This is a genomic window from Rhodospirillales bacterium, assembly GCA_020638175.1.
Taxonomy (GTDB): domain Bacteria; phylum Pseudomonadota; class Alphaproteobacteria; order Micavibrionales; family Micavibrionaceae; genus JACKJA01.
This window is the reverse complement of the sequence record JACKJA010000002.1, coordinates 1,664,538-1,777,531: the sequence shown is the minus strand read 5'-3', so window position 1 is coordinate 1,777,531 and position 112,994 is coordinate 1,664,538. Positions and strand designations below refer to the sequence as shown.

The following is a 112,994-nucleotide window of genomic DNA, read 5'->3' as shown; positions in this document are numbered from 1 at the left end:
GGACAGTCTGTACAGCATTTCCCGGACCTTTAATGTGAGTGTGACGGAAGTTGCCCGCCAGAACCATCTGCAATCACCCTATACCATTCAAACCGGTCAGGTTTTGCGGATGCCGTCGCTGGCGGCCCGGCAAGCGGCTGCGCCGCGGCCTTCCGGACCGGCCAGTCGGCCGGGGGCTGTAACGCGGGAGGCGCTGGACGATCAGGGCAAGTCTGTGGTGACGCCCGCGGCAAAGCCGTCCGTGGTGACGCCGCAAACCAAAAAGACCGTGTTGAAGGCGGTAAAAACCAGCGCACCACCCCGGAGCAGCAGCAAGTTTGAATGGCCGATCAAGGGGCCGATTTTGTCGTCCTATGGGCCGAAAAAGGACGGGCTGCACAATGACGGGATCAATATCAAGGCTCCGAAAGGTGCGCCGGTGCGGGCGGCGGAAAACGGTGTGGTCGTCTATGCCGGGCGGGAGCTGGAAGGCTATGGGAACCTGGTGCTGGTGCGCCATGCCGATCGCTGGATGACGGCCTATGCGCATATGGACCGGGTGCTGATCAAGCGTGGGCAGGAAGTCAAACGCGGCCAGAGCATCGGCACAGTCGGGTCGAGCGGGAATGTCGATGCGCCGCAGCTTCATTTCGAAGTCCGGCGCGGGACGGAAGCGCTGAACCCGCGGTTATATCTGGAGAAATAGGGGGCAAGATGTCATCCTGAGCGAAGCGAAGGATCTTGGGAAACGAGCAAAAGATTCTTCGCTGGCGCTCAGAATGACAAACGGGGGAGATTTTTATTATGTTCGATGCGGTTTTCGGGATGGTCAGTGCTTATAATGCGGTGGCGATGCTGTTCATCGGGTTTGTGTTTTTCCTGTTTGGCGGGTTGATGATCGGCTATGCCGTTTATACCCGGACGACATGGCGGCGGGTGCGCGGGAAAATCGTGGCTGTGCGCACGTATGAGAGTGATAAAAGTACGATGTACCGGTCGGTTTATGAATTTGTCGATGCTGACGGGAAACTGGTTCGGGTGCCGGATAATTCCAGCAGTAGTATCCTGAAGGGGCGGCTGCCGGGGACGGCGGTTCGTTTGCTGGTCAATCCGTCTAATCCCGAAGATGTTCGGCAACCCGGTGTTTTCCTGTTTATTTTTGGTGCTATTTTTGCCGGGCCGGGGATGTTTTTGCTGGCCGCTGGCGGCCACCAGTTTGATTTTGGCATTTATTCCGTGCTTCTGGTTTTGGCGATTCTGGGAGGGATCATTTACAAGATCAGCAAAATTATCAAACCCCGGAGTGAGTGGGAAACCAAGGAAGAATTCCGGGAACGGATGGCGCAAAAGCGGGTAGAGAAATATGCGAAGGAGCGTGATGTTTCCGAACAGGAAATTCGCGACAAGCTCGATAAATACAGCCGGACGGTAATGGCATGGACACCGGTGACTTTGTTGCTGGCGTTCGGGCTGATTGCCGGGGGCGTTTATTTCTGGAAGGACACGCAGGCATTTTTGGAGGTGGCCGTTCCGGCACAGGGGGAGGTTGTCAGGATGATAAGCGAGTATGACTCTTCCGATGGCGGGGGGTATACCTATTACCCGGTGGCCGGGTTTGAAACGCTTGAAGGTCGGCATTTTGAATTTAAAGACAAGGTCGGCAGTAATCCGCCTTCGTTCAAGACAGGGGATGCCGTTACAGTTCTTTACGACCCGATGAATCCGCAAAAAGCATGGATCGACCGGGGGCTTATGAACTGGTTCCTGCCGGGGATTTTATATGCGCTGGGCGCGGTGATTTTCGTTATGACGCTCCGGAATATATCCGTTCATCGCCGCCGCCAGCAATACCGGAACTAGCCGAACGTTACGCTGTCGCTGCCCCACAGGTTGCGCGGATGGTCGGAGAGCTGGACGAAGACGCGGTTCGGGTGAATGTGCAGTGATTGTTCCAGCAGGTCACAGAGCGCTGCGACATACCGGGGGGCGTCTGCCGGTGGCAGGCCGAGGCTTTTCAAATGAACAAAGGCACAGGTTTCTTCGCTGCCGCCGAAACTCATCGCGATATCGGTTTGCAGGCCGATCATGACTTTTTCAGCGGGTTTACCGGTCATTTCGGCCACGGCACTGGTGGCGTCTTTCAGAAAGATTTCTTTTTTTACGAGGCCTTCATGGGCGTTGGTCTGAACCAGAAGGTAGGGCATGGGTGATCCTTTCTTTTCATGTGATTCATGTGAATTATAGCGGCTTGCCTCTTGCCTTTGGGCGGGGGCGCGTTATAGTCCGTCACAGATTTTCGTGAAATATAACGCAAACAGAGGACAATACAATGCTGATTTCTACAGCTTATGCCGCGGCCGATGCCGGTGCGCAAGCGGGCGGTGCCGGGGAAGCTTTTATGCTCAACATGTTACTGATCGTTATGATGATCGCGCTGTTTTGGGTGTTAATGATTATGCCCCAGCAAAAACGCTTTAAAAAGCACCGGGCGATGCTCGATACGCTGAAAAAAGGCGACAAGGTGGTGTTTGCCGGTGGTCTGGTCGGGAAAGTCGACAAAATTAAGGAAGGCGAAGAAGAAATATCCATCGAGCTGGCCAAGGGCGTTAATGTTATGGCGCTGCGCTCCACCGTTCAGACGAAAGCCGAAAAAGACTAACAGGTTGAAAGCATATTCATGATCCATATTGCCCGCTGGAAAGCGACCCTGATTATTATTGCCTGCGTTTTGGCGTTTTTATACGCCGCGCCCAACATGACCGGCGCCGGGGCGCGAACGTGGGTGCAGGATAACCTGCCGGGATGGTTGCCGCACAAGACGGTTAATCTGGGGCTGGATTTGCAGGGAGGATCGCATTTGCTGCTTCAGGTCGATGTCGGCGTTGTTCTGAAGGAGCGGGCCGAAGGCATGGTGTCGACGGCGCGGGAAGAGCTGCGCAAGCAAAAGATCGGTTATACCCGTATTTCAGCTATTCCGGGTGGGATGCGCCTGATGCTGCGCGGGACGGAGGATATGGATAAGGCGAAAAAGATCCTGCGCGGGCTGGAACAGAATATCGATGTGATCGCCAGCGAGGACGGCAAGACGCTGGAGGTGACGTTTAACGATGTTGGTCGTAAGCAGATAACCGACCAGACGATCGGCCAGTCGATTGAGATCGTGCGCCGCCGGGTCGATGAAACCGGGACAAACGAACCCGTGATTACCCGTCAGGGTGAAGACCGGATTATCGTACAGCTTCCCGGCGTGGAAGACCCGCATTACATGAAAGAATTGCTGGGCCGGACGGCAAAGCTGGGCTTTCATCTGGTTGATCTTGAAAACCGCGCGGGGGGAACGCTCAGCCTGCCGATGCTCGAAAATCCAGGGCAGAAACTTTCCGTTGAACGCCGGGCGATGATTACCGGCGATATGTTGACCAATGCGCAATACTGCCAGTCGCAATACGGCCAGTCGGCAGTGTGTTTTAACCTGAACGGGGTCGGGGCCAAGAAATTCTGCCGCGTGACGCGTGAGCATACGAACGAGCCGTTTGCGATTGTCTTGGACAATCAGGTTGTGAGTGCGCCGAACATCAACGGGCCGATTTGCGGAGGGTCTGGCCAGATTACTGGCGCGTTCAGCGTTCAGGAAGCCAACGATCTGGCGCTGCTGCTGCGGGCCGGGGCTTTGCCGGCGCCGCTGAATGTTCTGGAAGAGCGGACTGTCGGACCCTCACTGGGGGCGGATTCTGTGGCGGCCGGTAAAACGGCCAGCCTGGTCGGGCTGGCGTTTATCCTGATTTTTATGGCTTTGGTTTACGGACTGTTTGGCCTGATGGCCAATGTGGCGCTGGTTGTTAACGTGGCGCTGATTTTTGCCTTGCTGTCGGCGTTGCAGGCGACATTGACGCTGCCGGGGATTGCCGGGATTGTCCTGACGATCGGGATGGCGGTCGATGCCAACGTCCTGATTTTCGAGCGTATCCGCGAAGAGATTTCCAAGGGCCGGTCGCCGCTGGCAGCGGTGGATGCCGGATACAGCCGGGCGATGTCGACGATTATTGACTCTAACCTGACGACGTTGATTGCGGCGGTTATCCTGTATTCCTTTGGAACCGGGCCGATCAAGGGCTTTGCCGTGACGCTGGGGATCGGGATTGTGACGTCATTCTTCTCGGCGATCTGGGTGACGCGGTTGCTGGTGGTGAGCTGGCTGCAGAAAAAGAAACCAAGCGTATTGCCGATTTAATAGGGAACAAAAGACATGAAGGGCATTAGACTTATCCCCGAAGGGACGAATATCAATTTTATCGGTGTGCGCTATGTGGCGTTCGCTATTTCGCTGCTTGTTATTTTGGGGTCGTTTGGCCTGTTTTTTAACAAGGGGCTGAGCTTCGGGATCGACTTTACCGGCGGAACGATGATCGAAATTCGTACTCCGGTGGTCGCCGATCTCGGCGAAATGCGGACGATGCTGAATGGCTTGGGAATTGGCGCTGTGTCGATTCAGGAATTTGGCGCGCCGGAAGATTTGCTGATCCGCTTGCCGCAACAAGAGGGCGGTCCGGAGGAACAGCAGGCGGCTATCGTCAAGGTGCGGGCGGCGGTGGATGAACAATTCGGGGCCGAGGCTGTAGAGTACCGCCGGACCGAGTTCGTCGGGCCGCAGGTTGGGGAAGAGCTGAAGAAAGCCGGGTTTTTCGCGATTATCTTTTCGCTGGCCGGTATTCTGGTTTACATCTGGTTCCGGTTCGAATGGCAGTTTGGTGTGGCCGCTGTGATGGCGCTGGCGCATGATACGATTGCGACGGTGGGGCTGTTTTCGCTGACCGGGATGGAGTTTAATCTGTCGACGGTGGCGGCGGTTTTGATGATTGCCGGGTATTCGATCAACGATACGGTGGTTGTGTTCGACCGTATCCGTGAAAACCTTCGTAAGTACAGGAAAAAGCCGCTTTTGGAGCTTTTGAACGATTCCGTGAACGAAACTTTGTCCCGGACAATTTTGACCAGCGGTACGACCATTATTGCGCTGGTATCGTTATGGCTGTTTGGCGGGGAAGTGATCCGCGGTTTCGTCAACGCGCTGGTGTTCGGGATTGTGATCGGGACGTATTCCTCGATTTTCGTTGCCGCGCCGATCCTGACGTTCCTGAATATTCGGCGTGAGGGAAAAGTGGCCGGGGATGAGACGTCTGCGGCGGCGGCCCCGTAATTCATGGACATTACTCCTCTTATTAAATCCGGACAACAGGTTGTCGAGGGCTATGGCGTCGGGTTTTTTCGGATTGCCGGAAAGGTTTGGGAACAGCCGGTGATCGTGATGCCGGAGGAAACGGCTGCATGGGATCGCCGTAATGATTTCGATTGGGCAGAAAGTTTTTTCCGGTCTCTGGGGGGAGATGCATCTTTTCCCGAAATTTTGCTGATCGGGACGGGGGCGACGAGTGTCATGATCGCGCCGGAAATCCGTCAGGCCTTCCGGGATAAGGGAATCAGTATCGACGTTATGGATACGCCTGCCGCTTGCCGGACGTATAACGTGTTGATGCCGGAGGGAAGATCTGTTGCCGCGGCCCTGATTCCCGTGTAAAAATTATGACCATGATAGAACTTCTCATGTCTCCCGAAATGTGGGCCAGCCTTTTAACCCTGACGATTTTGGAAATCGTTCTGGGGATCGACAATATTATTTTCCTGTCGATTGTTTCTGGCCGTTTGCCCAAGGCGCAGCAGGCTATGGCGCGCCGGGTAGGGCTGTTGCTGGCGATGTTTATGCGGATTGGTTTGTTGGCGGCGGTGGCGTGGCTGGCCAGCCTGACGGCGCCGTTTATGACGCTTTTCGATCATGAGATTTCGTGGCGGGATATTATCCTGGCTGGCGGGGGCTTGTTCCTGATCTACAAAGGGACTGATGAAATCCACGATATGATGGAGGAAAACCCCAAACTGGAAGCCGCGATGAAAGTTCATGGTTTTGCGTCTGCGATTGTCCAGATTGTTATTCTGGATATTGTGTTTTCGCTCGATTCCGTGATTACTGCGGTCGGGATCGCCGATCACCTGCCGGTGATGATCGCGGCGATTGTGATTGCGATTGCGATTATGATGTTCGCGGCCGAGCCCGTGGCCCGGTTTGTCGATGATCACCCGTCTGTGAAAATGCTGGCGCTGAGCTTTTTGATCCTCGTCGGGATGGCGTTGGTGGCGGATGGCTTGCACTTCCACATTCCGCGCGGGTATCTGTACTTTGCCGTGGCGTTCTCGCTGGCGGTTGAAGTTTTGAACCTGATTGTCGCAAAAAAACGGGGCACGAATATGCGCCCCGTTTCCCAAGATCGTCGTCAGGAAGAGTAAGGCTACTTCTCCAGATTGTGGGCGACGAACTCCCAGTTAATCAGGTGTTCGACAAAGGTTTCCACGTATTTTGGCCGGGCGTTACGGTAATCTACATAGTAGGCGTGTTCCCACACATCGCAGGTCAGAAGCGCCGTTTTGCCGTGAACCATCGGTGTGTCGGCATTGGCCGTTTTCATGATTTCCAGTTTGCCGGTGGCGTTATCCTTGACCAGCCAGCCCCAGCCGGAGCCAAATTGTGTAACGCAAGCATTGATGAAGTCAGCCTTGAATTGTTCATAGCCACCGAGGTCTTCGTCGATTTTCTTTTCCAGCGCGGCCGGGATATTCGTGCCTTCGCCCTCGGGATACAGGCAATTCCAGAAAAAGCTGTGGTTCCAGACTTGTGCCGCGTTGTTGAATATACCCGCCTGTGCCGGGTTGCCGGCGGCGGCCATGATGATTTCCTCGATGGATTTGTCGGCCAGATCGGTGCCTTCCAGCAGCTTGTTGCCGTTGGTAACATAGGCCGCATGGTGTTTGTCATGGTGAAACTCCAGCGTCTCGGCGCTCATGTATGGTTCCAGCGCGTCATAGGCAAAGGGCAGGTCGGGTAATTCCAAGGGCATCGGGGCTCTCCTGTTTTGGTAAATGTTATAATGACGGTTACTAACCTATTGTTTTTTATGATGGGCGCAAGGGGAAAAAACCTCTTTTTTCCTTTACAGGTAACCTTTTGTAAAATATTGATATTTATAATAATTACAGGTTAGGGAAATTCATTACGGGAAAGGGGTCGTCATGGCCATTACACCGATCAATCCAGGCACGCCGGTTGCCGGCACCGGCAAAACGGACAAGCCCCAAGGGGCCAGAGAAGAAAAAAATATCAAATCATCCGCGACGCAAGATGTTGTGGAGATTTCTGTCGCCGCCCGCCAGAAGTTTGAGGAAAGCCAGAAGCTGAGTGAATCGCAAGCCAAGAAGACGGCCGAAAAAACGCGCGAGCAGCTGGCGGAAAATGATGAGGCTACGCTGGCGCCGGAAGGCTCGTTTTCCGATTTATAATTAAATCAATGGCGATGAAAGGCAGCGGTGCGCAATAGGGCACCAAATACCAGATCATTGCGCTGTATTCCGTGATTACAAACAGGATCCAGTAGACAAGGGCCGCGCAAAGAACGCCAGTCGCGAGGATTTTATCCGTCCACCGGTTATGTCCCCGTTTCAGGAAGGCGTAGAAAATAACCGGCGTGGCGATCCCCATAAATCCCCATGTGTTCATGATCCATTGCAGCAGGTTTTCAATGGTCAAAGACAAGGCTGTCAGGGTTGCCAGCATGACAATGGTCAGGATCCGCAGTACCCGGATAAAGCGTGGCCTGTCGGTTTCGATGTTAATATTCAAAACGTTTTTTGTGACGATCGAGGTGAAATTGAACACTTGATTGTCCAGTGTCGAGAGCATGGCGCTGATTACGAACACGCCAAACAGTGCGATGATTGCCGGGTGGGCTATGCTGTTTCTGAACAGGTCATTGAACACGTTTTGCGGATCAGCGCCGGGAGCCAGAGCCAGCATGTTCAGGGCGAACAGTATAATTCCCCCGACCAGAACAACGTCGGTGAACAGGGCGGCTATGGTCGCATTTCTTCCTACTGTCGGGGTTTTGGCCGCAAAGTAGCGTTGCCACAAATCAGCGTTGGCCGGGATGGTCAGGCCCAGAACGAGGCCGCCGACAACCCAGTTAAAGTCCGGATGTGTAATCTGGTCGAGCAGAACAGGGGTTTCCGGCCATGTGCCGAACAACAGGGTACCGACCGCCAGCAAAATCATGATGCCTGCCTGATAGATGTCGGTGCGGACGACGCTTAGAAAGCCGCCCAGAACGATATAAGTGCCGACAATGAAGGCGCCGATGATCGTGCCCGTGACAGTGCCGACATTTAAAAGGCCGCCAATGATATTGCCCGCGACGAAAAGCTGGGCTGTGGTTGTAATGATCGAGGCGTAAAGGGACAGAATTTTAATGCTCAGGGCCATGAGCGGGCCTTGCCGGTCTGTAATCAGATCCGGCAGGGTGATGTAATTATGTTCTCCGGCTAGTTTTTGTGCCTGTGGAGCCAGGAAGGCCATCAGGGCAAAGGCACACAGAAAAGCGACAATAATCCAGATGGAGCCAAAGCCCATCAGGGCGGCGAAGCTGAACCAGAAAATAAAGGCCGAACCGGAGCGCAGGTAGCTGACGATTGAGCCGTAGATGCTCCAGAAGCCAAGGTCACGGTTGCCGATAATGAAGCCGCTGCCGTGATCGTGATAGCGCGATTTCCATGATACCCACGCGAGGCCCGCGATATACAGGCCAAAGAAAATCAGGGAATATTCAAACTTATCCATGATTACACTTGTAGCGCGTCGATCCAGCCTTGTAAATCATGCCGCGCGCGGGCGGCGAGGGCCGGTTTGCGGTCCTTTTTCCTGATCTTGCGTTTGCCGTTGGGGCCAAGTTGGTCTTCCAGCGGCGGAAACAAGCCAAAATTAATGTTCATCGGCTGATAATGTTTGGCGTCTGCTCCCCCCGTTATGTGGGTCAGGAGTGCGCCCATCGCCGTGGTGGCGGGCGGTGTTTGCATATCTGTGCCCCTGATTTCGGCGGCGGCGAGGCGTCCGGCCATCAAGCCGACGGCGGCGCTTTCGACATAGCCTTCGCAGCCGGTGATCTGGCCTGCAAAACGGATTTGCGGCCGGGTTTTCAGGCGGAGTTGTTTATCCAGCAATTCCGGTGAGTTGATAAAGGTGTTACGGTGCAAGCCGCCGAGGCGCGCGAAGTCGGCTTCCTCCAGACCGGGGATCATGCGGAAGACGCGGGACTGGTCGCCGTATTTCATTTTGGTTTGAAAACCGACCATATTGTAAAGTGTTCCCAGTGCGTTATCCTGCCGAAGCTGAACCACTGCATGAGCAGGGCGTCCCGTATGCGGATTGGTCAGGCCGACCGGCTTCATAGGGCCAAAGCGCAGGGTTTCCGGGCCACGGGAAGCCATGACCTCGACAGGCATGCAGCCCTCGAAATAGGGGGTGTCCTTTTCCCAGTCTTTGAATTCGATTTTCTCTGCATCCAGAAGGGCTTGCACGAAACCGTTATATTGCTGTTCGTCCATCGGGCAGTTGATGTAATCGGCGCCTTCGCCCTTGTCATAGCGGGACTGGAACCACGCGACGTCCATGTTGATGCTTTCCCGGTGGACGATCGGGGCGATGGCATCGAAAAAGGCCAGCGCATTGGCTCCGGTCAGGGACTGGATGAAGGATGATAAAGCCGGGCTGGTCAGAGGGCCGGTGGCGATGATGACATGATCCCAGTTGGCGGGGATGTCATTGATTTCGCCATATTCAAAGGAAATCAGCGGATGGTCATGTAAGGCCTTGGTCACGGCGTCGGAGAACGCTTCGCGGTCAACAGCCATGGCGCCGCCCGCCGGGACTTTTGTGTTATCGCCCATCGCCATAATCAGGGAGTCGCAGCGACGCATTTCTTCATGCAGCAGGCCGACCGCGTTGTTTTCCGGATCGTCGGAGCGGAAGGAGTTCGAGCAAACCAGTTCGGCGCATCCCTCCGTTTTATGGGCCGGGGTCATGGTTTCTGGGCGCATTTCGTGCAGGATGACAGGGATTCCGGCTTGCGCGGCCTGCCATGCGGCTTCGCTGCCCGCGAGGCCCGCGCCGATGATGTGGAGCGAGAGGGGATTATCTGTCGTCATGTAACAACGTGTCCTTGTAGTTTGATTGGCTGACTTTGCTACATAAATCATGCCATTGACACCCGGCGCAAGCGTTTCTGATGTCGTTATTTGAAAAAGAGAGCCTAAGCTTTTTAACCATTTGCTGTGGTAGTCTCAGGATAGAGCCGTATGAAACATCGTTGCCCAGAAAATTGATGATATCCTCTAAAGCCCGGTTGTCGAGGGCGATATGGTCTTCGTCTTCACAGTGATAGTCAGCAGGCGGGTTTTTAACCAGAGGGGCGCAGATATCATCCGGCCCCTTGACGATTTTGACAGGTGTGCCCTGGTTGAGACGTGCGACAATGGTGTTAAAATTTTCCACGAACGCCGGCGAATAGCCTTCGCCGACATAGGTCAGGATGCATAAAAGGTGATGCGGGCGCAGGTTTATAGGTGTTAAGCCGGGCATGGTCTGCCCCCCCATCTTTGGCAGCGGCCCCTTTCGGCATTGTGATCTTTGATTATGTCGACAAGTTCTTGCCAGAGAGTGGCGCGCTCTTCTTCATGGGGATGGAGCGCCATAACAATCCGGGCAATATCGTTGTTTAATTCAACGACGTTATGGGTGGAAATATTGGCGATCCCGTGTTTGCTGGAAATTTCAGGAACCACGCCGACAAAAAGAGCCTGTCCTTTGCCCACGGGTTTACGGGCAATTGAAATAGGGGTGTCTTTGACACCTTTGTAGCGGGCGATAACATGTAGATTGTCATCGATTGCGTTTTCCAGAGCCGGTCCGTTCCCGTAGCATACGCCAATGGTATCTCCGTTTTCTTTGAATATTTGGAGAACACTTAAATCGTTATATTCGTTTTCCGGCGTCGGATGTGGGGCGTCAGGGGTTACCGGGCCTCTGGCGACGGCATTGAAAAAATTTAGACCCGGCTTTTGTGTTTTTTTGTTTCCCCATGCGGGGGCATATTCGATTGTCTCGCAGGCATAATAAGCGCCCGCACAAAGACCCATATAAGTTCCGCCGTCCTCGACATACTGACGAATGGCTTTATTCCCTTCGTCGCCGAGAACATCATAGTAATGGCATTCTTCCCCGATAATTCCCGGCAGAATAAAAGCCAGCGTATCCTGATCAAGCAGGGTTGGATCGCTTTGCATGGCGGAAGCCGTCGCATATTGTATGGAAATACCATAAAAACTGTCTTGTAAACTGCGGATCAGGCTGTTGATCGCAACATGACCTTCGGCAAACACGACTACTTTTTTCCGGGGCATGGGAGCTCTTTCCATTTTTTATCGCCCGGAACCATGCCGCAGCTTGTGGCGGCGGTCAACAAAAACCGGCGATTATATGTTCAGGCGAAGGCACGGGGCGTAGCTGTTGTCGCGTCTCATTTGATCTTTCATGCGCGCAGCGATTTTTTCCTGTAGATCGTCAAGAACACCATCATTTTCCATTTGAAGGGCTTTTCGTTGTTCTTGTGCCAGGTCAAGCAAGACAGTGGCGGCGATCATATTATCTTGCAGGTAGTTGATGTAAGACAGAGTCGCCGTTATTTCGGGATCGTTTTCGTAATGGTGTCTTAAGTCCATGAGAACATCGTGGGCGTGTTCCAGATCGCGCGGTTTTTTTGTACGCTCCGCTTTTTCCAGTATCGGCATAACAGCCTTGATTTTGTTGGCCCGTTTGTTTCTGTGTCGGTTCATTTTTTAACCCCGATTACCTTTTGACTTTTATCGTAGATATATAAGGGTGGGTGGTCCGTTATGGCAAGGCTTTTAACATAAATTATTTTGCTTGCGCGCAAGGGCCGGGTTTACGGGAAAATCCACGTGCCCGGCAGCTCATTGCTGGCGTAAATCGCCGGTTGCAGAACGGGCGAGTTCGGGTAGGCCATACCGTCAAAGCGCAAAATGGCATCGCGGCTTTGCAGGGTGCTGCGGCCTGAAACACGGATAATCAGGTCGCGCCAGCCTTCGGTGGAGCCTTCGCTGACCAGCAGGGGACCGCGCACGGGCGCGATTTCGGATATCAGATCAAAGTCTTCGTCATAGGCACGGAAGACGAGCATGCGGCAGCCGTTGATGTCACACCAGTGATTGTGTGGGCTTTTCATCAGGACAATTCCGTCGCGCCGTCCGTCGCCGTTCAGGTCGACGCGGGTGAACTGGTATTGTGATTGCGGTGGGCCGTGTTGCTGTTTCACATAGGCGTCGATCGTGGCCAGCATGACGCTGTTGCTGGGTTCACGGATGCTGGTTTCCGGTAGTGGCAGCAGAGGATCGCCGGATATTTCCGATGACGAGCCACAAGCGGTCAGAAGCGGGAGAATAAAAAGAAGGCAGATAAGGGCGCGCATGGGGAATGTCCATTGTCCAAGGTAAATGAATGGCCAGTATTTATGATTCTGACAGAGGGGACAAGTCGCGGCGGCAGAAAATAAAATTTAAAGGGGAGTTATCGTGATGACAGGACGGTTGCTAAAAGGTCTTCGAATTTTTTGACAACTGTGTCTGTCTCAAAATCCACGGGAAGCAAAGAGGCGCGAAATTTTTGCGTGGGGGCGGGATGAATGTGGCTCATGGCGTCGATGAAATGATCCATATCGTCAACGATGGTTACGGCATGGGGAGGGGCTGAGGCCGCAATTTCCTGAATGCCTCCCGCTGTGTCGGTGGCGATGACCGGCGTTCCACAGCAAAGCGCTTCCAGAGCTACATTGGGCAAGCCTTCGAAGCGCGATGGCAAAAGAAAGCAATCGGCGGCGGCGTATGAGGGCCAAGGGGCTGCTATTAACCCCGGTAAGGAAATGCGGTTTTCCAGCTTTTGTTCCGCGATCAGTTTTTCCAGATTTTCTCTTTCTTCCCCTTCGCCAAGGATCGTCAGGTGCCATTCATAAGGCATTTTTAGTTCGGCGGCGGCTATGATCAGGCGGTCAAACCCTTTTTGGCGATGGAGACGGCCTGCGGCCACGAAATGAACGGTTTTTTTCCGTTCCTCCGTGACAGGCGGCAAGGTGTTTTCATTTTGTCTTAAACCTGCCGTGTCGACCGGATTGCGGAGCAAGACATGGTTTTCCCCGCTCATGCCGAGCAGGGTTTTGAATTCGTCGATGATGATCCGAGCCGGGCTGACGATCAGGTCGGCCCAAGGATATAAAATCCGGTACGCCCAGCGAATAAGCATTCTCCGCAGGGGGGATGTTTGAAAAAAGAACGACGGTGTGATGGCTTCCCGGACGATAAAATGCGTGTTCGGGAAAAAAGGTTTGAGAAGCAACACGCCGAAATTCATGTGTGCCATCGTTGAAACGACGATATCAGGCCGGAGTTCGCGTAGTTTGCTGTAAAGTGCGAAAAGGCCCCGTGAAACACGTTTTTTTCCGAGTGTGTGAAAGGGGGTGTCCGGGGCGATGATGTCTCTCATCGGGCCTTCGTTGCTGACAGTCAGGAAGGCCGGAGAAAATTGTTGTCTGTCTATCCGGTTGGCCAGCGTGATAAGCACGCGTTCCGCACCGCCCGCCGTCAGGGCAGGGAGGAGGAAAAGAACGCGGGGTTTCGTTGTTTTATCGTCCGTTTTGATCATTTGTGTTTATTAAGCGGCTTATCAGGTTTTGTAAATTCACACTGGCCTTTTTTTGAAACATTTCGTTGGCGTTGAAATCAATAAAGTTTTCTTTGGCCATGACCTTTTCGATGTATGTTTCAACGTCTTCAGGAGTATCACATTTGGGGGCAAGGTGGCATCGTGTCAGATAGCAAAGATCCATATTTTTCTGGTTGGGCTGTATGCTGATGACTGGCTTTTTCATCAGGTAGGCATCGATTAGAGCCACAGTGCTCATGCCCGTTACAAGATCAGATGCAGAAATGAGGGTTGCAATTTCTTCTTCCTGAATGAAGACGGCTGACATGTTTTTAAACAAGTCACGATTGCTGATGTCTTCTCTGGGGTGCAGCCGGGCGATCACTTGAACCGGGAGGTCGCCCATGCCCTTTAGCAGGCAGTTGATCGAGTCTTTTTCAGTGTATCCCAGTTTTTCTATAGATTGCTGTTCACCGCCAAAATGGCTTGTAAGAGGCTGCGATAGATACAAAACCCAAATTTTCTCAGGCGCCAGGCCATAGCGTTGTGCCAATACTTTTCGCGTGTTTTCGTAGTCGTTATTGCTTTGGGCAAGTTTTTCGAAGCGCGGTGATCCGGTGATAACTATAAGGCCCTCAGGGATGCCCTCTTTAATCATTTCCGTTTTAGCATCATCGTTCATTACGGCAATGATATCAGGAAGACATGACAGGGGGATGCCCTCGTTATCCGCGAAGCGTTCTTGATAATTAAGCCAGTAATCGAGAAGGGATAGTGTGGGGATATTTTTCTCTTGTGCGGCTTTGATGATTGCCCGGTCAATGGTATCGCCGGCGGCGCTTGTGCCGGTCAGAACCAGATCGGGCCTGTGGGTGTCCAGAACATCGAGCGCTTCTGCATTTGAGAGGTGTTCGCAAAGCGTTACGTCGTGATTCTGCAATTCTTTGCAGGCCGTGTGATGGGCATATATGGCTGTACGGTAGTGACACCGGATTTCTGCAATCAGGGGCACGGCGGCGGCGGTGCCGCCAGCGTCATGAAACACCATCAAAATTGTTTTTTTCATCAATCAGGCCGATTGTTTTGTCTCTTTTAATTCGCCCATGTTGGCAGCAATTTTTTCGAAGGCTGTTGCAATAAGATCCACTTCTTTTCCGGATAATTGCGAGTGAATTTCCAGTGTTATCAATTCTTTTTCATGCTGCTTTTCGCACTCCGGGCACAAGCCTTTGTCGTAGTTTGTCTCTCCGAGGGTAAAGGGCCAGCCGTTTTTGCCGATCGCTATTTTTTGCTGGTACATGGGTTCCAGATAAATCGGTTTCACATAGCCACCGCCGGCCGGTACGCCTTCTGCGTTCAGGGCGGCGATGAAAAGGCTGCGATCGATACCCCCCATTTTTTCACGGTCGTATTTAATCGGAAATATATAAAAAGCGTGTTCACAATTATCCTGAACGTAGGGTGGCGTTAGTCCTTCGATATTTGCGAGCCTTTGTCTTAACGAATTGGCATGGCCGATGCGTTTTTTGACGAGAGGATCCAGTTTTTTATACTGTTCCAGCGCGATGGCGGCATGGAGTTCGGAGAGGCGATAATTCTGGCCAACCATGTTGGGCAGATCATTAAAACCCATGTCGCGGACGACGGCTTCGGCGTGGTTGCGGATCAGGGCTATTTTTTTCATTAATGTTTCATCGTTTGTGAAAACGATGCCACCTTCGCCGCAGTGGATGTGCTTGTGGTAATTCAGGCTGTAGACGCCCGCATCGGCGAGTGTGCCGCACATGCGGCCTTTGTATTTTACGCCCGGAGACTGGGCGGCATCTTCCAGAACCATCAGGTTGTGGTCTTTTGCGATTTGCATGATTTCATCGTAGTCAGCCGGGTGGCCAAAAATATCGACGGCTACGATGGCCTTGGTACGCGGCGTAATCTTTTCCCGGATGCTTTGCGGCGAGATGCAAAACGTGTCGGGGTCGATATCGGCAAAAACCGGAATGGCTCCCCAGACTATGGCGGAGGTAACGGATGCAACCATTGTGTAGGGGGGAACTATCACTTCGTCGCCAGGGCCTATGCCGAAGGCACCCATGGCGGCGTAAAGGCCGGATGTTGCTGAATTGACGGCCAGAGCATATTTGGCACCAACGAGGTCGGCAACGTAAGCTTCGAGTTCTTTGACAACGGGACCACCCCAAAAATCTTCGTCCCAGCAGCCGAGATATTTTGAAAGTACGCCGGTTTCCATGACGGCCATAACGGCGTCTTTTTCTTCCTGTCCCAAAGGGTTATAGTGGGTTAGGGGTTGTTTTATGACCGGGGTTCCACCGTTTATAGCAAGCTGGACCATTTTATTTTACCTCTATCATTGTTCCTGTCCTAGCTGATAGCACCAAGGCATCAACGATGGCAAGGGCGCACACAGCATCTTCACCTGTACAAGACGGCCTGATTTTTGTTCCATCCAGACATTCGATGATGTCGTTGATCGCATTGTAAGTGAAATCAATCAGTCCGCCGGAGATGTTTTTAGCGATGCCAAAATCCGTATAACCGGGAAACAGGGGGCTGGGCTCCAGATCGTATTTAAGGATTACGTGACCGCATTGTTCTGTGCGGATGCGGGCCTTGGTTCCGATTAGGTCGATATCTGCAAATGAATCACCGACTGAGGAGCCGCCATGAATGTAGGCGGATAGTCCGTTTTCAAAAATAAGACGCCCGGATAAATCGGAATCGTATGTTGCGTCCGGATCAGGTTCTGCCTGAACAGAAATGATTTCGCCCATAAGGAAACGAAATAGGTCAATAAAGTGAGATCCGTTGTTCAGGATTCCCTTCTGATAAATGGATGTTGCTATGCGGATGTTGCCGAGTTCGTCCTTTTCGATCATCTGCTTTGCTTTTTGAAAGCCTTTGTTGAAACGACGACTGTAATTAACAGATAAAATTATATTTTTTGCGCGGGCGTCTTCGACAAGATTCTGACTTTCCTGCACATCTTTTGTGATTGGTTTTTCGCACAGTATTGCCTTTACGGAGGGGTGTTGGAGCACTGTGTTGAGAATCTCGGCATGTGTTTCTGTGGACGATGCGATGCTGACAATCTCAGGGTTTGTTTTGTCCAGAATTTCCCAGATATCTGTGTAGGCATCGACATCCCAGTGCTTGGCGGCGGCGGCGGATCGTTCTGCGGATGTGTCACAGACAGCGGCAAATCTCGTGCGTGGATGTTCTGCATAGCTGGCGGCGTGGGTATGGCGCGGGTCATAAGTAGGGGTTTCATTAAATTGACTGCCGATGAAACCACAACCGATAACAATAGCTGAATAGGGCGCTTGCCGAGGCGTCATTTCTTGGAATCCTCATATTCACTACGCAAGATGCTCATGCAAATAGCGTCATAATAGGCGCTGTTTCTGAAAACGACCTGCCGCAGGACCCCTTCCTTAACGAATCCGGATTTTTTATAGCTTTTGACAGCGCGGGCATCTTGGGCGTTTACGCCCAGACCGACCCTGTTCATGTTCAGTTTTTCAAATGCGTATTTAACGACAAGGGCCGTTGTTTCCTGGCCGTATCCTTTTCCCCACGCTGTTTTGTCGCCAATCATGATACGGTATTCAGTGTTCCGGGTCAGCCAGTCAATTTCATGCAGACCGGCAACGCCAATATGCCGCCCGTCATCCTGAGCGCAGACTGCGAACTCGATATCCTTGTCGCTGTTGACCGTTGTTTCAAAATCCTTTTCCAGCTCATCCAGACGCGACGGGCGCCAGCCTCGATACATATAGTGCGTGACCTCGTCGTCATCTGTCCATTTGAGCATAGGTCCCTTAAGGTCTTCGCGTGTCAGAGCTCGTAAAAATACGTTTTTTCCAGCCAGAAATTTGATGTCTGCGATCATGATTGTTGGGCCTCTTTCCTTGCTTCTTCAATGGCTATGGCATCGGTTCTGTATTTGTGGGCATCGTTAATACTGTCCAGTTCCGGGCGTTCTTTCAACAACTGCAATATATCATTCATTCCGAATATCGTATCGGGATTATCCAGTGCCGCGAAAATCTCGCGGATTAGTTCCATATCTTCTGGATAATCAACAGTCCAGCGGGTTTGGCTGTAATCCTGATCTACGTTCATGTTGCCCAGACGCCAGCGGTCAGGGTGTTCGAATATATTGGTTGTAAACCATTCGCGCTCGAATGTGCCCTTTGTATTCTTCCAGAGGCTTTCCAGCGTTTCCATTGAAAAGACTTCTGTGTCCAGCCCATCGGGGAGTTTGTGGGATGAATTACAGTTCACGTAATCTATCTCATTCTGGTTTTCGATATAATATCTGATGGTGTTATCGATAATAACCGGATCAACCAGAGGGCAATCCGCAGTAATACGGACAACAATATCGGCGTTTCCGGTTTTGCATGGCTGGTAAAACCGATCGAGAAGATCAATTTCCGAGCCGGCGTAGCAGGAAAATCCGTATTGGGCGGCGAAGTCGACGATGGGTTTGTTTATATCGTTGTCAGCTGTAGTCAGTATGGTTTCATCGACCATGGTTGAGGCCATAACGCGTCTCATGACATGCCACAGGAGCGGTTTACCGCAAACATCCAACAGAACTTTGCCTGAAAGGCGGGTTGAACCCAGCCGCGCTTGAACAATAGCAATAACTTTTTTTTGGGGGGGGGCGTTTCTCATATAAAATCAAAATTATTCTTTAGTCAGGAAAATCAACACTTTTAAACTATGAACATGGGCTTGTTTTTGTTATATCCCATGTTGATGGCGAATGACAGGCTTTTATGTCCATATTATACGCTCATTTTTAGGCATTATTTATATCGCAAGAGGATCCGGATGGCTGATAGCGCCCCGATTTTATATGTTATTGGTATTGAGGGCCAAATTTACATGGCTAAAGCCTTGGGCGATGAATTGCAGCGCCCTGTTGTCGGTATTACCGTTTCTCAGCGGGCCGAGGAGATGCTGACGCCGGAACGGCGCGCGATGTTTCAGACAATCTATTCATTGCCGGATTTTTATCTGAGCCAGATTGATGAGATCAAGCAACTTAGTCAGGCGGATATGGATAAGGAACAGGCTGCTCTTGAGAAAGAGCTGAAGGTTAAATCCAGTGCGTTGTACACCAGTTATGACCGGACAATACGACCGCTTGGAAGCTTTAGAAAGATTCGGAACTGGCAGCTCTGTAATCTGCGATTTGCCAAGAAGGTATTTGATGAGGTTCAGCCGGCTTTCCTGCTGAGCGGGATTGCGATTTATCTTCAGCATGTGATGAACGATATATGTATGGACCGGCGGATACCGTGCATGCGTGTGGCGGCTAACCGTTCCGGTGGCACTGTCATGTATCATGCAGACGGGCAATTTGTCGGGATGGAACGCTGCTTTAACGATCTTCAGAAAATGGGAGATAAGGCTCTGGATGCTGAAACGCTGAAAGAGGCCGATGAGTTGTTCGATGCTTTTGTGAAAAGGCCGGCACCGCCGCAATACAGTGTTCTTGGATCAACTGTCGGGCTCAATGTGGGGTTATTAATCAAGAAGATACGTTGGGCTTTGCGGCCGGAGCATATAAATCCCAGTGAGCGTGTGAAAGCAGTTGACCGGGCCTATAATATTGAAACGCCCCCACATATGATTGTCGCGCACGCTGCCCGGACAGGGTTTTACCGGGCTAGCCAGAAAGTACAACGCGTTTTTGACTCTGAACCGGATATGTCGGTGCCGTTTTTGTACGTTCCCCTTCACTATGCACCGGAAGTTAGTGATATGTATTTCGGGGCTGATTACGATCACCATGAGGGATATATTACCCAGTTATCAAAGCATATACCGTTTGATTGCCAGCTCTACGTTAAAGAGCATATTTGTATGCTGGGGCGCAGGCCGACCAGTTTTTACAAAAATTTATCCAAATTATATAACGTCAAGATGATCGCTCCAGAGGTCAGTAGTTTTGAGCTGATAAAACATGCCAAGGCTAACATTATGGTTACGGGAACGGCCGGATGGGAAGCTTATTTGATGGGTAAACCTGTTGTTGCTTTTGGCGATGTGTTTTACAACTTTTTACCGGGCGTTTTATATTGTGATCTGGATAAAGATTTTCATGATAAGTTTATTGCTTACCTTGAGACCGTTGATATTCCGGAGAGTGAGCGGCGCAATGCTTACCGGGCTTATCATGCCTGCAGTTTTCCCGAACCGTTTGTAGATATCGGGGAGACGACAACGCGGGAAGAAGCGATGGAGATTGCCCGGAAATATGCGCGGTCTATGCGTGCCTTTATAAAAACGTGGCATAAAGAAATAAGCGAAAATCTGCCGGAAGATCTGCGCGATGCGCCCTTGTTGAAAAAAGTGAAGAGTTAGCATTTGAAGAAGGACATGAGTATGAAGCAACAATTAAAAGCCATATTGCCGGCGCCTGTATGGACGGCAGCGCGGGAAGCTGTGAGCTGGGCACAACTTGTTTCTTTGCCCAAGGGGAATTTTGATCCCGCGAATTTGCGTTCGTTTTCTTCTGTCGCGCTGGCGGATGTTTTTGAAGATCAGGGTATCGGCAAAACGTGGGACGATGATCATAACGCCATAGCATCCCTTTTTGGTAACGATGACAATATGGGCGGCGTAAACCCAGGTGATCGCCGGGCGATCTATTACCTGATTATGGCTTTGAAACCACAGGATGTTCTTGAGGTGGGGACGCATATTGGGGCTTCTACGCTTCATATCGTGTCAGCTCTTAAACGTCTGGGGCAAGGTGGGCATCTTACGAGTGCCGATATCTGTGATGTAAACGATCCGGAAAACGGCCCGTGGAAAAAGCTGGGGATGCCCGCGTCACCGCGTGATTTTTGTGCAAAGCTGGGCTGTGCCGATCTTGTCGATTTTCATGTCGGTCCGTGTCAAGATTATATGCGCGGCACCGACCAGCAATATGATTTTATTTTTCTGGATGGCGATCATCGGGCCAGCGCCGTTTATCAGGAACTGAGTGTGGCGTTGCCCTTGCTGAAGCCCGGTGGTGCGGTGTTATTGCACGATTATTACCCGGAGGCCAAACCGCTTTACCCGGATAACAACATTATTTCTGGACCGTTTCATGCGTTGGCGCGTGTTCGCAAAGAAAACCCGGCGATCCGGGTGTTGCCGTTGGGTGAATTGCCATGGCCGACAAAACAAGGCACCAATGTTACGACACTGGCGCTTGTTTTGAATGACGCGACTTAGTATTCCATGTTTTCGGTGTCTTTATAGTCTTTCGCCCAATCGTCCTTGATCGCTTCTTTTGCGGGCAGGATATGGAAGCTGACGATATCGCGGTAATGACCTTTTTCCGGTATGTCGGCACGATGGAGGCATATCGGCGTTTTGCAATACATAGCGGTCCCTGCCGGACCTGTATGCTTTAATACATAGTCCGTATTTTCCAGTTCCTCGAGAGGGATGCCGTAATCTGCCCGTGTATTGAACCCCATTTTCATTAGTTGGTCTGAGCGTTCTTTTGGCTGAGCATGGAAGGGGCCATCTTTTTCCGTTACATCAGATATGTTTACGAAAAGCTGAAACAGGGCCGTGGAAATCTGGTCGAAATGCCAGAAGTTAGACAGCGCTTCATCGTGAGAGAATTCATCGGGGACATGGTAATTCCGCCATGCTACGACCTGACGGATCTGGAAGTTTGCCCCGTAAAAATCCTCGATTTGGCTTTTGACGTTCTCGTCGATCAGCAGTGCCAGTTCCGGGAGCTTTTTAAGCGGATCTTTTAGAACGCGGCGCACGTCTTTCGGGCCTTTGTAGTCGGCGCTTACGTTACAAATATAATTGTCCTCATCTTCGATTAATGCTGCGAATTTGGTTTTGATTGTATCGACCAAATCCTGCGGGTAGGGTTCTTTTTTGCGAACGGAGCCGATTTTATGAAATTGTTCGGTAACTTCCGGGTTTTTGGAATTGTTGTTCTGGGCGTAAAATTTCCGAGCATCTTTAAGCTGTTTGTTGCCGATGATATGAAACTGAATTCCGGTATTCGTGTTGCCCAGCCACCGGGAAAGTTTATAGCTGACGGCCCATGCCAAATCAGATTTCGCCAATTTTTTCAGAACTGCTTTCATGATTATGCCTGCTCACAATGTTGGATTTCTTTTGCCTGTATATCATTGTTATTCTTGTGCCGCAAAAGAATTCAGGTCTTTATTTATGGCAGCCAAAATTCAGAAAATCTTTTTCTGTGGTCAGGTACTTTTCAGGATTAAATCGGGCGATTGTATGACCTGAAAAAGCCTCGATGTTTTTGGTCAAACTTTCCTTGTTGATAAAAGCGGTAAGTGCGGATTGCGGGTTTTGTTCCAGAATTTGAAGCAAGACACGCATGGATACGGTGTCACCGGAATGATGGGCGTCTTCGAATTCGCATATGTCCGAAGTCATGGGATGAGGGTTGTGGAAGTTATAAAACTCATCGCTATAGCTTTTTATCTTTTCGGGTAGATCAAATATGTACTGGTGATCCGGTGATTGTGCGAGAGCATCATAGATTGTTGGTGCCAAGGGAAGTAGGATGCTTATGACTTTAACGCCCTGATCCTGAAATGTTTTTACAAGCCGGGCATATTGCTCGATATTTTCTTCGCGTATGGTTTGGCCGGGTCCGTAGCGTTCGTTGATTCGGATGAAATCTTCGGGGTTGTGCAGGTTGTCAGCCCATTGTTTGTAATATTCGAAGGCATAATCAGACAGACGTATGCCGCCCAGATAGGAGCCGTCGGCCCGTGTGCCCATGCCGCGTGTGATTGAGAGCAAACCGTATTTTTTATCGGTTGTGATATGGGTGAAGTCGTTTCCGCTGTGTATAAGCTGTGCCAGTTGCCCCGGTTTGATCGTTCCCTCCAGGGCTAATTCCGACGGTTTCAGGAGTTTCTGGAGCGTCAGGGGGGGCGTTCCTGTTATGAGAGGGCGCGGGCGGATGCCATTTTGGTTGGTAAACCACCAGAAATCAATCGAGAGCAGGACGACTTTGGGTTTGTGGGCTTTTAATACCTGTTCGGCATAAAGTTGTCCTTCGAACAGATTGGGGGCAGCGCCGCAGGCACAAGAAAACGATCTAGAGAAATACTCATGACGAAAGTTGAGAGGTCTTGAAGAGCCAAAGGCGATAATATCCGGTTGTCTGAGTTTGATGTTTTCCAGATTGATTTCCCGCCTTAAATCCTGGAGGCCGCTTCCAAAGAGACTGTCCTCATTTTGCAGCGTGGCCGCAATTCTGGGGGGTGATTGTATTTCGCCGGACTGATAAAGAGCAAAATAGTTCAAGGCCAGTATGAACAGGGCGGGGAGAAGGCATAAGGTTCCTGTGAGCAGGTATCGCTTATAGGATCGTTTTGAAATGAATTGTTTCATTTTTGCGGCCTAGAAATTGTAGTAAAGAAATTCGGTTTCACCAGACAGCATGCTGGCTATTGACCACAACAGCAGAATGGCTGTGAAAAGCGCCCAGACAATGGTTGGTTGCCATTTCAGTTTGAGTAAAGACCAGCCGGACAAAGCGTAACGAGGCATGATGACGGGCCGGAAACGGCTCATGAGTTCGGTCGAGTTCGGCAGCATAAAGGCGATCAACAAGGCGACAGCGATAAAGATGGCGGCCATGGCGCCGGCAACCGATACATGGATGGGGAAGCCGTCGGGAACGAGGCCGTAATTGAAGAAATGAATAGGAAGGGAGAGGCCGTTTCCGCCAAACATGCCATTTAGGATAATCATGGCGGCCGGGATGTTTTCTGCCCTGAAAAAGACCCAGCCGATGATAACAAGCAAAAACGTTATCCCGGTTGATGCGATGAGTTTGCAATATCCTCCTTGTGTTTTGCTTGTTCTGAAATGGCGCCACAGATGGTTGATGATTAAAAGGGTGCCATGGTAGAGTCCCCAGATGATAAAACTCCAGCCCGCACCGTGCCAGAACCCCACCAAGGCCATCGTCAGGAACAGATTTGTGAGCTGACGGGCTGTTCCTTTGCGGTTTCCTCCCAAAGGAATGTAGAGGTAATCCCTGAAAAATCGGGACAAAGAGATATGCCAGCGGCGCCAGAATTCTATGATGCTGTCCGCCTTGTAAGGTGAGAAAAAATTGATGGGCAAGCGGATTCCAAACATACGTGCGGCTCCAACGGCCATATCGGAATAGCCGGAAAAATCGAAATACAGTTGTAATGTATATCCCAGTGCGGCAACCCAAGCGGCGTAAAAGTCGACGGTTTGTCCTTGTTGGGCGTCGTCGAAAATGGGGCTGGCGTAATAAGCCAGATTGTCGGCGATCACGACTTTCTTGAACAGGCCAATGGCAAACAAGGTCAAGCCGACGGCGATATTTCCAATATGGAACTGGCGGGAAGATTGCCGTTTAAACTGGGGGAGCATTTCGCCGTGATGGACGATCGGTCCGGCGATAAGCTGGGGAAAGAAAGAAACGAACAGGCTGTATTCCCAAAATCCATGCTCTGTAATTTTTCCTTTGTAGGCATCAATTTGGTAGGCGATTTGCTGAAACGTAAAAAATGAGATGCCAATGGGAAGTAACGCGCCGATCAAATCAATTCTTTCACCGGTTATGACCGCGTAGTTTTCGATCATAAAGTCGGTGTACTTAAAATAAAACAATAATCCGATGTTGAATATTATTGATGCATATAAAGATAATCTTTTGAATTCAATTTTATATTTTGAATTCTTGTCTGCGTATTTTGCCAGTTGGTAATTTACTATGATTGACGCCAGCAGAAGGCCTATGTAAAGGGGATTCCAGTAAGCGTAATAAAAAAATGAAAAAATAACGAGACTGATAACGGCGGCGTGCAGGCTTTTTTTCTGAAACAAATAGAAAAAAAGAACGGCGACCGGCAGAAAAAGCAGTATGAATTCGAGTGAGTTGAAGAGCATGCGTTATCAATATACAATAAGATTTATATTGCTAACCTTGTATCACCTTAAGCCTTGAAATGCCAATGGCTGTGTGACAGTATCGTCGGATTATACAAATCAATGTTTTTTATTATAAAAAGGGCGGCTTAACCGTGACAATACGCAGTTTTCTTCCATCATCACTGAATCTTGAAGATAAGGTCATTCTTGTGACTGGTGGAACGGGGTCTTTCGGACAACATTTCGTACGGACTGTTCTGGAGAGATACAACCCCAGAAAAATCATTATATTTTCCAGAGATGAGCTGAAACAATATGAGATGGCGGCTCGTTTTCCAGAGTCAGAATATCCGAGCATTCGTTTTTTTATCGGTGATGTCCGGGATTATGAGCGGCTCAGGCTGGCTATGCGGGAAGTGGATATCGTTGTTCATGCCGCGGCTCTGAAACATGTTCCAATCGCGGAATACAATCCGATGGAGTGTATTCGTACAAACGTAGATGGTGCGGAAAACGTCGTGAAGGCTGCTCTGGATTGCGGCGTTGAAAAAGTTATTGCCCTGTCGACCGACAAGGCGGCCAACCCCATCAACCTTTATGGAGCCAGCAAGCTGGCTTCGGATAAGATTTTTGTCGCGGCCAATAACTTGAGCGGGACAATCGGCACTCGGTTTTCTGTAGTGCGCTATGGGAATGTTATGGGGTCCCGTGGCTCTGTCATCCCGTTCTTTCAGAAGCTGGTCAGAGAAGGAGCTCAGACTATTCCGATTACCGATGAGCGCATGACGCGTTTCTGGATTACCCTCCAGCAGGGTGTTGATTTTGTGCTTTCTTCTCTGGAGATGATGTATGGCGGCGAGATTTTTGTGCCGCGCATCCCCAGCATGAAAATGACGGATATGGCGGAGGCGCTGGCGCCGGGGGTGCCCCATGAGATCGTCGGTATCCGCCCCGGTGAGAAGTTGCATGAGATTATGATTTCTTCGGATAATAGCCGTCATACCGTTAAACTGGAAAAGTGCTATATCATCGAGCCGGCGTTTGCTTCGTGGGCCCATAAATCGCATATAGATGACGGGGCCAAGAGGGTCGCTGATGATTTTAGTTACGAGAGCAATACAAATGATGAATGGCTTGATATTCCAGGATTGAAGAATATGCTTAACAGTGCCAAGCCCGTGGCCGCTTGAACGTTAAACGAGAAAGCGTATTGCAAGTAGATGCTCCCCTATGGAAAGCAGTGTATTGAAGAAGATGATATCGCAGCCGTTGTTGAGGCTTTGCGTGGTGATTTTCTGACGACAGGCCCAAAAGTGGCTGCTTTTGAAGATGCTTTTGCAAAAATAACACAGGCCCGCCATACGGTGGCTTGTTCCAATGGAACGGCGGCATTACATCTGGCGGCTATGGCTTTGGAGCTGGGGCCGGGAGATGCCGTTATTGTTCCCTCCATGACATTTTTGGCAACGGCCAATGCTGTGCGGTATACCGGGGCCGAGGTGATTTTTTCCGATGTCGATCCCCGGACAGGGTTGATGACCCTTGGTCATATGGAAGATGCTTTAATGCGTTGTGGTGACTTGACTCCGAGGGCCGTTTTCCCCGTTCATCTCGCCGGTCAATGTGTTGATCTGGCTTCTTTGTCATCGTTAGCCAAGGATAAAGGTCTGTATATGGTGGCTGATGCTTGTCACGCGGTCGGCGGCGAGTATCAAGGAAAACCCGTCGGTGCCTGTGCCTATGAAGATATGAGCGTCTTTTCCTTTCATCCTGTGAAAACGATCGCTATGGGTGAAGGCGGTGCGATTAGTACGAACACCCCAGAATTTTCTGAACGGATGATGCGGTTACGCAGTCATGGCATGATTCCCCAGAAGGAACGAGGGCCGTGGTTTTATGAGATGCCAGAGCTGGGATATAATTACAGGGTTACTGATATTCAGTGCGCGTTGGGGCTATCACAGCTTGCCAAGCTGGGACGGTTTGTTGCCCGGCGAAAGGAATTGGTTGCATTATATGACAAACTTTTGAGTGATGTTGGGGACGTTGTTCGTCCGCCGGTTCGCGCGATGCACGGTGATCCGGCTTGGCATCTTTATGCTGTGCGGATTGATTTCGATACTCTGGGTATTGACCGGACGACAGTGATGGAAAAAATGTTGGGGCAGGGGATCGGCACGCAGGTGCATTATATTCCCGTTCATCGGCAACCTTACTATCAAGCGCGTTATGGTGACATCCATTTACCGGGGGCTGATGAGTACTACGGCCATACATTGTCTTTGCCACTGTTCCCGGCGATGAAAGATGATGACGTTTACAAGGTTGTTCGTGTGTTATCAGATATATGTCAGGTTGATTTATGACGATTGCCGTTATTGGTCTGGGATCTATTGGAAACAGGCATGCTTGCAACTTATTGCAGGCGGGGGAAAGCGTTGTTGGTTTTGACCCGGATCCGGATCGGCGAGCTCTTTTTGAAAAAGCAGGGGGGCAAACGCAATGTGAGCGGGATGTTGCTCTGGATGTCGCCGAAGCCGCTATTATCTGTTCCCCGAATATCTGCCATTTACCGGATTTGCAGGCGGCTTTGGAACGGGGGTGTCATGCTCTGGTCGAAAAACCGTTATCGCACACGATGACGGGGTTACAGGATGTTCTGAGGATGGCTGACTCTCGAAGCCTTATCGTTGCTGCGGCTATGAATTTGCGTTTTCACCCGGTGGTTCAGCGTGTACATGAGATTTTGTCTTCTGGTGAGATGGGGACTGTTATATGGGGGCGTTTTTTGTATAGCGGTTATCTGCCGAGCTGGCGCCCTCACCAAGATTACAGGAAGGGGTATACAACGGCCCCGGTTGGCGGCGGGGTTCTTTTTGATCTGGTCCATGAGATTGATCTGGCGCAGTATCTTATGGGATTTGGGACGGTTTCGGCCTGTGTTGCCCGGCGCAGTGGAGTGATTGAAACCGGAGCAGAGGATTGTGCCGATCTGATTATCATGCACCCGGGTGGGGCGCAAAGCAGTGTCCATCTGGATTATGTTTCCAAGCACAGCCAGCGTTTTTTTGAGATACAATGTGAGAACGGTTTTATCAGGGGGGATCTTGTTAAGCGCTCCCTTATTATTATTCCTTCTGATGAGGATTCTGCTGCCGGGGAAGAATGTTTTGAGGGCAGCTTTTCGGATGATTATATCGCGGAAATGAAAGGGTTTTTGCAGGCGATAAGGGGAGAGGGCGGACAGATTTGCTCTTCGTCGGATGCCGCGAAAATTCTTGAAACTGTAATAAAAGCACGTAAACAAGCAGGGTTGGTGAGCACATGAAAACAGTCGCTATTATACAGGCGCGCGCCGGTTCCAGCCGGTTGCCGGGTAAAATATTTAAAGATTTGGCAGGGCTATCCATATTGGGTTGGGCTGTCAGGGCGGCGCAGGCTATCCCCGGTGTTGATCAGGTGATTGTTGCGACGTCTGTTGAGGCAGGTGACGATGCTGTTGAGGTGGCTTGTCAAAAAATGGGGGTTGCCTGTTTTCGCGGTGATGAAGATGATGTGCTTTCGCGTATGACAGATGCGGCGACACATGCGAAAGCGGCAGTCGTCTTTCGGCTGACGGCGGATTGTCCGTTGCTTGACCCAGCTGTTTGCGGCGCTTTGCTCCAGCTTTTTAAACAAACCGGCGCCGATTATGCGACGAATACAAGCCCGGCGAGCTGGCCGGATGGGCTGGACTGTGAAGTGATGACGCTGGAGGCGCTTCGTTTGGCCAATGAAAAGGCCCGAAAACCCTCCGACCGGGAGCACGTTACGCCCTATATCCGGAATAATCAGCATAAATTTCAGTGCGAGGTTTTACGCTGTCCGGTTCCTCATATCCATGATGAGCGATGGACCGTGGACGATGAAGGGGATTACGCTTTTTTGCAGGCGGTGAGCGAAGCTTTGCCTCAGGGGCGCCCGCCCTCTTATTGCGAGGTTCTGGAAGTGCTGGCGACTAACCCCGCGTTTTATGATCTTCGTGCTGAAAGTGCGCGCAACGAGGGTTATACGAAATCTGTTTTGGCAGCTCCTTATTATCATGAGGGATATGAGACATCTAATCAGTTGATAAAGCGGGCCTTGCAGACAATTCCTCTGGGATCCCAGACTTTCTCAAAAAGTCAGATGCAGTTTCCGGAGAGCAATGCCCCACTTTTCTTAACGCATGGGGCGGGAAGCACGGTATGGGATGTCGATGGGAACAGCTATGTCGATTATGTGTCGGGATTGCTTCCCAATACCTTGGGGTATTGCGATCCTGACGTTGATGAGGCTTTGGCGCGGCAGTTATCCCGCGGGATATCGTTTAGCATGGCGACCGAGCTGGAGATGCAACTGGCTGAGAAGTTGCGGGATATTATACCGAGTGCTGAAATGACCCGTTTTGGCAAAAACGGTACGGACGCGACATCGGCGGCCATTCGGCTGGCCCGTGCTTTTACAGGTCGTGAACATGTTATTGTTTCCGGCTACCATGGCTGGCAGGACTGGTATATCGGTTCGACGACCCGTCATCTGGGCGTGCCGGAAGGTGTGCGGCAATTGACCCATGTGTCGCCGTATAACGATCTCGCAAAGCTAGAAGAAAACTTTGCCCAGTATGAAGGGCAAGTGGCGGCCGTGATTATGGAGCCTGTGGGGGCTATGCAACCAAATCCTGGTTATCTCCAGGCTGTTAAAGAAATGGCGCACAGGAATGGTGCTCTTCTGGTCTTTGACGAAATTATTACCGGTTTTCGCATTCATCTGGGGGGGGCGCAAACACATTATGGTGTTACTCCCGATCTGTCTTGTTTCGGCAAGGGGATGGGGAATGGTATGCCGATTTCGGCGATTGTCGGACGTGCCGATATTATGACGCTGATGGAGAAAATATTTTATTCCGGTACTTTCGGTGGTGAAGCTCTTTCTTTGGCAGCGTCTATTGCTGTGATTGATAAAATGGAGCGAGAAAATGTCATTGGCCGGCTATGGCAGACCGGCCAGACTCTGGCAGATGAAACGAATGCATTGATCTCTTCCTATGGTTTGTTGGCGACTATCAAGCTGAACGGATTAGCGCCCTGGAAGGTCTTGCAATTTAATGATCATGAAACAGCCAGCAAGGAAGCCATCAGAACTCGGTTCCTGACGGATATGCTGCGGAATGGCATTTTGCTTTCGGCATCTCATAATATTTGTTATGCGCATTCACAGGTGGATATCGAAAAAACAAAGAGGGCTTACGATGTGACCCTGTCCCGGATTGCCGAAGAACTGGAAGCCGGGACTTTGGAACAGAATTTGGATATTCCCCCGATCCGCCCTGTTTTCCAGGTGAGGTCTTAGGCCATGGCTTCTGATCAGAAAAAAATATTTATGGAAGATGAGGGGAACGGCTGGTTTTCCCGAAATAGGATTGTTGATGAAAAACTGACGGCGAAGGCACAAATTGACCCTGTTCTTCAGATGATTGAAGAGAGGCGACTTGCGCCGTTAAATGTGTTGGAAATAGGCGCCAGTAACGGCTGGCGTCTGTCTGTGCTGAAGGAGAGAAATCCCGACATTCAATGCGCCGGAATTGAACCGTCGGCACAGGCGGTGGCCGAAGCTTTTCCCGGGATTGATATGCATCAAGGGACGGCAGAAGCTTTGCCGTTTGAAGAGTCCTCGTTTGATCTGATCGTTTTCGGGTTTTGTTTGTATTTGTGTGACCGGCGGGATCTTTTTAAGATCGCTGCGGAGGCTGATCGTGTTCTGATGGATGGCGGGTATCTGATCGTTTATGATTTTTATGCAGAGTCCCCCTATAAAAATCCCTATGCTCATGTGGAGGGGCTGTTCAGTTATAAAATGGATTACAGCCGGATGTTTTCGTGGAACCCCTCTTATTCAACGATTCATCAAATGATAGCGCCGCATCCAGGGACGACGGATACTTCTCCTGATAACCTTGTTGAGATTACGCTGATGCGCAAAGGATTGTCAGAAGGCTGGCCTGATCGCATTCAGGAGAAATAGAAAGGGCTTCCTTATGGCAAAGGTGATTTTCCGTGCAGATGCGACAATACATATCGGCGGCGGCCATGTTATGCGCTGTTTGTCGCTGGCGTCGGTTTTTGAAAGAAAAGGCTGGATGTGTGAATTCATAACAGCTGATGATACGGTTGCCATTGTTCCGGCTCTTGAAGATAGCGGTTATAAAATCCACATGTTGGATGATACTCCTGAATCTGCTGATTTGCTGGTTGTGGATCATTATGGTCTGGACGCCGGATATGAACGTATGGCTCGTGCATGGGCGCAGAAAATCCTTGTGCTTGACGATCTGGTTAATCGTTCCCATGACTGCGATATTTTGATGGATCAGACATACGGAAGAGAGGCTTTAGAATATCAAGATCTTGTTCCGGCCCATTGCCAGATTTTGACGGGTGCCGATTATGCTGTTTTGCGCGCCCAGTTTTCTGAAAGCAGGGGGGGGGCTTTGAAGCGGCGGCATGAAAACAGAGGGCAGGTGTGCCGTTTGTTTCTTATGATGAGTGCTGTTGATGATAATAATGTGACGGGGTTTGTTTTGCAGGCTCTTGAGGCTATATCACGGCCTTTGAATGTTGATGTCGTTATGGGTGGCGGGGCACCGCATCTCTCTCATGTGAGAGAACAAGTGGCGGTCTCGCATCATGACATTTCTTTGCATGTGAATGCGCATAACGTTGCGGCATTGATGGTGGATGCTGATCTGGCGATCGGTGCTGGCGGGACATCAAGCTGGGAACGGTGTTGTCTTGGTTTACCGACGGTTACGATTGAAATTGCCGATAACCAGAAAGATATCCTGAGACATTTGCAGAAAGCAGGGGCGATTATCAATGCGGGGCGTTATGAAGACCTGACGCAGGAAAGCTTTCAGAATTTGCTGCATGATGTTATTTCGAGACCCGATTTGGTTTATGAAACAGGGAAGAAGGCGGAAGTTATCTGCGATGGTCGCGGAACGGAACGGCTTGTATTGGCTGTTGAGGAGATGTTAGGACTATCATTGTCATGAATGTGTTGCTGTTATCACCTTATCCGGATCGTCTGCGGCCTGTTATCGAGGCAACGTCTTGCCGTGTTATGGTAACCGAAGAAAAAATTTCGCCTGAATTCCTGAAGGACAATAAAATTGATCTGGGGATTTCATACGGTTATCGCCATATCCTGAAAAAAGATGTTCTGGATGTTTGTCCTTTCATCAACCTTCATATTTCCTATTTACCGTGGAACAGGGGCGCGGATCCCAATATCTGGAGCTGGGTTGATGATACGCCCAAGGGGGTGACGATCCATTATATTGATGAAGGGATTGATACGGGGGATATTATTGCCCAGCGTGAAACGCCAATGGATAAGGATGAAACGCTGGCGACGTCCTATCAAAAACTACAAAAGGATATTGAAGCCTTGTTCGGTGAGGTTTGGCTTTCTATTTATGAAGGGCGCGCGGAAGCGCGTCCGCAAACCAGGGAGGGGTCTTTGCATTATTCGAGGGATCGTGACCTGATTCAGCCTTTTTTGAAGAATGGATATGATATCCGGGCCTGCGCCTTAACCGAGATGGCGCGTGTGGAAAATATAAGTGTGAAGGGTCTGAAGTATGAAAAACTTTAATATTGCCGGGCGTGAGATCGGGGATGGGCATCCTAGTTATATTATTGCGGAAGTGTCCTGTAATCACGAAGGCGATTTTGATGAGGCGCGGCGGATTATTGAAGTGGCGGCGGCTTGCGGAACGGATGCGGCGAAGCTCCAGACCTATACGGCGGATACGATCAGCCGGAATTTCAAAACCAAGCCTAAGGGAACGATTTGGGAAAATATTGATCTGTATAAAATCTATGAGCAGGCTCATACGCCGTGGGAGTGGCACAAGGAATTAAAGAAGGTTGCTGACGATTGTGGTATTCACCTGTTTTCCTCGCCCTTTGATGAAACGGCGGTGGATCATTTGATGGCAGTGGATTCTCCGGTTCTGAAAGTGGCCAGTTTTGAAGTGGTCGATACCAAACTTCTCGAAAAAATGGCACAGACGGGGCTGCCGATTATCATGTCGAATGGCATGACAGATTTTCTGGAGATGGATGAAGCTGTGCGGACACTTTACAAGCATGGCACGAAGGATCTGGCTTTGCTGCATTGTAACAGCGGTTATCCGGCGGCTTTTGATGAAGCTAATCTGGCGACTATTCCGGCGATGGCCGGTTTGTTCGATTGTGTTGTAGGGGTGTCTGACCATACGATTTATGCTGATCCGGCGAACTATGTTGATCCTATGGCGCATGTGACACCGTTTGAAGCGGTGAGCCGTTTTGGAGCCAAGATTGTCGAGGTTCATCTGATGCTTGATCGTGCAAAAGCGCGGGCCTTGATGGAAAAAGAGCAGGGAGGATATGACTGGCCGTTTTCGCGAGAGCCGGAAGAGCTGAAGCTTATGATTGATATGATCCGGGCTTATGAAGCCGGAGAAGATGTTGAGTATAAGACAGAGCTTGAGAAAGTGGTGGCTCTTAAAACGCATGGTCATGTCAATTTTCAGCCAACGGAAAAGGAGATGAATAGCCGGGGGCTGCGTCCGTCTTTATGGGTTGTTGAAGATATTAAGGCGGGAGAGCGCTTTACGTTTGCTGGTGGTAAGCCGGGTAATATCGACTCTATTCGCCCGGCGGGCGGATTACATATCCGGTTTGCTGACTTCATTCAAGATAAAAAGGCGCTGCGGGACATCCCTGCCGGGACGCCGCTGGAATGGGATATGGTTGCCGTTTAAAGTTTTTTGGCAATCAGGGCTGAGTTGGGTGCAAAGAACTGCGTATTTGGCACGACGTAAGGGGCGATGCGTTCGAGAATATACAGAGGCACTTTGGAAGCGTAATAGGGGATTGTGCTCATTTTATCAATTTTTGGATACAGGTCCGTATTCCAAAAACCAAGATGGCCGTAATATCCACCTTCAATGATTTCAGCTTGGCAGGTTTTTTCAACGGCGTTTGCCATTTGGTCGTAGGGCATCAGGTTATGGATGGCATGTTTGTCTTTATCAACGGCTTTCAGAATCTTACCGTTCAGGCCTGCGTGGTTGGGGATAACCAGAACAAGATAGCCTCCCGGCTTTAGCAGGTCGAGATGACGCTGGATGACGTCTTGCGTATCTGTGAAATGTTCAATGAAGCCAAAACTGGCCACGACGTCCCACAATTCTGCGGGCGGTTTATAATCGAACAGATCGGCGTGGATGATCTCCGCATCTATGCCAAGTGAGGCCATGTTTTCCTTACAGCGGGGTACACATTCATCAACGTATTCAATGCCGGAAACCTTATGTTTGAAATACGTATTGAAATACCACATATATGTTCCCGGATAACAGCCGATTTCCAGACAGCGCATGCCCGATGATACCGGAAGATGGTGCTGGCACAGTTTGTGGATGTCTCGAAAAAAGGGAAGCGTGGGATCGAATGTCAGCATGGGGTTTCCGCCGCTCCATTCTTCCGCCCAATCCTCTTTGCTGGAGAGTTTGAAGTCCGTTTCCTTTTTTTGTGCTTTCATGTCATCAAAACCATATTGTTTTCAGGTCTCTGTCCAGTCTTTTTTCAAGCCAGCGTACGTCGGCATCAAATTGCTTTTCGAGCATTTCGCGTGTTTCCTGTGACAAGGGCGTCCGGGCTGCAGGTTTTTTATTCAACGCTGTCAGGCTGTTTTTTATCCCCGCCCGGAAATCTTCCGGTATCAGGGGTTTGATGACTGATTTCAGGGGGCTACTTTCATTTAAAAATCTTTGAATTCCGGTGAAGCGTAACTTGCCGCCGGGGTTGTATATTTTTTCATCCGGCGTGAATGTTTGCTCAATCCCGAGAAAGTCGCAGGTATCCTTAAAAAGGGGCATGCTTTCAATGAAATATTCTTCGAAAATCTGGATATGTATCTGGTGTGCCGGGAAGACGGCATCGTAATACTCAATTTGCTTTTTATATCGGGCTCTGTCCGTGTAGGCGTAGTTATAAATCCACGAATCCCGTAACTTGCTCCCGGCATGTTTTTGCAAGCGCGCTTGCTCTTCATTCAGGGCGTCTTCAAAACTGAGGTCTTCGACGCCTTCCTGACACTGGTGCCCCCAAAGTGAGTAGGCCATATCAACAGGATTGCGGAGCAGGATAATGATTTTTAAGTCAGGGCCGAGCAAATCAACCATTTTTTTTGGGGCTTCGGGCGTATACAGATAGGCGACGGAGGCCTCACCGATCGCGGTTTTGTTCCCTGTGTTCGCGAACAGCGATAAATATTCGGACTCGCTAACCAGGCCACCGGCTTCCGGCGGCGCAAAGAAGGATGGTTCTTTCCAATCGGGCATAAAAACATCGGGATGTTGCTTTAAATAATGATAGAGCGATGTCGTGCCGGATTTGGCGGCTCCTGCGATTAAAAAGTTTGGCTTCACGTGCTTCTTTCTATTTTTATCAATAACTGTATATTGGCTGTCGTTATGGCCAGTCCCTGATCAGGTTTTCTTATACAGTTTTTTTATTGAGAGTTAAATATTTGTTCAATACGGCGAAAATGAAAATTCAAGCGATGCTTTCGCTTTTGGATGGGCACAAGGATTTTAGAAAAATTTCCAGCGATTCCCTAGGGGTTTTAATCTCAAAGGCGGTTGGGGCTGTTTTTATCTTTTTGGTGCAGATTCCGATGACGCGTCTTTTGGGGGTCGAGAAATACGGGCTATATGTCTACGTATTGTCGTGGGTGATGGTGATGGCCACGATAGTTCCTCTCGGCATGCATACGACTGTGGCCAAGTTCTTTCCGGCGTTTAAAGCACAGGAAGCTTGGGGAAAGCTCAAGGGGCTGTTCCTTCTCGTCTTTGGAATAGCAATCGGGATGACCTTGCTTTTGTCGGGGGTGGTGTTGGCCGGTTTTGAGATACTTTCTCAACAGGCTTCTGTTCTTTATAGCTATATTCCTGCCGCGGCGCTTTTGTTGCTGATGTTTTCCTTTATGTTGATGGTTACGGTCTTTTTGCGTTCGTTGAAAATGGTCGTTTTCGCAGAGTTTATGGACAATATCGCCCGTCCTCTTTCTTTGTTATTAATCTTTCTGGCGCTCTTCCATTTTTATCCGGATGCGGGGGCTCATAATGCTTTGTGGGCCAATAACCTCGCTATTCTCTTTATGGGGGCGGTGCTGTCGTTTTATCTGTGGCGTAAAATACCCAAGGCTATTTTTAGCGCGAAGGCGGACTTTTCCGAATACAAAGCCTGGTTCGCTTTGGGGTTGCCGATGATGTTGATGTCCGGAATGAATTACTTGCTGAACCGGACGGATATTATCATGCTGGGGACAATTGGCAGCGTCGCCGATGCCGGTTTGTACGGCGTTGCTTCGCGCGTGTCGGAACTTTCATCTTTTGGGCTATTGGCCGTCCACAGTATTCTGGTCCCAATGATCTCTGATTCCTGGCAAAAAGGTGAGAAGGAACATACACAAAAACTCTTAACCTTGGCGGCCTGGTTTGTCTTTCTTTTCAGCATTACGGCTTTTATTGTGCTGGCTCTGTTTGGACCGCTTTTGCTGCCCGTGTTCGGAGTAGAGTTTTCTGCTTCTTATGAGCCGATGCTTTTATTGCTTGTGGCACGCATGATGCCGACAATAGTGGGGCCAGTGGTTTTTTTGATGGCTTTGATCGACAAACAAAAGCTGGCGGCGCAAATATTGTTTCTTACGGTGGCGAGCAATATAGCCGGTAATTGGTTGCTTATCCCGCATTTCGGCATGATGGGGGCGGCCGTATCGACGGCGCTCAGTTTCATGTTCTGGAACGGGTCAATGTTTGTGTGTGTGTTAAAGAAAATGCATATCAATCCGTCCGTCATTCCGTTTCGATTAAAACCGCTTAAAGAAGGCGGGGAGGTTTAGTGTGTGCGGTATAACCGGGTTCATTGATATTTATGGGCAGACGGCGTCCGATGCTTTTGAAGGTGTCGTTCGTGCCATGAGTGATTGTCTGGTTCACCGGGGGCCGGATAGTGATGGTGTTTGGTGTGATAAAGAGCAGGGGGTGGCGCTGGGCCATAGACGACTGGCGATTATTGATCTGAATGAAACGGGGCATCAGCCCATGATTTCCCATTCGGGGCGCTATGTTATCGTTTTTAATGGGGAAATATATAATTTTCAAATATTAAAAGACGCGTTGGTGCCGCAAGGGCATAAGTTTAAAGGCGGTTCAGATACGGAAGTTTTGCTGGCGGCGATAGAAGAGTGGGGGCTGGCGCAGGCCTTGGAGAAGATTAACGGCATGTTTGCTTTTGCCATTTGGGACAGGCAAGAGCGCTGTCTCTATCTGGCTCGCGATCGTATAGGGAAAAAGCCCTTGTATTATGGCTGGTTGGGGGGCGTTTTTGTGTTTGCCTCGGAGTTGAGAGCTCTGCGTAAGCATCCCGGTTTTGTCGGCCGGATTGATCGTCAGGCGTTGGCAACGTATTGCCGGCACAATTATGTACCGTCTCCGTGGTCGATTTATGAGCATATTTATAAATTGCCTGCGGCCGCTTATGCGGTTTTGCCTTTTCATGGGGAAGGACGAGAAATAAAGGCGGACAAGCCCCTCGATTGCGCATTTTATTGGGGTATTCAAAAGCAAGCGGAACAGGGAATAGCTTTCGGGCAAGATCGTACGGATCAGGAATGGATTGACGGTCTAGACGGTGCTTTGAAGACGGCTGTGGGGCAGCGCATGATTTCCGATGTGCCGCTCGGCGCGTTTTTGTCAGGTGGCATCGACTCCTCCCTGATCGTGGCCATGATGCAACAACAATCAAGTCAGCCGGTTAAGACCTTTAGCATCGGGCTTGATGAGGAGGGCCACAATGAAGCGGAGCATGCCAAGGAAATTGCCCGGTATCTGGGGACCGAGCATACAGAGTTTTATATTCGTCCCGATGAAGTGCGGGATGTGATCCCCTTGATGCCATCGGTTTTTGACGAGCCTTTTGCCGATCCGTCGCAAATTCCAACCTATCATGTATGCCGGTTGGCGAAAGAGCATGTTACGGTTGCTTTGTCCGGCGATGGCGGTGACGAAAGTTTTGCCGGATATACGCGTTATATCAAGGGGCAAAAGCTTGACCGGTTTCTCAATATGCCGGGCGGCGCATTGCTGGGAGCGGGCGGTGGTGTACTTCTGGATGCGTTTTATTCGGACGGCCGCCATGAAAAGCTTTCCCGTATGTTGCGCGAACCGGATATGCGTGACTGGTACCGGACAGTTATGTCGTACTGGATGAATCCTGAAGCTCTGGTGATGGGGGCGCCGGAGCGTGCTGTTTTTATGGCGGATATTCCCCGGCTGTCAGGAAACGTATCGCCAGTAAACCATATGATGTTCGCGGATGTGTGTTCTTATTTGCCGGATGATATTCTGGTTAAGATCGACCGGACGAGCATGGCTGTTAGTCTGGAGGCGCGGGCACCGCTTTTGGATTACAAGGTGATGGAGTATGCGTGGCAGGTTCCTTTGTCTGCCAAAATAAAAGGAGGGCAAGGCAAATGGATTTTAAGGCAGTTGCTTGCCCGTTATATTCCGCAATCCTTGTTTGACCGTCCGAAGCGTGGGTTTGGCATCCCACTGTCTTCTTGGCTGCGCGGGCCTTTGCGTGACTGGTGCGAAGGTTTGCTTAATGAAGAAAGATTGATCCGGGAGGGTAATTTCAACGCCGTGCTTGTGCGTGAGAAATGGCAACAGCATATATCCGGCAAAGCCAATCATGATTACTCTTTATGGAGTATTCTTATGTTTCAGGCTTGGCAGGAAGAGTGGGGAAAGAAATAGGTATGCTCAAACTTGGTATATATAAAGAACAACAACTTAAGCCTGATTATCTGGAAAATTTCTGGAACAGGCGCAAGTTTTTGGCGCTCGATTTGTATCATTGTCTGGATGATTTGCCGAAAGATGAGCGGGATAAAATACAAGAACGCATGCTTATACGTTTTTCCGTTGCCAACGGAACGTTTAAATATACCTACGCTAATCGTTTCGAAGATTTTGAAAACAGGGCTGTATCTTTTATTTCCGATCACTATTCTGGCCAAGATGTAACGGTGCATGATATCGGTGTGTCGGACGGGCGGACAACGCACGGCTTTTACAAGAAGCTCAATAATGTGTTCGGAGAGGCGCTTTCCTATCTCGCGTCTGATTACGCGCCCTATCTTTACATTGTGAAACGACCGGGGAGCGCCCGCCGGGTTATCGTCGATGAGGACGGTGCGCCGTTGCAGATCGTTTTTCCGCCTTTTGTATTCAATCTGGTGCTGCCGGAGCATAGATTATTTTACCCGGTGAATCATGTTGTGCGCTGGCTGGTGAATTTCTTTTATGCCCGTCCGTTGCTCCGTGACCGTGCAGGGGAAAAGGGAAATGTTGAAGAGCAGCGCTTTGAACTGGTCTGCAAAGAATGCCGCGATTATATCAGAAGCGCGGATAACTTTTCTTTCAGGCAATACGATATGTTTTCTCCGGCCAATGATGTGTTTGACGTCATTCGTGTCATGAATGTTTTGAATGAGCGGTATTTTTCTGAAGCACAACTGAAAATGGCGGTCGAGAGTATTGATCGTTCTCTGAAGTTCGGTGGTTTTTTTATTACCGGTTCAAATATGGAGCAGGGAACTGTTATTGACGGCGGTATCTATCAGAAAACCCTGGATGGATATAAAAGGCTCTATCAATCGGGCGAGGGATCGCTTGTTGACCGTTTTATTATAGGATGATTCCAACCCGCCTATTGACTAGGTGCTGGCCTCATTTATAGTGCCGATTTTATGATGATCATTTAATCCATGGAGACAATCCGTTGAACAAGCTGGAACAGATTGCAGAAATTTTCCCGAACGGGCAGGGGCAGACAGAACTTGTGCCGACTTTGGTCAGTTTTATGATTTGCCTGATTATGTCATTTATTGTCAGGGAATTTTATATTCGCCGCTCATTTTCCCTGACGGGAAAAAATCATATTGGTTCGATTATTCCGATATTGGCAGCAGTTGTGTTCCTTGTGATTTTGATTGTTAAATCATCGCTCGCCCTGTCTTTGGGGCTCGTTGGTGCTTTGTCCATCGTTCGTTTCCGAACCCCTATTAAAGAGCCGGAGGAGCTTGTTTACCTGTTTCTGGCGATTGCTTTGGGGCTTGGTTATGGCGCGGGGCAGGTTCTGATAACGACCGTTGTCAGCATGATTATTTTATGTGTGATCTATCTTTGGCTCTCTAACAGGAAAATCGGTCAGACAGCTGAATACAATATGGTTTTGAACTGGAATAACGGTGATGTCCATTTTGAAGATATTCTGGACCATATCCAGAATAAGGTCAGTAGTTTGAAGGTTGTGCGGCTGGATTACGGCGAAAAGGGCAATACAGCGGTTTTGCTTGTTGTGCCTGATAAAGGCGCAAGTCTGGACGATCTCTTTAAAACATTGAAAAGCAAGGTGAAGGGCATGACCTGTTCGTTTTTCGAAGCGAAGACGAATTGGTAGTCATCTTTTTTACCGTTGGCGTAAAACATGATCATTAAAACTCCCAAACCGCGTTTATCTTTGTTGCTGGGATTTTTGGTGCTCGCGGTTGTTCTTGTTCTGAGTCTCGATAAGGAGACGATCAAGGAAGAAGCTTATGCTACTCTTGATACGATTATTGCGCAGGACTGGGGGTTTGCCAGCCTGACCGGTTTGTACGGTGTTTCTGAGCTGGGTGAACTGGGAGAGGGGCGCGGCGGCACGGCTTTGGGGCTTATAAAAAGCTTTCCGGAAATGATTTTGGTGCGTGTGCCCCGGATTGTCTTGTCAAAGCTGTCAGGCTTTCCTGATCGCCAGCCTCTTGAGCGCATTGATATTGATGTAAAATTTCAGGATTACCAGACTATTCTAGAGGACCGGGAAAAAGCTCTTGAAAACCGTGTTCTGGTTGATCCTCGCGAAGTTAACGCAAAAATCCGCTATAAGGGAAAAACCTACAAGGCGCGTATTCGTCTGAAGGGTGACCTGTACGATCATTGGCGTTCCAAAATGAGGATGAGTTTGCGGGTTTCGTTAAAGGGGGATCACACTGTTTTAGGGTTTAAGCGCTTTTCCCTTCATAAGCCGGGGTCACGGCAGTATCCTTATGATCAGGTTTTTCAGAGATTTGTCCGCGAAACCGGGGTTATCACAACGCGTCACAACTATATCCGCGTGTTCGTGAACGGTAAATCGTGGGGCGTGATGAATATTGAAGAGCATATGTCCAAGGAATTGCTCGAAAAGCAACAGGCGAAAGAGTCCATTATTTTTAAATTCGGTGATGAACAAATATGGCACCATGACCGGATTACTTCAGAACCATATCCCGGTTATCGTCTGTCCGATAAATATCTGTTTCCCTCGATCTATCAGGAAAACAAATATATGGAACGTTCGATATCGCGCCGTCATTTCAGTTATGTAGCCGAGAAATTTTCCAGCGGCAAAATTCTGGATGTTCTGGATACGGATTATTATACACGGGCGGCGATTGCCGCGACGGTATGGAATAATTTTCATACGCTATCCAACGGGAATACACGCCACTACTTCAATCCTTATACTCTGAAGCTGGAACCTATTACGACGGACCAAGGAAATTTTGCCGAGATTGACGGGGATCAGAACCCGATTTTGAGTATGTATGACTCGCCATCGACATGGATTTTCGCGTTGGCGACGGCTTCTCCCGTGGGGCAGGGCCGGTTTAACCTTAATAAAGATGTCGTTTTGGCAGCGGCCGAGGATATACCCGATATTTATGATTACTATCACGGTTTTTTCCCGAACAATGCTGAAACGGATCTGACACCGTTGATGCATAATGTTGAAAAGGTCCGGGCGCTGGCCCAAGCTGTTGATATGCCGGAAGAGGCCGGGGAAACGCTATCGCAAGGGGCGCCAACCCCGGAACAGGTCAAACATTTTTTCGATCACGTTCTGGTCCGTCATTATGACGATGGGCGGCTGAAGCTATTTAATCTGCTGGATGTGCCCGTTGCTCTTGAGACAATTATGTATGATGGCGTTCCAATGGATATTGCTTTTCCGTCCGTTATTCCGCCCTCTTCGGATAACAACGGTGTGTTAGAAATTAAAACGGACAAGACTGGCGTGCAGGATGCCCGGTTTACGGTTGAAACTTCATATGGCGGTTACAAGCGGCGGACTAAAAACAATTATACGTTTATGACCGATCTCTATAATCCGCTTGATCATGGGAATGAAAAATTTCCCGCGTTCGTGCAAAAAAAGAAACAGGGCTATTTTATCGGAGCGGGAAAATGGCATGTGAAAACACCGCTTGTTTTTGATCGACCGCTGACTATTGAGGCCGGCGCGACGTTGTCGTTTGACAATGATGCTTATTTTATCATCAAGGGGGCTTTGCATGCTCAAGGTGAAGACGGCAAGCCCATTACATTTGAACCGGCGACTGATTCCTGGAAAGGGATTTATGTTTTGGAGGCGAAAGAGCCATCTGTTTTGCAATATGTCACGATCAAGGATACGGAGGCTTTGGTTGATGGTATGTTGTCTTTGACCGGAGCGGTGAATTTTTACAAATCGCCTGTTCTGGTAGATCATGTTCATTTTGACGGTACGCAGGCGGAAGATGCCCTTAATGTCGTGAAATCAGAATTTACGATTCAGAATGCGCTTTTCTCATCGAGCCGTTCCGATGCGTTTGACAGTGATTTTTCGAAGGGAAAAATTATGTCAACACGGTATGAAAATATTGGCGGTGATGCCGTCGATTTTTCCGGCAGTCTTGTTTATATCAAGGGGCTGGAGACGGAAAATGTTCATGATAAGGCTGTTTCTGCCGGTGAAGAGAGCCAACTGACGGTTGAAGACAGCGTTTTGACAAAGGTTGGGGCCGGGATTGTTTCAAAGGACGGCAGCCGTGTGATTGCCCGCAATATCGAGGTTTCGGATTATGCTCTTTATGCCGTCATGAGCTATGTGAAGAAAGACATGTTTGGTCCTTCTGAACTCGCTGTTTCGGGGCTGGAACAAAATGGGCAAACGCCCTCTTTGCGGCAGAACGGGACGACCTTGTATCTTGAAGGGCAGCCAGTGCCCGAACAGGATGTGAATATTGAACAGCTTTACAGTAGCGAGGTCATGAAGAAGTGAGTGATTATCGTTATGAATTGAAATTTATTCTGGATCAGGCCGATTATACACGGGCTCTGTCCTGGCTTTATGTCCAGACAAGTGCGCGAGAAGCTTATCCTGCGCGCTATGTGAATTCTATTTATTTTGACGATCCGGGATATAGTTCTGTCCGGGATAATCTTGCCGGGATTTCGGAGCGCAAAAAAATCCGTTTGCGTTGGTATCATAATGAGGAGCCTCAGAAAATCAGCGCTCCGCGATTAGAGGTGAAATACAGAAAGGGGCGCCTTGGACACAAAGACAGTTTTCCTGTGAAGGGGATGGCGCGTTCCCTTTTGTCGACGACGTACGGAAAAATGCTGGAGAGTGTCCAAGAGGAGATGGGTGTGCATGAAACATTCCTTTTTGAAGATCATTTGTTTCCTGCGCTTATGGTGTCGTATCGCCGGGCGTATTTCGAGGCGCTGAACGGTGTACGGATTACGTTTGATACGGATGTGAAATTCTATGAAACTCTACCGCATTCGCGTCCTTTTGATAATGCGGCGATCAATTATCCCTGTACGATCATGGAGATAAAATTTTCGCCGGAACAAAAAACGGATGTTGTGGAAGGGTTGCGCAAGCTTAACCTGACGCCCAAGCGCCATTCCAAATATCTGGTTGGGCTATCCAGCTTTGGTCAGGCGATTTATTATTAGTGAGTGGTGGGCTTCGTTTTAAATGGCGGAGAAGGGGGGATTCGAACCCCCGAAGGGCGTGAACCCTTACTGCTTTTCGAGAGCAGCGCATTCAACCACTCTGCCACTTCTCCATATTATAACAATTTTAAAACTCAAGAACTGGTGGGCGCGCGGGGGCTCGAACCCCGGACCCACTGATTAAGAGTCAGTTGCTCTGCCAGCTGAGCTACGCGCCCGGTCCGACAAGCGTTATATAGACAAACACCGGTCTTTGGCAACCGTTAATCGACGGGATCGTATCCGTGGGCCTTGATGCACGGCGCCAGTGTATCCATGACCGGGGTCATATGGTCGCGGTAGCGTTCCCAGCGGCCACGGGCGCGGGTGTAGAGTTTTTCCGTGACCTGGTTATAGCTGGGCGTGTTGATGGCCCCTTTTTCCCGGGCGGTTTTGTCGTAGTCCAGAACGACGTCCGTCCACGGAACTTCCAGAAATTCCAAAAGACCGGCGATGGTGGGCTGGAAGTTTCCGACGACATCCTCGTATTTAACCGTATGAACTGCGAGCGGCAGGGCGGCGCGGTAATGATCCCATAAGGCAAAGCTTTGCCGGTAAAGGGTGGCGGCGTCATTCAGTGCGCTATAGTGAATCATGGCTTCATTGAGGGTGAAAAACTGCATAAAGCAGCTCAGCACGCAATCGCATGGATGCCGCAGGGCCAGAATAAAGCGGGCTTCAGGGAACAGGCGGTGGATCAACCCGGCATGCAGGATGTTCAAGGGCATTTTGTCGACGAAGAGCGGGGCTTCCGCTTTGCTTCCATAGGCTTCGTGCAGGGCGAAGAAATCCTTGCGGATTGCGGCGATGCGCTCGGCGGGCAGGGTGGCGAGGTTTTCCGGGTAGGCGCCTTCCTTTGCCAAAAGGCTGCGGATTTGTTCGATGACCGGGCTTTCTTCTGCGACCTGTATGTCCGGGTGCGAAGACAGGATCTGGTCAAGCAGCGTGGTGCCGGAGCGCGGAAAACCGACCAAAAAAACCGGGCGCGGCAAGGCTTTGTCCATCGCCGGGGCGGGGGACCAGCTTTCATACCATTGTTTCGTAACGGCGGTTTGATAGGTGGCGATCATGGCCGGGATTGCGTTTTTATCTATGCCGGCATTTTCCGGCGCGGTGCCTTGCAGGCGATTGGCTTTTTCCATGCAGGCGAAAGCCTTGTCCGTCAAGTTTTGCCGGTCATAGAGCTGGGCCAGTTCGAAATAAACGGCGGCGGTGGCCGGAGCCTCCGGATTGACTTTGCCCAGAAGGTCTTCGAGGAGTGTGACGGCCCGGTCGGTATCCTTTTCCCTGCGGGCGAGCTTGGCGGCAGCCAGTGTCAGGGAAAGGGAAGCGGGAAAGCGTTTTTGCGCGGTGGCCAGCGCCGTTTTTGCCTGATCTATCTGGCCTGTGAATTCAAGGGTGGAGACGTAATCGACCCAGCCGCTTTCATAGGACGGGTCGGCCTGCGTGGCGGACTGGAAGGCGGATAACGCCTCTTCTGTTTTTTTCATGCGGCCCAGTGTCTGGCCGAGGGCGGTCCATGCCGGAGCGTGGCGAGGGCTGACTTTTACGGTATGGCGGAAGGCTTGTTCGGCCTCCATCAGCCGGCCTGTGTCGAGGAATATCTTGCCGAGGTTGAAGTGGGCGTTGGGCCAGGTTGCGGCGGCTTTGGCGGCTTCAAAGAAATGGTGTTCCGCGGCCGGAAGATCGCCGGTTTTGCGATAGACGAGGCCTAGGTTGTTGAGGATTTCCGGGTGACCGGGTTGCAGGGCCAAAGCCTGTTTCAGGTATTTTTCGGCTTCGCCCAGATTGCCCTGATACATCAGGAACGTACCGTAATTGTTGAGCGTCTGCGGATTTTGCGGGGCTTGTTTCAGGGCCGTCTTGAAATGCTTTTCGGCCTCGGCGGGGCGGCCAGCCTGCCAGCAAGCGGTGCCGAGATCGCTGTGGATTGACGCGATTTGCGGCGCGGCTTTTGCCGCTTCTTTCAAGAGTTCAATGCCCCGGTCATATTGCCGTTGTTGCAAGCACTGGACGGCTTGACGGTGCAGGGCGGCGGCCTTGTCCATACCCGGGCTCTTTTCCAAGGGCTGTGTCATTGCGGGTTTTCCATTTTTTTGAGTTCGTATAACGTTTCCAGCGCTTCGCGCGGGGTCAGGTTATCCGGGTTTATTGCAGACAGTTTTTCCAGAGCCGGGGAGGGCGCGTAGCGTTCCTGCGGCTGATCGGCGGCGGCGCTGAAGAGTGGTAAATCATCAGACAGGTGGGCCAGTGCGCCTGATTGTTCGCTTTGCTGGAGCTGGTCCAGAACGGCTTGAGCGCGGGTGATGACGGCGGCTGGCAGGCCGGCAAGCTGGGCCACATGGATGCCGTATGAGCTTTCGGCGGCGCCCTGACCGACGCTATGCAGGAATATAATATCGCCTTTCCATTCCTTGACCTGCATGGAATGGCAGGACAGACGCGCCAGCTTTGTATGCAAGGTGGTCAGTTCGTGATAGTGCGTGGCGAACAAGGACCGGCAGCGGTTGACTTCGTGCAGGTGTTCGACGCAGGCCCACGCAATCGACAGGCCGTCAAAGGTTGCCGTGCCGCGGCCGATTTCATCGAGAATGACGAGGGAACGGTCGGTCGCCTGATTGAGGATGGCGGCGGTTTCGACCATTTCGACCATAAAGGTTGAACGGCCGCGGGCGAGGTCGTCTGCCGCACCGACGCGGCTGAACACTTTGTCGACGATGCCGATGCGGGCGGTCGCCGCCGGGACGAAACATCCTGCCTGTGCCATGATGGTAATCAGGGCATTTTGCCGCAGGAAAGTTGATTTACCGGCCATATTCGGTCCGGTCAGCAGCCACAAGGAGTGGTCGGTGCTGAGGTCGCAATCATTGGGAACGAAGGCTTGTCCGCCATCTTTTTTCAGGGCTTGCTCGACAACCGGGTGACGACCGCCGGTGATGGCGAAATCGGCGCTGTTATCAATGACCGGGCGGTTATAATTTTGTTCAATAGCGAGATGGGACAGGGCGGCGGCCACATCCAGCGCTGCCAGCGCCCGGGCATGGGCACCGATATCGGCGGACAGGACGGCGGTTTCCTCGACCATCTGTGCGAACAGGTTGGTTTCTATGGCCAGCGCGCGGGTTTCGGCCTGGCTCATATCGCGTTCCAGTTCGGCGAGTTCAGCGGTGGTGAAGCGCACGGCGTTGGCCATGGTCTGGCGGTGGATGAACGGGTTGTCGCTGTCGCCGTCCTTGACCATCAGCTTGTCGCCGTGGCGGGCGGAGACCTCGATGAAATAGCCGAGCACGTTGTTGTATTTGATTTTCAGGCCGTCGATGCCGGTGAGGCTTTGATATTTGGCCTGCAGCGCGGCGATCAGGCGTTTACTTTCGCCCTGAAGCGTGCGGAATTTATCGAGTTCAGGGGCATAGCCTTCGCGGATAAAACCGCCATCGCGTTCAAGGGCCGGGAGTTCATCTTTCAGCGCAGCTTTCAGGCGGTCGGCAAAGGCCTGGGTTTGTGTTGACTGGTGCAGGGCTTCGGTGAGGGGGGACAGGGCATTTTTCCCGGCTTCGCTGTTTAGCAGCAGGGCGCGGATGGTTTCGGCCTGTGCCAGTCCTTCGCGCAGGGCGCCGAGATCACGCGGGCCACCGCGGCTGACGCTGAGCCGGGCGAGGGCGCGCTCCATATCCGGGGTTTGCCTGAGCATGTCGCGCAGCGTATCCCGCAGGCGGTTATCGTCGCCGAGGCTTTCGATTTCATTCAGGCGGGCCTCTATAGCCGCGATGTCGGTCAGGGGGGCCGCCAGCCGGGCATGCAGCGCACGGGCGCCGGGGCCGGTAATCGTGCGGTCGATGCAGGCCAGCAAAGAGCCTTTGCGTTCGCCCGCCAGCGTGCGGGTCAGTTCGAGATTGCGGCGGGTGGCGGCGTCGATCTCCATAACCGCGCCGGAGACGATCTGGCGCGGGCGGGAGAGGTACGGGCGCTGGCCGACCTGCGTGCGTTCGACGTAGTCAATCAGCGCCCCGGCGGCGGCAATTTCCGCCCGGGAAAAACCTCCGAATGATTCCAGCGTGCCGACACCAAAAATTTTTTCAAGGCGTTTTTGCGCGTTCTGGCTGTCGAACAGGCTTAAGGGCTGGAGGGTCAGGCGTTCTTGCGCCGGGGCCAGTTGGCCGTATAAATCCGGTTTTTGGGTGAAGCTGTCGGGGATCAGGATTTCGCTGGCGCCTACGCGTTCGAGTGCCGCGGCGATGGCGGATGCCGGTAAGGGCTGGACGTTAAACTCCCCGGTCGACAGTTCCAGCCATGACAGACCGTACTGGCCGCCGACCTCCGTCAGGGCAGCGAGGTAGTTGTTTTCACGGGCGTTGAGGAGGTTGTCCTCGGTCAGGGTGCCTTGGGTGACGATGCGGATGACTTCGCGGCGGAGCATGGCTTTGCTGGCGGGCAGGCCTTTGGCTTTGGCACGGGCTTTGGCCTGATCCGGGGTTTCGGTTTGTTCGCAAATGGCGACCTTGAACCCGGCCTTGATGAGGCGCGCCATATAGGGTTCGTAAGCGTGGAATGGCACGCCGCACATCGGGATGTCGTCCCCGCCGCTTTTGCCGCGCTTGGTCAGGGTGATGTCGAGGGTTTCGGCGGCTTTGACCGCATCGTCGAAAAACAATTCGTAAAAATCGCCCATGCGGTAGAACAGCAGGCAGTCAGGATGGGCCGCCTTGGTCGCCAGATATTGCGCCATCATCGGCGTGTGGCCGTCCGCGAGATATTCGTCTGTCGTTTTAAGAGCGTTTCCCATTTGGCCCTGTGTGTCGTTATCCTGCGATCTCGGTGTGCTCACGTACCTTAAAGTACGCTCCGCGCACCTCGCCTTGGCTGTCTAACACAGAACCAAAGCGGAAACGCTCCTGTTTACCAAGATATGCCGTGTTTCCCATAGGATGAGTCTTACGACATGGGGCCAGAAAATAGAAGGGGTTTTGTTATTCTTTCCCCGTCGAACCGAAGCCGCCGGTGCCGCGCTGCGTTTCGTTCAATTCCTTGACGACGGTCACTTTAACGGTTTCATGTCTAGCGATGACCATCTGGGCGATGCGCATGCCGCGTTCGATGGTAAAGGGCTCTTGCCCGTGATTAATCAAAATAACACCGATTTCGCCGCGGTAGTCGGCATCAATCGTGCCGGGGGAATTCAGGACGGTGATGCCGTGTTTGAGCGCCAGCCCCGAACGTGGGCGGATCTGTGCCTCGTAGCCGGGGGGCAGGGCGATCGACAGACCCGTTGGGATCAGGGCGCGTTCACCGGTGTCCAGTTCGATGGCTTCTTCCAGCGCCGCGGTCAGATCCATACCGGCAGACTGGGCGGTTGCGTAAGCGGGCAGGTTCAGGCCTACGGCGTGTTCATGCGGCGTCAGTTCGATTTCGATCGGGTTGGTCATTTTTTTCCTCGTTTATAAAATCCGTAAGGGCGGCGACAAGCTTTTGTGCGATGCCGCGTTTGGTGGTTTTTTGCCATTCCTGCGTACCGGACGAGGTTATAAGGTAAACATGATTCTCGTCCGCGCCAAATACATTTTCGGCGGCGACATCGTTGGCAAGTATCCAGTCGCAGCCCTTTTTTAGGCGTTTGGCCCGGGCGTTATCCAGCAGGTTTTCCGTTTCCGCCGCAAAGCCAATTACGAGAGAGGGGCGGCGCGGGCCGGGCCGGGACAGGATTTGCAGGATGTCGGGATTTTCTTTTAATTCAATGGCTTCCGGTTTTTTATTTTTATCCTTTTTGATTTTTTGGCCGTAAGTGGTTGTTGGCGTAAAATCAGCGACCGCTGCGGCGCAAACAACGATATCGACAGGGAGTGATTTTTGGCACGAATCCAGCATTTCCGTAGCAGTTTCGATACGTATTGTATTTATATTGCCCGGTGCGGGCAGGGCGGTTGGCCCCGTGACCAGTGTGACGGCGGCACCGGCATCGTGCAGCGCCTGCGCAATCGCATAGCCTTGTTTGCCCGAGGACCGGTTGCCGATAAAACGCACCGGGTCGAGGGGTTCGTAAGTCGGGCCGGCGGTAACGAGGGCTGTTTTCCCAGCCAGAGGTTTGTCTTTTTGCGTGTCAAGCTGAGCAAAGATTTCTGTGGGTTCGGCCATGCGGCCCATCCCGGTTTCACCGCAGGCGGCTTCCCCGGCGACCGGACCGATAAAGCGGACGCCGCGTTTTTTCAGGGTTTCGACATTTTCCTGTGTGGCCCGGTGGCCCCACATTTCCGGGTTCATGGCCGGGGCGACGAATACGGGGGTGTTTTGATCCGTGGCCAGCAAAGTCGTGGTGGCGAGATTGTCGGCCAGCCCGTGAGCCATTTTCGCCAGCATGTTGGCGCTGGCCGGGGCGACGACGATCAGGTCAGCTTCGCGGGTCAGGCGGATATGGCCCATTTCGGCTTCATCCTTCAGGGAAAACAGGTCGGTGTAGCAGGGATTTTCGCTGAGGGCGGAAACGCTCAACGGCGTGACGAACTGTGCGCCGCCAGCGGTCAGGATGCAACGGACCTGCGCCCCTGCCTTTTTCAGCAGGCGTATTAGTTCCAATGTTTTATAGGCGGCGATGCCGCCGGAAATTATCAGCAGGACGGATTTGTTTTTCATTCCGATTTTATCTCATAAAAAAATCAGCCTTATCCATACAGACAAGGCTGATTTTATGCAATTTTTTTGAACAGCCCGAAGCTTTATTCGTGGCTCATGTGTTCTGTGGCTGCGTCCATAGCATCTTCAGCAGCGTCATGAGCTTCGTCAGCTGCTTCTTCTGCATGATCGCCAGCTTCATCCATCATGTCTTCAGCGTGGTCAGCAGCACCTTCTTCGGTTGCGCCTTCAACGGTTTCCGTGGCGGCATCGTGAGCACCTTCCATGGTGTCTTCAACGGCTTCGCCAGTTTCATCCATCATGTCTTCAGCGTGGTCAACAGCTTCGCCCATCGCTTCGTGCGCATCGTGAGCTACTTCTTCTGCAACTTCCGTAGAAGCCTGAATGAAGCCGCTTGCGGTTTCGCTCATGGAGTCGATGGCGCTACCGATTTCGTTACCGGCGGCTGGTTCGATCGTTGCTACGGAGGAGTCCTGACCGCTGAAGTAGGTGTCATATACCATGTAGGCGCCAGCCAGACCGGCAACCATAACGACAACAGCCGGGGTGATGTTTTTAAAGATGTTATTCATAGGGTAATCCCTTCTCATTATTAACAGGTTATAATCTGGTTGTTTTACAACAGTGTTCGTATACAAGCTATAAAATAACGCGCTGTCAAATTTTTTCGTGCGTTATACCTTCCAACCGCTGTGGATGGCGGCGATGCCGAAAGAGAGATTTTGATAACCGGCTTTGTCAAAACCGGCGCTGCGCATGCGATCTGCCAGTTCGTCCTGTGTGGGCATTTTGCGAATACTTTCAACAAGATACTGGTAGCTTTCCCGGTCTTTGGTGATGAATTCCCCCATGCGCGGGATGAAGGCATAAGAATAGGCATCATATAGCCGCGCCAGTCTGGCGTCTGTGACGTGGGAAAATTCCAGACAGAAAAACCGGCCGCCGGGCTTTAGAACCCGGTAAAATTCACCAAGGGCCGTATCGATTCGGGTGACGTTACGCAGGCCAAAGGAAATCGTGACAACATCGACGGAATTGTCCGGGACGGGCAGGGCCTCGGCATTGCCGGTGATCCATGTGAAATCGTTCAGCCAGCCGCGGTTAATGGCGCGGTCACGGCCGACGCGGAGCATCTGTTCATCCAGATCGCACAGGGTGATTTTCGCATCCGGCCCGGTTTTCTTGCGGATGCGGAAGGCGATGTCGCCGGTGCCGCCTGCCACGTCGAGGAAAGATTGGCCGGGGCGCGGACGGATCATGCGGACAAAGCGGTCCTTCCACAGACGGTGAACGCCGCCCGACATAACGTCGTTCATCAAATCGTATTTATCGGCGACCGAGTCAAATACCCCGCGAACCTTCGCGGTTTTTTCCTCTGGCGTTACGGATTCGGTGCCAAACCATTCACTTTCAGGATTTTGTTTCATGAGGCCTTTATAGCGGTCAAGATGGGGGCGGTCATTAAAAAGTGTTCATGGAAAAAAATAATTCTAAGCCAGAAAAGTTTTTATGCGGTTTTTAGCATTTTCTTTTCGTGATAAGTGAAATATTTTTGTGGCCGCGTGGCCACGATCTCCCCTGAATTGTCTAAAACCTCATGATCAAAAAGACATTTTTCTATTCGCTCGATCGATAGTTTGTGTTTGTATCCTTTATCGACGTATTGCAATAGTTCACTAGAATGGCCTGCATGTGGAGGAGAAATAGACGAAAACTTTTTTTCCGGGAAAAGTTCATGGACCATTTTGACGGCTGGAACAATGTCTGAGTCTCTTGAGATGATAATCGCGCGATCATATTCATCTTGATAAGCCTTGTTGAGAATATAAAGTGCCATGTTTACATCTGATTCTTTTTCTTCATGGGTTTGTCTCAGAACTTTTTGGGCGCCATCGTTGCAGCACCATGCCCACACTGATTTATTTTTGAATTTTCCCAGTACAGTTGTGACATCTCTTGTGTTGAGAGCTTTTATGTATTGCCTATGTCGTGCATAAGCGTCAGCTAGGTGTGTAGCGTAAGCGGTGAAGTTGTATATAGCATCTAACTGCTGCGTCTTAGGATCAATGAACTTTTCACAAACGGCTTTTAAGTCAAGCCATTTGAGATAATTCATGTCTTTCATCATTTTGAAATTTAAGTTGTCAATTGCATGATACAAGTTCAATCCATCGACAAAGCAAACGACTCGCTCCATGAGAAGAATCCTTTTGAAATAAAAAACCCCATAGACGCGGTCCATGGGGGCTATACGGACGTACCGCATAGGATTTATATGTTCTTTATAATACCGTATTGACTCTTAATGCAAGGTTAAATTTTGAGTGTTACATGCGTTTGTATTTTATAGCTAAGGTAGATTACGTGTGTTTTGATTCAAGTATTGACCAGTGCTTCAATCATACGATTAATCACTTCCTTTCTTCTTGCCTTCCTGTTAATCAAACGGGATGACACTTGTTAAAGCCATGGTGACGGTGGCGGGGCTGACGGGGCTCTCGCGAATTGCCGGATTTCTTCGTGATATTCTGACGGCGGCCATATTGGGCGCGGGGCCGGTGGCCGACGCGTTTTTTGTGGCGCTCAAGCTTCCTAATTTTTTCCGGCGGGTGACGGCGGAAGGGGCGTTTTCCGTTTCGTTCGTGCCGCTGTATTCCCGCGCGCTGGAGTCCGAGGGCGAAGGGGAAGCCGACCGGTTTGCCAGTAACGCCTTTGCGATGATGATTGCCGGGCTGGGGCTGTTTTCCGTACTGGCGATGGCGGCGATGCCGTTTGTTATCCATGTGATCGCGCCGGGGTTTGCCGGGGACGAGGTGCGCTTTCCGCTGGCGGTTGAGCTGTCGCGGGTGACGTTCCCGTATTTGTTGATGATGTCCCTGTCGGCGCTTTTGGGCGGGGTTTTGAATACGCATGAACGGTTTGCCCCGTTTGCGGCAGCGCCGATTTTCTTTAATTTGTGCTTGATTGCGGCGCTGCTTCTGAACGGTTTTTTTGAAACGGCGGGGCATGCGCTGGCTTACGGGGTGTTTGCCGCCGGGATCGTGCAGTTTATCCTGCTCTGGCTGAGCACCAAGCGGGCCGGTGTGAAAATCCGGCTGGTGCGGCCAAAGTTTGACGCCAAGACAAAGAAGCTTTTGGCGCTGATGGGGCCGGGGGTAATCGGCGCGGGCGTCATGCATATCAATTTGTTTGCCGATTTGATTATCGGATCGATGCTGGAAACGGGTTCGATTTCCTATCTGTATTACGCTGACCGGCTGAACCAGTTGCCGCTGGGGACGATCGGTATTGCGGTCGGGACGGCTTTGCTGCCGATGCTGTCCAAAGCGATGGCCGCGGACAACAAGGATGAAGCCCGGAACCTTTTTAACCGCGCGCTGGAGATGTGTTTTTTGCTGGGGCTGCCGGCGGCGGTCGGGCTGTTTTTTACGGCGCTGCCGATTATTGTGACGCTGTTCGAGCACGGAAGCTTTACCAAGCATGACAGTATTATGACCGTGATGGTTCTAACCGCCTATGCGGTGGGGCTGCCGGCCTATGTCGCGGTCAAGGTGTTTTCGAGCGCGTACTGGGCGCGGCAGGATACGGCGACGCCGGTGAAGATCGCCGTGGCGGCGACGCTGGCCAATATCGCCGGGAGTTTGTATCTGGCGTTTGTTCTGGATATGGGGGTGATCGGGATTGCGGCTTCGACGGCGGCGGCCGGGTGGATTCAGATCGGGCTGCTGGCGTTTTTCCTGCGCGGGCGGGAAGAAGTGCGCTTTGACTGGCGTTTAATCAGAAATGTCTTGAAAATTGTGTTCGCGTGCGCTTTGATGAGCGGGTATTTAATCGTGATGAAGGCGCAATTCTTCCATGTCTATTTTCCTGAAAACGCCGCAATGGCAATTCAAATTCTGGCGCTGGTGGCCCTGATCGGCGGGGCAATCGTGATCTATGGTCTGGCCGTGACCTTAACCGGCGTTATTAAAGTTCAGGACATCAAGAAAATATTGAGGAGAGGTTGAGTATGGCAACCAAACGGATTGTATCGGGTACGCGCGCGACGGGCGATTTGCATATCGGGAATTATATCGGCGCGATCAAGCAGTGGATCAAAATGACGGAAGACAGGGATTCCGAATTCTTTTTCTTTGTCGCCGACCTGCATGCGATCACGACGCCGTTTGATGCGGCGACGCTGGCCGATAACACGCGCGAAATTACGGCGGCTTATATTGCCTGCGGGCTGGATGCGGACAAGGTGACGTTGTTTCCGCAATCGGCGGTGCCGCAGCATGCTTATCTGCAATGGTTGCTCAGCTCGATTTCCTCGATGGGATGGCTCAACCGCATGACGCAGTTCAAGGAAAAAGCCGGGAAACACCGCGACAACGCCTCGCTGAGCCTGTACGCCTATCCGGTGTTGCAGGCGGCGGATGTGTTGCTGTATCAGGCGACGCACGTGCCGGTTGGCGAGGATCAAAAGCAGCATATTGAGCTGGCCCGGGATATCGCCAACAGCTTTAATCATCATTACCGTCCGTTCTTTACCGAGCCGGAGCCGATTATTCTGGGCGAAGGGGCGCGGATTATGAGCCTTCGTGACGGGACGAACAAGATGTCCAAGACGGCGGAAAGCGATATGAGCAAGATCAACCTGACCGACGATGCTGACTTGATCGCCAAGAAAATCAGGAAGGCCAAGACGGATATGGATCCGCTGGGTGAAACGGTGGACTCTCTGAAAGACCGTCCGGAAGCTTTGAACCTCGTGACGATTTATGCGGCGCTGGCGGATATCAGCCGCGCTGAGGTTTTGGCCCAGTTCTCCGGTAAGCAGTTCTCGGAATTCAAACCGGCGCTGGCGGATCTGGCGGTGGAAAAGCTGGCCCCGATTACGGCACGGATGAACGAGCTGATGGCTGATAAGGCTGAGATCGACAAAATCCTGAAGGCCGGGGCAGAGAAAGCTGAGTCCGTGGCTGCGCCGGTTCTGGAAGAGGCCAAAAGGATCATGGGGTTCTGGCGCTGATGTCTTCCTCGTCATGACGGTTCTTGCAAGAATGACAGATGGTTTACAAGATGCGCAGGATCGTGGCACAATCGAGGCAGAAGCTTTAGGGAGATTCTTTAATTATGCGTTTTGCCGTTTTGTTTGCTGCCGTGCTGACGGTTCTGGTTACCGGATTTTCACAGGAATCGCGGGCGGATTATAATGTCTGGGAAGATGTGAAGACAGGGCTGAGCCTGACGTATCCTGATACGTGGCGGCGGCTGAACAACCAGCAGCCTGATGATTTGCTAACGATAGCTCCGGATGCCGGGCGGGCGCATGCGCAATGCCGGGTGCGGGCCAATGACGATCGCCGCCATGCCATTTACCCTTCGCGCTATGACCCCGCAATCCAGCAAATTGATTTCAGCCGTGGTTTCTGGGAACAATATCTGGCGCAATACGAAGATATTTCCGTGATCGATTTTCATGAGGTCGCCGGTTTGGGCCGGGGGCACGGCAGCTTTGTGCGCGCCGATTACACAGCGCCGGCACCGGACGGGGCGATTATGCCGCGCCGGATGATGGCGTTTGTGTCTTACTATGATAATCGCTCATATATTTTGGAATGCTCTTCCCATGCCGAAGCGTTTGACGACTGGCAGAAGCTGTTTTTGAGCGTTGCCGGGTCGGTCGATTTCAAAAAGACGCGCTATGAGATGAAAAGCGGTAATCATGGCCGGTTTATCAGTGACGGCGGCATGCGGTTTGAAACGCTGGATGAAAAATATTCGGTGACTTACTAATACGTCCCTTGCATTACGGCGCTGCTTTAGGCATTAAGTAAGCCAGACCTCTTTTGTGGCGCCAGATAACATGCAGATTTACTTACCAATCGCGGAAATGACGGTTCCGGCAGAGACGATTCTCTTGCTGGGGACGGTGGTCGGCTTTTTGTCCGGCATGTTTGGTGTGGGCGGCGGGTTTCTGACGACGCCGTTCCTGATTTTTATGGGGTTGCCGCCGGGTGTGGCGGTGGGAACGCAGGCCAACCAGCTGGTGGCGGCCAGCCTGTCCGGTGTTCTGGCGCACTGGAAGCGCGGGAATGTCGACGTTAAGATGGGCGCTGTGATGCTGGCGGGTAGCTTTATCGGCTCGATTATTGGCGTGTTTGTGTTCCGTTTGCTGCAACATATCGGACAGATCGATTTCGCCATTTCCATTCTTTATGTTTTGTTGCTGGGCTCGATGGGGGCGATGATGCTGGTCGAAAGTCTTCTGGCCCTGCGGAAGAAAAAATCGACGGCGGGCAAAAAAGAAGAATTTCGGCATAATGCCTTTTTCCGGGCCTTGCCGTACAAGATGAAATTTCCGCGTTCGCGGCTGTATGTCAGTGCGTTGGTCCCTGCTGGTATCGGGTTTATCGGCGGGCTTTTGGTGTCGATTATGGGGATCGGTGGCGGCTTTTTAATGGTCCCGGCGATGATTTATCTGCTGGGGATGCCAACGATTTTGGTCGCAGGGACTTCGCTGTTCCAGATTATTTTTACCACCATGTTTACAACGGTCCTGCATGCCGTGACCAACCATACGGTTGATCTGGTGCTGGCGGGGCTTTTGATCGTCGGGGGCGTGATTGGCGTGCAGTTCGGCGTGCGGGTCGCCCGTAAAGTGAACGGGGTGTATGCCCGGCTGGCGCTGGCGGCTTTGTTACTGTTTGTCAGTGTGCAGCTGATGGGCGAATTGTTTATTAAGCCGATTGATCTTTATAGCACGGAGGTGCGGTAGGGATGAGAGCTTTATGCCTGACGATCTGGCTATGCCTGAGCCTTGTGCCGCTGGCGACAGCTCAGGCCCAGAAAAAAGGGCTGGTGACGATTGATCTGGCCGACGATCATGTCGATATAACGACGGGATTTACCGGGGCGCGATTGACTCTGTTCGGTGTGAAAGAGCATGCCGGCGATATCGCCATCGTCGTGCGCGGGCCGGAAAAGGATATGGTCGTCCGGAAGAAAAGCCAGATATTCGGAGTCTGGATGAATACGGAATCCGTTTTGTTCCGTGATGTGCCGGCTTACTATGATTTTGCGTCCAGTGTGCAGGAGCGGGATATTGCTTCTCCGGATGTGCGGCAAAGACAGGGGATAGGCCTTGATTCCCTGACTATTCGCCACAGTGGCCGGGAAGAGCCGGAAACGGTACGGCAATTCAGGGAGGCGCTGGTCCGTAACAAGCAGGTTCAGGGGCTTTTTTCGCTGGAGCCGGAAAATATCTATTTCCTGAACGACAATTTTTTCCGTGCCAATTTTTATTTACCGGCGGATGTGCCGACTGGCGATTACACGATCGAGACATTCTTGTTTGATAAAGGGGCGCTGCTGGATCGCTATGAAACACGCCTGCGGGTGGCACAGGTCGGTTTTAGCGCCCGTTTGCGCCGTTTTGCCATGGTGCAGGGGATTATGTATGGGCTGGTGGCTGTTGTGCTGGCTGTCCTTGCCGGATGGGCGGCCTATATGTTGTGGAGAAAGGATTGATGAATGCCTGATACCAAAAATTATATAGATGTAGAGACGAGCGAAGGGAAATCGCCGGGCCGCCGCGGGGATGGCGGTATTTACCTGACGATTGCCAGTGAAAGCGAGGAGGGGCAGCGGGCTTTGCGCTATGCGGCCCGGATGGCACAAATCAACCGCGGGCATCTGGGGATCGTTCATGTTTTGCATGTTGATGATTTCCAGCACTGGGGCAATGTCGAAGATATTATGAAGCAGGAAATGCGCGCCGAGGCCGAAAAATTCATATGGGCCATGGCGAAAAGCGTTCAGGAGCTGACGGGGGATGTGCCGGTTCTCTATATAGAGGAAGGCGAGCGGAACGATGTCCTGGTTGATATTATTAACGATGATCCGGCCATTAAGATGCTGGTTTTGGGTGGCGGGACCGGGGGAGCCGGGCCGGGGCCGCTGGTGGCGCATTTCGCGGGCAAGGGGTTGTCGCGTTTGTGCGTTCCGGTGGTGGTCGTGCCGGGGCATCTGGACTCGCAGAAGATTGACGCCATTGTATAGAAAGTAAAGATTTTTACGCATGTTTATACAAACCGAACGCACACCGAACCCCGATGTTATGAAGTTTTTGCCCGGACAGCCGGTGATGGCGGACGGGACAGCGGAATTTCATGATCCTGATTGTTTGCGCCTGTCACCGCTGGCAGCCGGGTTGCTGGCTGTGGCCGGTGTTGAGAGCGTTTTCCTGTCCGGGGATTTTGTATCCGTTACCAAGGAGGCCGCGCAGGACTGGGACAAGCTGAAAATCAATGTTCTGGCGGCGTTGATGGAGCACTTCACGACGGGGCAGCCCGCCGTTACTGATGAATTTATAGCGCGCCGTTCCGGGCAGGAGGGCGAGGAGACCGATGAGATTATCGGTCAGATCAAGGATTTACTGCAAACGCATATTCGTCCGGCGGTTGCCAAGGATGGCGGCGATATCGTTTTCGACCGGTTTGAGGATGGCGTTGTTTATTTGCACATGAGGGGGGCTTGCGCGGGGTGCCCTGCCTCGACGATGACCCTGAAAATGGGTGTGGAGCGCTTGTTGCAGAGATATTTGCCTGAGGTCAAAGAAGTGCGTCCCGCACAGGGCTAGTTTTCTTCGGTTATTTCTTCTGCGTCTTCGTCAGGTTCGGGAGAGGTCATCATGCTTTGCGGCAGGGTCAACAGCATTCCGAACCACCGCCAGCGCACTGTGTCGTCCTCATCCGTTGTTACCGGCAGGGTGCAGTTAATCCGCGTGCGTTCGTCTTCGACCGGGCGGGCCAGCCGCAATTCCACACGCCGCGCTCCAACGCGCTCGATCGCGGGCAGGGGTTGACCGGAAACAAAGCAGGATAACTTATCGATTTTTCCGGCCAGCGTTTCATCAAATGTAAAGCCGATGTCCGGCATAGCGTTTTTCAGGTAGGGATCGTCCGGGACGATATCGGACAGCGGCAAGGGCAGGGCGCGGGCCGTCAGGCGGAACCGCTCGGTGCCGCCATGGCCTTCCGTCAGGGAAAAGCGCGGCAAGGCATAAAGGTCGCTCCCGGCGTAGGCGACGCCCGATTGCTGGCCGAAGGCGGCGGTGAAGTCCATATCCTTGACGATTTTCTTATAGGCGGCGCTGTGCTCACCGAACGGGTAGGCGAACAGCGTTATCTCTTTGCCGGTTTCCTCCCGGAAGCGGCTGCGGGCCTTGTTGATCTGGCGTTTGATCTCGTCGTCCGGCTGGTCCATCAGGCGCGTATAGCTGGCCGGGTGCAGGCCGAAGGTTATGAAATTATGGCGGCTCAGCTTTTTAATCTCGTGCCAGTTCATGTAACGCGGCGAATGGCTGTCGAGGTGGTCCGTCGGCACGAACAGTGTGAAGGGGATTTCTTTTTTCACGAGCAACGGAATGGCATATTCCATGGCCGAGTTATGGACGCCGTCGAATGTCAGGGCGACGCTGTTTTCCGGCAGACGTTCATTGTCTTTTAGCGCGGAAACAATCCGGGGCAGCGGGAGGATATGATACGCGCCGCTTGTCAGTTCCCGCAGATGTTCTTCAAATTGTTCGCGGCGGATATTGGTGGCCGGATAGAGATCCTCGCCGATCCGGTGATAGGCGAAAATGACGGCGGCGCTGCGGTCTTGCGGGATTTCATCTTGCGATTGCGCATTGCAGGGAAGGGCTGCCCCTGTGCAGGCGATCACCATCAGGATCAGGCGGAAAAAATAAAAATGAGTGTTTATGTCCAGCATGATGGCCTTGACTATAATCATTCTTCTTCAAAAGGCCAGCTTAATCGTGCTATACCGGGGCCGGAAAAACCGGAAAATAAAAGAGATACAAGGACGTGGAGAAAAAGGCTTCTAAAATACTGGCATTGGATACGGCCATGCAGGGATGCGCCGTGGCTTTTGTTGATACGGATTCCGGGGTTGCCGTTTCCCGTTCGGAAGCGATGCCGCGGGGGCAGACCGAGATATTGCTGCCGATGATCCAAGATGTTCTGGCGGAGGCCGGCGTGGCTTTTGCCGCTCTCGACACGATTGCCACGACTGTCGGGCCGGGGGCTTTTACGGGGCTGCGGATTGGTTTATCAACGGCGCGGGCTTTGGGACTGGCTCTGAGTATTCCCGTTATTGGTGTAACGACGCTGGATGTGCTGGCGGCGCAATTCATAAAAGGCCGGACGGATCTATCCGGCAAGTATATTTGCGTTTTGATCGAAACCAAGCGTCAGGATTTTTACGTTCAGGTGTTTGATGCGGCGCGACAGGCGGTTACGGATGCGGCGGCGTTGCCAGTCGTTGAAATACAGGAAATTTTGAATGCATACCCAGAGGAAGATATTATCCTGATCGGTGATGCCGTGGCGCGTTTTGCGGCCGCAGGTGACGGGCGCGTTCCTTTTACAAAAGAAACCAGAGTTATTCATCCTGACCCGATTGTTTTGGCGCGGCTGGCAGCGGAAACGCCCAAAACGCGCGATCCCCAGCCCTTGTATCTGCGCGGCGCCGATGTCAGCCAGCCCAAGAGACGTGGTCGTTCCATAAAATCACAATGAATGTGATCTGGATATTTAAAACTTTCGTATTACTTTCTACGAGGGTAGTTAAACGCACAACTTTTAATAGAGCGGGTGTGTGTTCCATGTAAAAATTTAAAAATTACTTGCAATTCTTCTGTGTGGTGGTTAGTAAGACTTAAACCCGCTTAAGGTTATGTATAAAAGTATTAGAAAAAACTAAAGGATATGGACTCAAAATGACGGAACAAATCGAGCATAAAGATCTGATGGTTCTGACGACGGATATCGTCGCTGCTCATGTGGCAAACAATACGGTTCCAACGGAAGACCTTCCGGCTGTTATTCAAAGAGTATACAAGGCGATGGCGTCTTTGGGCGGCGAGAATGCCGGGCAACTTGATCGTCCGCAGCCTGCGGTGCCGGTCAAACGGTCGGTGATGCCGGATTACATTGTTTGCCTGGAAGACGGCAAGAAGCTGAAAATGCTGAAACGCCATTTGAAAACGGCTTACGGTCTGAGCCCGGAAGATTACCGGGAGCGCTGGGGCTTGCCGGCGGATTACCCGATGGTGGCACCGAACTATGCCAAGAAGCGTAGTAAGTTGGCCAAGGATATTGGTTTAGGGACCAAGTCCTAAGGGATTATTTTGCCAGTTCGCGGCTGCGTTTGGTGGCCGCGCTCAGGGCTTCATCGAACAGGGCTTGCAGCTCTCCGTTCATCAGGATTTTTAACGCAGCCTCGGTGGTGCCACCGGGGCTGGTTACGTTCCGGCGCAGGGTTTCCGGCGCTGTGGTTTCTTCGCTGGCGGCCAGAGCGGCGCTGCCGATGACGGTCTGGCGTGCGAGTGGCGTGGCGATCTCAGGCGGCAGGCCCGCTTTTTCTCCGGCTTCGGCCAGTATTTCCATCAGTAAAAAGACGTAGGCCGGGCCGCTGCCGGACAGGGCTGTGACGGCATCCATCAAATTTTCATCCGCGAGCCAAACGACTTTTCCAACGGCCTCCAGCAGTTGCGAGGCCGTTTCCTTTTGCTTGTCCGTGGCATGGTCGTTGGCAACGGCGGTGCTTATGCCTTGTGCGATGGCTGCCGGGGTGTTGGGCATCACGCGAATGATGGGCTGGGTATCCGAAAAATAAGCTTCGAACCGGGCAATCGTCTGGCCGGCGGCAATCGAAAGAACGAGGGTATTTGGCCCGATGGTGCCTTTTAGGGACGCACAGACAGCGCTCATGATCTGCGGTTTGACAGCAAGAACGAGGATATCCGGTGTTGTGAGATCGGCGGCTTCTGTGACGGCTTTGACTTGGGGCGCGCTCGAAAACTCACCGGGCAGGCCGCCGGGTTCAAGGACTGTTATGGTGCCGTCCATATCAGCCGCCAGCCAGCCACGCAAAAGGGCGCTGCCCATTTTTCCGCAGCCAACCAAAGCAATAGAGGGAATGGACATGGCGCTAGGCCCGTCCTTCGTTTTCGCTGAGCGCCAGTTTCAAGAGGGCGTCATCCATATGCAGGGATTGCGACAGCAGCGAAAAAGCCGTGTGGTAGCGTTCACATTCGGCCAGCGCAATGTCGATCAGGTCTTGAATGTGGTCGGCGCCGGAGCTGTGCGTCCAGCCGCGGAACAGGCTGGTATGCCGGAAACAGGGCGCCAGGTTATCGTCGCTGATGTCAAAATGGCCAAGCCACAGGCGTTCGTTGATGGATTGCAGCAGGCGCGCCACGGTTTCATTGTGTTTGCCGGGAACAGACATGTCGCATTCGCAGAAAAACTGCATGGCGCTGAATTCTTCCTGCCAGACGAATGTCATTTGATAGGTCGATGTCTTGCCGGATACCTGCACGGACAATTCATCATCGCAGGCGCGGGTAAAAACCCAGTCCTGTGCGTGTAATACGTCTTCGACACTGTCCAGCGGATTGCTGACGTCTTCAAATATCTCAAAGCTTTCGCTCATGACGGGTTCCCGTGTTGTTTATTTCTTTTTCGTTTTGCCTGATTCCAGTGCGTCCAGCCGTTTTTCAAGGGCGCTCTGGGTTTCCCGCAGCTTGGCGATCATAGCTAAGGCTTGATCGAGATCTTCGCGCGGGACAAGATCCAAACGGGCCGCCAGATTGTCGAAGTGGCTGGCGATTTCTTCCCGGATTTGTTGACGAAGGCCGCCGGCGATGCTCATTGCGCCGCCCGCCATTTGTGCCAAGTCGTCAAATATTTTTCCCTGCGGTTTCATAAGCGGGAGTCAATAGCAGGAGTCTTTCTGCGGTGCAAGATGGGGTTTGAAAAAGTTTGGTAGATATCCAAAGCTTTGATATAAGGCCGTTGAAAACACTCACAGCAGAAAGACAAAAAATGGCTCTTTCCTTTCCTGATATTGACCCTGTGGCCGTGGCGTTAGGGCCGCTGGAAATTCGCTGGTATGCGTTGGCTTATCTGGCGGGATTCCTGATGGGGTGGCGTTATGCTCTTTATATAGCCGGGCTGACCGGCAAGGGAATCAGCCGCGAAGATGTTGACGATTTTTTACCGTGGGCGATTTTAGGCGTGATCCTCGGCGGGCGGATTGGCTATGTCCTGTTTTACCAGTTTGACCTGTATCTGGATCATCCGCTGGAGATACTCAAGATATGGCACGGTGGCATGTCGTTTCATGGCGGGGCGAGCGGGGTGATCGCCGCGATGATTGCTTATAGCTTTGCGCGCAAGCTGCCGCTTTTGCACTTTACCGACATGATTTGCTGTGTGGTGCCGATTGGCCTGTTTTTTGGCCGGCTGGCCAATTTTGTGAATGCCGAGCTGTATGGCCGGGTGACCGCTGTGCCGTGGGGGATTATCTTTCCCGGCGGCGGGGATTTGCCGCGTCACCCCAGCCAGCTATATGAAGCACTGCTGGAGGGGTTGGTTTTAACGGCGGTTATGGCTGTGCTGCTGCACAGGCCCGCTATTCGTGAAAAGGCCGGGTTGTTGTCGGGCGTGTTTTTGATTGGTTATGCGTTGTCGCGCTTTACGGTCGAATTTTTCCGCGAACCGGACCCCCAGATCGGCTATCTGGCCGGTTATTTCACGATGGGGCAGCTTTTGAGCCTGCCGATGTTGCTGGGGGGATTGCTCCTGATTTTTCTGGCTGTGCGACGGCAGCCTGTTCCGGCCCATGACTGATCTGACCGCACATATTAAAAACCAGATTGGCCAGCACGGTCCTATGGATGTCGGCACGTTTATGGGGCTGGCGGTTTCGCATTATTACGCCAGCCGCGACCCGCTGGGGCGGGGCGGCGATTTCACCACCGCACCGGAAATCTCGCAAATGTTCGGGGAGATGCTGGGGGTATGGGTGGCCGATACATGGCATAAGCTGGGGCGACCCAAGCCTTTTGTGCTGTTGGAATGCGGGCCGGGGCGCGGGACGCTGATGGCGGATGTGCTGCGGACGTTGTGCGCTGTACCGGATTGCCTGAGCGCCGCGCGGGTTGTCCTGATGGAGAACAGCCTGGCGTTGCGCCAAAAACAAAAAGAGGCGCTGACCGGGTATGAGGTGCAGTGGATTGAAACTCTGGATGAACTTGAGGCGGATAAGCCCCTTATATTGCTGGCCAATGAGTTTCTCGATGCCTTGCCGGTGCGGCAGGCGCAATTTGATGGAGAGGTTTGGCGGGAGCGGGTCGTGGGTCTGGAGGCCGACCAACCGGTTTTCGGGCTGGGCGCGCCGGTGACGACCCCGCCGCCGTTTCCCTGTCGGGAGGGGAATATCTTCGAATTCTCACCGGTGCGAGAGTCGTTTGTCCGTAATGTCGGAGATTTTTTAAAGGAACCGGGCGGCGCGGCACTGTTTATTGATTACGGCCATGACCGGAGCGGGGTGGGGGATACGCTGCAGGCGGTCAAAGATCACGGATATTGTGACGTGCTGGACCAGATCGGCGAAGCGGACATGACCAGTCATGTTGATTTTGGCGCGCTGGCGCGGGTGGCGGGCGTTGATGTGCGCGGACCTGTCGGGCAAGGGGCGTTTCTGGAGCGGCTGGGGATGGCCGAGAGAGCAAATAGTCTGATGGCTGCGGGGGGCTTGCCGGAGCGGCAGGTGGAAATCCGGACGGCTTATGATCGTTTATGCGCACCGGACCATATGGGAGAGTTGTTCCGCGTGATGGCTTTGTGCCATGATGCGGATGTTGAATTGGCCGGGTTTTAGACATGTATATTAAAGACAAAAATTTTATGCCGGATAATCCCACCGTTAAACACGGGTTTTTCGGGCGGCAGGGCGGCGTGGGCACCGGGCTTTATGACAGCCTGAACGTGCATCCCAAGGCGGCGGACGATCCTGCCGCGATCCGGGAAAATCGGCGGTTGATTAAGGACGCTCTGGGGGCTGAAACATTACTGACCGTTGACCAGTGCCACAGTGCCGATTGTGTGGTTGTTAGCGCTCCTTGGGAAATGGAGGCGTCCCCGGCGGCGGATGCTCTGGTGACGGATAAGGCCGGGATTGCGATCGGGGTGATGACGGCGGATTGTGCGCCGGTGTTGTTTGTTGGGACTAAAGCGGATGGAAGTCCGGTGATCGGCGCGGCCCATGCCGGGTGGCAGGGCGCTTTGAAGGGTGTGATCGAGGAAACCGTAAAGGCGATGATTGATTTGGGCGCTGTGCCGGAAAGCCTGCGGGCGGCGATTGGTCCCTGTATCCAGCAGGCGTCTTATGAAGTGGATGGCGATTTTATCAAGCCGTTCTGGGGCCAAGACCCGGAGAACGAGCATTTCTTTAAGTCCGCCCGTAAAGACGGGCATTATATGTTCGATCTATCCGGATACGTGGCGCGGCGGCTGGCCGCAGCCGGGGTGCCGCAGGTGAGCATTTCTTCGCACGATACCTATGCTGAGGAAACCGATTACTTCAGTTATCGCCGGGCAACACACCAGAGTGAGCCCGATTACGGACGACAACTGAGCGGGATTGCTATTCTCTAGACCGGTGAGCGTCTGAAGTTGCCGGCGCTCGGTGTTCCAGCCGGGGCGTATGCGCGGCTGTTTCCTGTGTCGTCGGTAACGATTTGCCCGGCGCAGGGGCCGTCGTTGCCATACGAGTTATAGGGGCGGTCATCAACCCATCCAAAAGCTTTGTTTCGCTCTCCAAATTGGGCTTGGTATTCATCAGTTAAATTTCTGACCTTTCCCCCCGCGGCTTTATATTGTTCAACAGCCAGCCTCATTTGATCGGCGAGTTTTGCTTTTTCTCTGGGAATTGTTTGTCCAATGCTCATAATTTGCACTCTCTATGCCTGTTCATTACGAGAGATAAGATATATTTATTGTTATGTAAAGTCAAGTTTACTGTGGTAGGGAGATATAACTCGCTTCCTCAGTTTTTAATCACTTTCCACATGATACGTGTGCCGCGGAAGAAAGTATTTCGACTATCGCCGGGCGACCCACCGGGGCGCGCCGGATTACGGGCGGCAACTGAGCGGGATTGTTGTTTTCTTTTAAGGATTCATCACCATCAAATGTGCGAGACGGCCTGTGTAAAAGACGATTGGTTTTTGTCTATTGTGCTGCAAGTAGGTGATTTCTGGTGTCGGTTGTTCTTCGCCTTCACAGAGTGGGGGAAACTCTTCTTTCGCATAGGAAAGTGCATCTAAATATGCGGTTTTGAGGTCTTTGGCTCCTTTGTCCGCATTTAATTCCTTCATTTCAAAGCCGACGGTGATTTTTCTTTGCGCTCCGGTAGATGTTGCCTTCGCTTGAATAACGATATCACTCTTAGCCAATTTTTCTTGGACTATGTGTCTAGTCATTGCGAGCATAAGCGTATTGTAGTGCGCGTCATCCATGTTTTTTCTCTTCGTGTATGGGGTGTTTGTATCGGGAATATGTATATAGTCGGTTTCCGTTCTATGTCAAACTCTATGTTGGAATTATTTTATGACTTATTAGAAAAGCTGTTGATTTTCCGGTCAGATTTTTTATAGTCGGCGCATACGCTGGCACGGCTTAATAAACAATAACAAGATAAGGCAGAACCGATATGAAATTGATTGCGGGAAACTCCAACCGGGCGCTGGCCGAAGCCATTTCCGCCTATCTGAAAACGCCGCTGACCAAGGCCAGTATTCACCGTTTCTCCGATATGGAAGTCTTTGCCGAAATCCTGGAAAATGTCCGGGGGATGGATACATTTGTGATCCAGTCCACGTCTTACCCGGCGAACGACAATCTTATGGAACTGCTGATTACGATTGATGCGCTGCGCCGTGGGTCGGCGCGCCGGATTACGGCGGTGATCCCTTATTTCGGGTATGCGCGGCAGGACCGGAAAACCGGTGGCCGGACGCCGATCTCGGCCAAGCTGGTCGCGAACCTGATTACTGCAGCCGGGGCGGACCGGGTTTTGACGCTGGAACTTCATGCAGGGCAGATTCAAGGCTTTTTCGACATCCCGGTTGATAATCTGATTGTCGGGCCGGTCTTTACACCGGAAATCAAAAAGAATTTCAAGGATGATGATCTGGTGATTGTATCCCCGGATGTCGGCGGGGTGGTCCGGGCGCGGTCCTTGGCCAAACGGCTGGAGGCTGATCTGGCGATTATCGACAAGCGCCGGGAAAAAGCCGGGGTTTCCGAGGTTATGAACGTGATTGGGGATGTGAAGGGCAAAGTCTGTATCCTGGTTGATGATATCGTCGATTCCGGCGGTACGCTTTGTAATGCAGCGGCGGCGCTGAAAGAAAACGGTGCGACGAAAGTTCATTCCTATGTGGTGCATGGGGTGTTATCCGGTGGCGCCGTGGCGCGGGTTTCCGCGTCGCCGCTTGAAAAGCTGGTGATTACGGATTCGATCGCGGCGACCGAGGCTGTGCGCGTGTCCCAGACGATTGAGCAGCTCTCTGTTGCGCCGCTGATTGGTGAGGCGATTTTGAGCATTGCCGAGGAACGCTCTGTTTCTGCACTTTTTAAGTAAATAAGGCGTCAATGCCCTTGCTGATTTAAAAAGAGCCTTATTTTTTTATTTTATGTAAAAAGCGTGCCGCTGATTAAATAATTATAGTGGTGTGTTTATGAGTATTTCACGTGATCTTGGGACGATTTTTACCGGAGCGATGTTTGGTTCCGGAGGTGCAGGCGTCGGCAGTTCTTTATATTATGGCGGCCTGCAAGGTGACATGAAAGCCGGTGTTGCTGCTTTGGCTTTTACTGCTGTGGCTGTTGTTTTAACAGGTTCGGGAGCTACGACTGCGCTTGCGACGGCCCGTAGCGGGCAGGGCTTCCGTCAGGATTGTTGCCTTATGGAAAATATTGCTGTTGCTGTCGGGGGTACTGGCGGCGCGGTCGCGATGATTAGTCTTGTGTCGATGCTGCCCAAATAGCGGCAGGGCGCGGGTCAGAGTTTTTCCTGATTTTCGGCATATTTTCCTTGCGTTTTGTGACGCAATTCCCTATTGATCTGTGTCATCTGGCACCGCACCCCTGGAGGCGGCGCCTGTTTTTAACGACTATATGAAGGAAAATGCTATGTCCAAAAACTTTGCTTTGAAAGCGGAGAAACGGGAACGAGCCGGTAAGGGGATTGCTCGTGCGGTACGCCGTGAAGGGAAAATTCCCGGCGTTATCTACGGCGACCACAAGGAGCCCGTTGTTATCTCTATGCCTGAGAAAGAGCTGACGCTTGAGTACCATAAAGGCCACATGTTTACCAATCTGTGCGATATGGATGTGAGTGGTGAAAAACACACCGTTCTGGCCCGTGATGTACAGTTGCACCCGGTTACTGACCGCATGATGCATGTTGATTTTCTGCGCGTGACGCCGAAAACCAAACTGAACGTCATGATTCCGGTTCACTTCGTCGGGCAAGAAGAATGCCCGGGCCTGAAAGAAAAGGGCGTGCTGAACGTTGTTCGCCACGAAGTCGAAATGACTGTTCAGGCTGTGAATATTCCCGAGAATATTGAAATTAGCCTGGCCGGGTTCGAAATCGGCGATTCCATTAAAATCAGTGCCGCAACGTTGCCGGAAGGCTCGAAGCCGGCGATTACCGACCGTGACTTCACGATCGCCACGATTGCCGCACCGAAAACGGCTGCTGCGATTGAGGAAGAGGAAGCGGCTGAAGCTTCTGCTGAAGCGGCGGCTGAAGCTTCTGCTGAGGCAGCGGCTTCTGAGGAAGCGGCCGAAGAATAATCGGCGCTCTTATCTGTTTTTGAAAAGTGGCGGGAAGGTTATTCTTCTTGCCACTTTTCTTTTGCGCCCTTATTAGTGTTTCATGTTGAATTTGTTCAAAAAACGGGATGGCGATATGTGGTTGTTGGCCGGACTGGGAAATCCCGGCGATAAATATGCAGGCAACCGTCATAATGTCGGATTTATGGCGGTGGACGGGATTGCCGATGAATACGGTTTCCCGGCCTTTCGTTCCAAATTTCAGGGCCAGATGGCCGAAGGCGTGATCGCCGGGCATAAGGTGGTGATTTTGAAGCCACAGACCTATATGAATAATTCCGGGCAGTCGGTGGCGGCGGCGGCTAAATTTTACAAAATCCCGCCTGCGCGTATTATCGTGTTTCATGACGAACTGGATTTGCCGAATGGTAAAATGAAAGTTAAAAAAGGCGGGGGTGCCGCAGGGCATAATGGCTTAAAGTCCATAGATAGCCATTTGAATAACAAGGATTATTGGCGCATTCGGTTGGGGATTGGGCATCCGGGCGACCGGGAAAAAGTCCATGGTTATGTTCTGGGTGATTTTTCCAAAACGGACCGTGCCGGAATCAATGAATTATTGGCGGCTGTCGTTGGGTTTATACCGCTTATGCTGGATGAAAAAGACTCTGATTTCATGAGCCGTGTGGCTTTGCAGACAAAGGAAGGATAAAAAATGGGGTTTAATTGCGGGATTGTAGGATTGCCGAATGTTGGAAAATCCACTCTTTTCAACGCCTTGACGGCGACGGCTGCGGCGCAGGCTGCGAATTTTCCGTTTTGCACGATCGAGCCGAATGTCGGTCGGGTGGCGGTGCCGGATGAACGGCTGGACACGATTGCTTCGCTGGGACATTCGGCCAAAATCGTGCCGACGCAGCTGGAGTTTGTCGATATTGCCGGGCTGGTGAAGGGCGCATCAAAGGGGGAAGGGCTGGGCAACCAATTTCTGGCCAATATCCGGGAAACCGATGCGATTATTCACGTTTTACGCTGTTTCGAAGACGGTAATATTACCCATGTTGAGGGCAGTGTTGATCCGATCCGCGATGCTGAGACGATCGAGACCGAGCTGATGATTGCCGACATGGAAAGTCTGGGCAAACAGATTGACAATATCGCGCGCAAGGCCAAGTCCGGGGACAAGGATATCAAGGCCCAGCATGAATTGATGCTGCGGATCAAGGCGGCTCTGGATGACGGAAAGCCGGCACGGAGCGTCACGCCGGATAATGAAGATGAAGCGAGGGCCTATAAAACGCTGGGGCTGATGACGGCCAAACCGATCCTGTATGTTTGTAACGTGTCCGAGGACGATGCAGCGAACGGCAATGACTGGACGAAAAAGGTCGCCGATATGGCGGCGGCGCAAGGATCGCAAACAGTGATTATCTGCGCCGCGATCGAGGCCGAGATTGCCCAGCTTGACAGTGATGAGGAAAAATCCGAATTCCTTGAAACGATGGGTTTGTCGGAGCCGGGGCTGAACAAGATCATCCGGGCGGGGTACAAGTTGCTTAATCTGGAGACTTATTTTACCTGTGGTCCGAAGGAGGCGCGGGCCTGGACGGTACGGGTCGGGGCGAAGGCTCCGGAAGCTGCCGGGGTTATCCATACCGATTTCCAGAAAGGCTTTATCCGCGCCGAAGTAATCGGCTATGATGATTATATTGCCTGTAACGGCGAGCATGGCGCCAAAGAAGCCGGGAAGATGCGTCAGGAAGGCAAGGAATATGTGGTGCAAGACGGGGATGTGATATTATTCCGGTTTAATGTGTAGCATGAGACGCCCATGGATGATGTCGATGTAATGCATATTTTTGAGAGAGTTGTTTCCGGGATAGAGACAGCGCTTAGCTTGTCGCAGGAACCCTATCACAGGAAACAGGCTGCGGGTACGTATACCCAGGTTTTCAGGGATTTGAGTGACGTTCTGATTACAGAAGGCGTGCAATCGGCAGGCGTATTTCGAGAGCTTGATAAACGTTTTTCTCTGGGGAGCCTCCTAGAGCTCTGTGCCTTGAAAAGCGAATTTGATCGTGTGTGCTCGGAGGCCGGTTATAAATCATTTCTGATCGATTCAAAGTACGGTTTCATGAAAAGCGCGGCTGTTATTATTCCCATTGAAGAGCGCTGGGCGCATATGAAGCGGACGTATGGCAAGGTGGATATTAAATGACGTCTGTTTCCAAGGCTGAGCTGCATGTGCATATTGAAGGGACTTTGACGGCAGCGAAGGCGCTGGAGGTTGCGCGGCGTAACGGTATTGACCTGCCGGCGCGGTTGTTCACGGCGGATGAAACTGACTATGCGTGGCAGGGATTCGAGGATTTTATCCATACCTATGATGCCGTGGCGGCGTGTTTGCGGACGGCGGATGATTACCGTGATATTACGGCGGACTACCTGATCCGCAGCGCGGCGGAGGGCTGCGTTTATGCGGAGCTTCATATCGCGCCGACCCTGATTTCCCAGATGAGTCATGAAGATTATCTGGCGGGGCTGAGCGCCGGGATTGATGAGGCACGCGTCAAAACCGGGATCGATGCCCGGATGGTGGCGACGATCGTCCGGCATCAGGATACGCCCGAAGCGGCTGAGGCGCTGGCGCGCTACTATGCTCAAAATCCGCATCCTTATGTGACGGGTTTCGGGATTGCCGGGATCGAAAAAGAGGACGATATTTTCAGCTTTGCCAAGGCGTTTCAGATAGCCCACGAGGAATCCGGGCTGGGGCTGACGGCGCATGCCGGGGAGTATTGCGGGGCGGTTTGTGTGAAGAATACGCTGGAAGCGGTGCCGCATTTGACGCGGATCGGGCATGGCATTCGTTCGATAGAGGATGAAGGCGTGCTGGAGATGCTGAAAGAGCGCGGGATTGTGCTGGAAGTTTGTCCGACCAGTAACGTATCGACCGGGGTTGTCAAAACGATGGCCGATCACCCGTTGTCGCGCCTGATGGCTGCCGGGGTCAAGGTAACGCTGGCCAGTGACGACCCGCCGTTCTTTCACACCTCTATTGGGGGCGAGTACGGGATTGTCCAGAAACAATTTGGTTTGAATGATGCGTCGTTGCAGGACATAACGGATACGGCGCTGGCGGCGGCGTTCCGGTAAGATTACAGGCCCAGCTTTGCTGTCTGGATGGCGGCGTCTTTGTCTGTATCGTAATCGCTGGCATCTTTTTCGATGCGGATGGTCAGAACGCTTTCCTTTCCGGCCAGTTCGGATTGCCGTGGCTGATCGGCGGCTTTGCTGAAATCCGGAGCGACGCAGAGTTCGTTGTCTGTCAGGTCCAGACCGCCGGAGGCGCTCAGGCGGGATTGGTCGGCCTTCATCCGGTCCAGAACATCCTTGTTGATGTAAGAGGGCAGGTCGGCTTCGTCGACATCCCCGTTCAGGTATCCTTTGATTTTATCGCTATCCTCTGTGGCCATTCTTTCGGCGGCTAATTTAGCGTCTTCTTCGGGTTTTACGAAGGTTTCGACGTAGAGATCTTTGGCGACTTCCAGCCCGTCGACAATTTCGTCGCCGAAGGGGGCCGAGCGGGCGGCAGCGTCAAGGTTGGCACGGGTGGCTTCGATATCACCTTTTCTGTAAGCTTCAATGGCGTCCGCGAGTTTATCGTTATCGACCGGGGAAATAGCTTGTGCACCAGCCTTTACGGCTGCTTCGGCATCGCCGGTTTTGCTTAGTGTGTAAATAGCGGCACCCGTGGCAACAACAGGCGCTATCAGTCTTCCGGTGGCGCGGCTGAAGGAGCCCAGTTTACCGCCAAGTTTAGGGGTGTCGGGCGCTTCGGCCTTGATCGATGGGCGACCTTTGGGGGCATCGGCGTTGCTTCCGGATTTAATGCCGGGTTTTTCTTTTACATCGACGCCGCCTTTGCCCTCGCGGTTTTTCAGGTAATGGTAACCGGCGGCGCCCGCGGCGGCGACCCCTGCGCCTGCGGCTAGCGGATCCCACGGAATATCGCTACCGTCTTCAGTCGGTGCGTTTTGTCCCTGCGGGCCGGCGGTATATTGCGCGGCGAAGTCCTGATCGTGTTTGAGCATCAGGAGCATCCGTTCCCGGCCTGTTTCGTAATTGTACATTCCCTTGTCGGCGGCTTCGGCGTTGTCCGTCAAGTACATCAGGTGATTGGCCCGGCGCATCATCATCTCGGCCGATCCACCCATCCGCCATGTCAGGGCGGCGCCTTTGGTTTCGTCCATTTGCATGTGTGCCAATTCCGGTGTTTTGGCAACCATGTCGTTGAATTTTTCGGCGCGGATGCTGGCTTCCATATGGCTTTTGGGTTTGACGTCAACATCGGGGAAACCTTGTGCGTCCAGCTCGGCACGTTCTTCGGCGGCCAGTTTTGCAATTTCTGCCGGTGTGACTTCGATCGATTCATACTGGACGATGGTTTCACGCAGTTCTTCCAGATCCTTGAATTTTTCGGTGAAAGCCGGATCCTTAGTTTCGCGGAGTTTTTGCCGTTCATCAGCGGGGATGGCGGCGTATTCTTCCAGATGTTTGTGGAATTCCTGTGCTTCGGGATCGCCTTTGGCTGCGCGTTTGCCGACCATTTCATCCTTGGCGTATTTGGTGATGTAGTAATCGGCGATCTGTTCCGGTGTCGGGTTGGCGTTGGCTGCCGGGGCTGCCGACGGGCTGCCGCCCAGCGCATATTGCGAACGGGTGTTGATAATGGAATGTTCCCACAGGGCCGCGACATTCGGGTCCTGAACGGCGGGAAGCTGTTGTTCCATGAACGCCATGCGTGCATAGGCCAGCATCATGACCAGATTGTCCGGGTCGGCGGCCTGCATTTTCGGGTGATCGGCGGTGAATTTTTTGGCAAATTGTTCAGACGGGCTTGTCACGGATACATCATCATCAGGAAGCTCGCCCGTGCCGGAGCCTAGATCGGTTTTTGTGTAACCGAGCCGTTTCAAGAGAATTTTTAGTTCGTCTTTCGGCGGTGTTGTTGCCATGAGCCCTCTGTTTTAAACGCTTTTTTCCGTACCCTATATTTAAAGCAAAAAGGTTAAGGTCTCGTTAATTTGTCTAAAATTGTATCTATACGGGCAGAGCAAAGGCCGCGCGGGGCGGCCTTTTGTCGTTTGTTATGCTGTGTTCCTTATCAGGGCGCCATGGAGTCCGGCGTGGCGTTCCAGACATTGACGTTTTTGTCGTCCAGCGAGTCCGGTGCTTTCGGAGCTTCCTGTGCGATGCCCGGTTTACCATCGCCGTCAAAGCCGCCTTGGTCCAGCGTGGAGCCGTAAGCCTCCGAGAGCAGGCCGCGGCCCGCATTTTTATCTGCGATGTCGTCTAAAAAGTCGCCTGCAGATTTTGTGATCGTAATCACGATGCCCGGCTCTCCGGCGACTTCCGGTTCTTGCTGGCCGGAGATGACATTTTCATAGTAATCGGAGATGTCCTTCGTCGCGGCGATCAATTCAGGGCTTTCCCTGTAGGCGGCCGCTACTTTGGCTTCCTCCAGCAGGTCAGGCGTAACATCGGCCTCTGTGATATTGTCGCGGCCCAGAAGTTCCTTGATCCCGGCCAGTGTTTTGGCGCCAAGATCGCCGTCAATCGCATCTTTGCCTGTGCGCTCGACACCGCTTCTTGTCGTGTAGCTGATATCAATGTTTTGCTCGACGAGAAGTTCCTGCATTTTTCTGACTAACTCAACCGAGGCCGCCGGAGATACTTCGGCCTTGATCGGTGTCATTTTAACGGGTGCCGGTTCAGTGGCGGCATATGTTTGTGCGCCAGTTTGCTCGACCGGTTTTGTTTCGGCGACTTCGGGTGCCCGCTCTTTTAAATGATAGGATGCTTGCGGAATGGAGACTTCGCCGTTATCCAATACAGTGTCTTCGCCCCGTTCCCAGTTGTCGGGATTGGCGGCGTAGGCGGCCTCGTTCGCGGCGTCCTTGGCAACTTCGACAACGGTTTCCGCTGCTCCGGATACGGCGCCCGCAACGCTTTTGAAGGCACTTTTGAGGCCGTCAAAGACATTTGAACCTTCGTAAGACATGTCGTTTTGAGCATTGCCGAGATTCACATCGTATGTGGTTTGCTCAAAGCCTAATGCTTCATTGTAGACTGTCCCGGTTTTTTCAAAAATCTTTTTGTCAGCCATGTCATTGCCCTCTTTGTGTTCTGTAAACTTATGGCAAATTTTAAACAGAGAAGGTTAACGGCGGGTTAATAAAATATATTTTACATAATAAAAAATCAGGGGCCGGGATAACAGAGCGATATAACGGCAGAGTGGGCGGAGCATAACAGCGGAGCATAACGGTGAGGTACACAGCGGAGCACAATAAGGGGTGGGGTGTCCCGCCCCCCTTACTTACACTGTTTTTCCGGTCTTTCGGCTTTTAGGAGCGGACCAAGGCTTGATAGGCGTCCTGCAGCTGTTTTGTAATTGGTCCTGTTGCCTGAATTTTGTGATTGTCAATCTGGCGGGCGGCAACTATCTCGGCAGCCGTGCCGGTCAGAAAGATTTCGTCGGCTTTTACGAGTTCTTCCGGGGTGATGGTGGTTTCCTGCGTTGGGATATCAAGTTTTTTGGCTAGACCCAGTACCGTTTGCCGGGTTATGCCATTCAGGAAACAATCGGGTTTTGGCGTTTTTATCACGCCATTATAAACAGCAAAAAGATTGGCGGCACTGGCTTCGGCAACATTACCGTTCAGGTCGAGCATCAGCGCGTCATCAAAGCCGGCAGCTGTGGCTTCTTCCTTGGCCATGGTGCCAACAGCGTAAATTCCGGCGGCTTTGCTTTGCAGCGGGAAAGATCGGGGGTCCATACGCCGCCATGTTGACGTTTTCAGGGAAACACCTTCGACGTCGCCTTCTTTGGGTTTTAGATAACTGGGCCAGTACCAGGCGGCGATAGCGACGTGGACATCGCTTTGGTCAGCGGCCAATCCCATGATTTTCGAGCCGCGCCAGACAAACGGACGGATATAGCAGTCTGTCAAATCGTTGGCCTTTACTGTATCAATCGTGGCCTGTTCGATCTGCTCGACACTGAAAGGCGTTTTGATGCATATCAATTTTGCCGATTGGATCAAGCGTTCTGTGTGCTCTCGCAGTTTGAATATCTTGCCATCATAGGCGCGCAGCCCTTCGAATACACAGCCGCCATAATGCATGCCATGTGTCAGGGTGTGCATTTTTGCCTCTCTCCAAGGCCGCATTTCGCCATCCATCCAGATAAAACCGTCGCGATCGTCATAAGGCAGCATGTTTTTACTCGATATCCTTATATTTGTTTCATTGGTTCGTATATTTATTCTATGTTAGATAACAGGGAACAAGAGCAACGGTAAAGTGAAAAACAGAGAGATGGAACAGGCCGTCAGCAAAAATCTGGATTATCTGCCTCATGTGCTGATTATTGACGACGATGACCGGATCAGGCAGCTGGTTACGCGTTTTCTTCAGGATCAGGGCTTTTTTGTCGTTTCCGCTTCACGGGCGGGGGAAGCCCGCGCTGTGCTGGAATACCTGTCGTTTGACGTGATGGTCGTTGATATTATGATGCCGGGGGAAACCGGGCTGTCTTTTGTACAGTCGTTACGGGAAAAGGGATGTGATGTTCCCGTACTATTTTTAACGGCGCTCGGTGAAGCCGGGGACCGGATTTCCGGGTTCGAGGCAGGGGGGGACGATTATCTGTCAAAACCGTTTGAGCCGCGGGAGCTGGTGTTGCGGTTGCAGGCCATTTTACGCCGCCGGCCGCCCGTAGAAGATAATCTGCCGCTTTTTGCTATCGGCGGGCGGCGCTATGATGCCGATCATAATGAATTGCGGAGTGGTGATGACGTCATCCGTCTGACAACGGTCGAAGGAAATCTGATCCGGGCGCTGGCGATGCGGGCCGGAGAAGTCGTCGGCCGCGAAGATCTCGCCGCGCTGTGTGGTATGGATGCGGCAGGCCGGACGATCGACGTTCAGGTTACGCGCCTGCGCCGCAAGCTGGAGGAGGACGTTAAGGCGCCGCGTTATCTTCAAACCGTTCGCGGTAAGGGGTATTTGCTGCGGATCGAGGAAATATGAGCATCTCGATTAAACAATTCCTGCCGCGTAGCTTGCTGGGGCGGTCTTTGCTTATTTTGGTCACGCCGATCTTATTGATCCAGATTATCACGACGTATATTTTCTTTGACCGGCACTGGAACCGGATGTCGGGGCGTATTGCTTTTGCAGTGGCCGGCGAGATTGCCGTGATCGCCGATTATATCGAGCAAGGGCCGGGCGACCAGCCGATACCGTTTGGCGCTGTGTCAGCCTATGCGGCCCAGCACCTCGATTTTTTGGTCAGTTACGAAGAAGGTGCGCATATTGCCCCGCAACCTCAGGAGCTGCGTTTGGGGGCTAATATCGCCCAGCAGGCCAAGCAGACAGTTTTGTACGATTTCCTGGCGCAGGCTTTGGAAAAACAGGTCCGGCGGCCTTACCAGATCAGTATTGATATGGATGAAAAATGGATTGAGGTCAGTCTGCAGCTCAATGACGGCGTTTTGCGGGTGTCGTTGCCGCAACGGCGGATGTTTTCGTCCTCGGGCTATATATTCCTTATATGGATGTTTGGCGTGTCGATGTTGCTGCTGGTCGTAGCGGTTTTGTTTATGCGCAATCAGGTCCGGCCGATCCGAAGGCTGGCGATTGCTGCTGAACGGATGGGGAAGGGGCGCAATATCCCGCCCTCTTTCAAACCGGAAGGCGCGCGCGAAGTGCGGCAGGCGGCGCAGGCCTTTCTGGATATGCAAGAACGTATCCGGCGGCAGGTGAGCCAGAGGACAGCAATGCTGGCCGGTGTGTCGCATGATTTGCGGACGCCGCTGACCCGGATGAAGTTACAGCTGGCGATGATGGGGAATAGCCCAGATGTTGACGGAATGAAAAGCGATATCGCCCATATGGAGCGCATGATCGGCGCGTATCTTGATTTTGCGCGCGGGGAAGGCGGCGAAGTTTCGGAGCGGATTGATCTGGCGGAACTGGTTGAGCGGGTTGCCGATAACGCTCGGCGGGCCGGTGTAACTATTGAGCACAAAAATCAGGGCGATCTTTTTGTCTTTTTAAAACCGGTGGCATTCGAGAGATGTCTGGGCAATGTTGTGAGTAATGCCGGGAAGTACGGCCATCATGTCTGGCTGACGGCAAGCCGGCAGGATGACCGCATACGGGTTGTTGTTGATGATGACGGTCCCGGTATTCCGGCGGAAAAACGTGAAGAGGTGTTTCGTCCTTTCTTTCGTCTGGATGAATCGCGTAACCCGGATATGGGCGGCGTCGGGTTGGGGCTGCCGATTGCCCAGGACATTGTGCATGCTCATGGCGGTGAAATCGAATTGTCTGACAGTCCTCATGGTGGTTTACGGGTTACGATTGACGTGCCGGTATAAAGGCCTGATGCGGCCGTCAACAAAAAAGCCCTTTCCGATGAAAGGGCTTTTTAAATGTATCTTGTAAGAAAAAATCAGGCCGCTTTTTTAGTTTTTTTCGTAACGGATTCCTGAATTTCGTTCAGGGAGGCGCTGATGCGTTTATTGATAATATCGGCGGTTTGCATGTTTGATTTTTCAATCATGTTTGCCAGTTCCTGCAGGCCGGATATGGAACTTTCGTAAGTGTTTTTGAGGATCTCGGTTTGCCGGGCAATCTTTTGTTCTGGTGTTCCTTCGGAAAGCATTTCACGGGCCATGTTGGACTGGGCTTCCGCGATTTTTACCATCAATGCATTTTGTTGTTGTGCCGTGGTCTGGATGTTTTTCGTGGCGCTCTGGTTGGCTTGTGCCAAGGCTTCCATGTTTTTACGCTGGCTTTCCATCAATGACTCCAGATCGAACGGCATGGAGGTCGATTGCGGGAAATTCTTCATAAAATCGAAGTTTAAAAACTGACTGAAATCGCTGGGCTTCATGATCTTGTTCCTTACAAAAAAACAATTATTGTGCTATGCACAACAAATAGGATTTTTTATTTTGGTTGTCAAGCGTCATTGCATATCCGGGTAACGCGGTAAACCCAGCGGAAAAGTTTGTTTTGCTTGTTTTAGGGGTTTTTTAACTATCCGCAGGCAAAGTGTAGAAAAAGGTGTGCGAAGACTCACCGAATTTTTTGTGGGCAATAAACGGGACGTATAAGTTAAAAGCATGGTGACTTCCCCTACGCAAAAGAATGCTAACGACGCAATTAATGCGTCCGGGAAAAGAAGGTTTCTTGCGGGAAATCTTGCCCAGTTTATGGTGTTTTTTAACGGGCTGTTACTGACGGTTGTTGCCTTTCTTGTTCTCCAGATTTTTATCCAGAAAATTGTATCGGAAGATGCCGCAACGGTTGTGAATGATGCCGAGCGCTATGTCAGAAAAAATATAGACGAGTTACAGGAAAGTTTTGAAGTGGTTCGTCTTTTGGTCGAGATATCCAGCGACGACAACAGGCGGGCTGTTTTGGATAAAGCCCCTGTATCGGTGTCGCATGCCGAAAAGTTTTCTCATCTCTGGCTGGTTAAGCGTCAGGGGGATGAGGAGTGGAAGATTGATGATATTTTTAAAAATGATGAAAACGGTTCGGACTTTGATTTTATCTCTGATGCCTCGCAACAGAGCCTTATACAATATGTTTATGCCGAGATAAAATCAGAGCCGCGCCGTTTGCATGTTTTTACTCATTTGCCGTCATCAGGGTTCCAGCATTATTACGATAAGCCGTTGATGAAAGGAAAGCCCGTGTTGATGGCGCAATCCTTATCGCGTTCCGGCCATCCGGATGCGATGATGGTTGCTGTCTTCCAGATACAAAAAGTACTGGGGGATGACTGGCTTTTGGATAGAAGTGATTTGTCTCACCTGAGTTTCTTCGATGTCAGCGCCGGGCAGACGTTCTTTTATATGACGCATGAGAATTACAACACGCCTGTGCCGCAGGATAAAACGGATGTATACGAGGCCGGGGTTGAATTCGGAACAGCTAACTGGCGTGTTTTGATGAAGAAAACCAGCAAAAGCCATGTACTGTTTCTGGAGCGGATTCCGTGGATTATGTTTTTGTTCGGCATTACGCTGACATTGATCGGGACGCTTTATGTGCGCAACAATCAAAAGCAATCGTTCCGCTTATCCCTTATGAACAGGGCACTGGCGCAGAAAAATTATGAATTGAACAATGAGATTTCCGAACGGGAACGTCTGAACCAGATGGTGCGCAAGGCGGAAATGGAATACCGCACAATTATCAATGCGGTCAGCGATATTATTTTTGAAACGGACCAAACGGGCGCGATAGTATTTCTGAACGAAACATGGAAATCCGTTACGGGATATAATGTAAACCACGCTTTGGGGCGCAGCATTTTTGATTTTATCAACCCGAAAGACCAGGATGAAAAAAGAAAGGCTTTTGGCTTGATGCTGTCGGGCGAGCAATCCGGTTTTATAGCCTATACCAGCCTTTTGACATCGGATGGTACGTATCGTTCTGTTGAATTAAGTATGTCCGTCATGCAGCATGAGGGGAGCGGCAACGTCCGTGTTGTCGGTACGTTTGTCGATATTGAAGAGCGGAAGCGTGCCGAGCGTGCCTTGATGGAGGCGGAGAAAAAGTACCGGGCGATTGTTGAGAATGCTGCAGGCGGAATTTTTCAGGTTACGCTGGAAGGGCAGTTTTTAAGCATTAACCCGGCGATGGCCCGTATTCTGGGGTATAAAAATCCGGCAGAATTGTTGCGCGAAATCAAGAATGTTCACAATGATATTTATGTCGACAAGAAAGAACGGGCGCGTTATTTGCGCGAACTGGAGAATAAAGGCGAGATCAGAAATTTCGAGCTGCAGGCCTTGCGCTATGACGGCCAAAAGATATGGGTTAATGAAAATGCACGGGCCGTGAAGGATAATAGCGGCAATGTCCTGTATATCGAGGGCAGCATGGAAGATATTACCCAGCGCAAGGAAGCGGAAATCAAGTTGAAGGATGCCAAGATACAATCCGATATGGCGAACCGGGCCAAGTCTGAATTTTTGGCCAATATGAGTCATGAATTGCGGACGCCGCTGAACTCGATTATCGGGTTTTCGGAGATTATCAAGAACGAGGTTCTGGGGAAAATCGAACAACGGCAATACTGGGAATATTCTCAGGATATTTATAATAGCGGGCAGCGCTTGTTGAAAATTATCAACGAAATCCTCGATATTTCCCGTATTGATGCCGGAGAACGCCAGATTCAGGAAGGCGTGGTCGATCTTGATAAGCTGGTGGCTTCGTGTATCGGCTTTACCATGCATAAGAGCGGCACCCGCCATGCCCCGATCGTTAATTTGCTGGACGGTAAAACGGTTCAGGTGATTGGCGAAGCGCTGGCGATCAAACAGATTGTCCTGAACTTGCTTTCGAATGCCGTTAAGTATACGCCGGAGGACGGCCGGATTACCCTGAGCTATGAAATTGACCGCGAGGGCGCTTTGCGTCTGTCGATCAGTGATACGGGTGTGGGGATGGATCAGGATGATATCGCCAAGGCTTTGTCTCCGTTTGGGCAGGTGGCAACCGATTTGAGCCGGTCGGATTCAGGCGCGGGTCTTGGTTTGACTTTGGTGCAGTCCCTGATTGATTTGCACGGCGGCCGGCTGGAGTTGTTTTCCCAGAAGGGGATCGGCACGACGGCAACGGTTGTGTTCCCGTCTAAACGGGTTGTTGTTGAACGGGAAAAACCGGAGGCTGATGCTGACAAAGGTGATGCAGAGGTGACGGATGGTGGTTCGGACATCCAGGTCAAGCCTGCCCCCAGTGAAGGCCCCAGCAAGGAAATACATTAAAGCCTGTCGGCCTGATAGGCTTCGGCGTCTTCCTGACTCATATCAATCACTGTTTTTGCGATATCATAGCTAAAGCCGCTCCGGGCCAGTGCCGCCAGTTCCTTGTCACGGGATTTGTTTTTATCGTGCGGCCGGTCAGCCGGGCGGTATGGCCCGATCCTTTTCCGGCGGGTCATGCGTATGGCGGCTTCTATTTCGCTGTTGTTAGATGTTTCACCGTCGATCTGGGCCAGCATATGGCGGATCAGGTCGCGGGGGAGGCCTTTGGCCTGCAGGCGCATTTCAATGGCGCGGGCGGCCATGCCCCGGCGGCGCAGGGAGGTCACCATGCCGCGGGCATAGCTTTCATCGTTTAAAAGTCCCAGATCGGTGAATTTTAACACCAGATTCCCCAGCATTTCCCGGCATTGATCCGGATCCTGATCCGTGTGCCATCGGCAGGATTTCTGGATTTTTCGGTTCATGACAGCGGTGAAATGGGCGCTGGAGGCCGGGAATCGCTCCAGATAGTGAAGGCCGGCATTGTACAGATAGCTCTCCGTGATTTTTTTGGGTGCTTTAGGTACCCTTTTTTGAGCGGCAGGATGCTTGCTATTGTTCGTTTGGTCGTTCACGTGTGTTCCGTTGGGTTTTGTTTTGGGCCGGAGCCATGTATGATTTAGTTGTATTGATTTTTTGTACAAAGGAAAAGCCCCGGGGCGATCATGTTTTTTATCAGAAAAATGACACTTTCTTTTTTTGGTCTGTTCGCCGCGTTTTTATTGGCGGGATGCACGTCATCAATTCCGAACGGGAAGCCTGTGCCGGATTTGACGTTTGCGCATATTTTGCCTTTTTACGTCGATGTCAGCGCCGTGGATATAGAAACCCGTTATAATCATATGCTGGACCCAGAGGATATCTCATCGGGGTTTGCTACCCCGCCGGATATTGCCTTGCGCCGTTATGCCGAAGCCCGGTTGCAGCCGCAGGGGGCCATGAATACCTTGAAATTTATTATCGAGGATGCCAGTGCGCGACTGAATGTGATCGAGCCGGAGAACAAGATACAAAGCTGGGCGGGGATCGGGCGGCAAGACCGCTATACGGTTTCCGTGCGGCTGCGGCTTTACACGGAAACAGCCGAAGGGCGGCAGGGAACGCATTCCATTCTTAAATTCAGCCGGGATTTGACCGTGCCATCGAGCCTTTCGCTGGTTGAGCGCGAAACCAGACAGGTTGAGTTTCTGGAAGCCATGATGAAGGCCGTGGACAAGGCCGTGGTCGAAACGCTGCGCGACCGGATGTCTTTGGCAGCAGGGATGCCATCTTATCCGCCCGGATACTAACGGCGCCAGAAATGTGGAGAGAGCATGACGAGGACGGTAAACAGTTCAAGCCGTCCCAGCAACATGCCGCCGCATAATATCCATTTGGCTGTGTCGGGCAGGGGTTGGAACGTTCCCGTCGGGCCGATGATGTCACCGAGGCCCGGGCCGACATTGGAAATTGCCGTGGCTGCTCCGGACATGGCGGTCAGGAAATCCAGACCGGTCAGGGATAAAAGCACGGCGATGATGGAAAAACACAGCGCATACAGAAAGAAAAAGCTCATGACCGATATGGGGACGCCCTCGGGGATGGGCTTGCCGTTATAATAGGGGATGAAAACGCCGTGCGGGTGGAGAAGCTTTTTGATCTGGGTGTCGGCGACGGCATAAAGTATCTGGAACCGGAATATCTTGATGCCGCAACTGGTTGAGCCGGCGCAGGCACCAACGACCATCAGAAAGAAAAAGAAACTGATGGCGAATCCGCCCCATAAATTGTAATTATCGCTGGAAAACCCTGTTCCTGTCATAAGGGAAACAGCGTTGAAAACCGATTTAATCAGGCTTTTGTCAACGCCCATATTGTTGTTTATCATCAGGTATGAAAACAGGATAACCGAGCTGATGGCGACGATTGATAAAAACCAGCGGACCTGCGTGTCGTTGAAAAAAGCTTTCCAGTTACCGCCAAAGGTTTTCAGGTAGAGAACGAAGGGCAGGCCGCCGCAGATCATAAATATAATGGCGACGATTTCGATCCAGATCGTGTCGTGGCCGCTGAAAGAGCTGTCGTAGGTGGAAAAGCCGCCTGTGGAGATGGTGGTCAGGGAATGGCACAGGGCGTCAAACTTGTCAAAGCCAGCCAGATTGTAGGCGACGAAGTTGAGAAAGGTCAGAAAAACGTAAATCGCGCCGATGGAGCTGGCGAGTTGGGCTGTGCGAGGCAGTGCTTTCTCGTTTTCAGATAGTTCCGTCTGGAACATCTGCATGCCGCCGACTTTCAAAAACGGCATGATCGACATGGCCATCAAGATAACCCCCACACCGCCGAGCCACTGGAGCAGGGAGCGCCAGAGCAAAATTCCGCGCGGCATGTCGTCGAGACCGGTCATAACCGTTGATCCCGTTGTTGTGATGCCGGAAACAGATTCGAAAAAAGCATCCGTAAAGGATACGTCCATGCCAGACAGCCAGAAAGGCATGGCACCAAAAAGCGACAGCAGAAGCCAGCTTATGTTAATCATGACGAAGCCTTGTCGGTGCGAGATTTTCATCTCGGAGCCTTTGTTCGACAAAATCAGCAGCCCGGCAAAGAAAAAGGTCATCAGCATGCAGAGCATGAAGACTTTCCAGTCAGCGTGGCCGATATAAAGATCGGCGGCCATGGGTACGAACATCGTTGCCGCCAAAGCACAAAGCATAATACCGGAAATGTAAAAAACTGGGCGAAAGTCCACGGGCGTATATTCCTTTGCGGGGGCGGTCGATTTGATCCCCGTCTATTTTTAGCACAGAGCGCGGCGCAAAAAAAGCCGGACTGGGGGCAGTCCGGCTTTTATAAAGAAAATAGTCAGATCACGTTTTATTCAAAAGTAATCTGGGCACGGCGGTTGGCTGGTTCGCGCACTCCATCGGCGGTCTGGACCAGCAGCTCGTCTTCGCCGCGTCCCTCGACACGGATGATCGAAGCATCAACGCCGCGGACAGCCAGGGCATCACGTACCGCATTGGCGCGTTTCATAGCCAGACGGTTGTTGTAGCTCTTTGGCCCGGCGGCATCGGTGTGACCGACAACCTTGATGACGTTGGTGTTTTTGCCTTTGAATTCTTCGGCGACGGCATCGAGAACGTTGTTCCCGCCAGCACCGATTTCGGTGGAGTCAAAGTCAAAGAATACCAGATACATCGCATCTTCCGGTTTCATAGGCTCCGGCGCGTCCATAACGACCGGTTCGACCGGCGGCAGGAATTCAGGTTCCGGTGCCGGAACGCTCAGCATGCCTTCCAAAGCATCCATAGCGGCGAGGAAGTCGTTTTTGCAGCCGGCGATATCGCCCGCTTGCCAGTTTTCTTCCTGTTGTTCGATCCAGCAGTCAAAGCGGGTCTGGGCAATGGCGGATTGTTCCGGGGCCAGTTCGCGGGCGCCAATATCATAGGCGGCGAGCAGGCGGCCACGGGCCGTGCCGAGTTCCTCAATGTGTTTGGGCATCAGGTTCCAGTCACTGACCGGTTCCGGAAGAACGGCATCACCAGCGGCGGCAGCCAAGCCTTTGCGGGCAAAATGGATCGCATCCGGGTGGTCATACATTTCATTAAATTCCCGGTTAACGAAAATCCGGTATTCAGAAGCCAGCTTCTGGGTGAAGGGGCTGCCGACAGCCTGAGCTTCATTCAGGGCATCCACTTCGCTGTGCTTGTTATAACCACAGGCACTCAGGCCCATGGCGCAAACGCCCATGACACAAAGGGCAAAACCGCGCAGTTTTTTCATTATTCTCTCCTTAAAAGGTACGGTTAGCGCATAAGTAATTTCTTGCATGGTATTTTTTATAAGCAAGTGGGTCTGAATGTAAAGAAACTTTTACATTGATTTTTTTGTAAAACCCGGTAAATGCATAGGGCGTCTATCAAAACGCGGGTGTAGCTCAGTGGTAGAGCATCAGCTTCCCAAGCTGAGGGCCGTGGGTTCGATCCCCATCACCCGCTCCATAATAAAATCAGATACTTAGCGGCTATAATCGAGCAAGTTCAAGGAAAACTCGCCACAATTGCCACAAAATTGCGGCCCGCTGTAACCCGCATGAATCCGCCATTGTCTGAATCGGGCTTTTTCGGCTTGTGGCAAATTTGTGGCGAGAATGATTCTCAACTTGCTTCCTTATTCGAGCGCGATCAACAGTTCAGGATTGCGCTGCAGGATCAAATTGGCCATATTGACCAAAATGGCTACTTTAGGATGTGCGCTATGAAATCCATGTCTGCGAAAGACGCCAAGAACGGATTTGGGCGGCTCCTTGATACGGCTCGGGCGGAACCGGTCACGGTGGAGAAACACGGCAGGCCCGTTGTCGTCGTGATCAGCGTCGAAGAGTTCGAGCGATTGACGGCAGCGAAGAAAAATACGGCTGAAGCTCAGCCAGCAAATTAGAAGAACGAGGGACCATGTTCGAACAGACTTTTAAGAATATCGACGATGTCCTCTGGAAAGAGGCGGGCTGCACCACCGAGCTCGATTACACCGAGCAGACGTCCTGGATGCTATTTCTCAAGTACCTCGATGACCTGGAGCAGGAACGGGCCATGGAGGCCGAGCTTGTCGGCAAGGACTACGCATTCATCGTCGACACCGCGCACCGCTGGTCGAGCTGGGCGGCCCCCAAGAAAGCGGATGGCTCGTTCGATCACGATAGGGCTCTGACGGGCGACGATCTGATCGACTACGTCAACCGCGATCTTTTCCCCTACCTGCACGGCTTCAAACAGCGGGCCACCGGCCCCGACACGATCGAATATAAAATCGGTGAAATCTTCGGCGAGATCAAAAACAAGTTCCAAAGCGGCTATTCGCTGCGCGATGCCCTAGAGCTCATGGACGGTTTGCGCTTTCGCTCACAAAAGGAAAAGCACGAGCTCTCCCATCTCTACGAAGCCAAAATCAAGAACATGGGTAACGCCGGGCGCAACGGTGGGGAGTACTACACGCCGCGTCCGCTGATCCGCGCCATGGTTCAGGTGGTGAAGCCGAAGATTGGCGAGCGCATCTACGATGGTGCGGCTGGATCAGCCGGGTTCTTGTGCGAGGCGCATGACTATCTGCGCAAAAGTGAGCTGACGACCAGCCAGCTGCAAACACTTCAGACCAAAACCTTCTACGGCAAGGAGAAAAAGAGCCTCGCTTACGTGATCGCGATCATGAACATGATCCTGCACGGCATCGATGCGCCGAACATCATCCACACCAACACGCTGGCGGAGAACCTGGCGGATATTCAGGACAAGGACCGCTTCGATGTGATCCTGGCCAATCCGCCCTTTGGCGGTAAGGAGCGCAAGGAGGTCCAGCAGAACTTCCCGATCAAGACCGGCGAAACGGCCTTTCTGTTCCTCCAGCACTTCATCAAATACCTGAAGGCCGGGGGCAGGGGCGCGGTCGTCATCAAGAACACGTTCCTGTCCAACTCCGACAATGCCTCGAAGGCCCTGCGTCAGGATCTTTTGGAAAGCTGCAACCTGCACACTGTTCTGGATTGTCCCAGCGGCACGTTCCTTGGCGCTGGCGTGAAAACCGTTGTGCTGTTTTTCGACAAGGGCGCGCCGACGCGGAAGGTCTGGTACTACCAGCTTGATCCGGGCCGCAACATGGGCAAGACCAATGCCCTGAATGATGAGGACTTGAAAGAGTTTGTAAGGCTTCAAGCTAGCTTTGCGGACTCAGAGAAGTCATGGTCGCTCAATGTAGCGGATATTGATCCCGAGACGTTCGATTTGTCGGTGAAGAATCCGAACAAGGCGGGGGAAGCGCCGCTGCGCGAGCCCGGAGAGATTATCGCCGAGATGGTGGCCCTCGATGCCGAAAGTGCCGAAATCCTCGAAGGCATCCGGGGGATGCTATGAGGGAGGGGTGGAAGCTAGTGCGGCTTGGTGACGTGTGTGATTTTTCACGTGGCCTGACATACAAGAAGAATGACGAGGTCGAATTTTCATCCAATGTTGTACTTCGGGCGAACAATATTTCTCTGGATACCGGGGTCCTCAACTTTGATGAGTTGAAATATATTCGGGACGACATTGATATTCCAGAAAACAAAAAATTGCAGAGCGGCTCCCTACTAATATGTACCGCGAGTGGAAGCAAAAAGCATTTGGGAAAAATAGCTTTTATCGATAGTAAGTATGATTATGCCTTTGGCGGCTTCATGGGGCTTCTGAAGCCAACAAAACAAGTCCATGCGAAGTACCTCTATTGGGTTACGGTTTCGAATTCCTACTCTAATTTCATCGCTGGCCTTTCGGATGGGGCAAATATCAATAACCTAAAATTTAGTCAGCTAAGCGAATTTACCTTCCCCCTGCCGCCCTTGGGGGAACAAAAACGCATAACCGCAATTCTTGACGAAGCCTTTGAAGGAATCGCGACGGCGACCGCTAATGCCAAAAAGAACCTCGCTAATGCTCGCGAGCTGTTTTCGAGTTATTTAAATTCTGTATTTGTCGAGAACGGTAAGAGTTGGGTGGAAAAGACGTTGGGCTCAGTTTGTGGCAACCTTGATAGCAAGCGTATCCCAATTACCAAGTCAAAAAGGAAGCGTGGTGACATTCCTTACTATGGAGCTTCCGGGGTCGTGGACCATGTGGCAGACCATATATTTGACGAAGAACTACTGCTCGTCTCAGAAGATGGCGCAAATCTCCTCGCTCGCACTTATCCGATCGCTTTTTCTATTCGAGGAAAGACGTGGGTTAACAACCATGCTCATGTGCTTCGGTTTTCTGACCTTCGGTCTCAAAGATTTATCGAATACTATTTGAATTCGATATCTTTAGAGCCCTACGTCAGTGGCATGGCTCAGCCAAAGCTTAATCAGAAATCCCTGAATTCGATCATAGTTCCTTTCCCAGAAGTCGGGGAGCAGGGCGTTACTGTCGATAAGCTCGATGAGATTTCTGCGGAATCCAGAAGACTTGAGGCTATTTACCAACAAAAACTAGCCGCACTTGCCGAACTAAGACAATCGCTTCTGCAAAAAGCCTTTGCGGGAGAATTAACAGCGAAGGTGGAAACAGCGATCAAGGAAGAGGCCTACGCATGAACGAAGCCGAAACCCGCGCTGAACTGATTGACCCCTCCCTGAAAGAAGCGGGCTGGGGCGTCGTCGACAGCAGCCGGGTGCGGCGCGAGGTCATTACGCTTGGACGGCTTCAGGGTGCCGGAAAGCGCGCCAAGCAAGACATTGCTGATTATGTGCTGTTCTATCGCGGTCAGAAGCTTGCCGTGATCGAGGCGAAGCGGCGTGATTTGCCAGATACCGAAGGTGTGGGGCAAGCCAAGAAGTATGCTGCGATGCTCCAGACTCGTTTCACGTACTCGACGAACGGCGTAGGCATTTACGAGATCGACATGCATACGGGTGCGGAGCGGTATGTCGAGCGCTTCCCGACGCCGGAAGAGCTATGGTCTCAGACCTTCGCGGAAAAGAGCGAATGGCGCGAGCGGTTCGGCGACGTGCCTTTCGAGGACAAGGGCGGCCAGTGGCAGGCGCGCTATTACCAGCACAACGCCATCAACAAAGCGCTGGAGGCAGTCGCCTCTGGGCAAGATCGTATCCTGCTGACCCTTGCGACTGGGACGGGTAAGACATTCATTGCGTTCCAGCTGGCGTGGAAGCTGTTTCATAGTCGCTGGAATATCAGCCGCGAACCGACGCGCCGCCCGCGCATTCTGTTCCTTGCAGATCGAAATATTCTGGCTGACCAGGCGTACAACTCGTTTTCCGCTTTTCCTGAAGATGCACTGGTGCGGATTGATCCGGCGAGCATTCGCAAGAAGGGGCGCGTGCCGAAAAACGGCAGCATCTTCTTCACGATCTTTCAGACGTTCATGACGGGCCGCGATGCCGAGGGCAATCCGGCGCCGAGCTTTGGCGAGTACCCGCCAGACTTCTTCGATTTCATTGTCATCGATGAGTGCCACCGTGGCGGGGCCAATGATGAAAGCAACTGGCGGGGGATTCTGGAGTATTTCTCTCCAGCAGTGCAGCTCGGTCTGACCGCGACGCCCAAGCGTAAGGGCAACGTTGATACCTATGCTTATTTCGGGGAGCCGGTTTACATCTACTCCCTCAAAGAGGGGATCAATGACGGCTTTCTCACCCCGTTCAAGGTGAAGCAGATCGCCACGACACTGGATGACTATGTCTACACATCCGACGATCAGTTGATTGAAGGGGAGATCGAGGAAGGGAAGCGCTACACCGAAGACGATTTCAACCGCGTCATTGAGATCAAGGAGCGTGAGAAGTATCGCGTGAAGCTCTTCATGGATGCGATTGATCAGAGCCAGAAGTCGCTAGTGTTCTGCGCGACGCAGGAGCATGCGCTTGCCGTCCGAGACCTCATCAATCAGATGAAATCCAGCCAGGACCCGAACTACTGCGTCCGGGTGACCGCCAACGATGGCGAGATCGGTGAGCAGTTTCTGCGGACATTCCAGGACAACGAGAAGACGATCCCGACCATATTGACCACATCGCAGAAGCTCTCGACAGGAGTGGATGCGCGCAACGTACGTAACATCATCCTGATGCGCCCTGTGAATTCGATGATCGAGTTCAAGCAGATTGTGGGGCGGGGAACGCGATTATTCGACGGCAAGGACTATTTCACGATCTATGACTTCGTGAAGGCCTATGAGCACTTCAACGATCCCGAGTGGGATGGCGAGCCCGTCGAGCCAGAACCATGCGAGCGTTGTGGGCGCTATCCCTGTATCTGCGTCCGGGAGCCTCCAGGCCCTTGCCCTGTTTGTGGCAATGCGCCATGCACCTGTGAAAAGCCGGGGCCGGAGCCTTGCGCGGTCTGCGGCGAGTTTCCCTGTGTTTGCAAGAAGAAGGTCAAGGCGAAGATCAAACTCGCAGATGGCAAGGAACGCATGATCCAGCACATGATGGCCACGACCTTCTGGAGCCCGGACGGTAAGCCGATGTCCGCAGCCGAATTCATCGAGCGCTTGTTCGGTGAGCTACCGGAGCTCTTCAAAGATGAGGACGAGTTGCGTGCGCTATGGAGCAATCCGGACACCAGAAAGGCGCTATTGGAAAGCTTGAGCGAGAAGGGATACGGCGAAGATCAGCTCGCAGAAATCCGCCGGATGATCGATGCGGAAAACAGCGACCTCTATGACGTGCTGGCATACATTGCTTTCGCGCTTGCGCCGATTACGCGGGCGGAACGCGTCGATACCCGCCGTGCACGGATATTGGCATCCTATGACGAGAAACTGCAGGCGTTTTTGGATTTTGTGCTGGCGCAGTACGTCAAAGAAGGCGTTACCGAACTGGATCAGGAAAAGCTACCGGATCTCTTGGAGCTGCGGTATCACGCGATCAGCGATGCGGCTCAAGAGCTTGGGGGCGTAGCAAAAATCAGGGAAGCATTTGTAGGATTCCAAAAAACACTTTACGAGGCGTGAGGGAACACCATGAGCAATGTAAACATCAAACGCGCTGTAGAAAATATTCGAACTGGCACCACAGTCTACACTCCGCTTGTTGAGGTCATTGTCAACGGTATTCAGGCCATAGAGGACAAAGAGGAGGAGAAGGGGCGGATAGATGTCGTTATTGTCCGCTCTTCCCAAGAGGCGTTGGATCAAACGATTCCTGTCGTTGAGAGCTTTACGATCAGAGACAATGGTGTCGGTTTTACCCCAGAGAACCGCGATTCGTTTGATACCCTTTATTCCGACTACAAGATCGAACAAGGTGGAAAAGGCTTTGGGCGCTTCACTTGTTTGAAATACTTTGAAAATCTCAAAATACAAAGCGTCTACGCGGACGGTTCATCATTCTTCCGTCGGAACTTCAGAATGGGTAAAGGCAACGACATCATCATTGATGAAGCCTTGGAAAGTTGTGAAGCGGAAGGCACCGGTACTACCGTTACTCTTGAGGCCATAAAGGATGGCCGCTTCACGGATAAAGGTATAGCGACGATTGCCAGGGCATTGACTGAGCGATTGCTGCCTTATTTCATTGATGACGAGTATAGCTGTCCAACAATCGTGGTTTCGGAAAAAGACGGCGGGGACAGCATCACCCTGAATGAGTATATCGACAATCAAATATCTGCCTCCATCAAAGAAATTCAGATATCGGACAGCATCTTTCACATCTCCTCAAGCAGCGAAGAACGGTTCTTTTCTGTACGCCTGTTCAAATTCTACTCACCCAAGAACCAAAAAAGCAAGGTCAGCCTAGTGGCTCACAGGCGGGAAGTCACAAGCGCGACGTTACATAGCTATGTGCCGGAGTTCGTTGAAGAGTTTTTCGATAAACGTAGTGATGGCGGCGAGAATAGAGACCGCAATTACGTTGTGAAGGCATATGTTTTTGGTGATTATCTAGACGAAAATGTTTCGCTTGAGCGTGGCGGCTTTGAGTTTCAGAAGGAAAGCGATCTCATGCACGGCATTTCGCAAAGTGATATTGAAAGCCGAGCAGCAGCAATTGCGCGTGACGCGCTTGGTGATGACGTAGTTGAGCGGCAAGAAAAGAAGCGCCAACGCTTTCAGGATTATGTTGATCAAGAAGCGCCTTGGCACAAGAGCATGCTTAAGAATATTGATCTTTCAACGATGCCCTATAACCCGACCAAAGAAGAGATCGAGGCGCGGTTGCAGAAGGAGAAGTTCCAACAAGAGAGCCGAGTATCCAGCAAGATCAACAAGCTTCTAGCGGATGGCAATATCGATGATCTTAAGGCCAATGTTACAGAATTGGTTAGCGAGATATCTGAAACCAGCAAAAATGATTTGACTCACTATATCGCCCTTCGGCGAAAAGTCTTGGAGTTGTTTGGCAAGAATCTGGAATTGGACCCCGAGGGAAAATACGCATCGGAAGGTGCGGTACACGACATAATCTTCCCGCGCCGCAAGGACTCGGATAGCTTGGACCTCAGGGAACACAATTTATGGATCATTGATGAGCGCTTGAACTTTACCAACTATGTGTCTTCAGACAAACCCCTCAGTGAAGGGATCTCGGATAGACCAGACCTGCTTGCTTATGATCGGCGGGTTATGTTCCGGGGGGACAACGAAGCCAGCAATCCCGTCACCATATTCGAGTTCAAGAAACCGCAGCGAGATGACTTTACTAACCCATCTTCCGGTGAAGACCCCGTTCAGCAAATTGTTCGCTATGTGAACCAGGTGCGCGAAGGAAAGTACAAAACGCCTGAGGGGCGGAAAATTCTCGTGTCATCAAATACGCCGTTCTATGGCTATGTCGTATGCGATTTGACGCCAAAAGTTGAAAAATGGTTGGAGATCGAAAAGGACTACAAACCCATGCCGGATGGGTTGGGATGGTTCAGGTGGCATGACAACATTAATCTCTACATGGAGGTCATCGGCTGGGACAAAGTCCTGCGCGATGCAGAAATGCGGAACCGCATATTTTTTCACAAGCTTGGGATTGTCTAACTGGTTTTAGGTGCGGAAGGGATTACCGGCAACGATTCTGGTTGCGCATGCACATAGAAATTCCCATACTGGATTCAGGCTTGCGGGCAGACTTCTTGCTGCGCATCGCGGCAAATGACAACAACGGTAGGTGGGCTGCTCATCACCGTGATCCTTTTGCGGACAGTCCTCATGGACCATGTCTCGCCGATTATCGCTTAAGAGTGCCCGCAAGCCTTTTTCGAAGGAGAGTGCAACTCATTGAGCACGCTGGAACGACTTAAAAACGCAAAGGATCTGAGTGGTCTCGCAACAATTCTCGGCTTCACCCCGAAGGGCGTGAGCTACGTGCTCTACAAGCTGAAACCTGACGAAAAGTACCGGACTTTCAAAATCCCGAAGAAAACCGGCGGCGAACGCACGATTCAAGCCCCTGAACCGCGTCTCGCACTCATGCAAAAGCGCCTAGCCGAACATCTCTATGAGTGTGTGGCCGAAATCCAGCACGAATATCCGCACTATTGGCGTGCTTCCCATGGCTTTCAGAAGCGGAAAACAATCGTAGGAAATGCCGCTGTCCACACGCGCAGGCGCTACGTTTTCAATGTCGACATCGAAGATTTCTTCGGCAGCATCAATTTTGGTCGGGTACGCGGATTCTTTATCAGTGACAAAACCTTTGCGCTAGAACCAGCCGTCGCTACAGTCATCGCGCAGATTGCCTGCCACGAAAACGCATTGCCGCAAGGAAGCCCGTGTTCACCAATAATTTCAAACCACATCGGCAACATTCTCGATCTTCGATTGTTGGCCCTTGCCAGGGATGCCCATTGCACCTACACGCGCTATGCGGATGACCTGACGTTCTCGACGAACTTGAAGGAGTTTCCGGATGAGATCGCCGTCGATCCCGGAACAGGGCGCTGGGAAGAAGGGCATAGGCTGCGCAAGGTAATCGAAGACAGCGGGTTTAGGCTCAATCCCATCAAAACCCGTATGACTTTGCGACAGTCTCGGCAATCTGTCACAGGCTTGGTGGTCAATGCAAAGCCCAATATTGATCAGGATTACTACCGGCGGGTCAGGGCTATGTGCAACTCGCTTTTCGGAACCGGACAATATCACCGCGTGGTTGGCGGCAAAGACGAAGTTACCAGCAATCTAAACCCGCTTGAAGGCATGCTTTCCTACGTATATTTCGTGAAAGCACGCCGAGACCGGTCGTTGCGAGTCAACAAGCGCTCAAAAAATGAGGGTGAGTTCAATCCGCCGCGCGCGCCGATTGAGCTCTACAGAAAATTCCTCTTCTACAAGCATTTCGTATCGCCCCCACTTCCGCTCATCGTCACGGAAGGGGTCTCCGACATTGTATACATTGAATGTGCAATCCGCGCTTTGGCAAAATCTTTTCCCCGTCTCGCAAAAGAAGAAGACGGAAAGATCAAGAGGCAGGTTAATTTTTTGCGGCCTTCGGATACAACGCGAGACGTCTTAACTCTCGGTCACGGCGCTTCAGGGCAAGCGAATCTAATTGGGCAGTACACGAGTAGTTTGAAGAAATATGCTCACCAGCCCATGGCGCATCCGGTCATTGTCCTTTGCGACAATGACGATGGGCCGAAAAAAGTGTTCAAGAATGCCAAAGATAAATGCGACATGGCGATCAGCACCTCGACAATCGACCCTTTCTACTATCTCGGGGACAATCTATACCTCGTGAAAGTGCCAGAGGGCGCGGCTGCGCACCCGCGCGAGATCGAAGAGCTTTTCAAGCCGGAGATACTGGCCTACAAAATCGGTGGCAAACCGTTTGATCGAAAGAAGGAGCATGGAGATGAAACTGCTTACGGCAAGGTGAAGTTTGCTGAGGAAGTGGTGAAGCCGAACGCCTCCACCATCGATTTCTCGGATTTTAGTGAACTCCTGTCTCGGATAGATCAGTGCTTGGCCCACTACGGTACGGTCGTAGCAGCTTCTCCGGTGGCTGCCGCCGCCGCGTCATAATCAAAAGGCGAAAGGGATCGGCTTTTTTGTCAGCCCCAGCGCGTAGCGCTGCCCCTGAATCCCGCCCGGTTGGTTGGTCGGTTGCTGGTGCGTTCAGAGGATGGGGTCGGCGATCCAGCCTTCGAGGGTGTCGGGGTCGGCGGGGGCGCCGTAGTTGTTGTGGCGGTTGGTGTAGGCCCAGGCGGCCTGGATGGCGCAGAGCAGGGCGTCCAGATGGTCGGCGCCGGGATCATCGCTCAGGTGGTCCGGGGCATCGACGCTGATGCCGTGTGTTGGGAGGAGCGCGCCGTCCTTGATTTTTTCGAGTATGTCTCTTCGTGCCTGATGTTGCTCGGGGGTCTGTTTGGCCTTGGTGTCTTGCTTGTAGCTGCGTTTGCCGATCAGCTGTCTTGCCAATACGCCCGGATAGGCCTCGACGACAATTCTTTCGGGGTCGCCTTGTTGCAGGTGCGGGATGGTGACCTCTGATCTTCGGAGGCGCGGCGCGCCCTCATAGAACATCAATCCAACCGGTGTGCCGTAGAGTTTTTGCGGGCTGATCGAGCCTGCAGCGCTATCAGTCTGGCGGCGGTGTTCCTTGTCGCCTGGTGGTCGTGGTTTACGGTAGGCATCGAGCGCTTCGCGGAATTCTGCTCTGGTCATCTGGGCGACGTGGTCGACATAGCCTTGCCATGTTGCGGGCCAGCCGATCGTCTCGATAAACCGTCTTGCCTGTCCGAACGGGAAATCCATCCCGGCAATCCACGGTCCCGGCCTTTTTAGCATCTCTTCGAAGCCGTCGAAGCCCCGCCATTCGGTCAGGTCATTTGCGGTGAGGTGCGTACCTTCCAGCGTGCAGGCCAAGCAGGTGATCGGCTTGCTGCGTTTGGGTCTGCTCGTGAAATCAATGCCGTAGATTTGCATGCGGCTAACTTGGCACGGCTCGCTGTGGTGATCCAGGGCTTTGTTGCTCGTGGTGGTCGGCGTTGTCGGTGGCTGGTTTGTGGTTTGTTGTTTTTCGTTGCTCCGGTCAGTGCCGCTTTTTCTCCTTTTATTGCGGCTCGTCCTCATTGCTCCACGGTTCTAGCCGGGGTCGCCGGACCGGCAACGGGCTGCCCGCATAAACGTGTTGCCCGTTCCCCTGACGGTGCCCGTCCGGCTTATCCCCCGTCTTCGATGTTGCGCGTTCTTCGGAACCAACCGCGTAAACAAAAGGAGACCGATCATGACCAAGAAGAGCGCAGCCAAAACCGACGTCTATACCCGCGTCACCGACAAGATCATCGCCGACTTAGAGCAAGGCGTTCGCCCCTGGATGAAACCCTGGAACGCCGAACATGCCGCCGGGCGCATCACAAGGCCACTCCGGCATAACGGCCAGCCCTATAACGGCATCAATATCCTGATGCTCTGGTCGGCGGCAGTTTCGGAAGGCTACGGCGCCCCGATCTGGATGACCTTCCGGCAGGCCAAAGAGCTCGGCGGCCACATCCGCAAAGGCGAAAAAGGCGAGCTCGTCGTCTATGCCAACACGATCACCCGCACCGAAACCGACGCGGCCACCGGCGAAGACATCGATCAGACCATCCCCTTCATGAAAGGCTACACCGTCTTCAATGTCGATCAGATTGAAGACCTGCCCGAACACTACTACCAGCTCGCCGAGCCGGTTCTCGATCCCGTGGAACGTATCGAACACGCTGAACAGTTCTTCGCCGCGACGGGCGCCGATATCCGGCACGGCGGTAATCAAGCCTTCTACAGCGTGACACACGATCGCATTCAGCTGCCGCCCTTCGAGAGTTTCCGCGACGCCGAGAGCTACTACGCGACCCTGGCGCACGAGAGCACGCACTGGACCCGGCATCCGTCCCGGCTGGACCGTGACTTCGGGCGCAAGCGCTGGGGCGATGAAGGCTACGCCCGCGAAGAGCTCGTCGCCGAGCTGGGGAGCGCCTTCCTGTCGGCCGACCTCGGTCTGACGCCGGAGGTACGCGACGATCACAGCGCCTACATCGAAAGCTGGCTCAAAGCCCTCAAGAACGACAAGCGGGCCATCTTCCAGGCTGCCGCTCACGCGCAGCGGGCTGCGGATTATCTAAATGGCTTGCAGCCTGCAGCGGAAACTGCCGTCGCTTAGGCTAGCGTCGGGCGCTCCTTCCTCGGAAGGGGCGCCTGGTCATCAGTTGTGCCTTTGTGCCGGATAATGAGCCGTGCTCAAGGCAATCGAGCGGACCGGGCAGAGTTTGCGTTTGAAACTATCGAGGCTGGCGGTTTCTGAACCGCCGAGACAGATGTGCGTGAAACCGCGCTGCCGGAGCAGTTCGCACATCTTGAGCGCGCCGAACTCGGCGGCACCGTTGCGGCCGATGGACACGCGGACCAGCGACATTGCCGTTGCCGTGTTCTTGTCGGATTCGTCCCAGAACCAAAAGCCGACGGGGCGATCGTCTTCAAAGATCACAGTGCCGCCGAGTTGCAGATTGCCATCTTGCATCAGCGTGATGACCTGCATTGTCGGCGTGGTCAGGTCCTTGAAGGAGTACCCGTCCTTCTTGCCGTCCCGTGCCCAGGTCCTGACGATATCGAGCACGTCAGCGGTATGGCGGGCAAGGTCGAACGGCGCGGCTGTCAGCCCGGCGCGCAGCGCGCGGTTGATATGACCGCGAAAGCCGTTGAACTCACCGCCTTGGCGCTCGATGACCTTATTGGTGGAAACGATATGGACCGGATAGGTCCAGTCGAGGAGGTCTTCTCTCTGCGGCGCACTTGCCCCGAATGCCTGCAGACGGAGAGCGAGATAGGCATCGTCGCCGCCGAGGCGGGCGATTTCTTTGCGTCCTGATGGTAGCGCCGGATCGGAGAGGGCCTGTTCCATTAAACTGGCTGGGTCCTTCCCAAACGGAGGAAACAGCAAGATCGTACCGTCCTTGTTAGGATGAACGGCGATCACCATCGCTGCATCGCCGTTACCGTAAAGCCAGAGTCCTTTGCGGCCGGTCATCGCGTAGTAAGCGGCCGAGCGCTGAAACGGGTCTTGCCGCGCGGTGGCGCTCAGCAGGCTTTGAAGGCGGGGGAGGGTTTCCGTCGTTACCGGCTCCAGCGCGGCGTCAAAGCGGGTCTTCGCGATCAGGTTTGTTCTTGTCATTGTTCTTCTCTCTGCCAGGCGGTCTAGTTATGCCGCGCGCCGGTAGTCTTGCTGTGCCGCTTCGTATTTCCGGCGTTCAAAATTCAGACAGGTGTAGTGGGCGTTCTGAAACCCGGCGGGGGCATCGTTGGTGTCTTTGTTCTCGTACATAGCCTGTGTGAATGTCAGTGTGCCCGGATAGGCGCTGATGCCCCCCTGGTCTTTGTAGAAAATCGAGAAAACGGCCAGCTCTTCGAGTGCGTATGACTTCGAGAGCGCGAAGTATCGATGGAAGTCACCGTCCGAGAGGTCCTGGCGCTGCCAGTGTTCCGTGATGCCCCGGTCGACATCCCGCTTGAATTCCTTGTCGGTATCGTAAAGCTTTACTATCGCTGCATAGGCATCCATGTAAGCCGGATCTTGCTTGACGTCTTCCCATCGAACGATCTCGACATTCGCGCGTTTCAAACAGTCCTCGTTTCTAGCGATCCACGTTTCGCCCAGAGCGGAGGCTTTGGCAAAGGCCTTTTCTTCTGATAGTGGATCGGCAAACATGAAGTTATAGCGTTGCTGCGTATCGGCAACGAGAACGACGACGCGCTTAAAATGCGCGGTTGCCCATTCCATAGCGGCCTCAAGCTTTGCGCCTTCCTGGTATGCGCGGCCAACGCTGATTTCCATGCGCACCGTGTCGTGCTCGCGCCAGTCATGGCCGTATCGGGCGCGGACCTTGTAGTAATACTTGTCTTTTGTTGGATTAGTAGCGGACATCAGCGGTACTCCTTTGGGCTTACGTTATTCCACGCATGTCTAGGGCCTAAGCAGCTTGTTTTAGCGCCGACTTATCACGCTCAAAATCCACTTGCAGACATCGGACGTTACCGAATACTGGCATTTCCACTTTTAACTCTTCAAAGATATTCGATATCCAGGAACCGGCGTAGACATCAATAGCCGGTTTTTGGAACAACAAGGCAAACGCCGCCAGTTCTTCGGTCAGAAAGTTGATCGAGGCCACGACCGATGCCCCGTTGCGCCGTGCAAACTGCTGTGCGGTCCCCTCGATCTGCGACCGCACAGGAGCTTGTCTCAAGGCTGCGGCGATCTCACTGGCCGCTGGTCCATAGGATGGATGCGCCAACAGATCGTCCCACATAACGAGCTCGACCCCTTCCAGTGCTAGCCGGTTACGCTTGATCCACTCCATGCCCTGACGTCGGGCTTTGTTCCATGCCGCTGGACTATCCGGTTCTGGTCCATTGTGCCGTTGCAACGTGTCGGAAACGATCACTTGCACGTGCTCGTAGCGCCTTACAGCCCATTCCATCAGCGCCGCAAACTTCTCGCCTTCGTATTTCGGACTTCCGACGCTGACTTGGACCCGGCAGTTGCCTGTCGATAGAGTGCCGTAGCGCTTGTTGATACAAACTTTATAGCTAGAAGCGTTCCGTTGCTGTGCTTTCATTGGGATTCTCCATATTTTTCCAAAGTAGATTGAAGACATTCCCCCACGTTTTCGCCAACTGACTGTCTTTGAATATCATAGCCTTCGTGTTGTCGTCGGCACACACGCAGACTTTACCCCCGTAGATCATCGTGACATAGTTTTCGAAATATTCTTTCGGCAGCCACCGGTATTCGTTTACGCTGCCCATCAGGTAAGTGTTACCTTCCCGAACGAGCTGACGCATGGCAACGCCCTGGTTTCTAATCTTGCGCCACATCTTCACCACATCAGTCGGTGACTCGCGATCATCCCCGCACAAAATCAACACTTCGGCTGCGTTTTGGTCCAGCAGGGTGTAGTAGACATCATCAAGCACCCGAAGCCACCAGTTTTCACCCTCTATGGTCTGTATATTGGTGGGCCGCTTTTCAACGCCGTATTGCGTAAAAACAATACCTTGCTGTGCAAGAGCTTTTTGGATTGCTGCAAGAGCCGCAGCGCCGCCCTTGCGTCGTCCCGCTTCGATGTCGGCTATCGTGGATAAGGACGTATTTGATCTCTCGGCAAGTTCTGTTTGTGACCAGTCGGCCAGTGCGCGAGCTGCTTTTATATATGTGTTATCGATCATTTATAAACATTCTTTCTTGTTGTCTATTCCTTATATCAATAAAAAATACTTAAATCTACATAAAAATTATTGACATTGACATAATTATGATGTAGGCATGTTTCTATTAACAATATGTGTGGCGAGCGATGCCTGAATCTAAAGGCCTTGTTTGTTGTTTAAATATGAAATGTGTGGGGAAATTATGACCAACCTTGTTGATGCAGAGTTGCTGCTTGAACTACAGGAGCGCTTTGGCGACGTGTTCGCCCAAGGGCTCATTGACCATCTAACAAACTATCCGTGCCGTGACGGCGATCCTGAATGCCTGGAAGTGCTCCAGATGTCAGAAATCGCGCACCGTCTCAAAGACCATACGCGCGGTCTCATTCGGGAATGCCGGGCGCTGGAAGCGCAGGCGCGACGGTATGGCGGTAACGCCTCCGGACTTGAGTGCGAGATCGCCATGCGCCGCGCCCATATTGTCAAACGGGACCGGAACGGTCAGATCATCGGCGGGCTCTATCTGCTTTACCGGTCTGCCTGGCACGACTTCATGGCGATGTTTGAAGCCTATATGGCCCGCATCGGAAAGGCACCGGAAGAGCAGGTCGCTCTGAAAATGCGGGCGTCAGGTCGCGGACAGATGAAGGCAGCGTTTGCCCGGCAAACACCGCTTCCCTCATCGCTCGCTCTGTGCCGCGCAGCCGCGTAGTCCGAAAGGGAGAGAGTCATGGATACGACAGACCAAAATCCAACGGATATACGCGATCTGGTAGACCGCGCGCTAAGCGATGCGGAAGGCGAGATCAATGTCGACGAGACCATTGCGATGTTCGACCGTCAGATGGAAGAGTTAGAGGAGCTGGAAGCCCGAATTTGCAAAAGCATCGTCGTCATTGACGACCTGCGGGCGCTCTTCGCAGCGCGGCGGAAACCGGCCTCGCAACAGTAATCCAGACGGACTTCGCGGGCCTTCTCCCCGGCGGAGAAAGCGGCCGAAACACAACCCCTTTTGGTGGCAAATCTCTGGCACGGCATTGACGTCCACCCAGGACGTCAACCGGATGCATCGCCTTTGTCGGTCGGCGCGGTCCTTTTGCCGGGCTGTTCAATTTCACGTGTGTTTCTGGCCGAAGCCGCTGGCAGGTCAATCCCCGGCCCGCGCCGGTTCCGTGTTGGGGGTTGACCTGGCGGCGCTCGTGGCTTCGGCCCGTTGGTCCTTACGTGATTGAACAACCCTCAAAACGAAAGGACCGAACATCATGACCGACAAAGCCGAAACCCCCTTCATCGATTACTGGGACGCCGTGGATGCCTGCCTTGAACGTGCGGGTGCTTCCCTCAGCTGTCAGGAAGACGCCGCCATCATTGCCGGGGCGCAGGAAGAGGGTACATCTCCGATCGCGTGTGCCGAAAGCCTGATCCGTTTGCAGCGCATCCGGAAGCTAAACGATCTATCCCGAACAGCGATGGGCATCGCCGGGCGCGTTTATCAAACCGCCGGAATTTCCGCGCTTTCCGAAGCTGATCAGTCGGCGATCCGTGAACGCGTCGAGCGTTTCAATGGGTTCACCGAAGACAACGATCCATATGGCGAGCATGATTTCGGCGCCTTCGAATTTAAGGGTCAGAAAATCTTCTGGAAGATCGACTATTACGACCGCACGCTTGAGCAGGGCAGTCCCGATCCGGCGGACCCGAAGGCCACGTGCCGGGTGCTGATGATTATGCTTGCCGACGAGTGGTAGGCCGGATGGGCGAGCCGGGTCTAACCGGCTCGCTGATCCACTTCCTTCGTGCACGCGCAGGTACCTAGCGTCCTTGGTCTTCGTCCAGTGGCAGCCTAAAACCCGGATAGGCAAAGGCACCCGCGATCTTGTCGCAGTCCCGCTCGGTTACTCCAGTACGCCGGGCGGTTTCATACCAGGTTGACCGGACCCGTTCTTCCATCGCCGCGACGGTGCCTCGCGCATCGTCTTCGCTCAGATGAAATCGGGCTGCCTGGGAAACGAGATTGTCGGCATGGGCGTAGCGTCCCCAATCGCCGCACGCCAGGGCGAGGTCGCGGCGCTCGACACTCACGGGCGTTGACGGCGTTAAATCATAGGCAGGCGACAGCCGCCAATCCGTATTACGGGCAATCAAGGCGTGATTGCGCGGATGATCGTCGGTATTTGAGATCAGAGCGTTAAAACACATGCGGCGAAACAGCTCCTGCGCATCGTGGCGCGGCTGCGCGCTGACGCGTCGCAGCTCTTCAGCCATCAGGATGTATGACCAACGTCCCCGATGCTGGTAAGTATCCTCGGTGTGCAGCAAGGTCAGGCCGCTGATCATCCGGGCACGCACATAGCCGTCCTCGGCTCGTTCCCGGTCGAAGCGCTTTACCAGCAACACGTCCCGATCGCCGATCGTCGTGAGCTTGCTTTCCGCAGTCTCAATCCCGCACGCACGCGCCAGTACCAGCATGGCGTGTTCAATGCGCGCATAGTTCCACGGATCATCCGGCCGGTTGAACTTCGCAACCCAAAGGCCGTCATCGTCTTCGACCACCGCCTTGGGCCGGGCGCCGCCCATCGAAGTGCCTACCAGCATCAGCTCCTCCACCTGCTCGATTTCGGCGCCTTGAGGGGCCTCTTCATCAGCGATAATCGCATCGGCCAGGTCCTGCAGCCTCTGCAGGTCGAGCGTCTGATTGAATTGCCGTTTAGGAGCAGGGGGCTCCGGATTCAATCCAAACCCGAGCGCACCGGCGCGGTCGTCCGGCGCGAACAGCAGGTAGTCAACTTCTCCCGGTCGGGCTTTACCGGCGTGCTTGTCGATCACACGCCGCCCCCAGTAGTCGGGGCTGGCATCGCGCAGCGCTCCGAACATTCCATTGAGAGCTGTCGTCCGGTAGGTAGCCTTCCCCAGCTTCAGCTCAACAGGATCAATCGGCAGGGCGTCGGGACGGTCGAGGTAGCTGCGGCCATAGACAAAGCGGCCGAGCGGGCCGCCGCGTTGCTCATCCAGAACAAACCGGCCCGCCGTCACAAACTTTGTCTGCCCCGGCAACATGATGTAAACAAAACACTCGCTCGCCCCAAACCTAAAAGTCATTGTCGAGTTCATCCTTTCCGCGGGCGCGCGTTCGTCCTTGCGCGAGTTCCAGCATCAATCCCTCTTCATCGGTCTGCGGGTTCGCCAGTGCGCTCGCCGGTTCCAGCAGGTCGTAAGCCCAGAGCAGCGCCATGTAGACGGCGACGCCGGTGCCGAGCTTGCCTTTTTCCGCGTCGGTAACCGGGCGCGGGCCGGTGCCGATCTTCTCGGCCACCTCGGCGATCGTCAGATTGCGCCGCAGGCGGGCCGTGCGCAGGTTGGCGCCGAGCCGCTTTACGGCTTGCTCGACGGCGTAAGGCGGGGCTGTCGTTAGCAGGTTCTTCTGTGCCATGAGCTTTTAAACACTTCTAAATGACGTTAATACGCTTTTAAAAGCATATTACGCGTATGAGGAGGTGTCAAGTTAAATGTGCTTTCAAAAGCACTTAAGCGCCGCTAATATGCTTTTAAAAGCTTTTATCTTCCAATAATCACCTAAAAGTGACCAGAGTACTTCCTGCTAATCACGTAAAGGTGATTTTTCGCCGGTCAGCCCCGGCGCGGGGGATGCCCGCGCCGCCCCTGAGTCCCGCCCCGCGCTCGGGTTACCGGAGATCGGTGAGCAGCATCGGCTCGCCGTAGCCTGCGAGCGCGGCGCCGGACGCAGCAAACAGCTGTTCCCAGAACCGGCGCAGCGGCCTGAGCTTACGGGAGTCCTGATAGAGCTTGCCGCCCTTCAGCCAGCCCGCGCCGATCACGTAGACAGCTGTTCCTGTGAGGGCAGGGAGCTGGTCGGCTTTTTTGACTTTGGCGAGCTCGATATCCGGGTTAATGATCCGTACAGAGCCTTTGCTGAACACGCTCACGACGGGGCTGTTCTCCAGCATGTCCGAAAAGATCAGCAGGGTCTTTTTCGATGCCTGCGATTTGCCGATCAGGTCGTAGCTCAAGGTCTGCAGCGCGCCTATCAGTTCCGTATTGTCAAAGTCATACGTTTCACCATCGCCGGTAAAACTTTGCTGCAGTTTGGCAGTGATCAGCGCCTTGCCTTTTTGCTGCTGGACCTGGAGGCAACGATCGAAGGCCCGCGCTTTCTTGATCGGAACGTCGCCCCGCTGGTTTTCTGGAAGGCCTCTATCAAACGTTCCGGCAAAGACGAGCTCGGTGTAATGACCTTTGGCAAAGGCCGAGAAGGTTGCAACGCTGAGCCGGTCTCCCGGCTGCAGGAAGCGCAGAATCTTCTGGACGAGCTCGCTCTTCAGCTTGTCGTCGGGCACCACCGTCTGATCGATCAGCACAAACAGCTCACGTCCGGGCGCGGCGCTGCTATCTTGCGCAGCGACGTATGGTGCGATGATCTGTGTGCAGCTCCCCAGATCGTCTCTGGCATTGGCTGCACTTGCTAGCGCAGCGCACAGCAGCATTGCTGCGGATGACTTAGAGATTTTCGTATGCACGAGTCTTCTCCTCATGGTCTTTGAGATGCAGGTAAGCCAGGAAAGTCCGGTCGGAGGCGTGTCTCACCGCCTGGTAGGCTTCTGAGTCAGTGCCGCGCTCGGTGATCTGGTCGATCAGGCGCTGCTGCAGGCCATTCAGCGCGGCCTGCGCCGCATTGGCGATTTCAAATTGCCGGGCCTGCTGGCGGTTCAGGAATTCTTCCCGCGTGCGGTAAGACTTAACGACTTCATAGGCCCGTGCTGACTCGAGCCCGGCAAAGCCATACTCTCGCGCCAGGTAGACAGAGACCGCCTGGATGCCCAAAAACAGCAGGGAGAAGATTCCCAGCGTCGAGAGCTTGCCAGTCGCCAGCCAGCCATCGGTTCCGGCGTCCGGCATCGAGAAGTCAGCCGGCATGCCCGCCGGGGCTGCAAACGCGTCCCCGGCGAAGTCCGTGACGCTGAGGCGCACCACAAAGCTCAGAAGCAGCAGCGCGCTGATCGCCACCCCCGTTCCCTTGCACCAGCGCCAGTCCGGCGTCAGATCGAAATTGGCTCTAATCCGGCTCAGGAGCTGGATGTGAACAGGGGCGTCGTCGTCAAGGTGATCCGCAGCAATCGAGATTTTGCGGTTAACCGGTAGTGCCGAGGCATCATCGGCGCGACCCTTATGCATCACCTTGCGTGCCATGTCGCCGACATACTTCACCAGATCATTGCGATGCCACTCATGACCGGCGATGTGTGTAATCAGCCCCAGGACCAGAGCGAGCACCGCGCCGACGCCAAACGCGTAATAAGGCTGCTGGTTCGGTGTGACCATATCGATCCCGAACTCAATCAGGATCAAGGCGAACAAGAATGACTCCGCGAGTAACAGGACGGCAACGACAAGGCGCGCCCATAAGGGCATCGGCTTTCTGCCCAGCTCGTGGGCCTTTCTCAAGTAGCTCTGTGCTTTGTCGTACAGGCTGAGGTCTACCCTGGCCATCGCGTATTCGCAGTAGAAGTCCGCGCATAGCTGCAGCTCCAGCGGAAACCAGCCGCCCTGGTCAGGCAGGTTGTGCGGCGGCAAAACGATCTTTCGGTACTTGCGGGAAAGGCGCCATAACCGAAATTTGAGGCCGAGTTTTTTCCGGGCCTTTTTCAAGGTCAGAAACAGCAGCGCGGCAAAAGCGCCTGCCGCAATCATTGCGGCGTGCGCTTCCAGAAAGGCGAGCGCCAGCGACGGGTCGAGGCTTGAGATCAGTTCCTCTATGAATGAATCATTGGCAAACATGTTTGATCCTCCTCAGCTGATGAGCCATGAGAGCTTTGGCAGACGTAAGAGCCCGAACCAGCTCACGAACAAGAACAAGCCGACAAGACCAAAGCCGAAGCTCTGTGCGAATTCCGGGAGAGCGCCTCCCAAGACCCAGTGAACGTCGTCGGCGATGAAGTGAATTGAGGCGTAAGTGGCCAGGCCCGCCGCGATCAGACGCGGCAGGTTTGGCAGTTCGGAAAAGAATGCTGAGAACAGGACAAAGGCGGTGCAGGAAACCAGCGCCAGGTGCGCCCGTGGTCCCCATGGGAACGCCCGGTAAGGTGCGGTGCTGCTGAAGAACTCATACAGCCAGCCTGTGACCGGGGCGGTGCAGAATGCCGCCGCGGTGGCAGCGATTGCGATCCGGAGAATATGACCGTGGCGCATGGCAATCACACCTCTCCCGGATCACGGCCCCAGTCGTCTGTGGGAGCCAGGGCCATTCCGCTGCCGTGGTGGCTTTGGCGGTCGAGGATGGCGTCAATAGCATTCAGCCGCGCCAGCACCGTCTGGGCCTTCTTGGCGCCCATGATCTCGGTGATGTCGATCCGGTGCCCAACATAGTCGAGCACCAGGTGTAGTGAGCGTCCGTAGTACTCCTTCGGAAGAATTACCTCACCATCGGCTTGCGCCCGGCGCACCTTGAAGTCGTTTTTACGCTCTTCCTGCCGCGTCTTGTCGTGGCGCAGCAGGGCAAAGGAATGCGGCAGCGTGCGATCAAATTTCTGCCAGCCATGCCAGCGGCGAATGCGCACGGCATCCACGCTCAGCGTCAGGCGTGTCGTCTTCGTGAGCGCCCAGCGGCAAAGCCATTGCCACGCCGGGTAGGTGAACAAGAATCCAAAGGCGATCCCAGGAGCGAAATCACCCGCTGCGTCAGCCCTGCCCTGAAGGTGCTGAAACAAGCCGTAACCGCCAAGTGTGGCCAAGCCATAGCCGAACGCTTCGGCAATCTTGGCGCGCAGGGGCGTCAGAGCCGGAAACGAAATGCGGTATTCCAGCGAACCGAAAGCGCTGAAGTGCTCGACGGTTTTTGGGAATCCATAAAGAGGATTGTCTGGATTGTTCATAGCGTTCTCCGCATACCTGTACCTGACCGAAACAGAAGCCGATTTTTGCAGACGAAACATTTTGGGAGCCGCGCACGAACCGCGCGCACTCTTCAAAGGAGAGTGCTAATTGCTGCGCGGATAGCGCGAGGATTTGGTATCGACGATACGCATACAGTGTTCATGCTTATTTCATTCAAGACCCGCGAGGAGGGCGTTCGTACATGAAGAATTTCGCAATCAAGGATGGCGCTTTTGCTAATGCGGAGACCGCGTGGGATAGCGCAGGGCTCGAAGGTAGCCCTACGTCCAATCCGGGTTCCGATCCACCGTATTCATGTTACGAGGCCCGTATCCAATGGACTTTAATGAAACCAAGTACACAAAGATCAGGAATGCGCTTCAGGCGTTCAAAATGTATGGCTACGACTCCGACGGCAACGGCAACACTTGGCTCGGCGTTGCCGCAGCTGTCGCCGAACACGCCGGTTTAGACCTGGATGAGGCGGGGGAGAAGAACCTCGCAGAGCGGATCAGGCAGTTCGTAGAAGGAACGCGGAAAGGCAACTGTCCGCGGCACTATCCAGTACCGCAGAAGCAAACGCTGAATATGATCGTTGCCTTCCTGACCGACGAAGACATCGGTCTGCTTGCGGCGCATGAGGCGGAAGATGTGTCGCCGGAGGAGCGGGCGATCGTGAAATCGTTTGCCGGATACTTTAATGAGCAGGCGAAGCCGTCAGCGGCATTGGCTATTAACGCCTTTGTCGGCAAGTACATCCATCTCGATTCAGGAGGCGACGCGAACGTTCTCAGGCTGTGGAATTTTATCAACCCTCAGCGTGCAGGCGTCATTCAAATTGCCGTGACGGAGCAGGTTATCGGTGACGAGGCCAGTTACGACCGTGCCCTGCGAACGTTGGCGGAGAAGGGATGTCTTGACGTAAGGAATGTCACCTGTCGATGGAAAGGATGGGGTATGTCCGCCGCTGACGGGAATCTGCTTTGCCTTCTGAAATCGGAAAAAGCCGGAGAGGTCAAAATGTATACGCTCGCTGGCATTGAGCATGCGAAGGATCGACCTGGCCGCGCGCCAGAGAAAATCGTCTTGCTCGACCATGCAGGTCCTACAGTTCTTGAGGGTAATGGTCACAGGTTAGGCGAAATCACCGTGCAGAATGTCATGCTTCGCTCCGTCGTCCTTCATCGTATGGGTTCGGGAACTTGATTATGAAACATCCAACATACATTTCTGGCCCTTCGCGCGTCCTGGGGCATATTCTTGCCGCGCGTGACCGGAAAGAAGAGATCGGAAAGCGCCAAGAGTCCGGTTTACCTTGTCGTTCTAAATGGAACCGGCCTAGGCAAGAACCTAGAAATATCACCATTAGATTCAAAGTGACGAGGCGCGGTCAGAATGCCGATGCGGCATTGCTTCGCTGCGCTGGGCGAGGGAACGAGCCCGGAATGACAAAGTGCCTGATCAAGGGTGGCAACGTAAACGAACGGCTCCCCGGCACCGGGGAAACGGTTCTTCATGTGGCAGCGGCTACGGGTGCACGTGATGCGCTGCGTTTGCTCATTCAGATTGAAGGATGTGATTTTCTGATCAGGGACAATTGCGGTCGTTTGGCTTCTGAAGTCGCTTTTGTCGTCGGGAACGATCCCGCTGTCGCCCGGCTTCTCAGGATCAAAGAACGGAAACAGGCCAAGAAGCAGGGCGTTGATCTCTTGCGGCGCACGTAGAACAAGTGGTTTTCTTTTGTTTCTAAGGTGCCGCAGGCAGAATTTTATTGCGGGAGTTAACCTGATGCATTATGAGATTTGACGGGATTTAGAAAAGGAAAGGTGGACATGGATGTCCAAAGACAACGAAATAAAATGGCGTTCGCACAGCGGTGAAGGGCCGGAGCTGCGCGATATCTTCGGACGATTTCATCGGACGACAACTGGGTCGAAACAGTCAGGTTGCTCCGATGACAATTCAATTCGCATACGAATAACTCCGGACCGCGAAGGTCGGGGCCGCACGCTTTACCGATTGGGGCTCGGGGCTGCCGACGGCATGAGGAGAGCCGAGTGCAAAGAAGTCGGTATAAACGAGCGGCTCCCCGGATCAGGAGGGACAATTCTCCATTTGGCGGCGGCGCTTGATGCTCGTGACATGCTGCGTGAACTCATTCAGGAAAAGGACTGCGACTTTCTTGCCCGAGACAACCAGGGGCGTCTGGCGTCGGAGCTTGCTTTCATAGAAGGCAACGACCCCGCCGTTGCGCGTCTTCTTAGGATCAAAGAGCGCAAGCAGGCGGAATCCCTCGGCATAAGGGTGACGCGAAGGCCACAGTAAACGTGATTTGGCGCGGTCATAGACTGTGTCGAAGAAACGGCGCGAGCGGCCCCTCCGGATCAAAATGCTCTACCCGCTGCAAAATCATCGGGTGGTAACCGGCCCAGATGACGATCTGTCGCTTCAGGCGGTCGCTGCGGGCAAAGTGGCGGCTGATTTCTTCCGGCGTCATCAGGTCGTGCAGTTGTAGCTGCGCACTCTGACCGGACAGTCCGGCCTGGCGCTGCTCCGGGCCGACTTCGCTGCTCTGGCTGACTTCTATCATCGTCTTACCCAGTTTGCGCGATATGTACTCGCTTGTGGCGACGTCGTGATTGCCGAAGAACTGAAGCACGCCCGCATTGGCCACAAAAGTCTCCCAGCGCTCCTTATAAAGCGCTTTACCCTGGCCCCAGTCCTGTAGCACCGTCCAGAGCTTGACGCCAAAAGAGGCGATCTGCCCAGCCGCCGCTTCAAGCTGCTGCATGTAGCCCAGGACCGGAAACTCGTCGAGGCAGGCGAGCACAGGGGCCGGGGGTTTCGTCTTCTCCCGCTCCATGGCGTCGAGCAGCTGATTGATGATGATCCTGAGCCAGCGTTTGCTGATCGTCATGCGCGTAGCGGGAATGCACAGGTACACCGTAACGCCGCGCGGATCGCTCTTTAACTCCGACAGATCGAAATCATGGCCCGAGACAACGTCCTTCAGTGCCGCATAGTCCAGAAACTTGGTATGACGCCGTGCGGTAGAGAGCACGCTGTCGCGCTCCCGGTCCGCTTTTTCATAGAAATCCCGTGCTCCTCCCTCGATCGCTTCTCCGATATCAGCGGTTGGCGCGCTGCGTTGGAGACGCCGGGCATTTTCCAGCATCGCTCGTTCCAGCGCACACAGCGGGTTCTTGTCGCCACTATCCGGATCGGGCCTGAGTGCCTGCATGATAAGGCGCCGCACAGTGACGAGGTGCCGCTCGTCCACATGCGCGGGGGCCGTCGCTACGTGCAAGGTCAAACTTTCAATGAAATTCTTGGCCGTCTCATCCCAATGGGGCTCGCGCGAAGATTCCGGCTGGACGACAATGCCGTCCGTGATCAGTCCCGCGTCCTCAATGATGGTTGGGCTATCGATTGTGAGGACAGAAAGCGGGTTATACCGGGCCTGCAGGGGGGCCACCGACTTGTCGGCGTAACCATAAGGGTCGAGCACATAGACGCGCTGGCCGCGCCCTGCGCGGACGTTGGCGGTCAGGTTCGCTAGTTCGGCCTTCGGGTCGATGGCGATGATACTGCCATCGTAGAAGTGCAGATTGCCAATCAGCGTGACTGATTTACCGGACCGGCTACCGGCCACCGTCACAATGTGGCGGTCATCCTTGATGCCGATGAGTTTGTCGCCAAGCGCGCCGACAAGGATTTTTCCGTCCGGGTTCTTCGGGTCGTAGGCGAGCGCCTCGCTCCGCATGATCGCCTCTGGCGATTGCCAGCGGGCCTGCGGCAGGCTTTGGTGCTTGAGATAACGGCTGGCTACGCCCCGCGGGATGTCACGCAGCAGGTCCTCGGCTTTTGTCGTCATGGCAGGCCCCAGATGGTCATTTGGACGGGGCTAGAGTAGGGGGCTAATCGTGCGAGAGGCCTCGCGAGCTCCTCGCGGCGTTGACTGAGCAGCCGCTAAATTGGATGAGGCCGGCAAGGTCTGAGGACTGCATCTGGTTCATTGACGGCGTTTGTTCGTCCGTGGTTGGATGGCGCCGTATTCGCTCGATGCGCCGGACCAGGAAAGGGTAGAAATATGACGAACGTTCGCGGCAGCGCTCTTCTTGTTTGCCGTGCCTTACTTGCCACGGCTGTCGTCGTTTGTGGCCTGGGCGCTTCGTATCTGCTGGATAGCCTGGCCGCAGAGCCATCGCCGTTCAATGAGCCTGTCGGCGAGCAGGGAACGAAGCTCTATGACGCCCTCATGGCCTTTGCCAGACAGAACCGATCCTGAGCCGTTTCGCCTACCCGGTTGATCTGGAATTCAATGGTATTGCGTTCGACGACGAAACCCCGGCAAGCTGGTTGAAGTAGGGCAGAGGGGTCGTTTTAAGGATTGAATGACTAAGCTATCTCCGGGCGCAGCGGACGGTTCGTGCATAGTATTTAACGTTCTCACCCTGATTACACGGTGCATAACCATCAGTGAATTTGATTGCGCAGGCTCTAAAATCAGCATTTTCTGTTGAGGCCCAATTGTACGTATTTCCAACAAGATCAAATCCGCCGATCGCCACCCGGTTCGAATAGAGCGTAGTCAACTCGGCCATTGATGGCAGAAACCAGTCGCTATAGCCATTGGCTACCAGATCAGCGCAATACTGCGCAGCCTGGTGTTGCTGCATCCCGGTAACGCCGGTGTCCGAGTCGAACGTGACGATTGTTGCCGTGTTGGTTTTACCATCCACGGTATTCGCGCCAGTAAGCACGTACCCGGCATTGTTGCCGTTATTCCACGACAGGGTTAAACGCGTTCCGGTGCAGCTGGCGCCGCCCCAGCTCATCCCGGCATCGCAGCGGGTAACGAACATCGGCGTCGACGCCCCGGACAGCCCGGCGTAGACGGTGCCATCGGCACAGACATCGCCGATGTTGGTGCAGCCATTTTCCTTACCACCGCCATAGAGCGGCCGCCAGGCAGAACCGTCGCAATACTGCATGACGTTGACATCGTCGTTGTAGACGATTTCGCCTTCATTCCCGGCGGGGTTAGAGCAACCGCCGCTGCCCGCCGCGGCGTTGATCTTGCCGAGAGCGACCCATTGGTTGCCGGAGCAGAGCTGGACGACGTTGAAGTCGGAGTTATAGACAATCGCACCTTCGTAGCGCGCGGGGTTCGAGCAGCCGCTGCTGGCGGTCACGACGCCGCGGTTCATGCCCTGCCAGTTGGTGCCGTCGCAGTACTGCAGGACGTTTTCGTCATCGTGGTAAATGATCTGGCTTTCGGTCCCGGCGGGATTGGTGCAGGCAGCATAGGCGGGCGCAGAAGAAGCCATCACCACCACCGTCATTGCGAGGGAGCAGAGCGACCGAAGCAATCCAGAGCAAGACATGGAGCCGCTGGATTGCCGCGCCGACTTTGGCGGCTCGCAATGACCGGCTTTTAAGACTATTCCTGTCACCATCTTTCGCATCCTTGCTCCTTCGTTGTCTTACTCCGTCGCTTCGCCGGTGCCATAGCGCATTTCCAGCGCCAGCAATCGGGCTTCGAGGTTTTCATTCAAGGTCGTCTGCGCCGAAAGCGCCGCTTCCAGATCATCGATGCGCGTGGTCTGCGCGGCGATCAGTGCTTGCTGCTCGCGCAGCGCCTCGATGATGGGCGCGATAAGGCCCGTATAGTTCAGGGATTTGACGCCGCTGCCGCTCTCGCGCACCAGTTCGGGATAGAC

115 protein-coding genes and 3 tRNA genes (2 of these 118 cut by a window edge) are annotated in these 112,994 nt (G+C 52.8%); 63 read left to right on the top strand and 55 right to left on the bottom strand.

Annotated elements, in window-relative coordinates; all coding sequences use genetic code 11:
• Positions 1-685: the 3' portion of a peptidoglycan DD-metalloendopeptidase family protein gene (locus H6868_08825; GenBank protein MCB9989415.1), read on the top strand. 302 nt of this gene lie to the left of the window's left edge; 685 of the gene's 987 nt are visible here — the last part of the coding sequence; its start codon lies off the left edge, out of view; it ends in the stop codon at positions 683-685.
• A gap of 98 nt (positions 686-783) precedes the next feature.
• Positions 784-1,839 carry a DUF3592 domain-containing protein gene (locus tag H6868_08820; GenBank protein MCB9989414.1) on the top strand — a complete coding sequence of 352 codons (1,056 nt, stop codon included), beginning with the start codon at positions 784-786 and terminating at the stop codon, positions 1,837-1,839.
• Here the strand turns inward: H6868_08820 and H6868_08815 are convergent.
• On the bottom strand, positions 1,836-2,183 hold the full coding sequence (locus H6868_08815) for a hypothetical protein (protein MCB9989413.1): 348 nt from the start codon (positions 2,181-2,183) through the stop codon (positions 1,836-1,838). The genes H6868_08820 and H6868_08815 overlap by 4 nt on opposite strands.
• Before the next feature lie 125 nt (positions 2,184-2,308).
• Here H6868_08815 and yajC point away from each other — a divergent pair, with 125 nt between their 5' ends.
• From yajC to H6868_08790, 5 genes are read left to right on the top strand one after another with little or no spacing between them, the layout of a single operon-like run.
• Positions 2,309-2,638 (top strand): preprotein translocase subunit YajC, encoded by a 330-nt coding sequence (yajC, locus tag H6868_08810; GenBank protein MCB9989412.1) that lies wholly within the window; start codon positions 2,309-2,311, stop codon positions 2,636-2,638.
• Positions 2,639-2,656: 18 nt separating this feature from the next.
• Complete coding sequence (secD, locus tag H6868_08805; GenBank protein MCB9989411.1) at positions 2,657-4,210, top strand: protein translocase subunit SecD; 1,554 nt, start codon at positions 2,657-2,659, stop codon at positions 4,208-4,210.
• 15 nt (positions 4,211-4,225) lie between these two features.
• Positions 4,226-5,176, top strand: a complete 951-nt coding sequence (secF, locus tag H6868_08800) for a protein translocase subunit SecF (GenBank protein ID MCB9989410.1) — start codon at positions 4,226-4,228, stop codon at positions 5,174-5,176.
• A 3-nt stretch (positions 5,177-5,179) separates the two neighbouring features.
• On the top strand, positions 5,180-5,554 hold the full coding sequence (locus H6868_08795) for an Mth938-like domain-containing protein (protein MCB9989409.1): 375 nt from the start codon (positions 5,180-5,182) through the stop codon (positions 5,552-5,554).
• Between the two features lie 11 nt (positions 5,555-5,565).
• Entirely contained in the window at positions 5,566-6,318 is a 753-nt protein-coding gene (locus H6868_08790; GenBank protein ID MCB9989408.1) for a TerC family protein, read from the top strand.
• A 2-nt stretch (positions 6,319-6,320) separates the two neighbouring features.
• Here H6868_08790 and H6868_08785 read toward each other — a convergent pair whose 3' ends face one another.
• A complete protein-coding gene (locus H6868_08785) occupies positions 6,321-6,926 on the bottom strand; it encodes a superoxide dismutase (GenBank protein MCB9989407.1) in 606 nt (201 codons plus the stop codon).
• Positions 6,927-7,098: 172 nt separating this feature from the next.
• Here H6868_08785 and H6868_08780 point away from each other — a divergent pair, with 172 nt between their 5' ends.
• The gene (locus H6868_08780) at positions 7,099-7,365 is read left to right on the top strand and encodes a hypothetical protein (protein ID MCB9989406.1); all 267 of its coding nucleotides are present in this window, start codon (positions 7,099-7,101) and stop codon (positions 7,363-7,365) included.
• On the opposite strand, the gene H6868_08775 is transcribed toward H6868_08780, so the two are convergent.
• The 12 genes from H6868_08775 to H6868_08720 form a co-directional block, all read right to left on the bottom strand.
• The gene (locus tag H6868_08775) at positions 7,328-8,695 is read right to left on the bottom strand and encodes a hypothetical protein (GenBank protein MCB9989405.1); all 1,368 of its coding nucleotides are present in this window, start codon (positions 8,693-8,695) and stop codon (positions 7,328-7,330) included. The genes H6868_08780 and H6868_08775 overlap by 38 nt on opposite strands.
• 2 nt (positions 8,696-8,697) lie before the next feature.
• Positions 8,698-10,059, bottom strand: a complete 1,362-nt coding sequence (gene trmFO, locus H6868_08770) for a methylenetetrahydrofolate--tRNA-(uracil(54)-C(5))-methyltransferase (FADH(2)-oxidizing) TrmFO (protein ID MCB9989404.1) — start codon at positions 10,057-10,059, stop codon at positions 8,698-8,700.
• On the bottom strand, positions 10,046-10,492 hold the full coding sequence (locus H6868_08765) for a DUF1284 domain-containing protein (protein MCB9989403.1): 447 nt from the start codon (positions 10,490-10,492) through the stop codon (positions 10,046-10,048). Before H6868_08765 ends, trmFO begins: the two co-directional genes overlap by 14 nt.
• Positions 10,480-11,313, bottom strand: a complete 834-nt coding sequence (locus H6868_08760) for a hypothetical protein (GenBank protein MCB9989402.1) — start codon at positions 11,311-11,313, stop codon at positions 10,480-10,482. Before H6868_08760 ends, H6868_08765 begins: the two co-directional genes overlap by 13 nt.
• Positions 11,314-11,385: 72 nt before the next feature.
• A complete protein-coding gene (locus H6868_08755) occupies positions 11,386-11,745 on the bottom strand; it encodes a hypothetical protein (protein ID MCB9989401.1) in 360 nt (119 codons plus the stop codon).
• A 110-nt stretch (positions 11,746-11,855) separates the two neighbouring features.
• Positions 11,856-12,398, bottom strand: coding sequence for a hypothetical protein (locus H6868_08750; GenBank protein ID MCB9989400.1), 543 nt, complete (start codon positions 12,396-12,398; stop codon positions 11,856-11,858).
• Between the two features lie 98 nt (positions 12,399-12,496).
• Positions 12,497-13,624, bottom strand: coding sequence for a glycosyltransferase (locus tag H6868_08745; GenBank protein MCB9989399.1), 1,128 nt, complete (start codon positions 13,622-13,624; stop codon positions 12,497-12,499).
• Positions 13,605-14,690 carry a CDP-glycerol glycerophosphotransferase family protein gene (locus H6868_08740; protein ID MCB9989398.1) on the bottom strand — a complete coding sequence of 362 codons (1,086 nt, stop codon included), beginning with the start codon at positions 14,688-14,690 and terminating at the stop codon, positions 13,605-13,607. Before H6868_08740 ends, H6868_08745 begins: the two co-directional genes overlap by 20 nt.
• 3 nt (positions 14,691-14,693) lie before the next feature.
• Positions 14,694-15,974, bottom strand: coding sequence for a DegT/DnrJ/EryC1/StrS family aminotransferase (locus H6868_08735; GenBank protein MCB9989397.1), 1,281 nt, complete (start codon positions 15,972-15,974; stop codon positions 14,694-14,696).
• Between the two features lies 1 nt (position 15,975).
• Positions 15,976-16,977, bottom strand: a complete 1,002-nt coding sequence (locus H6868_08730) for a Gfo/Idh/MocA family oxidoreductase (GenBank protein ID MCB9989396.1) — start codon at positions 16,975-16,977, stop codon at positions 15,976-15,978.
• Positions 16,974-17,453 carry a GNAT family N-acetyltransferase gene (locus H6868_08725; protein MCB9989395.1) on the bottom strand — a complete coding sequence of 160 codons (480 nt, stop codon included), beginning with the start codon at positions 17,451-17,453 and terminating at the stop codon, positions 16,974-16,976. Before H6868_08725 ends, H6868_08730 begins: the two co-directional genes overlap by 4 nt.
• A 74-nt stretch (positions 17,454-17,527) precedes the next feature.
• Positions 17,528-18,322 (bottom strand): glycosyltransferase family protein, encoded by a 795-nt coding sequence (locus H6868_08720; protein MCB9989394.1) that lies wholly within the window; start codon positions 18,320-18,322, stop codon positions 17,528-17,530.
• A gap of 159 nt (positions 18,323-18,481) precedes the next feature.
• Between H6868_08720 and H6868_08715 the strand changes: the two genes are divergently transcribed.
• On the top strand, positions 18,482-20,020 hold the full coding sequence (locus H6868_08715) for a hypothetical protein (protein ID MCB9989393.1): 1,539 nt from the start codon (positions 18,482-18,484) through the stop codon (positions 20,018-20,020).
• A 21-nt stretch (positions 20,021-20,041) separates the two neighbouring features.
• The gene (locus tag H6868_08710; GenBank protein MCB9989392.1) at positions 20,042-20,881 is read left to right on the top strand and encodes a class I SAM-dependent methyltransferase; all 840 of its coding nucleotides are present in this window, start codon (positions 20,042-20,044) and stop codon (positions 20,879-20,881) included.
• Here H6868_08710 and H6868_08705 read toward each other — a convergent pair.
• The 3 genes from H6868_08705 to H6868_08695 form a co-directional block, all read right to left on the bottom strand.
• Positions 20,878-21,765 (bottom strand): hypothetical protein, encoded by an 888-nt coding sequence (locus H6868_08705; GenBank protein MCB9989391.1) that lies wholly within the window; start codon positions 21,763-21,765, stop codon positions 20,878-20,880. The two genes, H6868_08710 and H6868_08705, sit on opposite strands and share 4 nt — an antisense overlap.
• 79 nt (positions 21,766-21,844) lie before the next feature.
• Positions 21,845-23,050, bottom strand: a complete 1,206-nt coding sequence (locus H6868_08700; protein MCB9989390.1) for a hypothetical protein — start codon at positions 23,048-23,050, stop codon at positions 21,845-21,847.
• A 9-nt stretch (positions 23,051-23,059) separates the two neighbouring features.
• Positions 23,060-24,589, bottom strand: coding sequence for an MBOAT family protein (locus H6868_08695; protein MCB9989389.1), 1,530 nt, complete (start codon positions 24,587-24,589; stop codon positions 23,060-23,062).
• A 134-nt stretch (positions 24,590-24,723) separates the two neighbouring features.
• Between H6868_08695 and pseB the strand changes: the two genes are divergently transcribed.
• Genes pseB through H6868_08655 form a run of 8 tightly spaced genes read left to right on the top strand, consistent with a single transcriptional unit; the run spans position 24,724 to position 33,401 of the window.
• Positions 24,724-25,761, top strand: a complete 1,038-nt coding sequence (pseB, locus tag H6868_08690; GenBank protein MCB9989388.1) for a UDP-N-acetylglucosamine 4,6-dehydratase (inverting) — start codon at positions 24,724-24,726, stop codon at positions 25,759-25,761.
• A gap of 30 nt (positions 25,762-25,791) precedes the next feature.
• Complete coding sequence (gene pseC / locus H6868_08685; GenBank protein MCB9989387.1) at positions 25,792-26,937, top strand: UDP-4-amino-4,6-dideoxy-N-acetyl-beta-L-altrosamine transaminase; 1,146 nt, start codon at positions 25,792-25,794, stop codon at positions 26,935-26,937.
• On the top strand, positions 26,934-27,899 hold the full coding sequence (locus H6868_08680; GenBank protein ID MCB9989386.1) for a Gfo/Idh/MocA family oxidoreductase: 966 nt from the start codon (positions 26,934-26,936) through the stop codon (positions 27,897-27,899). The genes pseC and H6868_08680 overlap by 4 nt, the downstream gene beginning before the upstream one ends.
• Positions 27,896-29,941 carry an aminotransferase class III-fold pyridoxal phosphate-dependent enzyme gene (locus tag H6868_08675; GenBank protein ID MCB9989385.1) on the top strand — a complete coding sequence of 682 codons (2,046 nt, stop codon included), beginning with the start codon at positions 27,896-27,898 and terminating at the stop codon, positions 29,939-29,941. The genes H6868_08680 and H6868_08675 overlap by 4 nt, the downstream gene beginning before the upstream one ends.
• A 3-nt stretch (positions 29,942-29,944) precedes the next feature.
• Positions 29,945-30,613: a class I SAM-dependent methyltransferase gene (locus tag H6868_08670; protein ID MCB9989384.1), complete on the top strand. Its 669-nt coding sequence runs from the start codon at positions 29,945-29,947 to the stop codon at positions 30,611-30,613.
• Between the two features lie 13 nt (positions 30,614-30,626).
• Complete coding sequence (pseG, locus tag H6868_08665; GenBank protein MCB9989383.1) at positions 30,627-31,643, top strand: UDP-2,4-diacetamido-2,4,6-trideoxy-beta-L-altropyranose hydrolase; 1,017 nt, start codon at positions 30,627-30,629, stop codon at positions 31,641-31,643.
• Positions 31,640-32,245, top strand: a complete 606-nt coding sequence (locus tag H6868_08660; GenBank protein ID MCB9989382.1) for a formyl transferase — start codon at positions 31,640-31,642, stop codon at positions 32,243-32,245. Before pseG ends, H6868_08660 begins: the two co-directional genes overlap by 4 nt.
• Positions 32,232-33,401 carry an N-acetylneuraminate synthase family protein gene (locus H6868_08655; protein MCB9989381.1) on the top strand — a complete coding sequence of 390 codons (1,170 nt, stop codon included), beginning with the start codon at positions 32,232-32,234 and terminating at the stop codon, positions 33,399-33,401. Before H6868_08660 ends, H6868_08655 begins: the two co-directional genes overlap by 14 nt.
• Here the strand turns inward: H6868_08655 and H6868_08650 are convergent.
• On the bottom strand, positions 33,398-34,183 hold the full coding sequence (locus tag H6868_08650) for a class I SAM-dependent methyltransferase (GenBank protein ID MCB9989380.1): 786 nt from the start codon (positions 34,181-34,183) through the stop codon (positions 33,398-33,400). The two genes, H6868_08655 and H6868_08650, sit on opposite strands and share 4 nt — an antisense overlap.
• Positions 34,184-34,187: 4 nt before the next feature.
• Complete coding sequence (locus tag H6868_08645; GenBank protein MCB9989379.1) at positions 34,188-35,072, bottom strand: sulfotransferase domain-containing protein; 885 nt, start codon at positions 35,070-35,072, stop codon at positions 34,188-34,190.
• Between the two features lie 119 nt (positions 35,073-35,191).
• On the opposite strand from H6868_08645, the gene H6868_08640 reads away from it, so the two are divergent.
• The 7 genes from H6868_08640 (at position 35,192) to mprA (ending at position 43,576) form a co-directional block, all read left to right on the top strand.
• Positions 35,192-36,547, top strand: coding sequence for an oligosaccharide flippase family protein (locus tag H6868_08640; protein ID MCB9989378.1), 1,356 nt, complete (start codon positions 35,192-35,194; stop codon positions 36,545-36,547).
• Position 36,548: 1 nt separating this feature from the next.
• Positions 36,549-38,462 (top strand): asparagine synthase (glutamine-hydrolyzing), encoded by a 1,914-nt coding sequence (gene asnB / locus H6868_08635; protein MCB9989377.1) that lies wholly within the window; start codon positions 36,549-36,551, stop codon positions 38,460-38,462.
• A gap of 2 nt (positions 38,463-38,464) precedes the next feature.
• A complete protein-coding gene (locus H6868_08630; GenBank protein MCB9989376.1) occupies positions 38,465-39,406 on the top strand; it encodes a hypothetical protein in 942 nt (313 codons plus the stop codon).
• Between the two features lie 164 nt (positions 39,407-39,570).
• On the top strand, positions 39,571-40,170 hold the full coding sequence (locus tag H6868_08625) for a DUF4956 domain-containing protein (GenBank protein ID MCB9989375.1): 600 nt from the start codon (positions 39,571-39,573) through the stop codon (positions 40,168-40,170).
• 27 nt (positions 40,171-40,197) lie between these two features.
• Positions 40,198-42,831: a CotH kinase family protein gene (locus H6868_08620; GenBank protein ID MCB9989374.1), complete on the top strand. Its 2,634-nt coding sequence runs from the start codon at positions 40,198-40,200 to the stop codon at positions 42,829-42,831.
• Positions 42,828-43,514, top strand: a complete 687-nt coding sequence (locus H6868_08615) for a polyphosphate polymerase domain-containing protein (GenBank protein MCB9989373.1) — start codon at positions 42,828-42,830, stop codon at positions 43,512-43,514. The genes H6868_08620 and H6868_08615 overlap by 4 nt, the downstream gene beginning before the upstream one ends.
• A complete protein-coding gene (gene mprA, locus H6868_08610) occupies positions 43,469-43,576 on the top strand; it encodes an MprA protease, GlyGly-CTERM protein-sorting domain-containing form (GenBank protein ID MCB9989372.1) in 108 nt (35 codons plus the stop codon). The genes H6868_08615 and mprA overlap by 46 nt, the downstream gene beginning before the upstream one ends.
• Here the strand turns inward: mprA and H6868_08605 are convergent.
• From H6868_08605 to H6868_08565, 9 genes are all read right to left on the bottom strand, one after another.
• A tRNA-Ser gene (locus tag H6868_08605) sits at positions 43,538-43,627 on the bottom strand. The genes mprA and H6868_08605 overlap by 39 nt on opposite strands.
• A gap of 29 nt (positions 43,628-43,656) precedes the next feature.
• Positions 43,657-43,732: transfer RNA gene (locus H6868_08600), tRNA-Lys, on the bottom strand.
• 45 nt (positions 43,733-43,777) lie between these two features.
• Positions 43,778-45,601, bottom strand: coding sequence for a sulfotransferase (locus H6868_08595; GenBank protein ID MCB9989371.1), 1,824 nt, complete (start codon positions 45,599-45,601; stop codon positions 43,778-43,780).
• Between the two features lie 26 nt (positions 45,602-45,627).
• Positions 45,628-48,336, bottom strand: coding sequence for a DNA mismatch repair protein MutS (mutS, locus tag H6868_08590; protein ID MCB9989370.1), 2,709 nt, complete (start codon positions 48,334-48,336; stop codon positions 45,628-45,630).
• Between the two features lie 184 nt (positions 48,337-48,520).
• The gene (gene dut, locus H6868_08585; GenBank protein ID MCB9989369.1) at positions 48,521-48,976 is read right to left on the bottom strand and encodes a dUTP diphosphatase; all 456 of its coding nucleotides are present in this window, start codon (positions 48,974-48,976) and stop codon (positions 48,521-48,523) included.
• Positions 48,939-50,183 (bottom strand): bifunctional phosphopantothenoylcysteine decarboxylase/phosphopantothenate--cysteine ligase CoaBC, encoded by a 1,245-nt coding sequence (gene coaBC / locus H6868_08580; GenBank protein MCB9989368.1) that lies wholly within the window; start codon positions 50,181-50,183, stop codon positions 48,939-48,941. The genes dut and coaBC overlap by 38 nt, the downstream gene beginning before the upstream one ends.
• A 77-nt stretch (positions 50,184-50,260) precedes the next feature.
• Entirely contained in the window at positions 50,261-50,749 is a 489-nt protein-coding gene (locus tag H6868_08575; GenBank protein MCB9989367.1) for a colicin transporter, read from the bottom strand.
• Positions 50,750-50,851: 102 nt separating this feature from the next.
• On the bottom strand, positions 50,852-51,604 hold the full coding sequence (gene ubiE, locus H6868_08570; protein MCB9989366.1) for a bifunctional demethylmenaquinone methyltransferase/2-methoxy-6-polyprenyl-1,4-benzoquinol methylase UbiE: 753 nt from the start codon (positions 51,602-51,604) through the stop codon (positions 50,852-50,854).
• Positions 51,605-51,684: 80 nt separating this feature from the next.
• Positions 51,685-52,374, bottom strand: coding sequence for an NYN domain-containing protein (locus tag H6868_08565; GenBank protein MCB9989365.1), 690 nt, complete (start codon positions 52,372-52,374; stop codon positions 51,685-51,687).
• A 253-nt stretch (positions 52,375-52,627) separates the two neighbouring features.
• Here H6868_08565 and murJ point away from each other — a divergent pair, with 253 nt between their 5' ends.
• The 7 genes from murJ to H6868_08530 all read left to right on the top strand — a co-directional run bounded on the left by murJ (position 52,628) and on the right by H6868_08530 (position 58,803).
• The gene (gene murJ / locus H6868_08560; protein MCB9989364.1) at positions 52,628-54,184 is read left to right on the top strand and encodes a murein biosynthesis integral membrane protein MurJ; all 1,557 of its coding nucleotides are present in this window, start codon (positions 52,628-52,630) and stop codon (positions 54,182-54,184) included.
• Between the two features lie 2 nt (positions 54,185-54,186).
• Positions 54,187-55,191: a tryptophan--tRNA ligase gene (trpS, locus tag H6868_08555; GenBank protein MCB9989363.1), complete on the top strand. Its 1,005-nt coding sequence runs from the start codon at positions 54,187-54,189 to the stop codon at positions 55,189-55,191.
• A gap of 104 nt (positions 55,192-55,295) precedes the next feature.
• Positions 55,296-55,958: a hypothetical protein gene (locus tag H6868_08550; protein ID MCB9989362.1), complete on the top strand. Its 663-nt coding sequence runs from the start codon at positions 55,296-55,298 to the stop codon at positions 55,956-55,958.
• A gap of 70 nt (positions 55,959-56,028) precedes the next feature.
• Positions 56,029-56,940 carry a sulfite exporter TauE/SafE family protein gene (locus H6868_08545; protein MCB9989361.1) on the top strand — a complete coding sequence of 304 codons (912 nt, stop codon included), beginning with the start codon at positions 56,029-56,031 and terminating at the stop codon, positions 56,938-56,940.
• 2 nt (positions 56,941-56,942) lie between these two features.
• The gene (locus H6868_08540; protein MCB9989360.1) at positions 56,943-57,692 is read left to right on the top strand and encodes a TIGR02186 family protein; all 750 of its coding nucleotides are present in this window, start codon (positions 56,943-56,945) and stop codon (positions 57,690-57,692) included.
• Between the two features lie 3 nt (positions 57,693-57,695).
• Entirely contained in the window at positions 57,696-58,223 is a 528-nt protein-coding gene (locus tag H6868_08535; GenBank protein MCB9989359.1) for a universal stress protein, read from the top strand.
• A 19-nt stretch (positions 58,224-58,242) separates the two neighbouring features.
• Complete coding sequence (locus H6868_08530; GenBank protein MCB9989358.1) at positions 58,243-58,803, top strand: NifU family protein; 561 nt, start codon at positions 58,243-58,245, stop codon at positions 58,801-58,803.
• On the opposite strand, the gene H6868_08525 is transcribed toward H6868_08530, so the two are convergent.
• The gene (locus tag H6868_08525; GenBank protein MCB9989357.1) at positions 58,800-59,957 is read right to left on the bottom strand and encodes a polysaccharide deacetylase family protein; all 1,158 of its coding nucleotides are present in this window, start codon (positions 59,955-59,957) and stop codon (positions 58,800-58,802) included. The two genes, H6868_08530 and H6868_08525, sit on opposite strands and share 4 nt — an antisense overlap.
• Before the next feature lie 74 nt (positions 59,958-60,031).
• On the opposite strand from H6868_08525, the gene tsaB reads away from it, so the two are divergent.
• Together tsaB and H6868_08515 are read left to right on the top strand one after the other, a co-directional pair.
• Positions 60,032-60,745, top strand: a complete 714-nt coding sequence (gene tsaB, locus H6868_08520; protein MCB9989356.1) for a tRNA (adenosine(37)-N6)-threonylcarbamoyltransferase complex dimerization subunit type 1 TsaB — start codon at positions 60,032-60,034, stop codon at positions 60,743-60,745.
• A gap of 200 nt (positions 60,746-60,945) precedes the next feature.
• Entirely contained in the window at positions 60,946-61,347 is a 402-nt protein-coding gene (locus H6868_08515; protein ID MCB9989355.1) for a MucR family transcriptional regulator, read from the top strand.
• Positions 61,348-61,351: 4 nt separating this feature from the next.
• On the opposite strand, the gene H6868_08510 is transcribed toward H6868_08515, so the two are convergent.
• The 3 genes from H6868_08510 to H6868_08500 are packed head-to-tail and all read right to left on the bottom strand — an operon-like array spanning position 61,352 to position 62,906.
• On the bottom strand, positions 61,352-62,155 hold the full coding sequence (locus tag H6868_08510; protein MCB9989354.1) for a pyrroline-5-carboxylate reductase: 804 nt from the start codon (positions 62,153-62,155) through the stop codon (positions 61,352-61,354).
• A gap of 4 nt (positions 62,156-62,159) precedes the next feature.
• Positions 62,160-62,663 carry a YbjN domain-containing protein gene (locus tag H6868_08505; GenBank protein MCB9989353.1) on the bottom strand — a complete coding sequence of 168 codons (504 nt, stop codon included), beginning with the start codon at positions 62,661-62,663 and terminating at the stop codon, positions 62,160-62,162.
• 18 nt (positions 62,664-62,681) lie between these two features.
• Positions 62,682-62,906, bottom strand: coding sequence for an accessory factor UbiK family protein (locus H6868_08500; protein ID MCB9989352.1), 225 nt, complete (start codon positions 62,904-62,906; stop codon positions 62,682-62,684).
• Positions 62,907-63,055: 149 nt separating this feature from the next.
• Between H6868_08500 and H6868_08495 the strand changes: the two genes are divergently transcribed.
• The 3 genes from H6868_08495 to pgeF are packed head-to-tail and all read left to right on the top strand — an operon-like array spanning position 63,056 to position 65,671.
• A complete protein-coding gene (locus H6868_08495) occupies positions 63,056-63,862 on the top strand; it encodes a prolipoprotein diacylglyceryl transferase (protein MCB9989351.1) in 807 nt (268 codons plus the stop codon).
• Positions 63,855-64,895, top strand: a complete 1,041-nt coding sequence (locus H6868_08490) for an SAM-dependent methyltransferase (GenBank protein ID MCB9989350.1) — start codon at positions 63,855-63,857, stop codon at positions 64,893-64,895. The genes H6868_08495 and H6868_08490 overlap by 8 nt, the downstream gene beginning before the upstream one ends.
• A 26-nt stretch (positions 64,896-64,921) precedes the next feature.
• The gene (gene pgeF, locus H6868_08485) at positions 64,922-65,671 is read left to right on the top strand and encodes a peptidoglycan editing factor PgeF (GenBank protein ID MCB9989349.1); all 750 of its coding nucleotides are present in this window, start codon (positions 64,922-64,924) and stop codon (positions 65,669-65,671) included.
• Here pgeF and H6868_08480 read toward each other — a convergent pair.
• Both H6868_08480 and H6868_08475 read right to left on the bottom strand, forming a co-directional pair.
• Entirely contained in the window at positions 65,668-65,964 is a 297-nt protein-coding gene (locus H6868_08480) for a hypothetical protein (protein MCB9989348.1), read from the bottom strand. The two genes, pgeF and H6868_08480, sit on opposite strands and share 4 nt — an antisense overlap.
• Positions 65,965-66,186: 222 nt before the next feature.
• Positions 66,187-66,534, bottom strand: coding sequence for a hypothetical protein (locus H6868_08475; protein MCB9989347.1), 348 nt, complete (start codon positions 66,532-66,534; stop codon positions 66,187-66,189).
• Positions 66,535-66,728: 194 nt separating this feature from the next.
• Here H6868_08475 and H6868_08470 point away from each other — a divergent pair, with 194 nt between their 5' ends.
• From H6868_08470 to add, 7 genes are all read left to right on the top strand, one after another.
• Positions 66,729-67,661, top strand: coding sequence for a ribose-phosphate pyrophosphokinase (locus H6868_08470; GenBank protein MCB9989346.1), 933 nt, complete (start codon positions 66,729-66,731; stop codon positions 67,659-67,661).
• Positions 67,662-67,758: 97 nt separating this feature from the next.
• On the top strand, positions 67,759-68,067 hold the full coding sequence (locus H6868_08465) for a hypothetical protein (GenBank protein ID MCB9989345.1): 309 nt from the start codon (positions 67,759-67,761) through the stop codon (positions 68,065-68,067).
• A 145-nt stretch (positions 68,068-68,212) separates the two neighbouring features.
• Positions 68,213-68,881 (top strand): 50S ribosomal protein L25/general stress protein Ctc, encoded by a 669-nt coding sequence (locus tag H6868_08460; GenBank protein ID MCB9989344.1) that lies wholly within the window; start codon positions 68,213-68,215, stop codon positions 68,879-68,881.
• A gap of 115 nt (positions 68,882-68,996) precedes the next feature.
• Complete coding sequence (locus H6868_08455; protein MCB9989343.1) at positions 68,997-69,572, top strand: aminoacyl-tRNA hydrolase; 576 nt, start codon at positions 68,997-68,999, stop codon at positions 69,570-69,572.
• Between the two features lie 3 nt (positions 69,573-69,575).
• Positions 69,576-70,679 (top strand): redox-regulated ATPase YchF, encoded by a 1,104-nt coding sequence (gene ychF / locus H6868_08450; protein MCB9989342.1) that lies wholly within the window; start codon positions 69,576-69,578, stop codon positions 70,677-70,679.
• A gap of 12 nt (positions 70,680-70,691) precedes the next feature.
• Positions 70,692-71,078: a hypothetical protein gene (locus tag H6868_08445; GenBank protein ID MCB9989341.1), complete on the top strand. Its 387-nt coding sequence runs from the start codon at positions 70,692-70,694 to the stop codon at positions 71,076-71,078.
• Positions 71,075-72,016, top strand: coding sequence for an adenosine deaminase (add, locus tag H6868_08440; protein MCB9989340.1), 942 nt, complete (start codon positions 71,075-71,077; stop codon positions 72,014-72,016). The genes H6868_08445 and add overlap by 4 nt, the downstream gene beginning before the upstream one ends.
• A gap of 2 nt (positions 72,017-72,018) precedes the next feature.
• Here the strand turns inward: add and H6868_08435 are convergent, their stop codons facing one another.
• The 3 genes from H6868_08435 to H6868_08425 form a co-directional block, all read right to left on the bottom strand.
• Positions 72,019-73,878: a hypothetical protein gene (locus tag H6868_08435; GenBank protein ID MCB9989339.1), complete on the bottom strand. Its 1,860-nt coding sequence runs from the start codon at positions 73,876-73,878 to the stop codon at positions 72,019-72,021.
• Between the two features lie 149 nt (positions 73,879-74,027).
• A complete protein-coding gene (locus tag H6868_08430) occupies positions 74,028-75,029 on the bottom strand; it encodes a hypothetical protein (GenBank protein ID MCB9989338.1) in 1,002 nt (333 codons plus the stop codon).
• Between the two features lie 241 nt (positions 75,030-75,270).
• Positions 75,271-76,143 carry a branched-chain amino acid aminotransferase gene (locus H6868_08425; GenBank protein ID MCB9989337.1) on the bottom strand — a complete coding sequence of 291 codons (873 nt, stop codon included), beginning with the start codon at positions 76,141-76,143 and terminating at the stop codon, positions 75,271-75,273.
• Positions 76,144-76,243: 100 nt separating this feature from the next.
• Here H6868_08425 and H6868_08420 point away from each other — a divergent pair, with 100 nt between their 5' ends.
• Entirely contained in the window at positions 76,244-76,957 is a 714-nt protein-coding gene (locus H6868_08420) for a response regulator (GenBank protein MCB9989336.1), read from the top strand.
• A complete protein-coding gene (locus H6868_08415) occupies positions 76,954-78,309 on the top strand; it encodes a HAMP domain-containing protein (protein ID MCB9989335.1) in 1,356 nt (451 codons plus the stop codon). The genes H6868_08420 and H6868_08415 overlap by 4 nt, the downstream gene beginning before the upstream one ends.
• 74 nt (positions 78,310-78,383) lie before the next feature.
• Here the strand turns inward: H6868_08415 and phaP are convergent, their stop codons facing one another.
• Positions 78,384-78,827 carry a TIGR01841 family phasin gene (gene phaP, locus H6868_08410; protein MCB9989334.1) on the bottom strand — a complete coding sequence of 148 codons (444 nt, stop codon included), beginning with the start codon at positions 78,825-78,827 and terminating at the stop codon, positions 78,384-78,386.
• Between the two features lie 322 nt (positions 78,828-79,149).
• On the opposite strand from phaP, the gene H6868_08405 reads away from it, so the two are divergent.
• The gene (locus H6868_08405) at positions 79,150-81,723 is read left to right on the top strand and encodes a PAS domain-containing sensor histidine kinase (protein MCB9989333.1); all 2,574 of its coding nucleotides are present in this window, start codon (positions 79,150-79,152) and stop codon (positions 81,721-81,723) included.
• Here the strand turns inward: H6868_08405 and H6868_08400 are convergent.
• Complete coding sequence (locus tag H6868_08400; GenBank protein ID MCB9989332.1) at positions 81,720-82,337, bottom strand: regulatory protein RecX; 618 nt, start codon at positions 82,335-82,337, stop codon at positions 81,720-81,722. The genes H6868_08405 and H6868_08400 overlap by 4 nt on opposite strands.
• Before the next feature lie 108 nt (positions 82,338-82,445).
• Between H6868_08400 and H6868_08395 the strand changes: the two genes are divergently transcribed.
• Positions 82,446-83,051: a hypothetical protein gene (locus H6868_08395; protein MCB9989331.1), complete on the top strand. Its 606-nt coding sequence runs from the start codon at positions 82,446-82,448 to the stop codon at positions 83,049-83,051.
• On the opposite strand, the gene H6868_08390 is transcribed toward H6868_08395, so the two are convergent.
• A complete protein-coding gene (locus H6868_08390; protein ID MCB9989330.1) occupies positions 83,048-84,430 on the bottom strand; it encodes a TrkH family potassium uptake protein in 1,383 nt (460 codons plus the stop codon). The genes H6868_08395 and H6868_08390 overlap by 4 nt on opposite strands.
• A 185-nt stretch (positions 84,431-84,615) precedes the next feature.
• Positions 84,616-85,524 (bottom strand): OmpA family protein, encoded by a 909-nt coding sequence (locus tag H6868_08385; protein MCB9989329.1) that lies wholly within the window; start codon positions 85,522-85,524, stop codon positions 84,616-84,618.
• Between the two features lie 143 nt (positions 85,525-85,667).
• Between H6868_08385 and H6868_08380 the strand changes: the two genes are divergently transcribed.
• From H6868_08380 to H6868_08350, 7 genes are all read left to right on the top strand, one after another.
• A tRNA-Gly gene (locus H6868_08380) sits at positions 85,668-85,742 on the top strand.
• Positions 85,743-85,833: 91 nt separating this feature from the next.
• Positions 85,834-86,181 (top strand): type II toxin-antitoxin system Phd/YefM family antitoxin, encoded by a 348-nt coding sequence (locus tag H6868_08375; GenBank protein ID MCB9989328.1) that lies wholly within the window; start codon positions 85,834-85,836, stop codon positions 86,179-86,181.
• A gap of 14 nt (positions 86,182-86,195) precedes the next feature.
• On the top strand, positions 86,196-87,647 hold the full coding sequence (locus tag H6868_08370) for an N-6 DNA methylase (GenBank protein MCB9989327.1): 1,452 nt from the start codon (positions 86,196-86,198) through the stop codon (positions 87,645-87,647).
• Positions 87,644-88,843, top strand: a complete 1,200-nt coding sequence (locus tag H6868_08365; protein ID MCB9989326.1) for a restriction endonuclease subunit S — start codon at positions 87,644-87,646, stop codon at positions 88,841-88,843. The genes H6868_08370 and H6868_08365 overlap by 4 nt, the downstream gene beginning before the upstream one ends.
• Entirely contained in the window at positions 88,840-91,221 is a 2,382-nt protein-coding gene (locus H6868_08360; protein MCB9989325.1) for a DEAD/DEAH box helicase family protein, read from the top strand. The genes H6868_08365 and H6868_08360 overlap by 4 nt, the downstream gene beginning before the upstream one ends.
• Before the next feature lie 9 nt (positions 91,222-91,230).
• A complete protein-coding gene (locus H6868_08355) occupies positions 91,231-93,237 on the top strand; it encodes a sensor histidine kinase (GenBank protein MCB9989324.1) in 2,007 nt (668 codons plus the stop codon).
• 240 nt (positions 93,238-93,477) lie between these two features.
• The gene (locus H6868_08350) at positions 93,478-95,220 is read left to right on the top strand and encodes an RNA-directed DNA polymerase (GenBank protein MCB9989323.1); all 1,743 of its coding nucleotides are present in this window, start codon (positions 93,478-93,480) and stop codon (positions 95,218-95,220) included.
• A gap of 93 nt (positions 95,221-95,313) precedes the next feature.
• Here the strand turns inward: H6868_08350 and H6868_08345 are convergent, their stop codons facing one another.
• On the bottom strand, positions 95,314-96,123 hold the full coding sequence (locus H6868_08345) for a DUF429 domain-containing protein (GenBank protein MCB9989322.1): 810 nt from the start codon (positions 96,121-96,123) through the stop codon (positions 95,314-95,316).
• A gap of 301 nt (positions 96,124-96,424) precedes the next feature.
• Between H6868_08345 and H6868_08340 the strand changes: the two genes are divergently transcribed.
• Positions 96,425-97,339 (top strand): DUF1738 domain-containing protein, encoded by a 915-nt coding sequence (locus tag H6868_08340; GenBank protein MCB9989321.1) that lies wholly within the window; start codon positions 96,425-96,427, stop codon positions 97,337-97,339.
• Positions 97,340-97,381: 42 nt separating this feature from the next.
• Here H6868_08340 and H6868_08335 read toward each other — a convergent pair whose 3' ends face one another.
• Genes H6868_08335 through H6868_08320 form a run of 4 tightly spaced genes read right to left on the bottom strand, consistent with a single transcriptional unit; the run spans position 97,382 to position 100,401 of the window.
• Positions 97,382-98,347 carry a DUF2156 domain-containing protein gene (locus tag H6868_08335; protein ID MCB9989320.1) on the bottom strand — a complete coding sequence of 322 codons (966 nt, stop codon included), beginning with the start codon at positions 98,345-98,347 and terminating at the stop codon, positions 97,382-97,384.
• A 27-nt stretch (positions 98,348-98,374) separates the two neighbouring features.
• Positions 98,375-99,097, bottom strand: a complete 723-nt coding sequence (locus H6868_08330; GenBank protein ID MCB9989319.1) for a tRNA-dependent cyclodipeptide synthase — start codon at positions 99,095-99,097, stop codon at positions 98,375-98,377.
• 46 nt (positions 99,098-99,143) lie between these two features.
• Positions 99,144-99,791, bottom strand: coding sequence for a hypothetical protein (locus H6868_08325; GenBank protein ID MCB9989318.1), 648 nt, complete (start codon positions 99,789-99,791; stop codon positions 99,144-99,146).
• Positions 99,763-100,401, bottom strand: a complete 639-nt coding sequence (locus H6868_08320) for a helix-turn-helix transcriptional regulator (GenBank protein MCB9989317.1) — start codon at positions 100,399-100,401, stop codon at positions 99,763-99,765. Before H6868_08320 ends, H6868_08325 begins: the two co-directional genes overlap by 29 nt.
• Positions 100,402-100,585: 184 nt before the next feature.
• Between H6868_08320 and H6868_08315 the strand changes: the two genes are divergently transcribed.
• From H6868_08315 to H6868_08305, 3 genes are all read left to right on the top strand, one after another.
• A complete protein-coding gene (locus H6868_08315) occupies positions 100,586-101,095 on the top strand; it encodes a hypothetical protein (protein ID MCB9989316.1) in 510 nt (169 codons plus the stop codon).
• A gap of 18 nt (positions 101,096-101,113) precedes the next feature.
• Positions 101,114-101,335 (top strand): hypothetical protein, encoded by a 222-nt coding sequence (locus tag H6868_08310; GenBank protein ID MCB9989315.1) that lies wholly within the window; start codon positions 101,114-101,116, stop codon positions 101,333-101,335.
• A 517-nt stretch (positions 101,336-101,852) separates the two neighbouring features.
• Positions 101,853-102,131, top strand: a complete 279-nt coding sequence (locus H6868_08305) for a DUF3768 domain-containing protein (protein MCB9989314.1) — start codon at positions 101,853-101,855, stop codon at positions 102,129-102,131.
• A gap of 64 nt (positions 102,132-102,195) precedes the next feature.
• Here the strand turns inward: H6868_08305 and H6868_08300 are convergent, their stop codons facing one another.
• The 6 genes from H6868_08300 to H6868_08275 all read right to left on the bottom strand — a co-directional run bounded on the left by H6868_08300 (position 102,196) and on the right by H6868_08275 (position 107,270).
• On the bottom strand, positions 102,196-103,482 hold the full coding sequence (locus H6868_08300; protein ID MCB9989313.1) for a HipA domain-containing protein: 1,287 nt from the start codon (positions 103,480-103,482) through the stop codon (positions 102,196-102,198).
• Complete coding sequence (locus H6868_08295) at positions 103,472-103,813, bottom strand: helix-turn-helix domain-containing protein (GenBank protein MCB9989312.1); 342 nt, start codon at positions 103,811-103,813, stop codon at positions 103,472-103,474. Before H6868_08295 ends, H6868_08300 begins: the two co-directional genes overlap by 11 nt.
• Positions 103,814-104,066: 253 nt before the next feature.
• Complete coding sequence (locus tag H6868_08290) at positions 104,067-104,918, bottom strand: hypothetical protein (protein MCB9989311.1); 852 nt, start codon at positions 104,916-104,918, stop codon at positions 104,067-104,069.
• Complete coding sequence (locus H6868_08285; GenBank protein ID MCB9989310.1) at positions 104,899-106,176, bottom strand: hypothetical protein; 1,278 nt, start codon at positions 106,174-106,176, stop codon at positions 104,899-104,901. Before H6868_08285 ends, H6868_08290 begins: the two co-directional genes overlap by 20 nt.
• Positions 106,177-106,188: 12 nt before the next feature.
• Positions 106,189-106,587 carry a hypothetical protein gene (locus tag H6868_08280; protein ID MCB9989309.1) on the bottom strand — a complete coding sequence of 133 codons (399 nt, stop codon included), beginning with the start codon at positions 106,585-106,587 and terminating at the stop codon, positions 106,189-106,191.
• A 5-nt stretch (positions 106,588-106,592) separates the two neighbouring features.
• Complete coding sequence (locus tag H6868_08275; protein MCB9989308.1) at positions 106,593-107,270, bottom strand: hypothetical protein; 678 nt, start codon at positions 107,268-107,270, stop codon at positions 106,593-106,595.
• A gap of 337 nt (positions 107,271-107,607) precedes the next feature.
• Between H6868_08275 and H6868_08270 the strand changes: the two genes are divergently transcribed.
• The 3 genes from H6868_08270 to H6868_08260 all read left to right on the top strand — a co-directional run bounded on the left by H6868_08270 (position 107,608) and on the right by H6868_08260 (position 109,596).
• The gene (locus H6868_08270) at positions 107,608-108,477 is read left to right on the top strand and encodes a hypothetical protein (protein ID MCB9989307.1); all 870 of its coding nucleotides are present in this window, start codon (positions 107,608-107,610) and stop codon (positions 108,475-108,477) included.
• Between the two features lie 239 nt (positions 108,478-108,716).
• Positions 108,717-108,995 (top strand): ankyrin repeat domain-containing protein, encoded by a 279-nt coding sequence (locus tag H6868_08265; GenBank protein ID MCB9989306.1) that lies wholly within the window; start codon positions 108,717-108,719, stop codon positions 108,993-108,995.
• 112 nt (positions 108,996-109,107) lie between these two features.
• Entirely contained in the window at positions 109,108-109,596 is a 489-nt protein-coding gene (locus H6868_08260; GenBank protein MCB9989305.1) for an ankyrin repeat domain-containing protein, read from the top strand.
• Between the two features lie 16 nt (positions 109,597-109,612).
• Here the strand turns inward: H6868_08260 and H6868_08255 are convergent, their stop codons facing one another.
• Positions 109,613-111,145 carry a type IV secretory system conjugative DNA transfer family protein gene (locus tag H6868_08255; GenBank protein MCB9989304.1) on the bottom strand — a complete coding sequence of 511 codons (1,533 nt, stop codon included), beginning with the start codon at positions 111,143-111,145 and terminating at the stop codon, positions 109,613-109,615.
• A gap of 216 nt (positions 111,146-111,361) precedes the next feature.
• On the opposite strand from H6868_08255, the gene H6868_08250 reads away from it, so the two are divergent.
• Positions 111,362-111,559 carry a hypothetical protein gene (locus tag H6868_08250; protein MCB9989303.1) on the top strand — a complete coding sequence of 66 codons (198 nt, stop codon included), beginning with the start codon at positions 111,362-111,364 and terminating at the stop codon, positions 111,557-111,559.
• Positions 111,560-111,674: 115 nt separating this feature from the next.
• Here the strand turns inward: H6868_08250 and H6868_08245 are convergent, their stop codons facing one another.
• Both H6868_08245 and H6868_08240 read right to left on the bottom strand, forming a co-directional pair.
• Positions 111,675-112,730, bottom strand: a complete 1,056-nt coding sequence (locus H6868_08245; protein ID MCB9989302.1) for a DUF1566 domain-containing protein — start codon at positions 112,728-112,730, stop codon at positions 111,675-111,677.
• 27 nt (positions 112,731-112,757) lie between these two features.
• Positions 112,758-112,994, bottom strand: the end of a protein-coding gene (locus H6868_08240) for a tail fiber domain-containing protein (GenBank protein MCB9989301.1). The gene runs 2,241 nt beyond the window's last position; the window shows 237 of its 2,478 coding nt (coding positions 2,242-2,478); the start codon falls outside the window, past its right edge; its stop codon occupies positions 112,758-112,760.

Coding starts and splice junctions, on each gene's coding strand:
- H6868_08820 (MCB9989414.1), top strand. CDS start 784: ATGTTCGATGCGGTTTTCGGGATGGTCAGTGCTTATAATGCGGTGGCG.
- H6868_08815 (MCB9989413.1), bottom strand. CDS start 2,183: ATGCCCTACCTTCTGGTTCAGACCAACGCCCATGAAGGCCTCGTAAAA.
- yajC (MCB9989412.1), top strand. CDS start 2,309: ATGCTGATTTCTACAGCTTATGCCGCGGCCGATGCCGGTGCGCAAGCG.
- secD (MCB9989411.1), top strand. CDS start 2,657: ATGATCCATATTGCCCGCTGGAAAGCGACCCTGATTATTATTGCCTGC.
- secF (MCB9989410.1), top strand. CDS start 4,226: ATGAAGGGCATTAGACTTATCCCCGAAGGGACGAATATCAATTTTATC.
- H6868_08795 (MCB9989409.1), top strand. CDS start 5,180: ATGGACATTACTCCTCTTATTAAATCCGGACAACAGGTTGTCGAGGGC.
- H6868_08790 (MCB9989408.1), top strand. CDS start 5,566: ATGATAGAACTTCTCATGTCTCCCGAAATGTGGGCCAGCCTTTTAACC.
- H6868_08785 (MCB9989407.1), bottom strand. CDS start 6,926: ATGCCCTTGGAATTACCCGACCTGCCCTTTGCCTATGACGCGCTGGAA.
- H6868_08780 (MCB9989406.1), top strand. CDS start 7,099: ATGGCCATTACACCGATCAATCCAGGCACGCCGGTTGCCGGCACCGGC.
- H6868_08775 (MCB9989405.1), bottom strand. CDS start 8,695: ATGGATAAGTTTGAATATTCCCTGATTTTCTTTGGCCTGTATATCGCG.
- trmFO (MCB9989404.1), bottom strand. CDS start 10,059: ATGACGACAGATAATCCCCTCTCGCTCCACATCATCGGCGCGGGCCTC.
- H6868_08765 (MCB9989403.1), bottom strand. CDS start 10,492: ATGCCCGGCTTAACACCTATAAACCTGCGCCCGCATCACCTTTTATGC.
- H6868_08760 (MCB9989402.1), bottom strand. CDS start 11,313: ATGCCCCGGAAAAAAGTAGTCGTGTTTGCCGAAGGTCATGTTGCGATC.
- H6868_08755 (MCB9989401.1), bottom strand. CDS start 11,745: ATGAACCGACACAGAAACAAACGGGCCAACAAAATCAAGGCTGTTATG.
- H6868_08750 (MCB9989400.1), bottom strand. CDS start 12,398: ATGCGCGCCCTTATCTGCCTTCTTTTTATTCTCCCGCTTCTGACCGCT.
- H6868_08745 (MCB9989399.1), bottom strand. CDS start 13,624: ATGATCAAAACGGACGATAAAACAACGAAACCCCGCGTTCTTTTCCTC.
- H6868_08740 (MCB9989398.1), bottom strand. CDS start 14,690: ATGAAAAAAACAATTTTGATGGTGTTTCATGACGCTGGCGGCACCGCC.
- H6868_08735 (MCB9989397.1), bottom strand. CDS start 15,974: ATGGTCCAGCTTGCTATAAACGGTGGAACCCCGGTCATAAAACAACCC.
- H6868_08730 (MCB9989396.1), bottom strand. CDS start 16,977: ATGACGCCTCGGCAAGCGCCCTATTCAGCTATTGTTATCGGTTGTGGT.
- H6868_08725 (MCB9989395.1), bottom strand. CDS start 17,453: ATGCTCAAATGGACAGATGACGACGAGGTCACGCACTATATGTATCGA.
- H6868_08720 (MCB9989394.1), bottom strand. CDS start 18,322: ATGAGAAACGCCCCCCCCCAAAAAAAAGTTATTGCTATTGTTCAAGCG.
- H6868_08715 (MCB9989393.1), top strand. CDS start 18,482: ATGGCTGATAGCGCCCCGATTTTATATGTTATTGGTATTGAGGGCCAA.
- H6868_08710 (MCB9989392.1), top strand. CDS start 20,042: ATGAAGCAACAATTAAAAGCCATATTGCCGGCGCCTGTATGGACGGCA.
- H6868_08705 (MCB9989391.1), bottom strand. CDS start 21,765: ATGAAAGCAGTTCTGAAAAAATTGGCGAAATCTGATTTGGCATGGGCC.
- H6868_08700 (MCB9989390.1), bottom strand. CDS start 23,050: ATGAAACAATTCATTTCAAAACGATCCTATAAGCGATACCTGCTCACA.
- H6868_08695 (MCB9989389.1), bottom strand. CDS start 24,589: ATGCTCTTCAACTCACTCGAATTCATACTGCTTTTTCTGCCGGTCGCC.
- pseC (MCB9989387.1), top strand. CDS start 25,792: ATGCTCCCCTATGGAAAGCAGTGTATTGAAGAAGATGATATCGCAGCC.
- H6868_08680 (MCB9989386.1), top strand. CDS start 26,934: ATGACGATTGCCGTTATTGGTCTGGGATCTATTGGAAACAGGCATGCT.
- H6868_08675 (MCB9989385.1), top strand. CDS start 27,896: ATGAAAACAGTCGCTATTATACAGGCGCGCGCCGGTTCCAGCCGGTTG.
- H6868_08670 (MCB9989384.1), top strand. CDS start 29,945: ATGGCTTCTGATCAGAAAAAAATATTTATGGAAGATGAGGGGAACGGC.
- pseG (MCB9989383.1), top strand. CDS start 30,627: ATGGCAAAGGTGATTTTCCGTGCAGATGCGACAATACATATCGGCGGC.
- H6868_08660 (MCB9989382.1), top strand. CDS start 31,640: ATGAATGTGTTGCTGTTATCACCTTATCCGGATCGTCTGCGGCCTGTT.
- H6868_08655 (MCB9989381.1), top strand. CDS start 32,232: ATGAAAAACTTTAATATTGCCGGGCGTGAGATCGGGGATGGGCATCCT.
- H6868_08650 (MCB9989380.1), bottom strand. CDS start 34,183: ATGAAAGCACAAAAAAAGGAAACGGACTTCAAACTCTCCAGCAAAGAG.
- H6868_08640 (MCB9989378.1), top strand. CDS start 35,192: ATGAAAATTCAAGCGATGCTTTCGCTTTTGGATGGGCACAAGGATTTT.
- H6868_08630 (MCB9989376.1), top strand. CDS start 38,465: ATGCTCAAACTTGGTATATATAAAGAACAACAACTTAAGCCTGATTAT.
- H6868_08625 (MCB9989375.1), top strand. CDS start 39,571: ATGATTTGCCTGATTATGTCATTTATTGTCAGGGAATTTTATATTCGC.
- H6868_08620 (MCB9989374.1), top strand. CDS start 40,198: ATGATCATTAAAACTCCCAAACCGCGTTTATCTTTGTTGCTGGGATTT.
- H6868_08595 (MCB9989371.1), bottom strand. CDS start 45,601: ATGGACAAGGCCGCCGCCCTGCACCGTCAAGCCGTCCAGTGCTTGCAA.
- mutS (MCB9989370.1), bottom strand. CDS start 48,336: ATGGGAAACGCTCTTAAAACGACAGACGAATATCTCGCGGACGGCCAC.
- dut (MCB9989369.1), bottom strand. CDS start 48,976: ATGACCAACCCGATCGAAATCGAACTGACGCCGCATGAACACGCCGTA.
- H6868_08575 (MCB9989367.1), bottom strand. CDS start 50,749: ATGAATAACATCTTTAAAAACATCACCCCGGCTGTTGTCGTTATGGTT.
- ubiE (MCB9989366.1), bottom strand. CDS start 51,604: ATGAAACAAAATCCTGAAAGTGAATGGTTTGGCACCGAATCCGTAACG.
- H6868_08565 (MCB9989365.1), bottom strand. CDS start 52,374: ATGGAGCGAGTCGTTTGCTTTGTCGATGGATTGAACTTGTATCATGCA.
- murJ (MCB9989364.1), top strand. CDS start 52,628: ATGACACTTGTTAAAGCCATGGTGACGGTGGCGGGGCTGACGGGGCTC.
- trpS (MCB9989363.1), top strand. CDS start 54,187: ATGGCAACCAAACGGATTGTATCGGGTACGCGCGCGACGGGCGATTTG.
- H6868_08550 (MCB9989362.1), top strand. CDS start 55,296: ATGCGTTTTGCCGTTTTGTTTGCTGCCGTGCTGACGGTTCTGGTTACC.
- H6868_08545 (MCB9989361.1), top strand. CDS start 56,029: ATGCAGATTTACTTACCAATCGCGGAAATGACGGTTCCGGCAGAGACG.
- H6868_08540 (MCB9989360.1), top strand. CDS start 56,943: ATGAGAGCTTTATGCCTGACGATCTGGCTATGCCTGAGCCTTGTGCCG.
- H6868_08535 (MCB9989359.1), top strand. CDS start 57,696: ATGCCTGATACCAAAAATTATATAGATGTAGAGACGAGCGAAGGGAAA.
- H6868_08530 (MCB9989358.1), top strand. CDS start 58,243: ATGTTTATACAAACCGAACGCACACCGAACCCCGATGTTATGAAGTTT.
- H6868_08525 (MCB9989357.1), bottom strand. CDS start 59,957: ATGATTATAGTCAAGGCCATCATGCTGGACATAAACACTCATTTTTAT.
- H6868_08515 (MCB9989355.1), top strand. CDS start 60,946: ATGACGGAACAAATCGAGCATAAAGATCTGATGGTTCTGACGACGGAT.
- H6868_08510 (MCB9989354.1), bottom strand. CDS start 62,155: ATGTCCATTCCCTCTATTGCTTTGGTTGGCTGCGGAAAAATGGGCAGC.
- H6868_08505 (MCB9989353.1), bottom strand. CDS start 62,663: ATGAGCGAAAGCTTTGAGATATTTGAAGACGTCAGCAATCCGCTGGAC.
- H6868_08495 (MCB9989351.1), top strand. CDS start 63,056: ATGGCTCTTTCCTTTCCTGATATTGACCCTGTGGCCGTGGCGTTAGGG.
- H6868_08490 (MCB9989350.1), top strand. CDS start 63,855: ATGACTGATCTGACCGCACATATTAAAAACCAGATTGGCCAGCACGGT.
- pgeF (MCB9989349.1), top strand. CDS start 64,922: ATGCCGGATAATCCCACCGTTAAACACGGGTTTTTCGGGCGGCAGGGC.
- H6868_08480 (MCB9989348.1), bottom strand. CDS start 65,964: ATGAGCATTGGACAAACAATTCCCAGAGAAAAAGCAAAACTCGCCGAT.
- H6868_08475 (MCB9989347.1), bottom strand. CDS start 66,534: ATGGATGACGCGCACTACAATACGCTTATGCTCGCAATGACTAGACAC.
- H6868_08470 (MCB9989346.1), top strand. CDS start 66,729: ATGAAATTGATTGCGGGAAACTCCAACCGGGCGCTGGCCGAAGCCATT.
- H6868_08465 (MCB9989345.1), top strand. CDS start 67,759: ATGAGTATTTCACGTGATCTTGGGACGATTTTTACCGGAGCGATGTTT.
- H6868_08460 (MCB9989344.1), top strand. CDS start 68,213: ATGTCCAAAAACTTTGCTTTGAAAGCGGAGAAACGGGAACGAGCCGGT.
- H6868_08455 (MCB9989343.1), top strand. CDS start 68,997: ATGTGGTTGTTGGCCGGACTGGGAAATCCCGGCGATAAATATGCAGGC.
- ychF (MCB9989342.1), top strand. CDS start 69,576: ATGGGGTTTAATTGCGGGATTGTAGGATTGCCGAATGTTGGAAAATCC.
- H6868_08445 (MCB9989341.1), top strand. CDS start 70,692: ATGGATGATGTCGATGTAATGCATATTTTTGAGAGAGTTGTTTCCGGG.
- add (MCB9989340.1), top strand. CDS start 71,075: ATGACGTCTGTTTCCAAGGCTGAGCTGCATGTGCATATTGAAGGGACT.
- H6868_08435 (MCB9989339.1), bottom strand. CDS start 73,878: ATGGCAACAACACCGCCGAAAGACGAACTAAAAATTCTCTTGAAACGG.
- H6868_08430 (MCB9989338.1), bottom strand. CDS start 75,029: ATGGCTGACAAAAAGATTTTTGAAAAAACCGGGACAGTCTACAATGAA.
- H6868_08425 (MCB9989337.1), bottom strand. CDS start 76,143: ATGCTGCCTTATGACGATCGCGACGGTTTTATCTGGATGGATGGCGAA.
- H6868_08420 (MCB9989336.1), top strand. CDS start 76,244: ATGGAACAGGCCGTCAGCAAAAATCTGGATTATCTGCCTCATGTGCTG.
- H6868_08415 (MCB9989335.1), top strand. CDS start 76,954: ATGAGCATCTCGATTAAACAATTCCTGCCGCGTAGCTTGCTGGGGCGG.
- phaP (MCB9989334.1), bottom strand. CDS start 78,827: ATGAAGCCCAGCGATTTCAGTCAGTTTTTAAACTTCGATTTTATGAAG.
- H6868_08405 (MCB9989333.1), top strand. CDS start 79,150: ATGGTGTTTTTTAACGGGCTGTTACTGACGGTTGTTGCCTTTCTTGTT.
- H6868_08395 (MCB9989331.1), top strand. CDS start 82,446: ATGACACTTTCTTTTTTTGGTCTGTTCGCCGCGTTTTTATTGGCGGGA.
- H6868_08390 (MCB9989330.1), bottom strand. CDS start 84,430: ATGTTCGTACCCATGGCCGCCGATCTTTATATCGGCCACGCTGACTGG.
- H6868_08385 (MCB9989329.1), bottom strand. CDS start 85,524: ATGAAAAAACTGCGCGGTTTTGCCCTTTGTGTCATGGGCGTTTGCGCC.
- H6868_08375 (MCB9989328.1), top strand. CDS start 85,834: ATGAATCCGCCATTGTCTGAATCGGGCTTTTTCGGCTTGTGGCAAATT.
- H6868_08370 (MCB9989327.1), top strand. CDS start 86,196: ATGTTCGAACAGACTTTTAAGAATATCGACGATGTCCTCTGGAAAGAG.
- H6868_08365 (MCB9989326.1), top strand. CDS start 87,644: ATGAGGGAGGGGTGGAAGCTAGTGCGGCTTGGTGACGTGTGTGATTTT.
- H6868_08360 (MCB9989325.1), top strand. CDS start 88,840: ATGAACGAAGCCGAAACCCGCGCTGAACTGATTGACCCCTCCCTGAAA.
- H6868_08355 (MCB9989324.1), top strand. CDS start 91,231: ATGAGCAATGTAAACATCAAACGCGCTGTAGAAAATATTCGAACTGGC.
- H6868_08345 (MCB9989322.1), bottom strand. CDS start 96,123: ATGCAAATCTACGGCATTGATTTCACGAGCAGACCCAAACGCAGCAAG.
- H6868_08340 (MCB9989321.1), top strand. CDS start 96,425: ATGACCAAGAAGAGCGCAGCCAAAACCGACGTCTATACCCGCGTCACC.
- H6868_08335 (MCB9989320.1), bottom strand. CDS start 98,347: ATGACAAGAACAAACCTGATCGCGAAGACCCGCTTTGACGCCGCGCTG.
- H6868_08330 (MCB9989319.1), bottom strand. CDS start 99,097: ATGTCCGCTACTAATCCAACAAAAGACAAGTATTACTACAAGGTCCGC.
- H6868_08325 (MCB9989318.1), bottom strand. CDS start 99,791: ATGAAAGCACAGCAACGGAACGCTTCTAGCTATAAAGTTTGTATCAAC.
- H6868_08320 (MCB9989317.1), bottom strand. CDS start 100,401: ATGATCGATAACACATATATAAAAGCAGCTCGCGCACTGGCCGACTGG.
- H6868_08315 (MCB9989316.1), top strand. CDS start 100,586: ATGACCAACCTTGTTGATGCAGAGTTGCTGCTTGAACTACAGGAGCGC.
- H6868_08310 (MCB9989315.1), top strand. CDS start 101,114: ATGGATACGACAGACCAAAATCCAACGGATATACGCGATCTGGTAGAC.
- H6868_08305 (MCB9989314.1), top strand. CDS start 101,853: ATGGGCATCGCCGGGCGCGTTTATCAAACCGCCGGAATTTCCGCGCTT.
- H6868_08300 (MCB9989313.1), bottom strand. CDS start 103,482: ATGACTTTTAGGTTTGGGGCGAGCGAGTGTTTTGTTTACATCATGTTG.
- H6868_08295 (MCB9989312.1), bottom strand. CDS start 103,813: ATGGCACAGAAGAACCTGCTAACGACAGCCCCGCCTTACGCCGTCGAG.
- H6868_08285 (MCB9989310.1), bottom strand. CDS start 106,176: ATGTTTGCCAATGATTCATTCATAGAGGAACTGATCTCAAGCCTCGAC.
- H6868_08280 (MCB9989309.1), bottom strand. CDS start 106,587: ATGCGCCACGGTCATATTCTCCGGATCGCAATCGCTGCCACCGCGGCG.
- H6868_08275 (MCB9989308.1), bottom strand. CDS start 107,270: ATGAACAATCCAGACAATCCTCTTTATGGATTCCCAAAAACCGTCGAG.
- H6868_08270 (MCB9989307.1), top strand. CDS start 107,608: ATGGACTTTAATGAAACCAAGTACACAAAGATCAGGAATGCGCTTCAG.
- H6868_08265 (MCB9989306.1), top strand. CDS start 108,717: ATGACAAAGTGCCTGATCAAGGGTGGCAACGTAAACGAACGGCTCCCC.
- H6868_08260 (MCB9989305.1), top strand. CDS start 109,108: ATGTCCAAAGACAACGAAATAAAATGGCGTTCGCACAGCGGTGAAGGG.
- H6868_08255 (MCB9989304.1), bottom strand. CDS start 111,145: ATGACGACAAAAGCCGAGGACCTGCTGCGTGACATCCCGCGGGGCGTA.
- H6868_08250 (MCB9989303.1), top strand. CDS start 111,362: ATGACGAACGTTCGCGGCAGCGCTCTTCTTGTTTGCCGTGCCTTACTT.
- H6868_08245 (MCB9989302.1), bottom strand. CDS start 112,730: ATGGTGACAGGAATAGTCTTAAAAGCCGGTCATTGCGAGCCGCCAAAG.